The 89,788-nt window shown below is 71.6% G+C and carries 76 protein-coding genes, 1 tRNA gene and 2 pseudogenes (1 of these 79 only partly in view); 42 read left to right on the forward strand and 37 right to left on the reverse strand.

Going from position 1 to position 89,788, the window contains the following annotated elements; translation table 11 throughout:
• Nucleotides 1-83, reverse strand: partial view of a serine hydroxymethyltransferase gene (locus tag ABD332_RS44385; RefSeq protein ID WP_344510322.1) — the start only. It extends 1,168 nt beyond the left edge of the window; 83 of the gene's 1,251 nt are visible here — the first part of the coding sequence; its start codon is at nt 81-83; its stop codon lies off the left edge, out of view.
• A gap of 44 nt (nt 84-127) precedes the next feature.
• Between ABD332_RS44385 and ABD332_RS44390 the strand changes: the two genes are divergently transcribed.
• Nucleotides 128-1,621 carry an SDR family oxidoreductase gene (locus ABD332_RS44390; protein WP_344510324.1) on the forward strand — a complete coding sequence of 498 codons (1,494 nt, stop codon included), beginning with the start codon at nt 128-130 and terminating at the stop codon, nt 1,619-1,621.
• Between the two features lie 65 nt (nt 1,622-1,686).
• Here ABD332_RS44390 and ABD332_RS44395 read toward each other — a convergent pair whose 3' ends face one another.
• Genes ABD332_RS44395 through prmC form a run of 3 tightly spaced genes read right to left on the reverse strand, consistent with a single transcriptional unit; the run spans nt 1,687 to nt 3,778 of the window.
• Nucleotides 1,687-2,256, reverse strand: coding sequence for an arsenate reductase/protein-tyrosine-phosphatase family protein (locus ABD332_RS44395; RefSeq protein WP_344510326.1), 570 nt, complete (start codon nt 2,254-2,256; stop codon nt 1,687-1,689).
• A 6-nt stretch (nt 2,257-2,262) separates the two neighbouring features.
• On the reverse strand, nt 2,263-2,901 hold the full coding sequence (locus ABD332_RS44400) for an L-threonylcarbamoyladenylate synthase (RefSeq protein WP_344510456.1): 639 nt from the start codon (nt 2,899-2,901) through the stop codon (nt 2,263-2,265).
• A gap of 7 nt (nt 2,902-2,908) precedes the next feature.
• Nucleotides 2,909-3,778: a peptide chain release factor N(5)-glutamine methyltransferase gene (gene prmC / locus ABD332_RS44405; protein WP_344510458.1), complete on the reverse strand. Its 870-nt coding sequence runs from the start codon at nt 3,776-3,778 to the stop codon at nt 2,909-2,911.
• Nucleotides 3,779-3,833: 55 nt separating this feature from the next.
• Here prmC and ABD332_RS44410 point away from each other — a divergent pair, with 55 nt between their 5' ends.
• On the forward strand, nt 3,834-5,372 hold the full coding sequence (locus ABD332_RS44410) for a GGDEF domain-containing protein (protein WP_344510328.1): 1,539 nt from the start codon (nt 3,834-3,836) through the stop codon (nt 5,370-5,372).
• A 398-nt stretch (nt 5,373-5,770) separates the two neighbouring features.
• Here ABD332_RS44410 and ABD332_RS44415 read toward each other — a convergent pair whose 3' ends face one another.
• The 3 genes from ABD332_RS44415 to rpmE all read right to left on the reverse strand — a co-directional run bounded on the left by ABD332_RS44415 (nt 5,771) and on the right by rpmE (nt 7,545).
• The gene (locus ABD332_RS44415) at nt 5,771-5,977 is read right to left on the reverse strand and encodes a hypothetical protein (protein ID WP_344510330.1); all 207 of its coding nucleotides are present in this window, start codon (nt 5,975-5,977) and stop codon (nt 5,771-5,773) included.
• Nucleotides 5,978-6,105: 128 nt separating this feature from the next.
• Nucleotides 6,106-7,212, reverse strand: coding sequence for a peptide chain release factor 1 (prfA, locus tag ABD332_RS44420; RefSeq protein WP_344510460.1), 1,107 nt, complete (start codon nt 7,210-7,212; stop codon nt 6,106-6,108).
• A gap of 111 nt (nt 7,213-7,323) precedes the next feature.
• On the reverse strand, nt 7,324-7,545 hold the full coding sequence (rpmE, locus tag ABD332_RS44425) for a 50S ribosomal protein L31 (protein ID WP_344510332.1): 222 nt from the start codon (nt 7,543-7,545) through the stop codon (nt 7,324-7,326).
• A gap of 231 nt (nt 7,546-7,776) precedes the next feature.
• On the opposite strand from rpmE, the gene ABD332_RS44430 reads away from it, so the two are divergent.
• On the forward strand, nt 7,777-8,835 hold the full coding sequence (locus ABD332_RS44430) for an RNA ligase (protein WP_344510334.1): 1,059 nt from the start codon (nt 7,777-7,779) through the stop codon (nt 8,833-8,835).
• A complete protein-coding gene (locus tag ABD332_RS44435) occupies nt 8,835-9,737 on the forward strand; it encodes a phosphatase domain-containing protein (protein WP_344510336.1) in 903 nt (300 codons plus the stop codon). The genes ABD332_RS44430 and ABD332_RS44435 overlap by 1 nt, the downstream gene beginning before the upstream one ends.
• Here ABD332_RS44435 and ABD332_RS44440 read toward each other — a convergent pair.
• The 3 genes from ABD332_RS44440 to thrB form a co-directional block, all read right to left on the reverse strand.
• Entirely contained in the window at nt 9,734-9,925 is a 192-nt protein-coding gene (locus ABD332_RS44440) for a hypervirulence associated TUDOR domain-containing protein (RefSeq protein ID WP_344510338.1), read from the reverse strand. The genes ABD332_RS44435 and ABD332_RS44440 overlap by 4 nt on opposite strands.
• 61 nt (nt 9,926-9,986) lie before the next feature.
• Nucleotides 9,987-12,158: a transcription termination factor Rho gene (gene rho / locus ABD332_RS44445; RefSeq protein WP_344510340.1), complete on the reverse strand. Its 2,172-nt coding sequence runs from the start codon at nt 12,156-12,158 to the stop codon at nt 9,987-9,989.
• A 291-nt stretch (nt 12,159-12,449) separates the two neighbouring features.
• On the reverse strand, nt 12,450-13,397 hold the full coding sequence (gene thrB, locus ABD332_RS44450) for a homoserine kinase (RefSeq protein ID WP_425552390.1): 948 nt from the start codon (nt 13,395-13,397) through the stop codon (nt 12,450-12,452).
• A gap of 41 nt (nt 13,398-13,438) precedes the next feature.
• On the opposite strand from thrB, the gene ABD332_RS44455 reads away from it, so the two are divergent.
• Genes ABD332_RS44455 through ABD332_RS44465 form a run of 3 tightly spaced genes read left to right on the forward strand, consistent with a single transcriptional unit; the run spans nt 13,439 to nt 15,723 of the window.
• Complete coding sequence (locus ABD332_RS44455) at nt 13,439-14,635, forward strand: MFS transporter (RefSeq protein ID WP_344510344.1); 1,197 nt, start codon at nt 13,439-13,441, stop codon at nt 14,633-14,635.
• Between the two features lie 30 nt (nt 14,636-14,665).
• Nucleotides 14,666-15,499, forward strand: coding sequence for an SPFH domain-containing protein (locus ABD332_RS44460; protein WP_344510346.1), 834 nt, complete (start codon nt 14,666-14,668; stop codon nt 15,497-15,499).
• 11 nt (nt 15,500-15,510) lie between these two features.
• The gene (locus ABD332_RS44465) at nt 15,511-15,723 is read left to right on the forward strand and encodes a type II toxin-antitoxin system antitoxin (RefSeq protein ID WP_344510348.1); all 213 of its coding nucleotides are present in this window, start codon (nt 15,511-15,513) and stop codon (nt 15,721-15,723) included.
• A gap of 142 nt (nt 15,724-15,865) precedes the next feature.
• Here the strand turns inward: ABD332_RS44465 and thrC are convergent, their stop codons facing one another.
• Genes thrC through argS form a run of 4 tightly spaced genes read right to left on the reverse strand, consistent with a single transcriptional unit; the run spans nt 15,866 to nt 21,248 of the window.
• Nucleotides 15,866-16,915: a threonine synthase gene (gene thrC / locus ABD332_RS44470; RefSeq protein WP_344510350.1), complete on the reverse strand. Its 1,050-nt coding sequence runs from the start codon at nt 16,913-16,915 to the stop codon at nt 15,866-15,868.
• Between the two features lie 4 nt (nt 16,916-16,919).
• Nucleotides 16,920-18,191 (reverse strand): homoserine dehydrogenase, encoded by a 1,272-nt coding sequence (locus tag ABD332_RS44475; RefSeq protein WP_344510461.1) that lies wholly within the window; start codon nt 18,189-18,191, stop codon nt 16,920-16,922.
• An 8-nt stretch (nt 18,192-18,199) separates the two neighbouring features.
• Nucleotides 18,200-19,585 carry a diaminopimelate decarboxylase gene (gene lysA / locus ABD332_RS44480; RefSeq protein WP_344510352.1) on the reverse strand — a complete coding sequence of 462 codons (1,386 nt, stop codon included), beginning with the start codon at nt 19,583-19,585 and terminating at the stop codon, nt 18,200-18,202.
• A gap of 4 nt (nt 19,586-19,589) precedes the next feature.
• On the reverse strand, nt 19,590-21,248 hold the full coding sequence (gene argS, locus ABD332_RS44485; RefSeq protein WP_344510354.1) for an arginine--tRNA ligase: 1,659 nt from the start codon (nt 21,246-21,248) through the stop codon (nt 19,590-19,592).
• Between the two features lie 176 nt (nt 21,249-21,424).
• Here argS and ABD332_RS44490 point away from each other — a divergent pair, with 176 nt between their 5' ends.
• From ABD332_RS44490 to ABD332_RS44505, 4 genes are all read left to right on the forward strand, one after another.
• Nucleotides 21,425-22,366, forward strand: a complete 942-nt coding sequence (locus ABD332_RS44490; RefSeq protein WP_344510356.1) for a thioredoxin-like domain-containing protein — start codon at nt 21,425-21,427, stop codon at nt 22,364-22,366.
• A 43-nt stretch (nt 22,367-22,409) separates the two neighbouring features.
• Nucleotides 22,410-22,997, forward strand: a complete 588-nt coding sequence (locus tag ABD332_RS44495; RefSeq protein ID WP_344510358.1) for a DUF305 domain-containing protein — start codon at nt 22,410-22,412, stop codon at nt 22,995-22,997.
• A gap of 44 nt (nt 22,998-23,041) precedes the next feature.
• Nucleotides 23,042-23,113 (forward strand) — tRNA-Arg (locus ABD332_RS44500).
• A 358-nt stretch (nt 23,114-23,471) separates the two neighbouring features.
• On the forward strand, nt 23,472-24,479 hold the full coding sequence (locus ABD332_RS44505) for an RNA polymerase subunit sigma-70 (protein ID WP_344510360.1): 1,008 nt from the start codon (nt 23,472-23,474) through the stop codon (nt 24,477-24,479).
• Nucleotides 24,480-24,564: 85 nt separating this feature from the next.
• Here ABD332_RS44505 and ABD332_RS44510 read toward each other — a convergent pair whose 3' ends face one another.
• Nucleotides 24,565-25,152, reverse strand: a complete 588-nt coding sequence (locus tag ABD332_RS44510) for a dihydrofolate reductase family protein (protein WP_344510362.1) — start codon at nt 25,150-25,152, stop codon at nt 24,565-24,567.
• A 289-nt stretch (nt 25,153-25,441) separates the two neighbouring features.
• Here ABD332_RS44510 and ABD332_RS44515 point away from each other — a divergent pair, with 289 nt between their 5' ends.
• A complete protein-coding gene (locus tag ABD332_RS44515) occupies nt 25,442-26,215 on the forward strand; it encodes a hypothetical protein (RefSeq protein ID WP_344510364.1) in 774 nt (257 codons plus the stop codon).
• A gap of 67 nt (nt 26,216-26,282) precedes the next feature.
• Here the strand turns inward: ABD332_RS44515 and ABD332_RS44520 are convergent, their stop codons facing one another.
• Entirely contained in the window at nt 26,283-28,550 is a 2,268-nt protein-coding gene (locus ABD332_RS44520) for a DUF8189 domain-containing protein (RefSeq protein WP_344510366.1), read from the reverse strand.
• A gap of 563 nt (nt 28,551-29,113) precedes the next feature.
• Here ABD332_RS44520 and ABD332_RS44525 point away from each other — a divergent pair.
• Nucleotides 29,114-29,698, forward strand: coding sequence for a hypothetical protein (locus ABD332_RS44525; RefSeq protein ID WP_344510368.1), 585 nt, complete (start codon nt 29,114-29,116; stop codon nt 29,696-29,698).
• Here ABD332_RS44525 and ABD332_RS44530 read toward each other — a convergent pair.
• The 4 genes from ABD332_RS44530 to ABD332_RS44545 all read right to left on the reverse strand — a co-directional run bounded on the left by ABD332_RS44530 (nt 29,695) and on the right by ABD332_RS44545 (nt 34,567).
• Nucleotides 29,695-30,129, reverse strand: coding sequence for a hypothetical protein (locus ABD332_RS44530; protein ID WP_344510370.1), 435 nt, complete (start codon nt 30,127-30,129; stop codon nt 29,695-29,697). The two genes, ABD332_RS44525 and ABD332_RS44530, sit on opposite strands and share 4 nt — an antisense overlap.
• A gap of 10 nt (nt 30,130-30,139) precedes the next feature.
• Complete coding sequence (locus ABD332_RS44535; protein WP_344510372.1) at nt 30,140-31,273, reverse strand: hypothetical protein; 1,134 nt, start codon at nt 31,271-31,273, stop codon at nt 30,140-30,142.
• A gap of 128 nt (nt 31,274-31,401) precedes the next feature.
• On the reverse strand, nt 31,402-33,666 hold the full coding sequence (locus ABD332_RS44540) for a TerD family protein (RefSeq protein WP_344510374.1): 2,265 nt from the start codon (nt 33,664-33,666) through the stop codon (nt 31,402-31,404).
• 82 nt (nt 33,667-33,748) lie between these two features.
• On the reverse strand, nt 33,749-34,567 hold the full coding sequence (locus ABD332_RS44545) for a MerR family transcriptional regulator (RefSeq protein ID WP_344510376.1): 819 nt from the start codon (nt 34,565-34,567) through the stop codon (nt 33,749-33,751).
• A gap of 225 nt (nt 34,568-34,792) precedes the next feature.
• Between ABD332_RS44545 and ABD332_RS44550 the strand changes: the two genes are divergently transcribed.
• Nucleotides 34,793-36,856, forward strand: a complete 2,064-nt coding sequence (locus tag ABD332_RS44550) for a GTP-binding protein (protein ID WP_344510378.1) — start codon at nt 34,793-34,795, stop codon at nt 36,854-36,856.
• On the opposite strand, the gene ABD332_RS44555 is transcribed toward ABD332_RS44550, so the two are convergent.
• Together ABD332_RS44555 and ABD332_RS44560 are read right to left on the reverse strand one after the other, a co-directional pair.
• Nucleotides 36,824-37,306, reverse strand: a complete 483-nt coding sequence (locus tag ABD332_RS44555) for an SRPBCC family protein (protein WP_344510380.1) — start codon at nt 37,304-37,306, stop codon at nt 36,824-36,826. The two genes, ABD332_RS44550 and ABD332_RS44555, sit on opposite strands and share 33 nt — an antisense overlap.
• A 417-nt stretch (nt 37,307-37,723) precedes the next feature.
• The gene (locus ABD332_RS44560; protein ID WP_344510382.1) at nt 37,724-40,963 is read right to left on the reverse strand and encodes a DUF4132 domain-containing protein; all 3,240 of its coding nucleotides are present in this window, start codon (nt 40,961-40,963) and stop codon (nt 37,724-37,726) included.
• A 113-nt stretch (nt 40,964-41,076) separates the two neighbouring features.
• Here ABD332_RS44560 and ABD332_RS44565 point away from each other — a divergent pair, with 113 nt between their 5' ends.
• The 3 genes from ABD332_RS44565 to ABD332_RS44575 all read left to right on the forward strand — a co-directional run bounded on the left by ABD332_RS44565 (nt 41,077) and on the right by ABD332_RS44575 (nt 44,367).
• The gene (locus ABD332_RS44565) at nt 41,077-41,439 is read left to right on the forward strand and encodes a VOC family protein (protein ID WP_344510384.1); all 363 of its coding nucleotides are present in this window, start codon (nt 41,077-41,079) and stop codon (nt 41,437-41,439) included.
• Nucleotides 41,440-41,443: 4 nt separating this feature from the next.
• The gene (gene sigJ / locus ABD332_RS44570) at nt 41,444-42,316 is read left to right on the forward strand and encodes an RNA polymerase sigma factor SigJ (protein ID WP_344510385.1); all 873 of its coding nucleotides are present in this window, start codon (nt 41,444-41,446) and stop codon (nt 42,314-42,316) included.
• Between the two features lie 911 nt (nt 42,317-43,227).
• Nucleotides 43,228-44,367, forward strand: coding sequence for an NAD(P)/FAD-dependent oxidoreductase (locus ABD332_RS44575; protein ID WP_344510386.1), 1,140 nt, complete (start codon nt 43,228-43,230; stop codon nt 44,365-44,367).
• A 76-nt stretch (nt 44,368-44,443) separates the two neighbouring features.
• Here the strand turns inward: ABD332_RS44575 and ABD332_RS44580 are convergent, their stop codons facing one another.
• The gene (locus ABD332_RS44580) at nt 44,444-46,768 is read right to left on the reverse strand and encodes an ABC transporter permease (protein ID WP_344510388.1); all 2,325 of its coding nucleotides are present in this window, start codon (nt 46,766-46,768) and stop codon (nt 44,444-44,446) included.
• Nucleotides 46,769-46,943: 175 nt separating this feature from the next.
• Nucleotides 46,944-47,666 carry an ABC transporter ATP-binding protein gene (locus ABD332_RS44585; RefSeq protein WP_344510390.1) on the reverse strand — a complete coding sequence of 241 codons (723 nt, stop codon included), beginning with the start codon at nt 47,664-47,666 and terminating at the stop codon, nt 46,944-46,946.
• Between the two features lie 162 nt (nt 47,667-47,828).
• On the opposite strand from ABD332_RS44585, the pseudogene ABD332_RS44590 reads away from it, so the two are divergent.
• From ABD332_RS44590 to ABD332_RS44600, 3 genes and pseudogenes are all read left to right on the forward strand, one after another.
• Nucleotides 47,829-48,227 (forward strand): annotated as a pseudogene (locus ABD332_RS44590) (histidine kinase); the annotation flags it as partial.
• Nucleotides 48,228-48,464: 237 nt separating this feature from the next.
• A pseudogene (locus tag ABD332_RS44595) lies at nt 48,465-48,872 on the forward strand (sensor histidine kinase); the annotation flags it as partial.
• 62 nt (nt 48,873-48,934) lie between these two features.
• Entirely contained in the window at nt 48,935-49,579 is a 645-nt protein-coding gene (locus ABD332_RS44600) for a response regulator transcription factor (protein WP_344510392.1), read from the forward strand.
• Between the two features lie 53 nt (nt 49,580-49,632).
• On the opposite strand, the gene ABD332_RS44605 is transcribed toward ABD332_RS44600, so the two are convergent.
• From ABD332_RS44605 to ABD332_RS44615, 3 genes are all read right to left on the reverse strand, one after another.
• Nucleotides 49,633-51,564 carry an RICIN domain-containing protein gene (locus tag ABD332_RS44605; protein ID WP_344510394.1) on the reverse strand — a complete coding sequence of 644 codons (1,932 nt, stop codon included), beginning with the start codon at nt 51,562-51,564 and terminating at the stop codon, nt 49,633-49,635.
• A gap of 69 nt (nt 51,565-51,633) precedes the next feature.
• Entirely contained in the window at nt 51,634-53,562 is a 1,929-nt protein-coding gene (locus ABD332_RS44610) for a discoidin domain-containing protein (protein WP_344510396.1), read from the reverse strand.
• Between the two features lie 191 nt (nt 53,563-53,753).
• Nucleotides 53,754-54,047, reverse strand: coding sequence for a metal-sensitive transcriptional regulator (locus ABD332_RS44615; RefSeq protein WP_344510398.1), 294 nt, complete (start codon nt 54,045-54,047; stop codon nt 53,754-53,756).
• A 91-nt stretch (nt 54,048-54,138) separates the two neighbouring features.
• Between ABD332_RS44615 and ABD332_RS44620 the strand changes: the two genes are divergently transcribed.
• From ABD332_RS44620 to ABD332_RS44635, 4 genes are read left to right on the forward strand one after another with little or no spacing between them, the layout of a single operon-like run.
• Entirely contained in the window at nt 54,139-54,354 is a 216-nt protein-coding gene (locus ABD332_RS44620; protein ID WP_344510400.1) for a heavy-metal-associated domain-containing protein, read from the forward strand.
• Nucleotides 54,351-55,223: a hypothetical protein gene (locus ABD332_RS44625; protein ID WP_344510402.1), complete on the forward strand. Its 873-nt coding sequence runs from the start codon at nt 54,351-54,353 to the stop codon at nt 55,221-55,223. Before ABD332_RS44620 ends, ABD332_RS44625 begins: the two co-directional genes overlap by 4 nt.
• Nucleotides 55,210-57,597 (forward strand): heavy metal translocating P-type ATPase, encoded by a 2,388-nt coding sequence (locus ABD332_RS44630; protein WP_344510404.1) that lies wholly within the window; start codon nt 55,210-55,212, stop codon nt 57,595-57,597. The genes ABD332_RS44625 and ABD332_RS44630 overlap by 14 nt, the downstream gene beginning before the upstream one ends.
• 37 nt (nt 57,598-57,634) lie before the next feature.
• Nucleotides 57,635-58,009: a nuclear transport factor 2 family protein gene (locus ABD332_RS44635; protein WP_344510406.1), complete on the forward strand. Its 375-nt coding sequence runs from the start codon at nt 57,635-57,637 to the stop codon at nt 58,007-58,009.
• 58 nt (nt 58,010-58,067) lie between these two features.
• Here the strand turns inward: ABD332_RS44635 and ABD332_RS44640 are convergent, their stop codons facing one another.
• Entirely contained in the window at nt 58,068-58,640 is a 573-nt protein-coding gene (locus ABD332_RS44640; protein ID WP_344510408.1) for an LPXTG cell wall anchor domain-containing protein, read from the reverse strand.
• Between the two features lie 276 nt (nt 58,641-58,916).
• Between ABD332_RS44640 and ABD332_RS44645 the strand changes: the two genes are divergently transcribed.
• Genes ABD332_RS44645 through ABD332_RS44655 form a run of 3 tightly spaced genes read left to right on the forward strand, consistent with a single transcriptional unit; the run spans nt 58,917 to nt 62,895 of the window.
• Entirely contained in the window at nt 58,917-59,774 is an 858-nt protein-coding gene (locus ABD332_RS44645; RefSeq protein ID WP_344510410.1) for a CE1 family esterase, read from the forward strand.
• An 11-nt stretch (nt 59,775-59,785) separates the two neighbouring features.
• The gene (locus tag ABD332_RS44650; protein WP_344510412.1) at nt 59,786-61,798 is read left to right on the forward strand and encodes a helicase-associated domain-containing protein; all 2,013 of its coding nucleotides are present in this window, start codon (nt 59,786-59,788) and stop codon (nt 61,796-61,798) included.
• An 11-nt stretch (nt 61,799-61,809) separates the two neighbouring features.
• Nucleotides 61,810-62,895: a winged helix DNA-binding domain-containing protein gene (locus ABD332_RS44655; RefSeq protein WP_344510414.1), complete on the forward strand. Its 1,086-nt coding sequence runs from the start codon at nt 61,810-61,812 to the stop codon at nt 62,893-62,895.
• On the opposite strand, the gene ABD332_RS44660 is transcribed toward ABD332_RS44655, so the two are convergent.
• Nucleotides 62,859-63,755 carry an N-acetylglucosamine kinase gene (locus ABD332_RS44660; RefSeq protein WP_344510416.1) on the reverse strand — a complete coding sequence of 299 codons (897 nt, stop codon included), beginning with the start codon at nt 63,753-63,755 and terminating at the stop codon, nt 62,859-62,861. The genes ABD332_RS44655 and ABD332_RS44660 overlap by 37 nt on opposite strands.
• An 86-nt stretch (nt 63,756-63,841) precedes the next feature.
• On the opposite strand from ABD332_RS44660, the gene ABD332_RS44665 reads away from it, so the two are divergent.
• Genes ABD332_RS44665 through ABD332_RS44690 form a run of 6 tightly spaced genes read left to right on the forward strand, consistent with a single transcriptional unit; the run spans nt 63,842 to nt 69,942 of the window.
• Complete coding sequence (locus ABD332_RS44665) at nt 63,842-64,768, forward strand: MurR/RpiR family transcriptional regulator (protein ID WP_425552388.1); 927 nt, start codon at nt 63,842-63,844, stop codon at nt 64,766-64,768.
• 29 nt (nt 64,769-64,797) lie between these two features.
• Nucleotides 64,798-65,520: a sugar isomerase domain-containing protein gene (locus ABD332_RS44670; protein WP_425552391.1), complete on the forward strand. Its 723-nt coding sequence runs from the start codon at nt 64,798-64,800 to the stop codon at nt 65,518-65,520.
• 16 nt (nt 65,521-65,536) lie between these two features.
• Complete coding sequence (ngcE, locus tag ABD332_RS44675) at nt 65,537-66,955, forward strand: N-acetylglucosamine/diacetylchitobiose ABC transporter substrate-binding protein (RefSeq protein WP_344510420.1); 1,419 nt, start codon at nt 65,537-65,539, stop codon at nt 66,953-66,955.
• Nucleotides 66,955-67,863: a carbohydrate ABC transporter permease gene (locus tag ABD332_RS44680; protein WP_344510422.1), complete on the forward strand. Its 909-nt coding sequence runs from the start codon at nt 66,955-66,957 to the stop codon at nt 67,861-67,863. Before ngcE ends, ABD332_RS44680 begins: the two co-directional genes overlap by 1 nt.
• 23 nt (nt 67,864-67,886) lie before the next feature.
• Complete coding sequence (locus ABD332_RS44685; RefSeq protein ID WP_344510465.1) at nt 67,887-68,675, forward strand: carbohydrate ABC transporter permease; 789 nt, start codon at nt 67,887-67,889, stop codon at nt 68,673-68,675.
• A 40-nt stretch (nt 68,676-68,715) separates the two neighbouring features.
• A complete protein-coding gene (locus ABD332_RS44690) occupies nt 68,716-69,942 on the forward strand; it encodes a glycosyl hydrolase (RefSeq protein ID WP_344510424.1) in 1,227 nt (408 codons plus the stop codon).
• Between the two features lie 86 nt (nt 69,943-70,028).
• Here ABD332_RS44690 and ABD332_RS44695 read toward each other — a convergent pair whose 3' ends face one another.
• The 5 genes from ABD332_RS44695 to ABD332_RS44715 are packed head-to-tail and all read right to left on the reverse strand — an operon-like array spanning nt 70,029 to nt 78,521.
• Complete coding sequence (locus tag ABD332_RS44695; RefSeq protein WP_344510426.1) at nt 70,029-71,255, reverse strand: RNA polymerase sigma factor; 1,227 nt, start codon at nt 71,253-71,255, stop codon at nt 70,029-70,031.
• Nucleotides 71,256-71,270: 15 nt separating this feature from the next.
• The gene (locus ABD332_RS44700) at nt 71,271-71,627 is read right to left on the reverse strand and encodes a YciI family protein (RefSeq protein WP_344510467.1); all 357 of its coding nucleotides are present in this window, start codon (nt 71,625-71,627) and stop codon (nt 71,271-71,273) included.
• 32 nt (nt 71,628-71,659) lie between these two features.
• On the reverse strand, nt 71,660-74,176 hold the full coding sequence (gene pepN / locus ABD332_RS44705) for an aminopeptidase N (protein ID WP_425552389.1): 2,517 nt from the start codon (nt 74,174-74,176) through the stop codon (nt 71,660-71,662).
• A 37-nt stretch (nt 74,177-74,213) separates the two neighbouring features.
• Entirely contained in the window at nt 74,214-75,623 is a 1,410-nt protein-coding gene (locus ABD332_RS44710) for an MFS transporter (protein ID WP_344510427.1), read from the reverse strand.
• A 33-nt stretch (nt 75,624-75,656) separates the two neighbouring features.
• Nucleotides 75,657-78,521, reverse strand: a complete 2,865-nt coding sequence (locus tag ABD332_RS44715; protein WP_344510428.1) for an AbfB domain-containing protein — start codon at nt 78,519-78,521, stop codon at nt 75,657-75,659.
• A gap of 183 nt (nt 78,522-78,704) precedes the next feature.
• On the opposite strand from ABD332_RS44715, the gene ABD332_RS44720 reads away from it, so the two are divergent.
• The gene (locus ABD332_RS44720; RefSeq protein ID WP_344510430.1) at nt 78,705-80,057 is read left to right on the forward strand and encodes an FAD-dependent monooxygenase; all 1,353 of its coding nucleotides are present in this window, start codon (nt 78,705-78,707) and stop codon (nt 80,055-80,057) included.
• 231 nt (nt 80,058-80,288) lie between these two features.
• Here the strand turns inward: ABD332_RS44720 and ABD332_RS44725 are convergent, their stop codons facing one another.
• Nucleotides 80,289-81,752: a multicopper oxidase family protein gene (locus ABD332_RS44725; protein WP_344510432.1), complete on the reverse strand. Its 1,464-nt coding sequence runs from the start codon at nt 81,750-81,752 to the stop codon at nt 80,289-80,291.
• 137 nt (nt 81,753-81,889) lie between these two features.
• On the opposite strand from ABD332_RS44725, the gene ABD332_RS44730 reads away from it, so the two are divergent.
• The gene (locus ABD332_RS44730) at nt 81,890-82,588 is read left to right on the forward strand and encodes a permease prefix domain 1-containing protein (RefSeq protein ID WP_344510434.1); all 699 of its coding nucleotides are present in this window, start codon (nt 81,890-81,892) and stop codon (nt 82,586-82,588) included.
• Here ABD332_RS44730 and ABD332_RS44735 read toward each other — a convergent pair.
• Nucleotides 82,553-82,936, reverse strand: a complete 384-nt coding sequence (locus ABD332_RS44735; protein ID WP_344510436.1) for a nuclear transport factor 2 family protein — start codon at nt 82,934-82,936, stop codon at nt 82,553-82,555. The genes ABD332_RS44730 and ABD332_RS44735 overlap by 36 nt on opposite strands.
• Before the next feature lie 86 nt (nt 82,937-83,022).
• On the opposite strand from ABD332_RS44735, the gene ABD332_RS44740 reads away from it, so the two are divergent.
• The 7 genes from ABD332_RS44740 (at nt 83,023) to ABD332_RS44770 (ending at nt 88,986) form a co-directional block, all read left to right on the forward strand.
• Entirely contained in the window at nt 83,023-83,799 is a 777-nt protein-coding gene (locus tag ABD332_RS44740) for a helix-turn-helix domain-containing protein (protein WP_344510438.1), read from the forward strand.
• Between the two features lie 101 nt (nt 83,800-83,900).
• The gene (locus ABD332_RS44745; RefSeq protein ID WP_344510440.1) at nt 83,901-84,314 is read left to right on the forward strand and encodes a hypothetical protein; all 414 of its coding nucleotides are present in this window, start codon (nt 83,901-83,903) and stop codon (nt 84,312-84,314) included.
• 258 nt (nt 84,315-84,572) lie between these two features.
• Nucleotides 84,573-85,028 (forward strand): membrane protein insertion efficiency factor YidD, encoded by a 456-nt coding sequence (gene yidD, locus ABD332_RS44750; RefSeq protein ID WP_344510442.1) that lies wholly within the window; start codon nt 84,573-84,575, stop codon nt 85,026-85,028.
• Nucleotides 85,029-85,071: 43 nt separating this feature from the next.
• Nucleotides 85,072-85,944 (forward strand): HEAT repeat domain-containing protein, encoded by an 873-nt coding sequence (locus ABD332_RS44755; protein ID WP_344510443.1) that lies wholly within the window; start codon nt 85,072-85,074, stop codon nt 85,942-85,944.
• Nucleotides 85,945-86,055: 111 nt separating this feature from the next.
• The gene (locus ABD332_RS44760) at nt 86,056-86,991 is read left to right on the forward strand and encodes an AAA family ATPase (RefSeq protein ID WP_344510445.1); all 936 of its coding nucleotides are present in this window, start codon (nt 86,056-86,058) and stop codon (nt 86,989-86,991) included.
• 44 nt (nt 86,992-87,035) lie between these two features.
• Nucleotides 87,036-87,317 carry a YiaA/YiaB family inner membrane protein gene (locus tag ABD332_RS44765; RefSeq protein ID WP_344510446.1) on the forward strand — a complete coding sequence of 94 codons (282 nt, stop codon included), beginning with the start codon at nt 87,036-87,038 and terminating at the stop codon, nt 87,315-87,317.
• Nucleotides 87,318-87,894: 577 nt separating this feature from the next.
• Entirely contained in the window at nt 87,895-88,986 is a 1,092-nt protein-coding gene (locus tag ABD332_RS44770; protein WP_344510448.1) for a right-handed parallel beta-helix repeat-containing protein, read from the forward strand.
• A gap of 554 nt (nt 88,987-89,540) precedes the next feature.
• Here ABD332_RS44770 and ABD332_RS44775 read toward each other — a convergent pair.
• The coding region (locus ABD332_RS44775) for an IS66 family transposase (RefSeq protein ID WP_344504042.1) at nt 89,541-89,788 on the reverse strand (248 nt) is incomplete at its 5' end.

Below are 89,788 nucleotides of genomic sequence, written 5' to 3' on the forward strand. Positions count from 1 at the left end.
AGCTCGTCGAGGACGACGTCGGCGATCTGCGGGTCCGTCTCGCGGAGCGCGTCGAAGTCCGGCCCCCAGTAGGTGTCGCCCATGAAAACGAGTCTAGGGGGCATGAGCGCAGGGTAAGCATGAAGTCATGCGATGCCTCGTGACCGGCGCGACCGGGTATGTCGGCGGCCGGCTGGTCCCCCGTCTCCTCGCCGCGGGCCACGAGGTCCGCTGCCTGACCCGCGACCCACGGCGGCTGCGGGACGTGCCGTGGGCCGGCCGCGTCGAGATCGTGCAGGGCGACCTCGTGGAGGAGCAGGACGAGCGCCTCACCGACGCCATGCGCGACGTCGACGTCGTCTACTACCTGGTCCACGCGCTCGGGCAGGCGGCGTTCGAGGACGTCGACCGGCTCAGCGCGCTCAACCTCGCCGTCGCCGCGGTCGACGCCGGCGTGCAGCGGATCGTCTACCTGGGCGGGCCGGCGCCGAGCGAGAAGACCGCCTCGCCGCACCTGCGCTCGCGCGGCGAGGTCGCCGACATCTTCCTGCGCAGCGGCGTGCCGACCGTCGTGCTGCGCGCGGCCGTCATCATCGGCTCCGGCTCGGCGTCGTTCGAGATGCTGCGGTACCTCACCGAGCGGCTGCCCGTCATGATCACTCCTCGCTGGGTGCACAACCGGATCCAGCCGATCGCGATCCGCGACGTCCTGCGCTACCTCGTCGCCGCCGCCACCGTCTTCCCCGTGCCGCTCAACCGGGCGTTCGACATCGGCGGTCCCGACGTGCTCACCTACGCCGAGATGATGCGGCGGTACGCCGTCGTCGCGGGCCTCCCGCCGCGGACCGTGCTGCCGGTCCGGGCGCTCACTCCCTGGCTGTCGTCGCACTGGGTCGGCCTGGTCACGCCGGTGCCCAACCGGATCGCCCGCCCGCTCGTCGGCAGCCTCATCCACGAGGCGGTCTGCCGCGAGCACGACATCGCCGCGTTCGTGCCCGACCCGCACGACGGGCTCACCGGCTTCGACCTCGCCGTCCGGCTCGCGCTGCGCAGGATCCGCGACGCGGACGTGGAGACCCGCTGGGCCAACGCGGCGCTCCCGGGCGCGCCGAGCGACCCGCTGCCGTCGGATCCCGCGTGGTCCGGCGGCACGGTGTACCGCGACGAACGCAGCCGGACCGTCGAGGCCGCGCCGGACCAGCTGTGGCGCGTCATCGAGGCGATCGGCGGGCAGAACGGCTGGCACTCCTTCCCGCTCGCCTGGTCGGTCCGCGGCTGGCTGGACCGGCTCGTGGGCGGGGTCGGGCTGCGCCGCGGCCGCCGCGACCCGCACCGCCTCTACGTCGGCGAGGCGCTGGACTTCTGGCGCGTCGAGGAGATCGTGCCGGGCGAGCTGCTGCGGCTGCGCGCGGAGATGAAGCTTCCGGGTCAGGCCTGGCTCGAGATGCGCGTGGCGCTCGATCAGCGGGGGCGGCTGGTGTACGAGCAGCGCGCCGTCTTCCTGCCGCGCGGACTTGCCGGCCACCTGTACTGGCTCGCCGTCGCGCCCTTCCACGCGGTCGTCTTCGGCGGCATGGCGCGCAACATCGCCCGCTCGGCCGAGCGCCTGCCCTTGACCGAGACCGCGGACGTCAGCGGTTGACCAGCTTCCCCGTTCGTCGGCACGCGGTCAGCGGTTGAGCAGCGCCGCCGTTCGCCGGCACGCGGTCAGCGGCTGAGCAGCGCCGCCGCGAGGGGGCGGGTCAGCGCCTGGACCTGGTCGGCGACGATGCCGAAGAAGTCGTCGGGGCGGCCCCACGGATCGGCCAGGTCGTCCTCGTCACGCACCTCGTCGCGGGCCTTGTCCACCAGGTCGACGAGCGCCACGCCACGGTCGTACACGTCGGCGGTCGCGGGCAGGTCCGCCACCACCGCCGGCAGCAGGCGCGCGAACTGCCCCCACACGAACGTCCGGCTCGCCGCGTCCGGCCGCAGGGACACCACGAAGTCGACCTGTTCGGCCGTCGCGGTCAGTACCAGATCCGAGGCGTCGACGTGCTCGGCCAGCAGCTTGCGGGCGCGGAAGCCCGCGGTGTCGCCGCCCCGGGCGAGCACCTGCCGGGCCGCCTGCGGGTCCATCGGCTCCCCCGCGTGCCATCCGCCGGTGCCCGCGCCGTGGACATAGACCAGGTCAGGCGGCGCGCCGAGGGCGGCGAGGTCGGCGACCAGCAGCCGCTCGGCCATCGGCGACCGGCAGATGTTGCCCATGCACACGCACAGGACGCTGAACGGCGCCATGCGGCCTCAGTCCTCCAGGCCGATCAGGGTCGGCACGACCTCGCGCAGCTTCTCGATCGGGATCGCGCCGGCCCGCAGCACCCGGTGCTCGCTGTTGGTCACCGAGATGATCGTGCTGGCGACCGGCTCGGGGCACGGGCCGCCCTCCAGGTAGACGCTCACCGAATAGCCCAGCTGGTCGCGGGCCTCCGCCGCGGTCTCCGCCGCCGGCTGGCCCTGCTTGTTGGCCGACGAGACCGCCATCGGTCCGGTCTCGCGCAGCACCTCCAGCGCGATCGGGTGCAGCGGCATGCGCACCGCGACCGTGCCGTCGCCGCCGCCGAGGTCCCACTGCAGGCTCGGCGCGTGCTCCACGACGATCGTGAGCGCGCCCGGCCAGAACGCGTCGACGAGGTCGCGCGCCGCCTGCGGCAGCCCGAAGACGAGCCCGTCGAGGGTGTGCCGGGAGCCGACGAGCACCGGCACCGGCGCGGAGCTGCCCTTGGCGTTGTTGAGCGCGGTGACCGACCAGGACTTGAACGCGTCGGCGCCGATGCCGTAAACCGTGTCGGTCGGCATGACGACCAGGTCGCCGCGGCCCACCGCCTCGATCGCGGCGGCGATCCCACGGTCGCGCTCGGCAAGCTGGCTGCAGTCGTAGAGCATCACGCGGCTAGTCTGCCACCCGCCGGGCGGTGACGAAGCGCGGGCGTCCGGCGAGATCGCGGTGGTCCGTCACCTCGTCGAAGCGCCCGGTCGCGCGGATCAGCGCCGGCAGCGTCTCGCCGTGGCTGTCGTCGTGCTCGATCCCCAGCCGTCCGCCGGGCCGCAGCAGCCCGGCCGCCCGGTCGACGAGCCCCGGCATGAGCGCCAGGCCGTCGCCGCCCGCGAACACGGCGTCGTGCGGGTCGTACACCGAGACCTCCACGTCGACCGGCACGCCTTCCGGGACGTAGGGCGGGTTGCTCAACACCAGGTCGACCGTGCCGTCGAGCTCGCGCAGGGTGGCCGGGTCGGTCACGTCGCCCTCGACCACGTGGACGTCCGGTGCCAGGCTCGCCACGTTGCGCCGCAGCCACCGCAGCGCGGCGGGGCTCCGCTCCACGCACCACACGTCGGTGCCCGCGTCCCGCATCGCGATGGCGATGGCTCCCGACCCGCCACAGAGGTCCACGATTGTCGTTTTCGGCGTCTGTACGAGCTGCCGCCGCGCCTTCTGCGCCCACTCCACCAGCAGCTCCGTCTCGAACCGTGGGATGAAGACGCCCTCGCCGACCGCGAGCTCGTGCCCGTAGAACGGCGCCGTGCCGGTCAGGTGCTGCAACGGAACCCGCGCGCTCCTCCGGCCGACGAGGTCGCTGATCCGCGCCCGTTGTCCCGCGTCCGGCAAGGGTGCGGTCAGCAGCCGCGACCTGGAGATTCCCAGCACGTGGGCGGCGATCAGCTCCGCGTCGACCCGCGGCGACGCCACCCCCGCGAGGTCCAGCGCGCGGGTGGCGGCCGCGATCACCACGGAAAGCGTGGCGGTTTCGCCGTCCGGCATGTCATCTTCGGTGCTGTGCACCCCATAATCATGGGGCGCGCGAAAGGAGGGTCCGATGGCGGTGGCAGACCGCACGTCGGAGCTGACCCGCGCCCGGCGCCTGATCTTCGACGACCACCTCGGCGAGGCGATGACGGTCATCGACCGCATCCTGGCCGGCGACCAGCCCCCGCACGACCGCGTCGAGGCGCTCACCCTGCGGCTCATCGCCCTGATCAACATGGGCAGCGCCGAGGACTACCCGGCCGCCCTCGACGCCGGCCTCGCCGCCGCCCGCCAGGTGCAGGACCCGGCGCAGTACGGTGAGCTGCAGGCCCTCGCCGCGATCGTCGCCCTGCGGGCGGGCTCGCTGGACCGCTGCGTCCGCGCGCTCGTGCACGGCTCGCGGGCCCTCGGCGCCGTCGAGCTCACCGACGAGACCACCGCGTGGGGCTGGCACAACCTGGCGATGGCCTACTCGTACACCGGCTTCCACGAGCACGCGAACGCCGCCATGGAGAAGGCCCGCGAGGTCGCCGCCGAGGTCGGGGTCGCCACCGCCAACACCGACTTCGCCACCCCGCAGATCCGCCTCCTGCACGCCGTCGAGCTGGACCACCTCGGCGACAGCGAGGGCTGCCAGCGCATACTGCGCGACGTCGTGAGCGACCTCGAGCGCAAGCACAAGGACAACGACCTCGACAAGCTGCGCCCCATCGCCCGCGGTGCGCTCGGCTACGCGGTCCTGCGCCTGGGCACCCTCGGCATCCAGGGCCTCGTCACCGACGTCGACCCGTGGCCGCTGCTGGAGTCCGCCGGGATGTCCACCCGCGCCCGCGACCTGCGCACCCTCGGCGCCGTCTGCAAGGCCATCGCCGAGCGCCGCCCGATCGAGGCCGTCGCCCGCCTGGAGACCGCCCACGTCAGCGACGAGTCCCTGGGCGCCGCCGAGCAGCACCGCCTCCGCGCCCTGGCTCATCTGGGCACCGGCGACTACCGCTCGGCGTACCACGCCGACCGCCACGCCTTCCACGTCGCCAACGTGCAGCCCGACCGGCTCCGCGACCTCTTCGTGGAAGGCATCGCCGCGCTCCTGGACCACGAGGACCTGGTCCGCCGCGTCGACTTCCACCGCGGCGAGGCCCAGACCGACCCCCTCACCGGCCTGCCCAACCGCCGCTACCTCGAGGAGCACGTCACCAAGCTCGTCGCCACCGGCGGCCACGCCGTCCTGGGCGTCTGCGACCTGGACGGCTTCAAGCAGGTGAACACCCGCCACGGCCACCTCTCCGGCGACCTCGTCCTGCAACGCGTCGCCGGCGTGCTCAACCGCGTCATGCGCAAGGGCGACTTCGTGGCCCGCTACGGCGGCGACGAGTTCGTCGTCGTCCTGCCCACCACCTCGGCCGCCGAGGCCCGCGAGATCCAGCGCCGCATCGTCGCCGCCGTCGCCGCCGAGGACTGGCACGCCCTCGTCCCGGGCACCCCCGTCGGCGTCACCATCGGCTGGGCGGGCCTGTCGGGCGAGGACTTCGAGTCGGTCGCCGAAGCCTTCGAAGCCGCCGACCACGCCATGCTGCGCGCCAAAACCCCCCGCCCCCGCGCCGCCAGCTGAGCCGTGCTTCCGCCCCACCGCTGCGCGGCGGGTCCCGGCGGGGATTCTCACCCGCACCCCAATGCGCCGCTCCGCGCCGCACTGCCCTCCCCCATGATCCGGAAGACCTTGTGCACCCCTGACTACACAATCTCTACCGGATCACGGAAACTCCGGGCAGTCCCGAATCAGTTCGGCAGTCCTGACCACCAGAACCGCACGGGATCATGAGGTAGTGATGAACATCGCCTGCTTGACCGGGCGGTACCGGAGCGGTTCCATATGATCCGGAAGATGCGCTGCGCGAGAGGCCAGGTGGGATGCTGGCGAGGTGTCGGGGGTGCCGACAGTTCCCCTGAGTGCCGGATATTTCGGAATTGGGAGGGGGCGGCAGCGTGAGGAAAGGAGTTAGGAGCGGGTCAGCGGACGGCGTGCAGGATGCGGGCGTTTTCCTCGCGGATGCGGGCGCGCTCCTGGTCGGCGCAGACGGCGGCCCAGGCGTTGGCCTTGGCGGTGGGCATGCGGTCGGCGCCGAGCATCGACAGACCCACCTTGTAGATCAGGTCGGCAGCGGTGCCGACCACTACGCGTGGGGCTGTGGACAGGTCGACGGGCGACGATGGCATGGCGTCCCTCCGGAGGCTCGGCTCGGCAGCGTGATCACGATCGGTAAGGTCGTCCGGCTCGAAACGCTACCTGACTCCAGGCTGCCCCTGCACCGTTTCCGCAATGTGACGTCTGCGTTAGACCCGCATCACCCTCGGCTGAGCTGGTCGTCACCTGCGAGGCGGGCCTTGCGGTCGGCGTCGGCCAGGGCGTCCAGGACGCCGTCGAGGTCACCGGCCATGGCCAGGTCCAGGTTGTACGCCGTGTAACCGATGCGGTGGTCGGAGATGCGGTTCTGCGGGTAGTTGTAGGTGCGGATGCGCTCGGAGCGGTCGACGGTGCGCACCTGGGAGCGGCGGGCGTCGCCTGCCGCTGCGGCGGCCTGCTCCTCGGCGAGGGCGGCCAGCTTGACCTTGAGCATGCGCATCGCGCGGTCCTTGTTCTGCAGCTGGGAGCGCTCGTTCTGGCAGGAGACGACGATGCCGGTCGGCAGGTGCGTGATGCGGACGGCGGAGTCGGTGGTGTTGACGCTCTGGCCGCCGGGGCCCGAGGAGCGGAAGACGTCGATGCGCAGGTCGTTGGCGTCGACCTCGATCTCGCCCGCCTCCTCGATCTCGGGGGTGACGAGGACACCGGCGGCGCTGGTGTGGATGCGGCCCTGCGACTCGGTGGCCGGCACGCGCTGGACGCGGTGGACGCCGCCCTCCCACTTGAGCCTGGACCAGACGCCGTTGCCGGCCTCGGGGATGCCGCGGGTCTTGATGGACACGGCGACGTCCTTGAAGCCGCCCAGGTCGGACTCCTGCGAGTCGAGGACCTCGGTCTGCCAGCCGTGGCGCTCGGCGTAGCGCATGTACATCCGCAGCAGGTCGCCGGCGAACAGGGCGGACTCCTCGCCGCCCTCGCCCGCCTTGACCTCCAGGATGATGTCCTTGGCGTCGTTGGGGTCGCGCGGGGCGAGCAGCTCGGCCAGGCGCTCCTCGATGTGCGGGATGCGCGCCTCCAGCTCGTCGGCCTCACCGCCGAACGCCGGGTCCTCGGCGGCCAGCTCGCGGGCCGCCGCGAGGTCCTCGCGGGCCGCGTCGAGCTCGCCGGAGGTCTTCGCGATCGGCGACAGCTCGGCGAAGCGCCGGCCGGTCTTGCGGGCCAAGCCCTGGTCGGCGTGGATGCTCGGGTCGGCGAGCTTCTGCTCGAGCTCCTGGTATTCGGCGAGAAGCGCCTGCAGTCGCTGCCCTGAAGAGGTGTCGGTGCTCATTGTCTCGCGCCCCACAAGAGAATCCCACGAGGGGAAAACGGCCAAAGACGAAGTCGGCGCCCGCACCGACCCCCGTGCCAGACAGAGGTGGTGCGGGCGCCGGAGGCGCAGCTAGGCCTTCTTGGCCTGGACCTTCGCGTACTTCTGCTGGAACTTCGCGACCCGGCCGGCCGTGTCGAGCACACGCTGCTTGCCCGTGTAGAACGGGTGGCAGACGGAGCACGTCTCCACGTGGATCGTGCCGCCCTTGGCGGTGCTGCGGGTGGTGAAAGCGTTGCCGCAGGAACAGGTGACCTCAGTGGTCGCATACTGCGGGTGGATGTCCGGCTTCATGGCCGCCGTCCTTTCGTCGTGGTCGCCGGGTCGCCGTATGGCGTGAACCGGAACCTGGTCTGGCCGTCGGTCAAGTCTGCCATGACCGGGTCACGGCACCTCAACCGGTGTCTGTAACGCCACTCCCCCCGCCGGCATTCCCGCCGCCGAAGCGAGCGAAGCATGGTAACCGCGCTGCACCCAAGTACACGCGAATAAGGCGAGCACGGCTCACCTACCCTGGCCCGTGCTATGAGCCTTCACATCGACGCACTGTGTGACCCGGCGCTGCTGGCCGAGATGGCCGGCGGCGGCTTCGTGCGCACCCAGCGCCACCCCTCGCTGCCCCTGCTGATCCACAACTACACCGAGAAGGCGCAGTACGAGAACGTCTGGAACGCGGCCACGCTCGCGTGCCGGGGCCTCGTCGCGCACGCCGAGACCGGCATGATCCTGGCGCGGCCGTTCACGAAGTTCTTCAACCACGGCCAGCCGGGCGTGCCCGAGATGGACTTCGACGGTCCGGTGCGCGTCACCGACAAGGCCGACGGCTCGCTGGGCATCATGTACCCGACGCCGGACGGCTGGGCGTTCGCGACCCGCGGCTCGTTCGACTCGGAGCAGGCGCGGCACGCGACGGCGCTGTTCCGCCGGCGGTACGCCGGCCGCTTCACGCCGCCGGAGGGCCTCACAGTGCTGGTGGAGATCATCTACCCGTCGAACCGGATCGTGCTCGACTACGACGGCCTCGACGACCTCGTGCTCCTCGGCGCGGTCGAGATCGCCACGGGCCGCAGCCACGGCCCGGAGATGGTGCCCGGCTGGCCGGGCCCGGTCGTCGACACGTTCGACCACGCGACGCTCGCCGACGCGCTCGCCGCGCCGCCGCGCGACAACCGCGAGGGCCTCGTCGTGCATTTCACCGGCACCGACACCAGACTGAAGATCAAGTATTCGGAGTACGTGCGGCTGCACCGCATCGTGACCGGGCTCAACGCGCGGGTCGTGTGGGAGGCCGCCGGCGCCGGCACGCTCGACGCGCTGCTGGAGCCGCTGCCCGACGAGTTCCACGTGTGGGCCACGAGGATCGCCGACGGGCTGCGCGAGGAGGCGGCGGCGCTCGCGGCCGAGGTCGAGTCGGCGTACGAGGCGACCGTCGCTACGCTGCCCGACGGCTGGGGGCGCAAGGAGTTCGCGCTCGCGGTCGCGAAGCACCCGGCGCGCAGCTGCCTGTTCCTGCGCCTCGACGACAAGGACTACCGGGGCCTGCTCTGGCAGCGGGTCCGGCCCATGGTGACGGAGGAGAGCTGATGGCGTCGCTGACCATCACCCGGGGGCTGCCCGCCTCGGGCAAGACCACCTGGGCGCGTGAGCAGGCGGGGCTGGTCCGCGTGAACCGCGACGACCTCCGCGCGATGATGCACGGCGGCCGGGTCGCCGACGACACGCTGCGCGGCCGGGCCGAGAAGGAGGTCACGCAGGCGCACCACGCCGCGATCGACGCGCTGCTGCTCGGCGGCGCCGACGTCGTGTGCGACGACACCAACCTGCGGTCCCGGGTCGTGCGCGAGCTGGCGGAGCTGGCGGCGAAGCACGGCGCGGCCTTCACCGTGCGCGACTTCACCGACGTGCCCGTCGACGAGTGCGTCCGGCGCGACGCCCTGCGCGAGGGCCCCGGTCACGTCGGTGAGGAGGCGATCCGGTCCATGCATCAGCGGTACCTGGCGGGCCGCGCCCTGCCCTTGTCGCTGCCGGTGCTCGACACCGACCCCGGTGTGACGTACGAGCCGCCGCCGGACGCGCCGCGGGTGGTGCTGGTCGACATCGACGGCACGGTCGCGCTGATCGCCGACCGCAGCCCGTACGACGTCAGCCGGGTCCGCACCGACCTGCCCAACGCGCCCGTGATCGCGGCGGTCCGGGCGATGCACGCGGCGGGGCACGAGATCGTGTACTGCAGCGGCCGCACCGACGACTGCCGCGACGACACGGCGGCGTGGCTGGACGAGCACGTCGGCGTCCCGTACGCGGGCCTGTTCATGCGTGTCACCGGCGACCAGCGGCGCGACAGCATCGTGAAGCAGGAGATCTTCGACAAGGAGATCCGCAGCCGGTATCACGTGGTCGGCGTCTTCGACGACCGTCAGCAGGTGGTCCGGATGTGGCGGGCCCTGGGCCTGACCGTCTTCCAGGTCGCGGAGGGCAACTTCTAGTTCAGGGCTTCCGGCTTGTGTACGGCCTCGCGCCCGGTCTCGTCGCTCCGCACCACGAACTGCGGCTCGCGCTCGGAAGCGGCGACGGTCCGGCCGGCGGCCTGCGTGCGGCCGGTGATCCTGCGGATGACGGTGCCGTTGACGGTCTTGCCGTGCGACCGCCAGCGCACCTTGTCGCCTCGTTTCATGGTGTACAGGTACCCGAAAGCCCCCGTGGATCACGTCCACGGGGGCTTTCGAATGGTCGCCTTACTCGCCCGGTGTGGTCTGGGCGATCTGCATGAGGAACTCGACGTTGGTCCGGGTCTTCTTCAGCCGGTCCAGCAGCAGGTTGAGCGCCTCCTGCGAGTCGAGCGCGTGCAGCACCTTGCGCAGCTTGATGACGATCGCGAGCTCGTCGGGCGCCAGCAGGATCTCTTCCTTGCGGGTGCCGGACGGGTCGATGTCGATCGCCGGGAAGATGCGCCGGTCGGCGATCTTCCGGTCGAGCTTGAGCTCGGCGTTGCCCGTGCCCTTGAACTCCTCGAAGATGACCGTGTCACCGGTCGAGCCGGTCTCCACCAGCGCGGTGGCGATGATCGTCAGCGAGCCGCCGTTCTCGATGTTGCGGGCCGCGCCGAGGAACCGCTTCGGCGGGTAGAGCGCCGTCGAGTCGATACCACCGGACAGGATGCGGCCGCTCGCCGGCGACGCGTTGTTGTATGCGCGGCCGAGCCGGGTGATCGAGTCGAGCAGCACGACGACGTCGTGGCCCAGCTCGACGAGGCGCTTCGCCCGCTCGATCGACAGCTCGGCGACCGTGGCGTGGTCCGTCGGCGGCCGGTCGAACGTCGAGGCGATGACCTCGCCCTTCACCGACCGCTGCATGTCGGTGACCTCTTCGGGCCGCTCGTCGACCAGGACCACCATCAGGTGGCACTCCGGGTTGTTGCGGGTGATCGCGTTGGCGATCGACTGCAGCACCATCGTCTTGCCGGCCTTCGGCGGCGACACGATGAGCGCCCGCTGACCCTTGCCGATCGGCATGACGAGGTCGATGACGCGGGTGGTGAGGATGTGCGGCTCGGTCTCCAGCCGCAGGCGGTCCTGCGGGTAGAGCGGGGTCAGCTTGTAGAACTCGGGGCGGCGCTTGGCCTCCTCCGGGTCCATCCCGTTGACCGTGTCGAGGCGCACGAGCGGGTTGTACTTGTCGCGCCGCTGCTCGCCGTCGCGGGGCTGGCGCACGGCACCGGTCACGGCGTCGCCGCGGCGCAGCCCGTAGCGCTTGACCTGCGACATCGCGACATACACGTCGTTGGAGCCGGACAGGTAGCCGGTGGTCCGCACGAACGCGTAGTTGTCGAGCACGTCGAGGATGCCGGCGACCGGCACCAGCACGTCGTCGTCGCTGACCTGCGGCTCGTTGCCACCGCGGGCGCCCGCGGCGCCGGTCGGCTGCACCTCGCCGTCGCGGTCACGGCCGCGGCGGCGGTCCCGGAAGCGGCTGCGGCGGCCGCGGCGGCCGGTGCCGTCGTCGTCGCCGTCCTCGTCGTTGAAGCTGCCGCGCTGGTTGCGGTCGCCGCCGGCGCGGTCGGTGCGCTCGCCACCGCTGCGGTCGGCGCCGCTGTTGCGGTCAGCGCGCTCGGTGCGGTCGCCGCGGTCGTTGCGCTCGGCCCGCTCGGTGCGCTCGCCGCGCTCGGTCCGCTCACCCCGCTCCGTCCGGTCGCCGCGCTCGGCGCGGTCGGTGCGCTCGCTCCGCTCGGCCCGCTCGGCGCGGTCCGTGCGCTCGGCGCGCTCGGTCCGGTCACCGCGCTCGGCCCGCTCGGTGCGGTCGGCCCGCTCCGTGCGCTCCGTGCGCTCCGTGCGCTCGGCGGCCGTGGCAGAGGCGGCGGCGCGCGAACGGGTGCGAGCCGGGCGCTCGGTGGTCTCGGCAGCCGGCTCGGCGGCCTTCTCCACCGCGGCCGGAGCCTGCTCGGCGGCGGTCGCGGGGGCCTCGGTGGCGGCGGTCGCGCGCGGCTCCGGCGGGCCGGCGGCCCGGGTGGCCCGGCGAGGGGAACGCGTGACGGGTGCCTCGGCCGCGCCCTGGGTGGCGGACGGCCAGTCCTGCTCCGACGGCTCGGCGGCGCGCGCCGCGGCACGCGCCCCGGCACGGACCCGACCGGTGACGGCGGGAGCGGCCTGCTCGGCAGCCGCGGCGGCGGGCGCCGGGCGGGACTCGCCGGACTGACGCTCCTGGATGGCCGTCACCAGCTCACCCTTGCGCATCCGCGCGGTGCCGGAGATGCCCAACGAGGCGGCCAGGCTCTGCAGCTCAGGCAGCAGCATGCCGGACAACCCGGTGCCAGAGCGGCGCCGACGCGTCGCCCCGGTCTCGGCGCCGTCGGTCTCGACCGCGGCGCGGTCACTCGAGACATCCGACGTGACGTCGGTGGTGTCGCTCAATGGATTCCTTCCCTCGTTAGGCCGGGATGCCCGGAGACGAGACACGGTGGCCGGGCGGCCCGGGGGCTCCCACCTCGCTGCCTGGCAGCGGTGCGGGAGGTGTTGCAGCGCTGTGCGGTGAGCCGGGCGCCACCATCTGCGGCCTGACCCAGCCGTGCGCGCGCGATCACTGGAAACGCGGGTTGGCGGCCGGGCGTGCGCAAAGGGGTGCCACGGAAATCGGAGCACGCCGCCCCGCATGAGATCGCCGCACGGAGCGGCTGCTGTAGGACTAGAGAGTAAACAACTCGGCTAGCCAGCGGCAACAGGGTCCCGATCGGCGTGTTCCAGCGTACCCCATACCAGGTCAACACCGACGAGGGCACCCACCAGATCGACATCGAGCGGCAGCACCCGCCAGCCGGGCACCGCGGAGGGCGTCCAGTTGTCGCCGGTCAGCGCCAGGACGCTCGGCCCCGCGCCCGAGATGACGGCCGCGACGCCCTCGGCCCGCAGCGACGCGACCAGGTCCGCACTGCCGGGCATGGACGGCGCCCGATATCCCTGGTGCAGCCGGTCCTCCGTGGCCGCGAACAGGTGCGACGGATCGACGGTGATCGCATGAACGAGCAGCGCGGCCCGTCCGGCGTTGAGCGCGGCGTCGGCGTGCGGCACGGTCGCCGGCAGCGCGGCCCGGGCCACCTCGGTCAGCCCGCGCGACTCCGGCACGAAGACGAACGGCCGGACCGGCGCGGCGGGATCCACCCGTACGGCGGCGGCACCGGCATCCTCGGTCCAGGCGATCGTCACCCCGCCGAGCAGGCACGGCGCCACGTTGTCCGGGTGCCCTTCGAGCTCGGCGGCGATGCGCAGCAGGCCCTGCTCGTCGAGCCGCTCCGCGCCGTCGCTGACCAGCGCCCGGGCGAGGACCACCCCGGCCACGATCGCGGCCGACGACGAGCCCATGCCGCGGGCCTGCGGGATGCGGTTGTTGCAGCGCAGCGCCAGCCCGGCCGGCCGCTCCCCCAGCTCGTCGAACACCCGCCGCATGGCCCGCACGACCAGGTGCGTCTCGTCGCCGGGCAGCTCACCGGCGCCCTCGCCGATCACCTCGACGGTCACCCCGTGGCCGGTCACCCGCGCCTCGACCTCGTCGTGCAGCGACAGGGCCAACCCGAGCGCGTCGAAGCCGGGTCCCAGGTTCGCGCTCGTCGCGGGCACGCGGACGGTGACCGGAGTGGACAGCAGGGCCATACCAATAATGAGATCACGCCCGTCGCGGCACCCCCTAGGGTGGGCCGGTGCCGCCCACATTGTCGATCCTGGTCCGCAACCGCGACTTCCGCCGCCTGTTCACGGCGGACCTGATCGGCCTCGGCGCCGACTGGTTCGTGCAGATCCCGCTGCTCACCCTGCTGCTGCAGCTGACCGGCTCCGGGTTGTGGGGCGCGCTCGTGCTGGCCGCCGACGTCGGCGTGATCGCGCTGCTGCAGCCGTACGCGGGGGTCATCGCCGACCGGTTCGACCGCCGCAGGATCCTCATCGCCGCGGAGATCGCGATGGCCGTCGCCACGCTCGCGCTGCTGCTGGTGCGCACCGCGGCGGCGGCGTGGCTGGCGGTGCTGTTCATCGGCGTCATCGCGGTGGCGAAGGCGTTCTTCGTCCCGGCCGCCTCGGCCGCCCTGCCCAACGTCGTCGACGCCGACGACCTGCCCACCGCCAACGCGCTGTCCGGCGCCGCCTGGGGCACCACGCTCGTCGTCGGCGCGTCGCTGGGCGGCATCGCGTCGGCCGTCGTCGGCCCGTACTGGTGCTTCGCCCTTTCCAGCGCCCTGTGCTTCCTGTCGGCCGTCCAGATCGTCCGCGTCCACCGGCCGCTGCAGGTCACCGTCGCGACGGCGAAGCCGGAGATCGGGGAGGCGCTGCGGTACATCCGCAAACGCCCGCGGGTGGCCTCGCTGGTGACGGTCAAGGCGGCGGCCGGCCTCGGCAACGGCGTGCTGACCACCTTCCCGCTGCTCGCCGCGGCGCACGGGTTCGGCTCGACGGGCGTGGGGCTGCTCTTCGCGGCGCGCGGCCTCGGCGCGCTCGTCGGCCCGTTCGTGCTGCGGCGGGTGCTCAGCCACCCCTCGTGGCTGCTGCCGGGCATGGCGGTGTCGATGTCGCTCTTCGGGCTGATGTACCTCGCCGTCGGCGCCGCACCCTGGTTCGCGCTGGTCCTCGCCTGCGTCACCCTCGCGCACCTGGCCGGCGGCGGCAACTGGACGATGTCCAACTTCGCACTGCAGGCCGAGATCCCCGACGCGCTGCGGGGCCGCATCTTCGCCACCGACGTCATGCTCGCGCTGCTGTCGGTCGCTGCGTCGCAGCTGATCGTCGGCGCGTTCATCGACCGGGTCGATCCTCGCCTGCTCGCCGCCATCTGCGGCGCTGTGACGCTCATCTACGCGGCCGGCTGGACGGTGGTCACCAGGCGGCTCCGCTTTGCGGTATCGTAGTGATATCACTTCGATAGCTGGGAGGCTGTCATGGAGCGACGTGCGTTCCGCGTGTCCGGGTTCCTGATCCTGCTCGTGCTGGTCGCCGCGGTCGGCGCCGCGGCCGCGGTCGACCACACCGGCGTGCTGGTCGCCGTCGCGGCCACGGCCGCCGTGCTGCTCATGACGGGCTTCACCGTCGTCAACCCGAACCAGTCGCGGGTCGTGCAGTTCTTCGGCCGCTACGTCGGCACGATCCGCACCGCCGGCTTCCACTGGACCGTCCCGCTGAGCTCGAAGCGCAGCGTCTCGCTCCGGGTGCGCAACTTCGAGACCGCCCGCCTGAAGGTCTCCGACGCCGACGGCAACCCCGTCGAGATCGCCGCCGTCGTCGTCTGGCGCGTCGTCGACACGTTCAAGGCGTCCTTCGGCGTCGACGACCACATCTCGTACGTCGCCGTCCAGGCCGAGGCAGCCGTCCGGCATCTGGCGACGAGCTACCCGTACGAGACGCACGACGACGGCCGCACCAGCCTCCGCGAGGGCACCGCGGTCAGCGAGGAGCTCACGGTCGAGCTGAGCGAGCGGGCCGCCCTCGCCGGCGTCGAGGTGCTCGAGTCGCGCATCACCCACCTGGCGTACGCCCCGGAGATCGCCCAGGCCATGCTCGCCCGCCAGCAGGCCAGCGCCATCGTCGGCGCCCGCTTCAAAATCGTCGAGGGCGCGGTCGGCATGGTGCAGAGCGCCCTGGACCGCCTGCGCGAGCTGGAGGTCGTCGAGCTGGACGAGGAGCGCAAGGCCCAGATGGTGGCCAACCTGCTCGTCGTCCTCTGCGGCGACCGCAACGTCCAGCCGGTCGTGAACACCGGCTCGCTGTACAGCTGAGGTCCCCGCTCGTGGCCGAACGCAAGAAGCTGCTCCTGCGCCTCGACCCGCAGGTCTACGACGCCGTGGCCCGCTGGGCGTCGGACGATCTGCGCAGCGTCAACGCGCAGATCGAGTTCGCCCTGCGCCTGGCCCTGCGCCAGGCCGGCCGGCCGCCCCGCTCCTCCCCCGCTCCCGGCGACGACACCGACGCCGTTTCCCATGATCCGGAAGAGTCCGTGTAGCCAGGGGTGCACAAGGTCTTCCGGATCATGAGGGAAGTGGACGCGGACGGAGAGGGCCAGGGCCCGGCGCAAGCTGGGCCCCGGCCCGGAGACCGCGGGAGCCACGGTCCGCACCACCGCGGACCTTGGCCATGAAGAAGGATCAGGCGAGGTCGAGGGCCTTCGCGGCGGCGAGGGCGTCGGCGGGGATCGTCGTGGGGGCCGGGGCGGTCGAGATGGCCCACTCGGGGTCCTTCAGGCCGTGGCCGGTGACGGTGCAGACGATCGTCTGGCCCTGCTCGATCAGGCCCTGGGCGCTGGCCTGGAGCAGGCCCGCCACGGAGGCGGCGCTGCCGAGCTCGACGAAGACGCCGACCGAGCGGGCCAGCAGGCGGTAGGCCTGCAGGATGTCGCGGTCGGTGACGGCCTGGATGACGCCGTTGGACTCGTCGCGGGCGTCGACGGCCTTGGTCCAGGAGGCGGGGTTGCCGATGCGGATCGCCGTGGCGATCGTCGACGGCTCGCGGACGACGGCGCCGTTGACGATCGGGGCGGCGCCCGAGGCCTGGAAGCCGAACATGCGCGGGCGGCGGCTGGCGTTGCCCGCCGCGTGGTCCTCCTGGTAGCCCATCCAGTAGGCGCTGATGTTGCCGGCGTTGCCGACGGGCAGGCAGTGGATGTGCGGGGCGTCGCCGAGGCCGGCGACGATCTCGAACGCCGCGGTCTTCTGGCCCTGGAGGCGGTCGGGGTTGACCGAGTTGACCAGGGAGACCGGGAAGTCGAGGGAGAGCTTCGAGGCGAGCGCCAGGCAGTCGTCGAAGTTGCCGGAGACCTGCAGGAGGCGGGCGCCGTGCACGAGGGCCTGGGCGAGCTTGCCGAGGGCGATCTTGCCGGTGGGGACGAGGACGGCGCAGGTGATGCCGGCGCGGGCGGCGTACGCGGCCGCGGACGCCGACGTGTTGCCGGTGGAGGCGCAGATGATCGCCTTCGCACCTTCCTCGACGGCCTTGGAGACCGCCACCGTCATGCCCCGGTCCTTGAAGGAGCCGGTCGGGTTGGCGCCCTCGACCTTGAGGAACACGTCGCAGCCGGTCCGCGACGACAGCTCCGGCGCGGGCAGCAGGGGCGTGTTGCCCTCGTGCAGGGTCACCACCGGAGTCTGTGGTCCGACCGGTAACCGGTCGCGGAACTCTTCGATCAATCCACGCCACATGGCGCTACTCCCCTTCGACACGCAGGACGCTCGCCACGGCGCGAACGATGTCCAGGGCCCGCAGCTCGGCGACGGTGGCCGCGAGGGCGCGGTCCGCGGCGGCGTGCGTGACGATGACCAGCACGGCCTGGTTGCCGCGGCCCGACTGGTTGACGGTCGCGATGCTGACCCCGTGTTTGGCGAAGACGCCCGCGACGGCGGCGAGGACGCCTGCCTTGTCCGCGACGTCCAGCGAGATGTGATACCTGGTGAGCGCGTCGCCGATCGGACGGACCGGAAGGTCGGCATACGCGCTTTCGGAGGCGGCGTGGGTGCCGGCGAGCCGGTTGCGCGACACGGCCACCAGATCGCCGAGGACGGCGCTCGCGGTGGGCGCGCCGCCGGCGCCGCGGCCGTAGAACATGAGCTGGCCGGCGGCCTCGGCCTCGACGAAGACGGCGTTGAACGCGTCGCCGACGCCGGCGAGGGGGTGGGTCCGCGGGATCATCGCCGGGTGGACGCGCACGGAGACGGCGTCGTCGAGCTTGGTGGCGATGCACAGCAGCTTGATCGTGCAGCCCATCGCCTTCGCGCTGGCCATGTCGGCGGCGGTGACCTCGGTGATGCCCTCGCGGTGCACGTCGGCGGCGGTGACCCGGGTGTGGAACGCCATCGACGCGAGGATCGCGGCCTTCGCGGCGGCGTCGAAGCCTTCGACGTCGGCGGTCGGGTCGGCCTCGGCGTACCCGAGCGCGGTCGCCTCCTCGAGGGCCTCGGCGAAGCCGGCACCGGTGCTGTCCATGGAGGACAGGATGAAGTTGGTGGTGCCGTTGACGATGCCGGTGACGCGGGTGATGCGGTCGCCGTGCAGCGAGTCGCGCAGCGGGCGCAGCAGCGGGATCGCGCCGGCGACGGACGCCTCGTAGTACAGGTCGGTGCCGGCCTCGGCGGCCGCCTTGTGCAGGGTCGCACCGTCCTCGCCGAGCAGCGCCTTGTTGGCCGTCACGACGCTCTTGCCGCCGTGCAGCGCCTCCAGCAGCCACGTGCGGGCCGGCTCGATGCCGCCGACGACCTCGACGACCACGTCGACGTCGTCGCGCTTCACCAGGCCGAGCGCGTCGGTGGTGAACAGCGACGGGTCGATCGGCAGGTCGCGGGCCCGGCCGGCGCGCCGCACGGCGACCCCGACGAGCTCCAGCGGCGCGCCGATGCGGGCCGTCAGGTCCCGCTCGTGCTCGTGGAGGAGCCGGACGACCTCCGCGCCGACCGTCCCGCAGCCAAGCAGCGCCACCTTCACACTCATGGTCACCCCACGTCCAAGTTGAGCAGGTCGTCCTCGGTCTCCCGGCGGACGATCACCCGCGATTCCCCGTCAACCACCGCCACGACCGGTGGACGGGGGACGTGGTTGTAGTTGCTCGCCATGCTGCGGCAATAGGCCCCTGTGCCCGGCACCGCAAGAAGATCTCCGGCCTGAACGTCTGCCGGCAGGAACTCATCCTTCACGATGATGTCCCCGGCCTCGCAATGTTTTCCCACCACGCGGGCGAGAATCGGCGGTTCGGCGGAGGACCGGCCCGCCACGGTCGCGGAGTATGCCGCGTCGTAGAGCGCCGTGCGGATGTTGTCGCTCATGCCGCCGTCGACGCTCACGTACGCGCGGATCCCGTCGACGTCCTTGACCGTGCCGACCTCGTAGAGGGTGAACATCGCCGGTCCGACGATCGCCCGGCCCGGCTCGATCGACAGGTGGGGCACGCTGAGGTGCAGCGCCGCGCACTCCTGCTTGACGATGCGCATCAGGTTCGCCGCGAGGTCGGCGGGCTCCGCCGGCGTGTCCTGGGTGGTGTACGCGATGCCGAACCCACCGCCGAGGTCCAGCTCGGGCAGCTCGACGCCGTGCTGCTCGTTGATCTGCGCCTGCAGCGACAGCAGCCGCCGGGCGGCGACCTCGAACCCCGACGTGTCGAAGATCTGCGAGCCGATGTGCGAGTGCAGGCCGCGCAGGTCGAGGCTGTCCTCGGCAAGGATCTTGTCGACGGCGCCGGCGGCGGCGCCGCCGGACAGCGAGAAGCCGAACTTCTGGTCCTCGTGCGCCGTGGCGATGTACTCGTGGGTGTGGGCCTCGACGCCGACGGTGACCCGGACCATGACCTTCGGCCGGGTGCCCGTGCGCTTGGCGATGGCGCTCAGACGCTCGATCTCGTCGAACGAGTCGACGATGATCCGGCCCACCCCGGCCTCGACGGCCCTGGTCAGCTCGGCGACGGACTTGTTGTTGCCGTGCAGGCCGATGCGCTCCGGCGGCATGCCGCCCCTGAGCGCCACCGCGAGCTCGCCGCCGGTGCAGACGTCGAGCGAGAGGCCCTCCTCGACAAGGATCCGGACGATGTGGGTGGCGATGAACGCCTTGCCGGCATAGAAGACCTCGGCGCCGCCGAAGGCCTCCTTGAACTTCCGGCAGCGTTCGCGGAAGTCGGCCTCGTCGAAGATGTACGCGGGGGTGCCGTGCTCGTCGGCGATCTTTCGGATATCTACCGATCCGACCTCGATCGCGCCGTCCTGCGTGCGCTTGACCGTTTTCGGCCACAACTGCGGGACGAGGGCGTTGACGTCGTCGGGGGTGCGCAGCCAGGACGGGCCGCTGAAGCCCAGTTCCCCGTGCAGCGCTCCGGCTTCATGTGCGCGCATTGGCTTACATCCGTTCCGGTGCAGAGACGCCGAGCAGGTCGAGCCCGTTGACGATGACCTGACGCGTCGCGTCGTTGAGCCACAACCGGGCCCGGTTGGTCTCGGAGATCGGCTCGTCGCCCTGCGGCAGCACCCGGCAGTTGTCGTAGAAGCGGTGGTAGGCGCCCGCGAGCTCCTCCAAATAGCGTGCCACGCGGTGCGGCTCCCGCAGCTCGGCCGCGGTCGCGACCACGGCCGGGAAGTCGCCGAGCGCCTTGAGCAGGTCGAGCTCCTTCTCGTGCACGAGCAGCGCCGGGTCGTACGTGTCGGTCCGGTGCAGCCCGAGGTCGGCGGCGTTCCGGGCGACGGAGGCGGTGCGGGCGCCGACGTACTGGACGTAGAAGACCGGGTTGTCGTTCTTCTGCCGCGTGATGACCTCGATGTCCAAGGTCAGCGGCGAGTCGGTCGAGGAGCGCGCGAGGGAGTACCGCGCGGCGTCGACGCCCACGACCTCGATCAGCTCGTCGAGCGTGATCAGCGTCCCGGCGCGCTTGCTCAGGCGCACCGGCTCACCGCCGCGCAGCAGGCTGACCAGCTGGCCGATCAGCACCTCGATGTTGCGCTCCGGGTCGTCGCCGGCGCACGCCGCGATCGCCTTGAGCCGCCCGATGTACCCGTGGTGGTCCGCGCCCAGCATGTAGATGCAGCGGTCGAAGCCCCGCTCGCGCTTGTTGATGTAGTACGCGGCGTCGGCGGCGAAGTAGGTCTTCTCGCCGTTGGACCGGATGAGCACCCGGTCCTTGTCGTCGCCGAAGTCCGTGGTGCGCAGCCAGATCGCGCCGTCGGCCTCGAAGATGTGCCCCTGCTTGCGCAGCTCGTCGAGGGCGTGCTCGACCGCGCCGCCGTCGTGCAGGGTCTTCTCGGAGAACCAGACGTCGAAGTGCACGCCGAAGCGCTCCAGGCTGTCCTGCATCTCCTTGAGCATCGCCGTGTAGCCCTCCTGCTGGAAGGCTGCGGCCTGCTCCGCCTGGTCCTTGTCGAGGATGTCCGGATTTTCCCGGACGATTTGCCGTGCGATGTCCTGAATGTACTCGCCGGGGTAGCCGTCGGGCGGCGTCGGCTGGCCGTTGGCCGCGGCCTGCACCGACTCGCCGAACCTGGCCATCTGCACGCCCGCGTCGTTGATGTAGTGCTCGCGGGTCACGTCCGCGCCGGCCGCGGACAGGATCCTGCCGAGCGCGTCGCCGACCGCGGCCCAGCGGGTGTGGCCCAGGTGGACCGGCCCGGTGGGGTTCGCCGACACGAACTCGAGATTGATCTTCTCCTTCGTGAGGGTCTCGCTTCGCCCGTACGAGCGGCCCGCCTCCACCACGATCCGCGCCAGCTCACCGGCGGCGGCCGCCGACAACCGGATATTGAGAAAACCCGGTCCGGCGATCTCCACGGCATCGATCCCGGGAGTTTCCTGCAAGTTTTTCGCGACGGCGGCGGCCAGGTCGCGCGGGCTCAGCCCGACCTTCTTGCCCAACTGCAGGGCGATATTCGACGCATAGTCACCATGCTCCGGGTTTCGCGGTCGCTCCACGCTGGTCGTCGCAGGAAGAACGGACGCGTCGAGGTCACGCTCGGTAAGCGCCGCCCGGGCGGCTTCGAGGACTGCTACGGCGAGTTCAGCGGGAGTCACCGACAAATGCTATCGGGGGTAGACTCCGGTACTTGGCGGAGGCCCGTTCTGCTGGTCACAATGCGGGACGGCCGCTCCGGCGGTATTGACCGACCGCGCGTCCCGCCCGACCCCCGACCGTTGACCAGACGAGGCCCGATGAGCGAGCACCACGCTGAGCGTTGCGAGGCGACGACATGAGCATGAGCACCCAGCACGGCGGCGGCAACCGCAAGCCGTCGACCAGGCCCGTTGCCGGCGCCAAGCCGAAGCAGGGCGGCGACGAGGCCATCGAGGACGACCTCGACGAGGCGGCCGCCGCCGCTTCGGAGGAGGACGCGCCGGTCTCGCTCGGCAAGGAGTCGACCACGACGTCGGCTTCCGGCAAGCAGAAGGCGAGCCCACGCAAGTCCGCCCCGCCGCGCAAGACGGCCCCCACCGGCAAGCGCCCGGTGGCCAAGAAGGTCGCCCCGGTGAAGGTGAAGCAGGGTGCCGCCTGGGGCCCGATCATCCTCTTCTCCGTGGTCGGCCTGCTGGCCCTCGGCATCGTGGGCTTCGCCGTCTACCAGGTCAATGAGAACGGGCTGACCGTCCGCGAGCGCGCCGACCGGATCGACGGCATCAAGGACTACTTCAAGATCAACAAAGAGTACACCGAGCAGCGGAACCACGTGTGGGGCCCGCAGAAGTACGACCTGTCGATCGCGAACCCCCCGGTCTCCGGCAACCACAACCAGAACTGGCAGCGCTGCCTCGGCGACGTCTACGCGGCGCCGATCGCCACTGAGCACGCCCTGCACGCCCTGGAGCACGGCGCCGTCTGGATCACGTACCAGCCGAACCTGCCGGCCGACCAGGTCGAGGCCCTGGCCAAGAAGGTCAAGGGCAAGGACTACCTGCTCATGAGCCCCTACGAGGGCCAGGCCAAGCCGATCTCCCTGCAGGCGTGGGGCTTCCAGCTCCAGGTCGACAAGGCCAGCGACGGCCGCATCGACGAGTTCATCAAGGCCCTGCGGCAGAACGCCAGCCTCGAGCCCGGCACCCCGTGCTCCCAGGGCGACATCATCACCGAAACCGGCACGACCCCGCGCGACCTGGGCAAGGACGGCGGCGGCACCGGAATGACCTCGGGCGGCTGACCTGTTCGCACAACTCACGGCCCGAGCACGCCTGACCCTGGGCGTGCTCGGCGCCGTCCTCCTCCTCGTCGTGGGCGTCAGCGTCGGGTTCCTCATCCCGACGCTGCGCGCCCCCGGCGACGACTCCGTGGACGCCGGCTTCGCCCGCGACATGAGCCTCCACCACACCCAGGCCGTCGAGATGGCGATGTTCGCCTACCGCCTCGGCTCCACCGACGACATCCGCACCCTCGGCTACGACATGGCCCTCAGCCAGCAGTGGCAGATCGGCCAGATGCAGACCTGGCTCAACGAGTGGCACCTGTCCACCAACAGCGACAAGGCCCCCATGGCCTGGATGCCCGACGGCAAGAACGCCCTCCAGCCGGACGGCCGCATGCCCGGCATGGCCTCCGACGACGAGCTCAAGAAGCTCAAGTCCTCCACCGGCAAGGACTTCGACACCCTCTGGTGCCAGCTCATGCTCCGCCACCACCTGGGCGGCATCCACATGTCGGAAACCGCCGCCAAGAAGGCCTCCACCACCGAGGTCCGCGACGCCGCCGAGAAGATCCGCGTCTCTCAGCAGTACGACATCACCGCCCTCACCGAAAAACTCCAAGACCTGGGAGCGCAACCCCTCCCCTCCTGACTCAGGAGCCACAGGCGGTCTGTTATCCTTTGCGAGGCCGCAAGGCCCCCGTAGCTCAGGGGATAGAGCACCGCCCTCCGGAGGCGGGGGCGCAGGTTCGAATCCTGCCGGGGGCACACAGCGCAAAAGCGCGAGTGACCAGCCAAGAAACGAAGCCCTTGACCAGCAGTTCTGCGGTCAAGGGCTTCGCTCATATGTCCGGCTGTCACCGGCTAATTCCGCCATGATCGACGGTCCGCCCCAATACGCCCCCAAGGGCCAGGGGCAGGGACCTACGCCGGAGGCAGGCGAATCCACTGGTCATCGGGTACTACGGCGGCCTGTGTCTGACCTGGAGCACCTACCCTGGTTCGACCCGACCCATCCGCCCTGACGAACGCCCCGGTGTCAGCGGCTTCACCGATCAGAATTCCTCCGCCACGTCGTCGGTTCTGGTAGCCCTCTCGCACCGCACCGGTGGAAGGATTGGTGACCATGACCGACGCTAGACCGCTGGGCGCTGACGAGGCCTCGTTCATCGCAGTGGCTCGCTCAGGCGATACGGCGCGGTTCGCGCTCATCACGGAGCGCCACCGGCGTGAGCTGCAGGTGCACTGCTACCGGATGCTTGCGAACTACGAGGACGCCCAGGACATGACGCAGGAGACGTTCCTGCGAGCGTGGAACAAGCGGGAGTCGTTCAAGGGCCACGCTGCGCTGCGGACCTGGCTGTACCGGATCGCGACGAACGTCTGCCTTGACTTCCTGGAGAAGCGTAACGATCGCACGCCCGTGCCGTCCGGGCTGGCGGACGTCGGCTCCGAGGTGCTGTACCTGCAGCCGTACCCCGACCGGATGCTCCCCGAGGACCCGCAGGAATCGGTGGTGGCGCGGGAGACGATCGAGCTGGCGTTCATCGTCGCCGTCCAGCACCTGCCGCCGCGGCAGCGGGCGGTGTTCATTCTGCGCGACGTCGTCGGCTGGCCGGCGTCGAAGGCCGCCGACGCCCTCGATCTGACCATCGCATCGGTGACCAGCGCGCTGCAGCGGGCGCGCGTGACGATGCGCGAGCAGCTGCCCGACCGCCGCCTCGACTGGCGGAGCCCCGCCGCCCACGAGCTGTCGAATGACGAGCGCGGCGTGGTGAAGTCGTACATCGACGCCCATGAGCGCAACGATCTCGACGGGCTGATGTCCCTGCTGCGCGACGACCTGCGCTTCGTGATGCTGCCCGAGGCGGGCACCTCGGTCGTCACGGCCAAGGACGCGGTGGACGGCTGGGTCTCCGGTGGGCTCTTCCAGCCCGGCCACGACGACTGGCGCTGCATCGCCACGACGGTCAACCGCATGCCCGCCGCCGCGCTGTACCTCCGCACCCCTGACGACCCGGAGTACCGGCTGTTCGCCATCGCGGTCCTGCACGTCGTCAACGGGAAGATCGCCGAGCTTACCGGATTCGACGCCACCGACAAACCATGGCTGGACCTGCCCCCGACACTGTGATCAGACAAGTCCCCGCCGGCGTTGCCGGCGGGGCATCTCGATGCCCGACGAACCCGGCCTCACGAGCCGAGCAACTGGCCCGTGCTCATCGCCTCGTCTCGTATCGGGTCAGCAGGACGCCGCCGGGAAATGTCCGCGTCTCCACGAGATTCAGGTTCACCCAGCTGTCCAGCGCGGTGAAGAACGGCGTGCCGCCGCCCACCAGGACCGGCACGGTGACCAGCATGTACTCGTCGATCAGCCCGGCCCGCATGGCCGCCCCGGCAAGCGTCGCGCCGCCGATGTCCATCGGGCCGGCGTCCTCTGTCTTGAGCCGGGTGATCTCGGTGACCGCGTCGCCAGTGACCAGGCGGGTGTTCCAGTCGACCGTGCTGGTCGTCGAGGAGAACACCACCTTCGGCATGTCCCGCCAGCGGCGGGCGTACTCGATTTCCGCCTGTGTGGCGCCGGGCCGCTGGTCGGCGGTCGGCCAGTGGGAACTCATCGCCTCCCACAGCTTGCGCCCATACAGCGCCAGGCCCGTCGCCCCCACCCGGTCGGACCACCACTGGAACAGCTCGTCGCTCGGCGACGAGTCCGGTCCCTCACCGCCACTCCAGCCGAGGTCGTCGCCGGGCGCGGCGATGTAGCCGTCCAGGGTCACATTCATGCCGAAGGTCAGTTTCCGCATCATGCCAGCCTCTCGAAAGTCGATCTTCTACATACAGACGGGCGCTGCGCGAAAACCTCATCGGTGCGCGCTGCTGCCAGACACAAGGTCACCGCGCAGACATGGCCAGCCAACCGCATCGGAGTTCGGGTCGGCTCGGGGATGACCGGTTTTTGTATCGGCGAGTGACCTGTCACGCCGAGGGGAGTGCGTGGTCCGCTTGAGGTTCGATGGACTTCGAGGAGGATCGATGACGGTCAGGGTTCGGTGGCTGGGGCGGGTGGTGCTTGCTGGGTTGTGTTCCTTGCTTGTCGTGGGGGCTGTGCCCTCGGCCGCGCAGGCCGCGCTGGCGCTGACTCCAGATGTTCCCAACAACACCTTCAGCCCGTGGACGTGGAGCTTCAACGTGACGGTGCCGCGGTGGAATGTGGTCTTTGTGCATCCGTACCAAGGGGGTGACGAGGACCTGAGCATCACGCGGGCCGGGGTGCGGCTGGCGCAGACGGGGTCGACGCAGGTCAGTGAACAGGCCGGCGCCCGGATGGACTTCATCGCGCTCAACAACCATTACCTGCCGCTGGGTGCGTACACCGCCAACACGACGACCTACAGCGGCAGTCCGGCGTACCAGATCATTTTCCGGCAGTCGGCGGGGACCATCACGCCGCATCCGTTCAATTCGCCGGCGCGGTTCGTCGCGGCGAGCACGAATGCCAAGGGGTACGCGATGCTCGGCACGATCTACGACCTGCAGACGCAGATCGGGCAGGACCTCATCATCTCGGCCGACACGCCGGGTGGGGTGTTCCTGGTCGCGGACTACGCCACCATGCCGATTCCGACTCCCGTGCCGCCGGTCTGCTGCGTGAGGATCTCGGCGATCTCGCGGTGGCTGTCGCTGGAGTTCCTGAAGGACACCGAGCGCTGCATCCGGGTCAGCGGTGACGGTTCGCTGCGGGGGCTGGTGGTGCTGTTCCGCGACGGGCCCGGTGACGCGGCGCCGCCGACCCGGCGCTTCAACGTCGAGTACGCCACGACGGCGCAGGCGGAGTCGCGCGGCTGCCGGTGGGCGACGATGCAGGAGTGACCGGTGAAAAGGAACCGCCCGGCCCCCCTTCCACCGGGGGTGCCGGGCGGTTTTGGTGCTGTGTGGGCTAGGCCGAGATGTCGATGAACGAGGCCCAGCTGTTGTTGTACTCCGCGAAGTTCGCGTGGTTGTCCGCGGAGCGGGTGTAGACCTGCGTCGAACGGTTCGACACGTTGAACAGCACCGAAGGCGCGGAGACAGCTGCGCCGCCGATGTTGTTCCAGCCGGACCAGCCCTTGTAGTAGTACACGTACTGGGTCTGGCCACCAGCGGTCGCGGCGTACGCCTCGGTCGTGCCGTAGCGCGGGTTGTAGATCACGCCCGGGTCGCTGGCGAGGCTGCCCTTGAGGTCGATCCAGTCCGCCCAACCGTTGTAGTAGTACCGGTAGGCGAGCGTGTTGGTCGACGTGCGGGTGTAGACCTCGGTGGTGCCGTAGGTCGGGTTGTAGATGACGCCCGGGTTCCCGGAGACGTTCCCTTCGAGGCTGACCCAGCCGGACCAGCCGTTGTTGTAGTACTTGTACTTCAGCTTGTTGTCCGTGGTACGGACGTACACCTCAGTCGTGCCGTACTTCGGGTTGTACAGCAACGCCGGGTCACTGGCGATCTGACCACCGAGGTCGGACCACCCGGACCAGCCGTTGGCGTAGTACTTGTACTTCAGCGTCCCGTCAGCGAACCGGGCATAGATCTCCGTCGTGCCGTACTTCGGGTTGTACAAGATGGACGGGTTACCCGCCAGCTCGCCCCCGAGGTCGTTCCACCCGGACCAACCGTTGGAGTAGTAACGGTAGGCAAGGTGGTTGTTCGCCAGACGCGCGTACACCTCAGTGGTGCCGTACGTCGGGTTGTACAGCACAGCCGGGTCACCCTGCGTGTCGCCACCCAGGTCAGACCAGTCCGACCATTCACTGCCGGCCCGGTACGCGTACACGATCTTGTTGTCGGTCGTGCGCCCGTACACCTCGGTCGTGCCGAAACGCTGGTTGTTGATGCCAACGGGCTTCGACGCGATCCTCGGCGGGTCGTTCTGACGGATGTACAGCAACCGGTTCGCCGTGCTGCTCGCAGCGTAGGGCGGGTAGTTGCCGTACATGTCCAGGGCACCGTTCGTGGCGCTCTGGATGAGCGCCTGACGCACCTGCGACGGGGTGTAGTCCGGATGTGCCTGCAGGATCAGGGCAGCCGCGCCGGCGACGTGCGGAGACGCCATCGACGTGCCGCCGATCGTGTTCGTGGAGCTCGGCGCGTAGATCCAGGCCGACGTGATGTCGTAGCCCGGCGCGAAGATGTCCACGCACGGTCCGTAGTTCGACCAGACGATCGGGTACTCGCGCCCGTTACCGGAATACACGAACGAACCGCCGACCGTCAGCGCCGCCGGAACCCGCGACGGCGAGTAGTTGCAGGCGTTGAGCGGGTTGCCTTCGTCGTCGCCGTTACCGGCGGCGACCGCGTAGGTCAGCCCGGACGCGATCGACCGGGCGACGGCCTCGTCCTGCGTCGCAACGATGCCCGAGGCACCGATGCTCATGTTGACCACGGCGGGCTTGACCGCGTTCGCGGTGACCCACTCGACGCCGTTGAGGACCTCGGAGTTGAAGCCGTAGCCGTAGCAGTCCAGCACGCGAACCGCGACGATCTTCACCTGCTTGGCCACACCGTACGTGGTGCCGCCGAGCGTGCCGGCCACGTGCGTGCCGTGCCCGTCACAGTCTGAGGCGTTGTCCGGCGCGTCGTGCTCGGGCGTGTTCGCCGGCGTGTTCGCGATCTTCCTTACCGCCCGGTCGACGAAGTTCCTGCCCCACGAAGCCCGGCCGCCGAACTCGTCGTGCTCCTTGTACAGGCCCGTGTCGATCACGTACGCCGTCACCGACGACGCCGTGTTCGGGTAGGTGTACTGGTAGTTCCTCGCCAGGCCGCGGCTGTCGATCCGGTCGAGGTTCCAGACCGGGTTGTTCTGGGTGTCCGCCTTGTGCAGCAGCACGTCGCGCGAGACGGACGCCACCGACGGGTCTGCCGCCAGACGCGCGGCCTGGTCCTCGGAGAGACCGCTGACCGCGTAGCCCTTCAGCGTGACGCTGTACTCGCTGGTGACCTTGCCGCCGTGGCGCGACGACAGCGCCTTGGCCAAGCTGGAGACGTTGGCCTTCGCCTGGGACGTGTTCAGACCACTGAAGGCGTTGCCCTTCAGCTGAACGATGTAGCCACCGGCCAGGCTCTGGTTCGCGTCGCCGAGAACCTCGCCCCGCGGAGGATTGACCACCTCCGCCGATGCCGGCGTGCCCGAGACGAGCACCACGCCCGCGGCGGCGAGCGTCGAGACGCCCACCATCGCCCAGCGCCGCGGCCGGCTTACGAGCCGTCCATACGCAGCCCTTTCCTTGCCCTTTGTGTTGATGGTTATTCCCTCCCCATGAGGATCACCCGGCGGACATCGACGGTTCACGCCAGAAGGGTGATCGGAATATGGAGAGACTAAGTGGACGACCCCGTTCTCGGCCACCCCGTTCGGGTGTTCATGTCGTGAAGATCGGACGAAGGGACTAGCCGTGTGTTAGCCAGGCGGCGAGGATCCCCGGCGGTTTGATCCTGACCGTATGCTTCGCCCGACGTCCGGCCTAGGAGCGCAGCATGTCCGATCCATCCCACTCCCTGCCCCAGCAGCCTCCCTACCCGCCGGCCGCGCCTTCACCGTTGCCGCCGCAGCAGGTGTACGAGCAGCCGCAATCCGGGCAGCCACAGCCGCCGCAATCCGGGCAGACGCCTTACGGGCAACCGCAATACGGTCAACCGCAGCAGGCCCAGTACGGTCAGCCACAACCGCAATACGGACCGGCGCAATTCCACCAGCCACAGTGGACACCGCCGCCCGCCAAGAACCGTACGGCGCTGATTGTGAGCATCGTCGCAGTCGCCGTCGTCCTGCTGTTCGCGGCGGCGGTGACGGTCGCGTACAAGCTCACGCGCGACGACGAGCCGGCTGCGACCGCCTCCGCGGCGAGCACGGCCGGTGGTGGCGGCGGCGAGAAGCGGCTGCGCCTGACGGCGCCGGCGACCGTCGGGTCGTGGAAGAAGGCGAGCAGTCAGGAGCTCGCCGACAAGCTGAGCGCCGCCGGCACCGTCAGCCTCATCGACGAGCCGTTCGCGGCCCAGTACGACAACGGCGGCATCACCGCGGCGATCTGGGGCGGGACCGGCAAGGACATCCGGTTCGACTCGGCGCAGGAGCTGTTCACGGCGTTCGTCAAGGGCGCCCTGACGATCACCCCGGGCACGCCCGGGACGACGTCGCCGGTCGACCCGGGGCTGATCGGCGGTCAGGCGTACTGCGTGGCCATCACGGGCAGCGGCGCCGGTTCGTCGGCCTGCCTCTGGTTCGCGGATCAGCTGACGGTCGGGTTCGTCTTCACCGGCGGCGAGCCGGACGCCGCGGGCGGGTACGTGAAGGAGATGCTGTCGGGCTTGGTGACCTTCGGCTAACGGTCCGGGACGCCGAGGTTCAGCTCGGCGGTGGCGAGCATGCGGGCGATCTCGATCCGCGGCTGCCGGAACTCCATCGCCACGACCTGGAACGGGTCGACGACGTGGACGGCGCCCTGCGCGTCGGTGGCGCTCAGCACGTACCGGTAGCCGCGCGGCGCGTTCGGTGCGGGCCGGACCTCCCAGGCCGCGCCGAGGCGGGCCGCCATGACGCGCGCGACGAACGACACGAGGTCGGCGTGCAGGGTGACCCAGTCGTCGGCCTGGAACTCCGTCAGGGGCAGCCGGTTCACGTACACCTGCAGCAACGGCACGACGGAGACCGGGTCGCGCTCGGCTTCGTCGGCGGGGGCACCGACGAGCTCGGCGACCGCGGCGAAGTTCTTCCGCGAGCCGACGGCCCAGTCCTCCAGATCGGCGTCGGTCACCATGGACGGCCTTTCACCGGTTGCGCAGACGGGCGAGGAACGAGCGGGGCGCCGGCCGCTGACCCACGACGGCCGCGGGCCGTTTGACGGCGGCCGGCCGTTTGACGGTGGACGAGGGCGCGGTGATCAGGCCGCGGGTGCGCAGCTCGGCCCAGATCCACGGCGGGCACAGCCCCCGGTAGCTGCGGAACTCCTCCAGCGGCACCCGGGTCGGCCGCAGCTCCAGCCAGCTCTCCTTGCTCAGCACGCCGCGGCACCGCTCCAGTGGCAGGGGTAAGTAGTCGTCGAAGCGCGACTTGTCCTGGCTGGTGATCTTGAGCACGTCGGCGCCGCCGGTGTCGGCGCTCAGCACCAGCACCGGGCGGTCCTTGCCTTCGTCGTCCTCCTCGAAGGTCACGAACGCGTTCCACACCTCGTGCGTCTTGGGCACGCGGACGGCCGGGTCGCGGGCCGGCCGCGGAGCCACGTCGGGACGGAAGCGGCGCAGCACCGCGATGGTCAGGACGGCGGCGGCGAGGGCGAGCAGCGGCAGGGTCAGCAGCATGATCGCCACCGTGGTGGTGGAGGCGGTGCGGGGGTTGCCGGCGACGGGCACGTGGTTGACGGCGGCCCACGCCCCGACCAGGCCGACGGCCGCGAGCACCACCCCGGCCCGCACGAACAGGTGCACGACGCCGTCGATGTCCGCGAACTGCCAGGCGGCGATGCACACCACCAGCGCGCCCAGGGTCACGGCGCCGCCGGTCCAGAAGTCGAAGACCCGGAAGCCGAGCGCGTAGGCGACGCACTTGGCGGCGACGCAGCCCGCGAGCAGGATGCCGGCGCGGACGAAGATCTGGCCCGCGCTGTTTCCGCCGGGCGTGCGGAAGCGGCGGCCGAGCACGAGGGCCACGACCGGCGACGCGACCAGCCCAGGCCAGATCGCGCCGGCGTCGCTGTGGCCGAGCAGCACGTCGGCGGGCAGGCCGATGACGGCGGCGCCGCCGAACCAGGCGGCCACCACGATCGGCAGCAGCACCCAGCCCAGCGGCGTGAGGAACAGCGCCCGCGACTCCCACGCGATGACGCACACCAGGCCGAACCCGATCGCGGCGGCGATGAAGAGCAGCGCCCCGGTGCCGTTGAGCAGCCCGTCAGCGACGGCCATGCGCGCTCCTCCCCCACACGGTCGGCATCAGCCTGCCATAGACCATTGTGTCGCCGGTACGGTCCGCGCGGGCCCGACAATTCGCACTGTCGCGACCGCGTCACACTCAGCCACGCGGTCGCGGCGCCTCACGTGAGGTCGTCGAGTGCCGCCGCCTCCGACACGGTCTCCTCCGGCAGCTGCGGCGCCGGCGACGGCCACGGCTTGAGGCCCTGCACGACGGTGCCGTAGAAGGCGTCGAGCGCCGTGATGACGCTGTGCACGAAGGCCCCTCTGACGCCGGACCGCCTGGCGCCCATCGGGGTGCTCCGGCTGAGCTTGAAGGTGGTGATGTCCAGCGCCCGGTCGACGATCAGGACTGCCGGTCTGGCCCGGGCGTCGCCGAGCCGCTCGCAGGTGGTCTCGGTGCGGCCGGTGAAGCCGACCTCGACCACGACGTCGTTGGGGGCCTTGTCGAGCTGCCTGAGCAGCCAGGACACCCGCCGCTGCGAGCTGCCTTCCTTCGGGGCGGCGACCTGGACCGACACCTTGACCTGCCCGCGCCCCACATCGGCGGCGAGGGTGACCAGCCCGGCCGCGCCCGGGATCTTCAAGGTCGCGTCGAGGACGCCGTCGACGGCGAGCTTCGAGACGACCGCGGCCTGCCGGGCGGCCGGGTCCACGGCGAGCCGGCGGGGCAGCGGGCTGGTGACGGTGACCCCGAGCTCGGCGGTGAGGTGCAGGCAGAGGAACCGCACCAGCCGCAGCCACGCGTCGGCGACCGCGGGCACCTTACGGTCGGCGGCCCGCAGCGTGCCGGCGACCGCCGCGTCCCGGACGGTCGCCCACGCGGCGCCCATGTCGTCGAACCCGGACGCGCCCGAGCGGGGGTGCTCCAGGTACTTGATGAACTCGGCCAGGATCCACGCCTGGACCGGCGTCTCGACGCCGCGGTGCGTGAGCACCATCCTGGCCTCCTGCAGGACCTCGGCCCACGACAGGTGCAGCATCCCGACCTTGCGGATCTTGCGCTTGTCCACGTCGACGGGGTGCTCGCCGGCGCCGGGCGCGATCTCGTTGGACAGCGTGACGACCACGTCGTAGCCACGGATCCGGGCGACGTCGAGGTACTTCTCGACCTGGTCGCGGCGCAGCTGGGAGGTGCCGGTCTTGACCTCGAGCAGGCACGTCCACAGGCGGCTGCCGCGGGCGACCCTGATCACGCCGTCCGGGATGACCTTGCGGTCGGCGAGCTCGAACTGCACCTCGGCGAACGTCTCCACAGTGCCCGCGGGGGCGCCGAGCCGGGCGACGATGCCGCGGGCGAACGGGCGGACGGCGTACATGGTCGCCAGCAGCGCCGACGTGGCCCGCTTCTCCTGCTCCTCGGCCGCGCCGACGCCGGCGACCGAGAAGAGCCGGGCCGCCGGCCAGTTCGTGCCGCCGGCCAGGGCGGGCACCGGCGGCATGATCCTGGTGGTCCGGGGTTGTCTGGTGCGCACCGTCTTCGCCCGGCTGGCCGCCGGAGCGGCGCCGGCGGGCGCCACGGGCACCGGTTCTTCGAGCGGCGGCTCGGGCTCGCCAGGCATGGCCGCGTCCGCGCCCGCGTCGTCCACGAAGTCCCCGACGTCCACGGCTTCTTCCAGCACGGACGTCGTCTCGTCCAGCAGCTCCGCGTCCATGTCGTCCGCGCCGGGCGCGTCCAGCAGCTCCGTCCCGGTCTCCTCGAGCACGGACGTCGTCTCGTCCAGGATCGGGGCCGGCAGGTCCGCGGCGTCCGGCGCCGACTCGTCGTCGACGCTGACGCCGAAGTCGGTCGCGAGGCCGGCGAGGCCGGTGTCCCAGCCCTGGCCGACCGCACGCAACTTCCAGGCACCGTTACGCCGGTACACCTCACCGAACACGAATGCCGTCTCGACCGTGGCGTCGGTGATGTCGTACCGGACGATCGGCGCTCCCCCGTCGTCCAGCGCCACGAGATGCATTCCGCTCAATTCACCGAACGAGCCCCGGTCGAGACTCGCGGCAATCGCAATGGTGTCGACATCCCCGGGCACCGACTCGAGGTCGACCGCGATCCGCTCCTCCACACCGCCCTCGGTGACGCTCGCACCGAGATGCCGCACCGACCCGTCCGCCGAGGTCGGCTGGTTGTAGAAGACGAAATCAGCGTCCGAGCGGACCTTCCTACCGGCCAGCAACAATGCGGATGCGTCGATTGCTCGCTCGTTCTCGGAATCCTGCCATCCGACGACGATCTGCAATCCAGTCGTGTCGGTGGGAAGTTCGAGATTCGCGCCTTTGGTGATGCTCCGGGCGTCCATCCCGGCAGTATCGAGCAGCGAATTGCCACGACGGAACCACGCATGCGCAAACATCGCTGAAGAGCGGATCACGTGCAACCGATGGGCCATCGATCACTGGCCGACAGGTGCCCACCACCGCCCGTAGTGGACACCTCATCCGTACAGGCGGATCAACCTCCGTACAGGCGGATCAAACGAGGGGGAAGGCGACGTCGCAGACCTCGTCCGACGGGGCAGCGGCGCCGAAGTCGGCGAAGTAGACCTCGCGGGGTGAGGAGCTGACCGGCAGGCCCTGGGCGGCGACCCACTGCGCGACCGCGTCGAAGGCGGACAGGATCTGCGGGTACGCGACCTGGGCCTTGATGATGCGGGTGAACGCCTCGCGGTGGGCGGGCTCGACGCGGACGGCGCTGTCCAGGGGGCCGGACGGGTCGACCGGCAGGCAGATCTCGACGGGGCCGTCGCTGTCCTCGTTGACCTCGCCGTGGTACACGATGAAGCAGGGGCCGGTCATGCCGTCGCCGTGACCGGTGGCGGCCTTGAGCAGGCGGCCGATGGCCTCGTCGATCCAGGCCTGCAGCTCCTGGGCGTTCACGTGCCGCTGTTCGGTCAGCACCGTCTGTCGGGGCACGTCGCGGACCTGGACTTCGTACATGGTGAGACTCTCCCGGTCGTCGAGCAGCCGGCTGCGCAGGTGGGTGACGAGCTCACGGCGGACGGCCGTCGCGTGCTCCTGGGCGGCCCAGTAGTCACCGAGGAGGCCGGCCCGCGTCCGCGGGTCGGGGGCGGCGACGATCGCGGCGACGGTCGCGAGCGGCATGTCGAGGCGGCGGAGCCGGGCGATCAGCCTGGCCGTCTCCAGCTGCTCCTCGCGATACCCGCGGTAGCCGTTGTGCTCGTCGACGGCGGCGGGCAGGAGCAGGCCCTGCCGTTCGTACAGCCGCAACGCCTTCGGGGAGAGCCACGACCGCCGTGCGAACACCCCGATGGTGAGCAGCTCCTCGTCCACCTGCGCTCCTTCCGGGCCGGGCGGACCGCCCGGCGCGATTCAGGGTCGGCCCTGCCCAAGGGGCAAGGTCAAGCCGCGCCGCCGGCGGCGGAAATGCCGGTGCGTGCGCCGGCCGGTTGAGCCAGTATGGGGCGAGGACCACGTCGAGGACTCGAGGAGCGGACATGCGCGCAGGGATCACGTCCATCCGGAAGGGAGTCATCGACGCTGGAGGCCTGACCCTGCATGACCATCCTCAACCTCGGCATCGTCGCGCATGTCGACGCCGGTAAGACCAGCCTGACCGAGCGGCTGCTGTTCCGCGCCGGTGTCATCGACCGGATCGGCAGCGTCGACGACGGCAGCACGCAGACCGACTCGCTCGCCCTCGAACGGCAGCGGGGCATCACCATCAAGTCCGCGGTGGCGTCGTTCCCCGTCGGCGGCGTCACGGTCAACCTGATCGACACGCCCGGGCACCCCGACTTCATCGCCGAGGTGGAGCGCGCGCTCCGCGTCCTGGACGGCGCCGTCCTCGTCGTCTCCGCGGTCGAGGGCGTCCAGGCGCAGACCCGGATCCTGATGCGGACACTGCGGCGGCTGCGCGTACCGACGCTGATCTTCGTCAACAAGATCGATCGGCGCGGCGCCCGGCACGAGGACCTCCTCGCCGACCTCGCGGCCATGCTGACGCCCGCGCTCGCCCCGATGGGCCGCCCCACCGGCCTGGGCACGCCCGGCGCCGCCTTCGAGCCCGGCACCGCCCGCCTGGCGGAGGCCCTGGCCGAGCACGACGAGCAGGCCATGGCCGCTTTTGTGCACGATGCGGCCGATGTACGGCTGGAGCCCGAGCTCGCCCGGCAGACCGCGGCGGGGCTGGTCCACCCGGTGTACTTCGGCTCGGCGACGACCGGCGCGGGGGTCGACGCGCTGGTCTCCGGTCTCGCCACGATCCTGCCCGCGGCGACCGGCGACCCCGGCGCCCCGCTGTCCGCGACGGTGTTCAAGGTCGAGCGCGGCCCGGCCGGCGAGAAGATCGCGTACGTCCGCCTCTTCGCCGGCACGATCCACGTCCGCGACCAGCTCCCGGCAGGCAAGGTCACCGCGATCGGCATCCCCTCGGGCGGCACCGCGGTGCCCGTGGGGTCGGTCGCCGCGGGCCAGATCGGCAAGTTGTGGGGCCTCAGAACCGTCCGGATCGGCGACACCATCGGCGCGGACCCGCCGCGCGCGGGCGCGGCCCAGCTCTTCGCGCCTCCCACGCTGGAGACCGTCGTCGTGCCCCGGAACCCACGCGACCGCGCCCGCCTGCACGCGGCGCTCGCCCAGCTCGCGGAGCAGGACCCCCTGATCGACCTGCGCCTGTCCGACACACCGCCCGACACACCGCCCGACGCACCGTCCGACGCACCGTCCGACGCACCGTCCGGCTCTGCGTCGGGCTCGGCGTCGGGTTCGGGGGCCGGTTCGCCGTCGGGTTCGGCGGCGGGTTCGCCGGGCGTCTCGCTGGCCGTCTCGTTGTACGGCGAGGTCCAGAAGGAGGTCATCGAGGCGACGCTCGCCGCGGAGTACGGCGTGCTGGTCGACTTCCGCGAGTCGACGATCGTCTACGTCGAGCAGGTCGCCGGCACCGGCTCCGCCGTGGAGCTGCTCGGCGCGCCGGACAACCCGTTCCTCGCCACGGTCGGCCTGCGCGTCGAACCCTCCGACCGCGGTGTCGAGTTCCACCTGGACGTGCCCGTCGAGTCCATGCCGATGTACGTCTACAACAGGGCCGCCGACTTCGAGGCCGCGATGTCCTCGTACGTGCGCGACACCCTCCGCCAGGGCCTGCACGGCTGGAACGTCACCGGCGCCAGGGTCACGATGACCACGTCCGGCTACCAGGCGCCCGGCAGCTCCGCCGCCGACTACCGCAAGCTGACCCCCTTGGTGCTCATGCGCGCGCTGCGCCAGGCCGGCACGCGGATCTGCGAGCCGGTCCACCGCTTCCATCTCGAGATCCCGGCCTCCACCACGGGCGTGGTGCTCGGCCTGCTGTCGAAGCTCGGCGCCGTGCCGTCGTCGCAGGACCAGCGCCGCGACTGGTGCGAGGTGACCGGCACCATCCCGGCGGCGCGCATCCGCGATCTGGAACGCCGCCTGCCCGGCATCAGCCACGGCCTCGGAGTCCTGGAGTACGCCTTCGACCACCACCGTCCCGTCCACGGAACGCCGCCCGTCAGGCCCCGCTCCGACCACAACCCCCTGAACCGCAAGGAGTACCTGCTGTGGGTCTCACGCCGCGTCGCCACCGGCCCCGTCGGTTAACTCCTGCCGCAACCGGGCCAGGGTGATCCGCATGCCCTCCCGGTTGTCCTCAGGCCTCGTCTTCGCGGCCTTCCCGGTGAAGATCCTGCCGAGGACCATCGCCCCGCGAACCCGCTGGTCGATCCAGTACTGGGTGACCTCGGTCCCGCCCTCGACCCCCGCGAGCCGGAACCCCCACCGGGCGACCGGCATCCCGAACGTCGTCACGTCGAACGCGAACTCCACCCCCGGCTCCGCCGCCACCACCTTGCATGTGGTGAACCAGACATACGCCCCGCGCCGGTTGAACCCGACGAACCGCCGCGGCACCCGCCCCGGCGACCGCGTCAGCACCCAGGTGCCGAAGCACTCGGGACTGTGCCTCGCCATCCGCCGCACATCCGCCACCGCCCGGAACACCACCTCCGGCGCCACGCCGACGGTGATCCTCTCGACGACCTCGTCAGCCATCTCTCAGCTCCCCATCCGTTCTTCGAACCGGGCCCGGTCAGGGTAGTCCGCCCCGCGCGGCCGATCACTCAAGTCGCCACCGCCGGCCACTCACCGCAGGTCGTGTCGCTCAAGTCGCCACCCGGCGGCCACCGACCGGTCAGGTCGCCACCGCAGGGTCCTATCGCTCAACCCGTCGCCACCGACCACCAACCGGCCAGATCACCCGCAGGCCATGTTGCTCAAGTCGCCACCGGCCGCTCACCAGACAGGTCACCACCCGGACTTCGTGCCGCTCAACCCATCGCCACCGGCCACCAACGACCAGGTCGCCACCCGCAGGCCGTCTTGCTCGAGTCGCCACCGCCGACCACCGACCGGCCAGGTCACCACCCGCAGGGTCGTGCCGTCAACCCGTCGCCGCCAGCCACCGACCGGTCAGGTCACCACCCGCAGGTCGTGGATCAGCTCCGAGAAGACGACCGGCGGCAGGTCCCCGAACGTCCTGCCGTCGGCGCGAACTAAGACCAGGTCGGCGACCGTCTGCGGCGGTGCGGAGTCGACCGTGTCGGAGGCGTGCCAGCCGGGCTCGGTGTCGAGCACCGCGTAGACGCCCCCGCCGATCGGCTTGGCCATCTGCACGACGGCGTCATACCAGCGGGTCCAGCCGTGCCGCTCAAGACCACGCAGCACCGCGACCGTCACCTTCCGCCCCTCGAAGCGATCGATCGCCCGCGCGCCCCGCTCCTCGTCCGTCACGCGGTACGCCGGCCGCCCCAACTGCTCGAACGGCTGCAGCAGCTCGTAATCGGCGAACACCTCACCCCACGCCGCCAGCCCGCCCTCGGGGAACTGCAGCGGATGCAGCACACCGAGCGCCGCACCGGCCGGCAGGAGCACGGGCTCGTCGTCGACGCCGGCAAGGGTGCCGTCCTCGGCGACCCGGACGGTCGTGACCAGCCCACCGCGCTCCTCCCCCGCCGTCGCGGTCGGCATCGGGTCCTCGAACACTCCCCAAACGAGCCGCCGGGCGAGGTGGCTCATCCACGGGTGGGTGGCGAAGCGGTCGAGGAAGATGGCGGCCGGGATGCGCCGGCCGGTGCACATGGCGCGCTCCAGCCGCGACACGTGCAGCGACGCCGACGCGCGGGCCTCCTTGCGCAGCGCGGTGATGCGGTCCTTGGCCTTCTTGTGTCGCTGCTTGTCCTCGCCGCGGGCCGGCTTGGGCAGCTCGGCGTGGACCCGGCCGGTCGCGTCGCGGACGACGGGCAGCAGCTGGTGGTCGAAGACGATCCGGAACGTGCCGGCGTCGGTCTCGACCGTGTCGCCGTCGTCGTCGAGGCCGAGGGTGGGCACGAGCCGGTCGGCGAGCTCGTCGGAGGTGAGGCCGCGCAGGTCGGCGATCGCCTCGATGTGCTGGCGGGCGACGCTCTTGAACACGGGGAACCTGGACTTCTCGGCGAGCAGGTTGAGCTCGATGAGCGCCGCGTCGGTGCCGCGGTGCCGCAGCGCGTCGAGGGCGGCCTGCGCGCGGGCGCTCGCGCCCTGCCCCGGCCAGTGCTTGGCGAGCGCGGCGATGCGGCGCGCGCCCGCGTCGTCGCCGATGAGCCCGACGGCCTGCATGCACCAGCCGTCGGGAGCGGGCGCACCCGCGGTGAGCCACCGCTCGAACAGCTCCTGCGCGAACGCCGCCCGCGACCCCGCCGTCCACGCGTCACGGGCGGCGAGGACCGCGGGATGCACCTCGTCGGCGTTGCAGACGGAGAGCCTGGCCAGCAGATGCTCGACCGTGTCAGGGTCGGCGACGGCGCCATCGAGAGTGGCGATGAGGGACGGCAGCGGCGTGGCTGTCACGTACTGCGGCAGCTTCACCGACGTGACCGGGTCCTTGTCGAGCAGCGCGACGAGGTCGTCGGCCCGCTCCCCCGCCTGCGCGAGCAGCAGCGGACGGTGGCCCTGCGCGTCGAGATACCGCAGGACCCGCCCGACCGCGGTGTCCGCCGGCGTCGCCGACCACAGCGCGACTGCGCCCGCCGAGGCGTGCCGGGGATGGCGCAGCAGCCAGGACCGGGCGGGGCGGCGCAGCTTCTTGCCGGCGAACGCCTGCACGACCGGCGCGATCAACGCGACGTGCCCGACTGGCTGCGCGGCCTCCAATGCGTGCTCCACACTGGCCCGGTCGGAGAACGCGGCGAGCAGCGGGGCGACGTGGCTGACGCCGTGCCGGGCCAGCAGCAGCGGCAGCGTGAACCGCACGTGGTAGTAGTGCTGCGCGAAGCCGAGCGCCATCAGCCGCTCATGTGTCCACAGTGGAGCGAGCGTGAGCATGGGCAGCGTCGTCGGCAGCGCCCAGTGCTCCCGATGCTCCAGCCACGCCGTCACCTGGGCCGTGTCACACCGGCTGATCGACACGCCGTCCCACCGCACCGAGCCGTCGTCGCCGCCCAGCCCCTCGGCCGCCTCCCGCTCCTCGTCACGCCAGCGCAGCTCGGGCTCGACCGGCACCGCGGGCTCCAACCAGACCGGATGCGCCGCGGCGGGCGGCCGGTAGTCGCAGGGGACGCCGTCGGGCATCACCATCTCGGTCGCCGGATCGCGGCCGGGCTCGAACGCGCCGGGGTCGGTGAGCGGGTCGAGCGTCGCCCACGGGTGCCCGGCCTCCCGCTCCCGCCGCAGCGCCTCGCGCGCCGCGTCGTCGTCGATGTGGGCCAGCAGGCTGCACCACATACCGTTGTGATGGGCGTGGTCCTCGAACGGATACGCCGGCTTCATCGCGGCCATGACGGGACCCGCGGCGGCGCCGGCGATGTCGAGGACGCTCGCGAGATAGGCCCGGCCGCCGCCCGTGCTGAAGAACTCCCACCGAGCCTTGTCGTTGGCGGCGAGGAGCTTCTTCAGCGTGCCGAGGTCGCCGGCGGCGAGCCCGGACGCATGGACGTCCACGTTGCCGAATCTGCCGCTATACCGCAAAGCGTCGCGATGCGCACCGCGCTCCTCCTCGCCGGCTTGGGGGCCCAGCGGCAGCAGGAACGAGGTGGCCCAGAACAGGTCGGCGCGGATGCTGCCGGTGTGCTCGGCGGCCTTCTTGTCGCGGACCTCCAGCAGCGCGTCACGGGCCTGCGCATAGGTCGGCTCGTCGGCGAGGACCAGCAGCTCACGCAGCCGCCCGAAGACCCCGACACCGACATAGGGCAGCTCGACGTGCAGCCCACCGAGGATCCGACGGCAGCCCTCGACCAGGCCGTGCGCCGCGACGAGGAAGTCGGCGAGCCAGTCGTGAACCGGGCCGGACAGATACTCGAACCTGGCCCGGCACGCCTCCACGAGCGCGCGGTCCTCGGCGGCGGTGCCGACCCGGTGCTCGTGGTCCAGCAGCCGGTGCCCTGTCGCGCGCTCCTGCGCCTCCGAGGAGGTGACGAGCTCCCAGACCCTGGACGGATTGCCGCGCTCGCGGATCGCGGCGTCCTCCGACCACACGCCACGGCGCAGCCCCGCCCATGCCTCCTTCACGGTGGCGAGCGGTCTGATGTCCGTCGCGATGCCGCCGCGGCGCGGATGCAGGACCGACCGCAGCCAGGGACTGACCGCGATCCCGTCGCGCCACACGAGCGGCGGCGGCTGCGGCGGGGTCCACTCCAGCGGGGCTGAGGACGCCTGGGGCGTGGTCCATCTGGTCACGGCGTCACACTAACCACGACCACCGACAAAACTGCCCGCCCGCTGATCAACGTTGGACGGAAACCGTCGTACCCGCATGGTAGGAACAAGGCATCGAGACGGAAGGGGCAACGATGCTCACGGATTCGAAGGCGTTCAGCGGGTTCTCGACGGGCGACGTCCCGGCCGCCAAGCGGTTCTACAGCGAGACCCTCGGCCTCACGGTCGACGAGGAGCACGGCATGCTGCACCTGCGCCTCGCCGGGGACAAGGACGTGCTGATCTATCCGAAGCCCGATCATCAGCCGGCGACGTTCACCGTGCTCAACTTCCCTGTCGAGGACATCGAGGCCGCAGTCGACGAGCTGATCCGGCGGGGCGTGACGTTCGAGCAGTATGAGACCACCGACGCCAAGGGCATCCATCGTGCCGGCGGCCCGCTGATCGCGTGGTTCCGCGACCCGGCCGGCAACATCCTGTCCGTGCTGCAGCAGTGACGCCATGATCCCGGCAGACGTCTTCGACGAGCACCGCGGCCGGCTCAAGGCCGTCGCCTACCGGGTGCTCGGCCGGGTCGGCGACGTCGAGGACGTCGTGCAGGACGCGTGGCTGCGGTGGAGCACCGTCGACCCGGCGACGGTCGACGACCCCGAGGCGTATCTGGTCCGGGTGACGACCCGGCTGGCGATCGACCGGTTGCGCAGCGCCCAGGCGCGCCGGGAGCAGTATGTCGGGCCGTGGCTGCCCGAGCCGATGCTGACCAGCCCCGACGTCGCGGAGCGGGTCGCCCTGGCCGACTCGGTGTCCACGGCGATGCTGCTGGTGCTGGAGTCGCTGTCGCCGTTGGAGCGGGCGGTGTTCGTGCTGCGCGAGGCGTTCGGCTATTCGCACGCGGAGATCGCCTCGTTCGTCGGGCGGAGCGAGGTCTCCGTCCGCCAGACCGCGGCGCGGGCCCGCGCCCACGTCGAGGAGCATCGCGTCAGGTATGACACCGATCTGGCGACGAGGACCGAGGTCACGCAGCGGTTCCTGGCCGCCTGCGCCGGCGGCGACCTGCGCAGGCTGGTCGAGGTGCTCGCCCCCGGCGTCGAGCTGGTCAGCGACGGCGGCGGCCTGGCACCTGCGCCGCGCAAGGTGATCGCGGGGCTGGAGCTGGTGGCGGGGGCGCTGTTGACGTTCGCCGGCCGCCTGCCCGAGGCGCCGAGCATCGCCGTCGAGGAGCTCAACGGCGGCCCCGCCATCGTCGTGTATTCCGCCGGGACGCCGGCCGTGGCCGTGTTCCTGCACCTGGTCGACGGCCTGGTCCACTCGATCCACCTGGTCAGCAACCCCGAGAAGCTCTCCGGCATCCCACCACTGCCGTCAGCGACATGAGGAGGCAGTCCGCGCCGTTGCGGGAAGGCCCCGGCACGTTCGGAGGCGATCCTGCGCGCCCGACGAACGACGGACGTTGCGAGGTGACACCGGTGCCGTGTGACGCATCGCAACGAGAACCGGGTCATGCAGTGCTTCGGCAGTGGCGCAGGCGAGACGGAGAGCGGTGAGTGGGTGTCGTCGCGCTGGATGGCGCGGCGGAGGCGACCGCGCCTGATGACGGCGCGATCGGGTTGGTGCGGTGGAGGTGACGCGCGTGGTGGCGGTGCGGCAGGGGCGGTGCCGCAGCGGCGACCGCGCCCGATGACGGCGCGGCGTGACGACCGCACCTGGTGGCGGCGTGGCAGGGGCAGTGCCGCAGGTCAGTGCCGCAGCGGCGACCGCGCCCGATGACGGCTTGGCAGGGTCGGTGCGGCAGCGGCGACCGCGCCTAGTGACGGCGCGGCGGTGACGACCGCACCTGGTGACGGCGCGGCGGTGACGACCGCACCTGGTGGCAGCGTGGCAGGGGCAGTGCCGCAGCGGCGACCGCGCCCGATGACGGCGCGGCGTGACGACCGCACCTGGCGGTGGCCCGGCAGCGGTGGCCCGGCAGCGGTGGTGAGGTGGTTGCGACCGCGCCTGATGGCGGCGCGGCGGGGGTGGTGCGGCGTGCGTTGGGTGGGCTGCCGGTGCCGGTGAGTGCCGGCCCGGTGTCGGTTCGCGAGTGGCATGGGGACGCTCCGCTGTGTTGAGCCGGGTGCCGGGCGCGGATGCCGGTGAGGCGGGCCTTGGACAGTCCGGTCCGGCGGAGGGTGGGGTGGGTGAGCGGCGTCACTGTCGGGGCGGCTCACGGATCGGTGGAGTGGCTCGTCCTGGGGGTGATGCGCGGCCGGCACGGCGGGCGCGCGAAAGCCAGAAGGGAGCCGGGCATGCACCGGATCGTTGTCCTCGGCGGCGGGTACACCGGGATGATCGCCGCTATTCGTGTGGCGCGCAGGGCGCGGCGGCTCGGGGTCGTCGTCACGGTGGTGAATCCGTCGGAGCGGTTCGCCGAGCGGTTGCGGATGCATCAGGTCGCCAGTGGGCAGGTCGTTCGGGAGGTGGGGATTCCGGAGCTGTTGCGGGGCACTGGCATCGAGTTCGTGCAGGGGTGGGCGGAGCGGGTCGATCCCGGGCGGCGGGAGGTGAGCGTCGGTGGGCGGGTCGTGGGCTACGACACGCTCGTCTACGCGATCGGCAGTGTGGCGCAGACCGGGACGGTGCCTGGGGCGGAGGCTCACGCGTACACGCTGAACTCCGTCGAATCGGCGGCGCGGCTGGCGGACCTGCTCGCCGCGCGGACGGGCGCGACGGTCGCGGTGGTGGGCGGTGGGCTCACCGGCGTCGAGGCTGCCGCGGAGATCGCCGAGCGGCACCCGGCGGCCCGCGTGCTGCTGCTCAGCCGTGACGTGCCCGGTTCGATGATGTCGGCGCGGGCGCGGGCGCATCTCGACCGGGCGCTGCGGCGGCTCGGTGTCGGTGTGCGGACCGGGGTCGAGGTCACGAAGGTCCTGCCGGACGGGGTCGAGCTCGCCGGCGGTGAGGTCGTCGGTGCCGACGCGACGCTCTGGACGACCGGGTTCACTGCGTCGCCGCTCGCCGCGGAGGCGGGGATCGCCGTGGACGGGCGCGGGCGGATCGTGGTGGACGCGACGTTGCGGTCCGTGTCGCACCCGGACATCGTCGCGATCGGTGACGCCGCGGCGATCACGCAGCGGTGGGGCACGATCCACGGCACCTGCCAGAGCGGCATCCCCAGCGGAGCGCACGCGGCGGACAGCATCGCGCGGGTGCTCGCCGGGAAGCCGGCCAAGCCGTTCCGGTTCGGGTACATCCACCAGCCGGTGTCCCTCGGCCGCAGGGACGCCGTCATCCAGTTCACCCGGCCCGACGACACCCCGCGGCGCTGGTTCCTCAAGGGTCGCGCCGCGGTCGTCTACAAGGAGTTGGTGACGAGGAGCCCGTTGCCGTCGTACCGGCTGTCGAAGCACCTCACCGTCCCCGCCGCCGCCCTCTCCTCCCGCGGCTGAGACAGACTCCGACAGCCGCGGAGGCGGGCAACGTGGCGGGGAGAACGAGCGGAGGTGGAAGCGGGGTGGGCGGGTGTTATTCAGTGTGGAGGACCTCGGAGATGGTGAGGCGGGCGGCGGCGCGGGCCGGGACGAGGGCGCCGAGGACGGCGATCGCGGCGCCGGCGAGGGCCAGGAGCAGCAGGGTGGCCGGCTGCCAGACGTTGAGCAGGGCCAGTGGGATGTCCACCTTCGCGGCGCGGGTTGCCATGGGGACGACGAGACGATGGGCGAGGACGCCGGTGGGGACGCCGACGAGCCCGCCGAGGAGGCCGAGGCCGGCCATGGACGTCACCGTCATCACGACCACCTGGCGGGGGGTCATGCCGATGGACTTGAGCATGCCGAGGTCGCGGCGGCGTTCGCGGACGTTGAGCAGGACGGTGTTGAGAACACTCAAGGCGGCCACGACGCCGAGCATCAGCGACAGCGCGGTCGACAGGCTGATCATCGAGACCGTGAACGAATTGACGCCCACGTTGCTCCACGCGGCGAGGCCGGGGTCGGCGGCGCGGACGGAGGCGAGGTACGCGGGGATGTCGGTGCCCGGCAGGAGCGAGATCTCGTACATGACCTCGTGGTTGGGGATCGGCTGCTGCGGGCCGAGCCGCTGCAGGGTCTCCCAGGTCGTGATCAGGGCGGGGCCGCCGACGGCGGCGCTCATGGTCTCGCCGACGACGGTCACCTCGGTGCGGTGGCCGTCGAGCTCGAGCGTGAGCCGGTCGCCGAGGTGGATGCCGCGCTCGTGCAGCAGCGCCGAGGGCACGACGATCTCGCCGGGGGCGCGCAGCCACCGTCCGGCGACGATGGCCTCCTTCAACCCCACCTCGTCGTGGTCGCCGCGCAGGAAGTCCACCGGGACCGCCTGGGTCTGCCCGGCGACGGTGACGTCGATCCCGAGCATGGCGGTCACGTGCCGGGTGCCAGGCAGCGACCGCAGCAGCCGCTCGATGTCCTCGTCGGAGCGGGTGGTCGTCGCCTGCTGAAACCGCGGGTTGCCTGGCCGGACCGCGATCGGGGCCGTCTCGTTGCGGTCGGCGATGCTCGAATACCTCGAGACGGTGGTGGCGAGACCGCTCGCGAACGTCACGGTCGTCACGCCGAGCACGACCGCGGCGACGGTCAGGGCGGTGCGGGCCGGCCGGGCGAAAGGCAGGCCCAGCCCGAGGCTCACCGAGCGCGGCAGCCGGACCCCGCTCAGCCACCGCTGCACCCGCAGCCCCCGGCCGGTGCGGGGAGCGCTGCCGGCGCTGATCGCCTCGGCGGCCGGGAGCCGTCGGGCCCGCAACGCCGGCAGCAGCGCGGCGAGCAGCACCACGAGGAGGATCCCGGCGAGCGCGGCGATCTGCACGCGCAGCCCGTTGCCCACGTCGCCGTGGAAGCCGAGGCCCTGGAAGGCGTTCGTCAGCAGTGGCCGTGCGGCGAACTCGCCCCCGATGATGCCGAGCCCGCCGCCGACCACCGCCGGCACGGACACCATCGTCAGATACACGCCGACGACCTGCGCCGGGGTGAAGCCGATGGCCTTGAGGACTCCGATGTGCCGGTATCCGGAAACGACCGCCCCGCTGACGACGTTGGCGACGACCAGGACGGCGACGAACAGCCCGAGGAGCCCGAAGACGATCAGGAACGGCACGTAGGCACCCGGACCTGCCTTCACCGCTTCCTTGATCACCAGGTAGGAGCTGGTGGCGAGCAGGCCGTCGGACGGCAGCGCGGCGGTGAACGCGTCGACGGCCGGCTCGGTCGGCTCGCCGGGCAGCCGGTACAGCATCTGGACGGCGGTCGGGTGCAGCTGCGCCATCTGCGCGGGGGCGACCCACGCGTCGGCGGTGCGGCTGACGCTGTAACCGAAACCGACGACCGTGAGCGGCGGTGCGCCCCGCAGCTGGATCACGGACCCGACCAGCGACGGCGGGTGGTAACCGGCCGCCGGCGGGAGGTCCGCCACCACGATCTCGCCGGGTGCGGTCGCCCAGCGGCCGTCCCACAGCTCGACCCGGTCGACCGGCCCGGCGGGGTCGGCCCGGCCGACGACGGTGATCGAGTCGGGCAGGTGTAACGGGGCGCCGTCGGTCGGCGCGGCCAGCACCGCCTGCTCGAACGGCCCGGCGGCAGCCGTGGTGCCGGCCGGCGGTGCGGTGGGCGTGGCGCCGGCGGAGCCGGGCTCGTAGACGGCGACGACGTGGGCACCGGCCTGGTCGGCGAAGACCCGCTCGAACGGTGCCGTCGACGCGTCCAGCAGTCGCAGCGCGACCACGAGGGTAGCGGCGGAGAACAGCACGACGACGCCGATGACGAACGTCTGCAGCCGGCGCCGGCGCACCGCGGCCCGCGCGGCCCGCCAGACGGCGCTCATGCCGTCACCTCCGCCACGATCCGTCGCCGACGCGAGCCCGCAACCACGATCCGGTGCCGGCCCGAGCCGGCAAACACGGTCCGGCGCCGAGGCGAGCCGGCAAACACGATCCGGCGCCGGGCCGAGTCGGCGGCTGCGATTCCGGCTCGTGCCTCTCCGTTGCGCTTCGGGGCGGTCACGGGGTGCGCTCCAGTCCGCGGCCGTCGAGGGACAGGCTGCGCTCGCCGACGACGCGGCCGTCGGCGAGGGAGACGACCCGGCTGGCGCAGCGTTCAGCCATGCGCTCGTCGTGGGTGACGAGCAGGAGGGTCTGGCCGATCTGGTTGAGGTCGAGCAGCAGGTCCATCACCTGCTCGCCGGCGTGGCTGTCGAGTGCGCCCGTGGGCTCGTCGGCGAGCAGGAGGGCCGGCCGGTTCATCAAGGCGCGGGCCACCGCCACCCGCTGCCGCTCGCCGCCACTGAGCACGGCAGGGTAGGCATTGCGGCGGTCGGCGATGCCGAGCTCGTCGAACAGCTCCAGCGCGCGCCGCCGGGCCTGCCTCGCGGAGACCCCGGTGAGCTGGGCGGCGAGGGCCACATTCTCCAGCGCGGGCAGGTCGTCGAGCAGGTTGAAGAACTGGAAGACCATGCCGATGCGCTTGCGGCGGAAGAGCGCGAGCCCGGTCTCGGTGAGCCGGCCCAGGTCCTCGTCGTGGACGGTGACGCCGCCGGCCGTCGGGCGGTCCAGCCCGGCGATCATGTTGAGCAGCGTGGACTTGCCGCAGCCGGACGGGCCCATGACTGCGACGGCCTCGCCCGCCCGGATCTCCAGCGTCACCCCGTCGAGCGCGGTCGTGTCGCCATACTCCTTGCGCACGCCGTCGAGCCGCACCACGACCCGGTCCCCATCACCACTCATGCCAAGCAACGTAGAGCGGGCACGGCCGTGGCGCGTCCTTCCACGGGTCCACCCACCGCGCGGGCGGTCATACCGTGGGCGTAGGTCACCTGGCCGATGCGGCACGAGCGCCGCGTCTGCCAAGGTGGGCGGGTGTGGACCTCAGCGGCGACCTGGCTCGGCATCGCGCTGGTGTGCGCGTGCGCCATAGCCGCGGTCCTGCTGACGGCGCTGCTGAGGACCAGGAAGCGGCTCGCGGCGGCGCTCGGCGAGCGGGGCTGGCTGCTGGAGCGGGAGCGGGAGGCGGCCGCGCGGGCCGCGGTCGGCGCCGAGCGGGCCAGGATCGCCAGGGAGCTGCACGACATCGTCAGCCACACGGTCAGCGTCATGGTCGTGCAGGCGTCCGCGGCCAGGGAGGTGCTCGACACGATGCCCGATGAGGCGGCGACCGCGCTGCGGGCCGTGCAGGACGCCGGCCGCGGCGCCCTGACCGAGCTGCGCCACCTGTTGGGCCTGCTCGCACCCGACGCCGACGGCCAGGACGGCGCCATGAGCCAGGCGAGCACCCACGACCAGCACAGCGCCGCGAGCCAGGCGAGCACCCACGACCAGCACGGCGCCACGAGCCAGGCGAGCACCCACGACCAGCACGGCGCCACTAGCCAGAACAGCACCACGAGCCAGAGCAGCACCACGAGCCAGAAGGGCGCCGCGGGCCAGAACAACGCAAAAAGCCAGAACAGCGCCGCGAGCCAGGGCAGTGCCAAGAGCCAGAACGGCGTCATGGACCAGTACGGCACCAGAGGCCACGACCTGGAGCCGCAGCCGAGCCTGAGTCGGCTGTCGGCGCTGGTGGACCGGGTCGCGTTCGCCGGGCTGCCGGTCGAGGTCCGCATCTCGGGCGAGCCGCGGCCACTGCCGGCAGGAGTGGACCTGACCGCGTACCGGATCGTGCAGGAGGGCCTGACGAACGCGCTGAAGTACGGTGACGGCGGCAAGGCGGAGGTGACGGTGCGGTATGCGGACCGTTCGCTGCGGGTGGAGGTGCTCAACACCGGCCCGAGCGTGCTGAAGGCGGGTCCTGCCGAGAAACCCGCCAAGACCACCGGGCGTGGCCTGACCGGGCTGCGGGCCAGGGTGGCGGTGTACGGCGGCGACCTCGACGCCCGCAGGCGGCTCGGCGGCGGCTACCGCGTCCGGGCCCGCATCCCGTTGGACCCCCCGTGAACGCAGAACCCCCCGTGAACGCAGGGCCTTCCAAGAGCGCAGGACACCCGCGGGTGCTCGTGGTGGATGACCAGGAGCTGATCCGCACCGGGTTCCGCCTCATCCTGACCGCCCGGGGCATCGACGTCGTCGGGGAGGCCGCCGACGGGGCGGAGGCGGTGCAGGTCGCCGCGGCGCTGGAGCCGGATGTCGTGCTGATGGACATCCGCATGCCCGGTATGGACGGGCTGGAGGCGACCCGGCGGATCCTGGAGCGCCGGCCGGAGTGCCGCGTGCTGATGCTGACGACGTTCGACCTCGACCGGTACGTGTACGCCGCCCTGCGGATCGGTGCCAGCGGGTTCCTGCTGAAGGACGTGACCGCCGACCATCTCGCCAACGCGGTCCGGCTCGTCGGCACCGGTGACGCGCTGCTCGCCCCGTCCATCACGCGGCGGCTGGTGGAGCGCTTCGCCAACCAGGAAGACGTCGCGCCGAAGACCGACGCCACGATCACCGGGCTGACGCCGCGCGAGCGCGAGGTCCTGACGCTGATCGGGCGCGGCATGTCCAACGCCGAGCTGGCCGCGGCCCTGTTCCTCGCCGAGGCGACCGTAAAGACCCACGTGGCGAGGATCTTCACCAAGCTGGCGCTGCGCGACCGGGCGCAGGCGGTGGTCGTGGCGTACGAGAGCGGCCTGATCACACCCGGCGACCCGGACACCTAGCCGGGGTGGTCGCCGCCCGGAGAAGCGGCGACGACCACCCGGATCGGACGGGGTCAGGCCTGGGCGACCAGGCGGAACGACTGCGCCGCGCCGCCGGTGCACGACCACTGCTGCAGCAGCGCGCCGTCGGCGGTGGAGACGTCACGGACGTCGAGGCACTTGCCGCTGTTGCGGGCGGTGAAGCGGAAGTTCCCACCGCCGAGCGACGCCGGCAGCCACTGCTGGTTGGTGGCGCCGCCGTAGGACCACAGGTGCACCTGGGTGCCGTCGCCCGTGGAGCCGGTGCCGCCGCTGACGTCCCAGACCAGGCTCGGCGCGTAACGGTTGACGACCTGGTAGTAGCCGTTGCTGGTGGGCCGGAACTGCCGCTGCTGGTTGGTCGCGCCGGCCGCGCCGCACGCCCACTGCTGCAGGGCGGTGCCGTTGGCGGTGCCCCAGCCGGCGTCGTCGAGGCACTTGCCGCTGTTGGTGTTGATCACCTGGTACCACTTGGTGGGGTCGATCGAGGTGGCCGGCGGCTGCGAGGTCGGCGGCTGGGAGGTCGGCGGCTGCGAGGTCGGGGTGACCGGGCCGCCGGGCCAGGTGAACGTCGCCATGGAGCCGGCGGGCAGGTTGTAGCCGAAGGACGCGCCGCCGTAGGAGACCTGGAAGTTCTGGGCGCCGCCGGAGTTCACCGCGACGAGCACGATGGAGCCGTCGGGGTTGCGGAAGGCGACGTTCTCGATGCCACCCTGGCCGTAGTTGGTCGAGTCGACGCGGACCGCGCCGGGCTTGACGAACTTCGCCAGGTGCCCCAGCACGTAGTACTCGGCGTTGTACGTGACGCTCCCGCCGTTGACGGTGACGACGCCCATGCAGTTGGTGCAGCTGCCGATGACGGGACCGTGCGACGGGTTGAGCGCCATGTTCCACATGGTCACGGTCTTCGCCCAGTTGCGGGTGGCGCCGATGGCGAGGTTGCGCCCCTGCCACAGCAGCGAGTCGGCGAACGTGTTGGCCGTGTTGCCCGACTCGGTGCCGGAGCACTCGGTGAAGAAGATGTCCTTGTTCGGGTAGGCGTTGCGCACGGTGCTCTGCCCGCTGGGGTTGCCGCCGTAGCAGTGCCAGGCGGTGCCGGCGGTGTTGTTGCCGGTCGCGGCGAGGACCTGCTGCGGGAAGGACGTGTTGTCCCAGTTGTGGTCCCAGGCGAGGATCTTCGTGCCGAGGCCGGCCGAGGACAGCTTCGGCGCGAGGTTGTTGATGATCGCGGCCTGCTGCGACGCCGACATCAGCATGCCGGGGTAGCCGGGCGGGGAGAACTGCGGCTCGTTCTGCACGCTGAGGTACTGCACCGGCACGCCCGCCGCCTGGTACGCCTGGACGGACTTCACCAGGTAGTCGGCGAAGGTGCCCTCGTAGTTGGTGCTCAGCGACCCGCCGACCAGGTTGTTGTTGGTCTTCATCCAGGCCGGCGCGCTCCACGGCACGACCATCGTGGACAGCTGCGGGTTCAGCGAACGGGCCTGGGTGAGCAGCGGGAGGATGTACGCCTGGTCGTGCGCGATCGAGAACCGCGACAGGCTCGGGTCGGCGCTGCCGTCGTCGTACGTGTAGAAGTTCAGCGAGAAGTCCGACGCGCCGAGCGGCTGGCGCAGGAAGCTCAGGCCGATCCCGCTCGACGGGTTGAACAGCGCGTTCATGATGCTGTTGCGGGCCGACGAGTTGTAGATGAGGTTGGCGGACGAGTCGGTGAACGACGCGCCGAAGCCGACCATCGACTGGTACGTCGTGCCGGCGTTGACGGTGATCGTCGAGCCGCTGCCCGCGGTACCGAACGCGACGTCGGCCTTCTTCGTGAGCTGGTTGGCGCGGTCCGGCGTGGTGAGCCAGACGCTCGCGTTGGTGGCGGCGAGGGCGGGCGACGCCTGGGTGACCACGAGCGCGGCGCCGGTGGCGAGCAGCGCGCCGGCGGCGCACGTCGCCAGGAGCCGTTTCCGAGAGGACATGGCGGGTCCCTTCTGGGGGTTGGGAAAAGACCGGGGTGGGGCGGGCGGGGCCCCACCCCGGTCCGGCTTCTACGCGTACAGGCGGATGTCGGCGAGGCTCCACCAGCTGCCGCTGCTGCCCGTGTTCGTCACCCGCACGTAGCGGGCGCGGGCCTGCACGTCCACGTTGGTGAGCTGGCCGGTGCCCGTTCCGGAGGCGACGACGCGCCAGGAGGTGCCGTCGTCGCTGACGGAGAGCTCCCACGAGCGGGCGTAGTCGCCGACGCTGCCGCCGCTGTCGATGGCGACCCGGCGGAAGCTGGTCTTGCCGCCCAGGTCGACCTGCAGGTACTGGCCCGGCTCCTGCGCCTGGCCGGCGGACCAACGGGTCGAGGCGTCCTCGTCCACGGCCAGCTTCGCGTCAGCCGAGGCCGAGGCGGGCAGCGACGTGGCGGTGGCGCCCTTCAGCGACAGCAGCTTGAGGCCGTCGTCGAACACCCGGTTGCGGGGCCAGGTGAACGTGGCGAGCGAGCCGCCGGGCAGCGTGTAGTCGAACGTGCGGTCGCCCGCCGCGACGGTGAACGTGCGCGGGTCGTCGTTCTCGTTGTGCACGACCAGCGCCGTGGAGCCGTCGGGGTTGCGGAACGCGACGTCCATGATCTGGCCGTTCCAGCCGGTGGTGCCGAACGAGGTGCTGGCGATCCGCACGGCGCCGGGCTTCACGAAGCGGGACAGGTGCCCGATCGTGTAGTACTCGGCGTTGGTGGTGAACGTGCCGTCCGGCTGGACGGTGATCAGGCCGGTGCACGTGTCGCAGCCGCCGAGGTGCGGGCCGTTCGTCGAGTCGAGCGCGATGTTCCAGTTGACCGCGGACTTCGCCCAGTTGCGGGTGGTGCCGATGGCGATCGTCCGGGCGTGCCACTTGAGCGTGTCGCGGAAGAACTGCGCCGGCGTGTCGTTCGCGCCGTGCGAGCCGGAGCACTCGGTGAACCAGATGCCCTTGGTCGGGAACGCGTCGTGCAGCGCGGTCTGCGCGGCCGGTTCGCCGTAGTAGCAGTGGTACGCGGTGCCGGCGAGCCACTTCGCGGCGGGGCTGCGCAGCAGCTGGTACGGGTAGTCCGTCTCGGGGTCCTGCCCCGGCGGGACGTTGACGACGTCGTTGGGGTGGGTGGCCCAGTTGTGGTCGTACCCGATGATCTTCGTCCGCGGGCTGAAGAGCCGCAGCAGCGGGCCGAGGATCTCGATGACCTTGGCCTCCTGGGCGACCCGCATGGCGGTCGTCGGGTAGCCGTTGACGCCGCCGTTCTGCGGCTCGTTCTGCACCGTGATGTAGTCGATCGGCACCCCGGCGGCGGTGTACGCGAGGACGAAGCGGGTCAGATACGCGGCGTACACGGCGTAGATCTTCGGGTCGTCGATGAGCGAACCGCCGACGAGCGAGTCGTTGGCCTTCATCCAGGCCGGCGGGCTCCACGGCGTCGCCATGATCTTCAGCTGGGGGTTGAGCTGCTTCGCCCGGCGCAGCAGCGGCAGGATCTGCGCCTGGTCGCGGGCGATGCTGAACTTCGACAGCGTCCAGTCCTTCTGCCCGGCCGGCACGTCGTCGAGCGAATAGTGGCTGCTCGCGGCGGTGAAGTCCGACGAGCCGATCGGCTGGCGCAGGAAGCTCACGCCGTCGCCCTTGGCCGGGTCGAACAGTGCGCGCATGGCCTTGTCGCGTTCGGTGGCGCTCAGCCGGTACAGCACGGCGGCCGAGGAGTCGGTGATCGACGCCCCGAAGCCGTCCATGGTCTGGTACTCGCGGCTGGGGTCCACGGTGATCGTGACGTTCGGGTTGCCGGCTGCCGCCTTCGTGAAGGCGATCGGGGCCCGCTCGTGCATGAGCTCCGTCTGGTCGACGGTCGTCACCCACACCCGCGCCGACGGAGCGGCCTCACCGGCCTGCGCCTGCGTGAATCCTGTCAGTCCGACGGCGACGGCGGCACCGGCCGCCACCAGCCGTAACACCTGTCGTGGCATCGCGTCTCTCCCGGAGCTACCGATGTAACAAATGAAACATCAATGTAACTAAGCGGAGGACAGCACAGCATCGGCCCGCACCGATTGTCAAGAGCAGTTCAAGCGCTTGACGCGTTCGGCGCGGGCCGTGAGATCGGCAGGTTGGCTACCCGATGTAACGCATGGATGAAACAGAAGCGGCGCGGGAGCGCTCAGCCACGGCGGAGGAGGCGGCCGACGGCCGCCATCATCTCGGTGGCCATCTCCTCGCCCTTGCCCTCCTCGGCGCCGTGCTGCATGCAGTGGCGGGCGTGGTCGTCGAGCAGGCCGAGGGCGACCTTGTCGAGGGCCGCCTGGATGGCGCTGATCTGCGTCAGCACATCGATGCAGTAGCGGTCCTCGTCGACCATCTTCCCCACGCCGCGGACCTGGCCCTCGATGCGGCGCAGCCGGCCCTGGAGCTGGTCCTTCGTGGCGGTGTACCCGCGAGGCGTGGCGGTGGTCATGTCACCCATCCTAGCGCACACCCCCTGGGGGTATGCTACGTTTGCCAGGTACCCGTGGGGGGTATCCCGATCCGTACCAGGAGGAGCCGACATGAGCACCACGACCTACGCCGTCAAGGGGATGACCTGCGGGCACTGCGTGCAGGCGGTCAGCACCGAGGTCGGGAAGGTGCCCGGGGTCACGGACGTCCGGGTCGACCTGGAGGCCGGTGCCGTGACGGTGACCAGCGACGGACCCACCGACGAGCAGGCCGTCCGCGCCGCCGTCGACGAGGCCGGCTACGAAGTGGTCGGGCTCAGGGCATGAACACGCCGGCCCGGCTCGCCGCGTTCGGCGCGGTCCTGGCGGTGGTGTTCGGGGCGGCGTTCGGGGTGGGCCGGCTGGTCGGGCCCGACGCCGTCGCCGAGCCGGCCGGTGACATGGCGCATCCGGAGGCCGGTGGCGATCCGGGCGCCGGGCACGGTGGCCATGGCGGACCGGCCGCGACGCCGACCGCCACCGGTCAGTCCGGTCCCGCCGCTCATGGCTATTCGGTGGCGGTCGACCCGTACAGCGGCGACATCGGCTTCAAGATCGCTGGAGCCGGGGGCCGGACGGTCACCGGGTTCGAGACGGTGCACGAGAAGCCGCTGCACCTGATCGTGGTGCGCCGGGACCTCTCCGGGTTCCAGCACGTGCACCCGGTCATGGACGCGGACGGGACCTGGCGGGCGGCGCTGGCGCTGCCTGACGGCGGGCCGTGGCGGGCGTACTTCGACTTCACCGAGACCGGCGCGGCGGCGACCGTCCTGACGGCGGATCTCGCCGTGCCCGGCGCGCCGCACTCGGAGCCGCTGCCGCCGCCTTCCGCGAGCGCGGCCGTCGACGGGTACACGGTCCGCATCGACACCCACGACGGCGTCGCCCTGCGGGTCGAGCGGGACGGGCGGCCGGTCACCGACCTGCAGCCGTATCTCGGGGCGGCCGGGCACCTCGTGGCGATCGCCGAACGGGACCTCGCCTACCTGCACGTCCACCCCACCGGCCCCGCGGGCGGCGGACCGGAGGTCAGGTTCGCGGTCGAGGGCGCCGCTTCGGGGACCCACCGGCTGTACTTCCAGTTCCAGCACGGCGGCGCGGTGCACACCGCGGAGTTCACCGTGACCGCGATCGGGGGCGGGCATGCCCACAACTGAGCTCACCATCGGCGGCATGACGTGCGCGGCGTGCGCGGCGCGGATCGAGAAGAAGCTGAACCGGCTCGACGGCGTGTCGGCGAGCGTCAACTACGCAACCGAGAAGGCCCGGGTCGTCTTCCCGCCGACGCTGGTGGTGGCGGACCTGATCGCCACGGTCGAGCAGACCGGCTACACGGCCGCTGTTCCTGCGGCGCCGGCGCCCTCACAAGAAACCGACCCGCTCGCCGAGGCGCGGCAGCGGCTGCTGGTCAGCGCGGCGCTCGCGGTGCCGGTGATCCTGCTCGCGATGGCGCCGGCGTGGCAGTTCGAGTCGTGGCAGTGGGCGTCGCTGACGCTCGCGGCGCCGGTCGTCGTGTGGGGCGCCTGGCCGTTTCACCGGGCGGCGCTGCGCAACCTGCGGCACGGCGCGGCGACGATGGACACGCTCGTGTCGGTCGGCACCGCGGCGGCGTTCCTCTGGTCGCTCTACGCGCTGTTCCTCGGCGACGCGGGCCGGCCCGGCATGCGGCACCCGTTCGAGCTCACGGTCTCCCACTCGGCCGGTGCCGACGCGATCTACCTGGAGGTCGCCGCCGGGGTGACGGTGTTCATCCTGGCAGGCCGCTACTTCGAGGCGCGCGCCAAGCGCCGGGCCGGGGCCGCACTGCGCGCGCTGCTCTCCCTCGGTGCCAAGGATGCCGCGGTATTGGCGGCCGACGGCACCGAGCACCGCGCGCCCGTCGACCGGCTGGCCGTCGGCGACACGATCCTCGTCCGGCCCGGCGAGAAGGTCGCCGCCGACGGGGTCGTGCTCGACGGCACGTCCGCGGTCGACGTCAGCATGCTCACCGGCGAGCCGATGCCCGTCGACCTCGGCCCGGGCGACCCGGTCGTCGGCGGCTGCGTCAACACGTCCGGGCGCCTGGTCGTGCGGGTGAGCCGGACCGGCGCCGACACGCAGCTGGCCCAGATGGCGCGGCTCGTCGAGGAGGCGCAGAGCGGCAAGGCCGACGTGCAGCGCCTCGCCGACCGGGTCGCCGGCGTGTTCGTGCCGATCGTGATCGCCCTCGCCGTGGGCACGCTCGGCTTCTGGCTCGGCACCGGCGGCTCGGCGGCCTCGGCGTTCACCGCGGCGGTCGCGGTGCTGATCATCGCCTGCCCCTGCGCGCTCGGCCTGGCGACGCCGACGGCCCTGCTCGTCGGCACCGGGCGCGGCGCCCAGCTGGGCATCCTGATCCGCGGCCCGGAGGTCCTCGAGTCGACCCGTCGCGTCGACACCGTCCTGCTCGACAAGACCGGCACCGTCACCACCGGCCGCATGTCCGTCCTGTCGGTCCACGGCGACCCGTCCTCGCTGCGGCTCGCCGCCGCGGTCGAGCACGCCTCCGAGCACCCGATCGCGCGCGCCGTCGCGGCCGCGGTGCCGGCCTCGGCCCGGCCGGCCGTCGCGTCGTTCTCCAGCCACGCCGGCCACGGGGTCAGCGGCATCGTCGAGGACCGGACCGTCTGGGTCGGCCGCCCGTCGTTCCTGGCCGCACAAGGCCTGACGCCGTTCTCCGATGCCACGCCTCCCACCGCGCCTCCCACCGCGCCTCCCACCACGCCTCCCACCACGCCTCCCACCAGGACGGCCGCCACCCCTTCCACTGCAACGGCCGCCGTACCCGCCACCGCGACGGCCGTCATGGCCTCCCCCGCGACGGACACCGCGACGGACGCTGCGACGGACACTGCGCCATCCAGAGTGGCGGACCGGGCGCCTTCGGCCGGGACGGTCGTCGGTGTCGGCTGGGACGGGGCCGTGCGGGGGTTGATCGAGGTCGGTGACACCGTCAAGCCGTCGTCGGCCGCCGCCGTACGCCGGATCCGCGACCTCGGGCTCCGCCCTGTCCTCCTCACCGGCGACGCCGCCCCGGTGGCGCACGCGGTGGCCGCGGAGGTCGGCATCGACGAGGTCATCGCGGAGGTCCTACCCGCCGGCAAGCTCGACGTCGTCCGCCGCCTCCAGGCCGAGGGCCGCGTCGTGGCGATGGTCGGCGACGGGGTCAACGACGCGGCCGCCCTCGCCCAGGCCGACCTGGGCCTGTCGATGGGCACCGGCACCGACGCCGCGATCGAGGCCGGCGACCTCACCCTGGTCCGCGGCGACCTGACCGCCGTCCCCGACGCGATCCGCCTCGCCCGGCGCACCCTGGCCACGATCAAGGGCAACCTGTTCTGGGCGTTCGCCTACAACATCGCCGCGGTCCCCCTCGCCGCCGCGGGCCTGCTCAACCCGATGATCGCCGGCGGCGCCATGGCGCTGAGCTCGGCCTTCGTCGTCGCGAACAGCCTGCGCCTGCGCCGCTTCACCCCGACCCGTCCCGCCGGGACACTCTCCCCGGCAGGCTGACCGGGCGCCCGCCCCGGGTGCCCGGTTACGATTGAGGATGGAGCAACTCTTCCAGCGCTACATCCACGCCGGCGCCTTCTCCCGCGACCCGGACGCCCTGGCCGCCCTCTTCACCCCCGACGGCATCCTCGAGGCGCCGCTCGTCCCGCCCGCCGGCCCGTACCCACACCGTCTCGAGGGCCGCGACGCGATCCGCGCCGGCATGGCCGCCTGGTATGCAAGACCGGCCGCCCCAACCCCCGCCGTCGACGTCGCACGGTCGCGCTACGTCCTGCACGCCACCGCCGACCCTGACGTCTTCATCGCCGAGATCGACACCGCGTTCACCGACGCGGGCGGCATGTCCCTGGTCCAGATCTTCCGCGTCCGCGACGGCCGGATCGCCCACCTGCGCGACTACTTCACGCTCTGAAAGTCGCCGCGACGAACTGGAAGGGAGAGCCCGGAGGCCCCCCTTCCCACGTCATGGGCTACTCGGCGGTGAAGGTGACCCGCCGGCGACGGCGCAGGGTGGCGACCAGGGCGGCGCCACCAACCACGAGGGCGGCGCCCGTGCCGACCAGGGGCAGCGTGCTGCTGGATCCGGTCACCGGCAGGCTCGGGCTGGGGGACGCGGACGGCGTCGCCGGCTTCGAGGCGGACGGGGTCGGCGACGGGGTGGCGGACTTCGACGGCGACGGGGAGGGCGACGGGCACGGGCCGGTCAGCGACACCCAGCCGCTCGCGACGTCGGCGCCGAAGCCGTCGGCCCACTTGGCCTTGTACGTGATCTTGACCTTGGTGGCGGGGCGATCGACGACCGAGGTGAACGAGACCTGGGTGAGCGGGTTGCCGGTGCTGGCGGCGATCGTCGTGGGGACCTGGGTGGTCGACAGGACGGTCGTGGCGTTCTGGTCGAGCACCAGCTTGAGATCACTGAGCGTGACGATCGCGTTGTAGTCGTTGGTCAGCTTCCAGGTGACCTCGTACTTGCCGCCGACGGAAACGCACTCGGCGGAGCCGGACGCCCCCGATGCGTGCGCACTGGCGGGCGAAGCGAACATGGTCGATAGCCCAACGGCCACGGTCGCGGCGGCGGTGCCGATCGCGACCCTCCTGAACAGCGTGTTTTCCACGACGACTCCAACCTTACGAAACTTGACGTCCGACAACATAAGACCGAGGCGGGCGGGAGCGACAGCCGTTGTGGGGCAGGAAATTTGGAACTGGTCCGGGTTTGGGCGATTCATCCGGGAAAATACTTTTGATCGATGAAATTCGTCGTGACAGAGGGCGATCGGGCAGGTGGAGATGCGCTACCACCCTTACGCTGACGAGGCATGAGACGGGGTTACGCACTGCTCGCGCTGATCATGCTCACCGCCTGCTCCACAAAGGACGCACCGCCGGCGTCGCCGGCCGCGACGGCGGCACAAGGCAAGGGCGATCACACCCTGACCGTCACCGTCGGTGACAAGGAGCGCACGTTCCAGCTCCACGTGCCGCCGGGGTACGACCCGGCGCGCACCATGCCCGCGGTCGTCGCGCTGCACCACAAACCCGGCAGCGGCGCCACGATGCGGGAGCTGACCGGGTTCGACGCGAAGGCCGACGCGGAGGGCTTCCTCGTCGCGTACCCGGAGGGCGTCGGCGGGCAGTTCAACGCGTTCGGCTGCTGCGGGGTGCAGGACGACGTCGGCTTCGTCAAGGCCGTCGCCGCGCTGCTCGTCGAGCGGTGGCACGCCGACCCCGGCCGGGTGTTCCTCGCCGGCGTCTCCAACGGCGCCGACCTGAGCTACCGTGCCGCGGTCGAGGCGCCGGGCGTGTTCGCCGCGATCGGCGCGGTCAGCGGCGGCTTCGCCGGCGGCCGGACCGAGGCGGCGGACTACCGGCCGGCGGCCCCGGTGTCGGTGGTGACCCTCATCGGCGCCGCAGACCCGCAGGCCGCCACCTTCACGACCGGCGTCGACACCTGGCGCCAGCGCCTCGGCTGCGAGGCACCGAAGGAGACGAGCCCGGCACCGGGCGTACACGGGACGACGACGCGATGCGGGGACGGCAGCGACGTGCAGGCCTACGTCATCGACAGCGGTGCACACGCGTGGTTCGGCGCGACCGTGGGCGAGCTCAAGGCGCCGGGGCAGATCGGGGCGACCGACACGCTGTGGAGATTTTTCGTGGCGCACCCGCGACGCTGATGATGGTCGCCATGAGGACGATGCTCGACTTCCTGTCCGGCCTGCCCGAGCCGCGGCTGGCCGAGCTCGCCGCCGTCCACCTGCCCGACGGGCCGGCGCCGCGCGGGGCGAAGGCCCTCAAGGAGTTCGCGGCGCTGCTGCTGGAGCCCGCCACGGTGACGGCGACGGTCGCCGCGCTCAGCCTGCCGGAGCTGCAGGTCGCCGAGGCGCTGTCGCTGCGCGCCGCCGGCACCCGCCGCGCCGACCTCGCCGGGCTGCTGGGCGTGGCCGGGCACGACGCCGACCTCGGCATGGTGCTGGGACGGCTGGAGTGGCACGCGCTCGCCTGGCCCGACGGCGACTGGATCCGCACCGCGCCGATCCACGAGGTGATCGTCGGCGGCTACGGCTTCGGCCCGTCGGCCCGCCTGGAGCTCGTGCAGCTGCCGCTGGACCGGCTGCAGCGCATGGCGTACAACCTCGACGCGCCCGTCGGCCGGGACCGCACGTCGCTGCTCGGCGCGGTCTGCGCCGCCCTCGCCGACGCGTCGACCGTCCGCGCGAAGTTCGCCCAGGCGCCGGAGGCCACCAAGGACCTGCTGCTGTCGCTGGCCGAGGACGACCCGTACTTCTTCGACCCGCGGCAGATGGGCGCGCTGCGCACCAACCGGTCCACGCCGCTGCGGTGGGCCGTCGACCACGGGCTGCTGATGTGGAACCCCGTCGGCATGGCCGCGGTGCTGCCGAGCGAGGTCGGCGTCGTGCTGCGGGAGGGCTTCCGCGCCGACTTCGACCCGGCGCCGCCGCTGCAGGTGCCGGTCGAGGTCAGCGTCGAGATGGTCGAGCGCGACGGCGCCGCCGCGGTCCGGGGCGCGCTCGCGCACGTCACCGCCCTGCTGGAGGCGTGCGGCCGGGCGCCGGTGCCGATGCTGAAGGACGGCGGGATCGGCCTGCGGGAGCTGCGCCGGCTCGGCAAGGCGCTCGGCGGCGACGAGACCGGCATGCGGCTGTGGCTCACGCTCGCCGCCGTCACCGGACTGATCGGCGTGACGGACAACCGGATCGCGCCGTCGGCGTACTACGACGACTGGTTGAAGCTCGACCCGCCCGCGCAGTACGGCGAGCTGCTCACCGCCTGGCTGGTCATGGACGCGATCCCGCTGGACCCGCAGGTGCCGGTGCTGCTGCGGACCGAGCGCGACGAGGCCGTGAGCATCCTGCGGCGCAGCCTCGTCTCGTTGCTCAACGGCCTGCCGGGCGGCTACGCGCTGCCGTCGCTGGACGGGGTCAACGCGCTGCAGATGTACATGCGGCCGCTGCTCACCGGGGCGGACGCCGAGGAGGCGTACCCGACGACGGCCATGCTGTGGCGGGAGCTGGAGCTGATGGGGCTGGGCGCCCTGCACGCGCCGACCGCCCTGTGCCGGGCCCTCGCCGCCGAGGCCGGCCTGGACGGCACCCCGCAGCGGCCCGTGCTGCGGGCCGAGCTGGAGCGGCTCATCCCGGCCGCGCAGCGCACGGTGCTGCTGCAGAGCGACCTGACCGCCGTCGCGACCGGGGCGCCGGCGCCGCAGCTCGCCGCGTTCCTCGACCTCGCCGCCGACCGGGAGTCCCGCGGCGGCGGGCACACCTGGCGCTTCTCGGAGGCGTCGGTGCGCCGCGCGTTCGACACCGGCGCGACGGCCGACGAGCTTCTCGCGTCGCTGCGCGAGACGGCGACCGGCGGGCGGGTCCCACAGCCGCTGCAGTACCTGGTCACCGACCTCGCCCGCCGGCACGGGGCGCTGCGGGTCCGCCCGGTCGCGTGCGTGCTGCGCAGCGACGACCCGACGCTGCTCGCGGAGCTGCCGCGGGTGAAGAGCCTCGCCAGGCTGGGGCTGACCGAGCTCGCCCCGACCGTCTACGCCAGCGTCCTGCCGGTGGCGGAGACCCTGGCGGCGCTGCGGGCGGCCGGCTACGCCCCGGCGGGCGAGCACGCCGACGGCACGATCGCCTTCGACAAGATCACCAGATTCAGGACAGGTCCTGACCGCAACGCCGACTAGCGTGACCCGGTGTGATCCTCACGAAGCGGCAGCTCAACCGCACCTACCTGCAGCGCCAGCTGCTGACGACGCCCGACGGCGAACCCGATCCACGCCCGGTCGACGAGATCGTGGCGCACCTCGTCGCGGTGCAGGCGCAGGAGGTCGACGCGCCCTACGTCGGCCTGTGGACCCGGACCCGCCGGGCACGGCACGAGGATCTCGTCGAGGCGCTCACCGACCGCCGGGTCGTGCGCGCCGGGCTGCTGCGGCGCACCCAGCACCTGACCACCGGCACCGACTACCGCTGGCTGCGGCCCATGCTCAAGCAGCGGCTGGGGGCGGGCGGGCTGTCGCCGTTCGCCAAGGAGTTCGCCGGGCTGGACATCGCCGACATCGGCGCGGCCGGGCGCGACATCCTGCGCGGCCAGGCCATGACCCGGCCCAAGCTGGCGAAGGCGCTCGGCGAGCGGTTCCCCGGCCGCAAGGGGATCGCCCTGGCCTGGGTCGTGCAGTTCCAGGAGAACCTGGTGCACCCGCCGCCGTCCGGGGTCTGGCGCCGCCGCGGGCACGTGACCTGCGCGCTCGCCGAGGACTGGCTGGGCGGGCCGATGGAGCAGCGGCCGGACGTGTGGACGCTGCTGCGGCGGTACCTCGCCTCGTGCGGCCCGGCGAGCGTCGCGGACCTGCAGAACTGGTCGGGGATGAAGCGGCTCCGCGACGACGTCGAGGCGCACCGGCACCGGCTGCGGGTCCACCGCGACGAGCGCGGGCAGGAGCTGTTCGACCTGCCGGACCTGCCGGTGTGCGGCGGCGACGAGGAGCCGCCGGTGCGCTTCCTGCCGGAGTTCGACAACCTGGTGCTCAGTCACGAGGACCGCACCCGGATCATCGCCGACGAGGACCGCGCGAAGGTCTGCCCGGGCTATTCGATGGTCCACCCCACCTTCCTGGTCGACGGGTTCGTCGCGGGCATCTGGTCGGTGACGGCCGAGGCCCTGACCGTCTCGCCGTTCCGCCGGCTGACCGATGACGATGCGGCGTCGGTACTGGCCGAGGCCGGCCGACTGAAGGCGTTCCTTCAGGTCGACGTCACGGTGCGCCTCGACCAGAGCTGACCGGCCAGCCTGGCGGCGCCCAGGGCGGGGTCATGGGCGGTGCCGACCTCCACGCCACGGTCGTGCAGGGCGTCCAGCACCCCCGCCCGGACGGGCGTCGGCCCGGTGAGCAGCCCTCCCGCCAGTACCACCGCCGCATCAGGGGCATCGAGGGCGTCGAGCGTGCGGAGCAGCCGGTCCACGCCCTCGGCCACGATCGCGGCGGCGGCCGGGTCACCGTCGGCGGCGAACTCGCACACGACCGGGGCGAGCGCGGCGAACGACCCGAGCGGCAGCCGCTGCGCCCAGTGCACGAGGTCGTCGGCGGACGTGACGCCGGCGTGCAGCGCCACCCGGACGGCGAGCCCCGACGACGACCAGTGCCGCGCCGCGTGCCGGACCGCCTGCAGGCCCAGCCAGAGGCCGGAGCCCTCGTCGCCGAGCAGCCAGCCGAGGCCGTCGGCGGCGCGCACGACCTCCGTGCCGTCGATCAGCGCCGCGACCGCCCCGGTGCCGGCGATCAGCACGGCGCCCCGGTCCGCGGTGGACCCCGCGGCGTAGGCGGTCACCGCGTCGGCGACCACGGGGACCGGGCAGGTCAGGCCGATGGCCGCCCACTGGTCGGCGAAGCCGGCGGCGACGCCGGGATCAGCGAGGATGCTGACCCCGGCGACTCCCACCACGCCCGCGACGACCCCACCCGGATCGTGCGGGCCGAGTGCCTCGCGGACCGCCGCGCCGATCGCAACCGCGGCCGCCGACCCGACAGCGGACGGGTTGCCGGCACCTGCCGCCCCGCGCCCCAGGACCGTCCCGTCGGCCGAGGTGACGACCGCTTTGGAGGCCGTACCGCCGGCATCGACCCCGAGGATGAGCACCATGGCGATGATGGAAACATAGAAAATGCTTATTGACTAGAAGTTGAAGTGGTCGTAATTTTCATCGCCAAGACGGGACGATGAAAAGGATGACCGTAGTGACCGGTGAGAGCGGCGGGCTGCTGGGGCGGCTGCGCATCGAGGGGCCGACCATGCCGGATGCCCTCGGGAAGATCGCGGAGACCATCCTCAACGACCCCGAGACCGCGGCGCACGCCAGCATCGTCGACCTCGCCGAGCGGTCGGGCACCTCCACGGCGACCGTGACCCGGTTCAGCCGCACGCTCGGCTTCAAAGGCTACGCCAACCTGCGGGTCGCCATCGCGACCGAGACCGGCCGCGCCGAGCAGGCCCGCTGGGAGACCGACATCAGCGGCGACATCGCGCCCGACGACCCCCTCGACGGGGTGCTCGACGTGATCACCGCCGCGGACACCAGGGCGATCCAGGCGACCGCCGCCGGTCTCGACGTCGCGCAGGTCGAGCGGGTCGCCGCGGCGATCGCCGGCGCCGGGCGGGTCGAGATCTTCGGGCTGGGCAGCAGCGGCACCGCCGGCCGGGAGATGGCCTTCCGGCTGGAGCGCATCCGCGTCCCGGTCTGGTACCGGTCGGACAGTCACACCGCGCTGACCAACGCCGCGCTGCTCGGCCCCGGCGACGTCGCGATCGGCCTGTCGCACTCCGGCCGCACCCGCGAGGCGATCGAGACCCTCGCCGAGGCCGCCGACCACGGCGCGCTGACGGTGGCGGTGACGTCGTTCGGCCGCTCGCCGCTCGCCGAGGTCGCCGACGTGGTGCTCACGACGTCGGTCCACGAGACCACCTTCCGCGTCGCGGCCCTCTCCGCACTGCACTCGCAACTGCTGGTCCTGGACCTCATCTACGTGGCGGTCGCGCAGCGCACCTATGAACGGACCGCCGAGGCCCTGGAGCTCACGGTGCGCGCTGTGGACGCGCACCGGGTGCCCGACACGAACAGCAACCGCAAGCGACCACGGAGGGAAAAGCCGCTGTGACCAGCATCAGAAGTGGGGACTACGTCGAGGTGATCCGCGCCGCCATCGACCGGGTCACCAGCACGCAGGGCGAGAAGGTGGCGCACGCCGCCGACCTGATGACCGCCACGCTGCAGGCCGGCGGGGTGATCCAGGCGTTCGGCTGCGGGCACTCCGAGGCCCTGGCGATGGAGATCGCCGGCCGCGCCGGAGGGCTCGTGCCGACCAACAGGATCGCCCTACGCGACATCGTCCTCTACGGCGGCGACCCGTCGACCGTCCTCGCCGACCCGCAGCTGGAGCGCACGCCGAGCGTCGCGCACCGGCTCTACGACCTCGCCCCCGTCAAGCCCGACGACACCTTCGTCATCGCCTCCAACTCCGGCGTCAACGGCGCCGTGGTGGAGATGGCGCAGCTCGTCAAGCAGCGCGGGCACGCCCTCATCGCGATCACGTCGCTCGAGCACTCCTCGCGCGTCGACTCGCGGCACGAGAGCGGCATGAAGCTCAGCGACTTCGCCGACGTGGTCCTCGACAACGGGGCACCCTACGGCGACGCGTCGCTGCCCCTGCCGGGCGGCGGCGCGGTCGGCGCCGTCTCCTCGATCACCGCGGCCCTGCTGGCCCAGCAGATCGTCACCGAAGTGGTGGCGCGGCTGCTGGCACTCGGCGTCACGCCGCCGGTCTACCTGTCCGACAACGTTCCAGGCGGGCGGGAGCACAACGCAGCACTCGAAGCGCGGTACGCCGGGCGCATCCGGCGTACCGCTTAGGAGAGAAGGCCCAGTCATGAACCCATCACCCTTCGCCCAACCGTACCCGACAAGACGGACCGTCCTGCGTGCGGCGGTCACCGCGGGAGCCACGCTCCCGCTGCTCAGCGCGTGTGTGACCAGCGGCAAGGACAGCGACGCCAAGGCCGAGACCGGCGCCAAGAGCTCCACCAACCCGCTCGGTGTGAAGGAGGACGCGCCGCTGGAGGTCGTCATCTTCAAGGGCGGCTACGGCGACGACTACGCGAAGAAGGCCGAGGGCCTGTACACGTCCAAGTACCCGAAGGCCACGATCGACCACAAGGGCATCCAGAAGGTCGGCGAGGCGCTGCAGCCGCGCTTCGTCGCCAACACCCCGCCGGACGTCGTGGACAACACCGGCGCCGGCCGCCTCGACCTCGCCACGCTCGTCGGCGCGAAGCAGCTGTCGGACCTCAAGGACCTGCTGGAGGCGCCGTCGTTCGACGACCCGGCGGTCAAGGTCAAGGACACGCTGCTGCCGGGCGTCATCGAGGACGGCACCTTCGACGGCTCGACGCTCGTGCTCAACTTCACCTACACCGCGTGGGGTCTCTGGTACAGCAAGCCGCTCTTCGCCAGCAAGGGCTGGACGTACCCGAAGACCTGGGACGAGATGATGGCGCTCTGCGCCACGATCAAGGCCGCGGGCATCGCCCCCTGGACCTACCAGGGCAAGTACCCCGAGTACATGAACGACCCGCTGCTGACCATGGCGGCGAAGACCGGCGGCACCGACCTGCTCAAGGCCGTGGACAACCTGCAGCCGAACGCCTGGAAGTCCGACGCGTTCAAGGCCGCCGCCGAGGCGTTCGCCGAGCTCGCCGCGAAGGGCTACATCATGGCGGGCTCGGAGGCGCTGTCGCACACCGAGTCGCAGGCCGCGTGGTGCCAGGGCAAGGCCGCGTTCATCCCCTGCGGCTCCTGGCTCGAGGCCGAGCAGAAGGACGTCGCGCCCAAGGGCTTCGACATGGTGATGGGCGCCGTGCCGGCCCGCACCGCCTCGGACAAGATGGGCGGCGCGGCGATCCAGGCCGCCAGCAGCGAGGCCTTCATCGTGCCGGCCAAGGCCAAGAACGTCGCCGGCGGCATGGAATACCTGCGGATCCTGTTCTCGAAGCAGTCGGCGAAGAGCTTCGCCGAGAGCGCCGGCACGCTGCCCGCGGTCGTCGGCGCCACCGACGGGCTCACCCTGTCCAGCGGTCTGGACTCCACCAGCGCCGCGGTCAAGGCCGCCGGCAAGGAGGCCTTCACGTTCCGCTTCCGCACCTGGTACGCGCCGCTGGCCAAGGCCGTCGACGACGCCACCGGCGAGCTGATCAACAAGCGGGCCACGCCGGCCGAGTGGGCCGACCGCATCCAGAAGGCCGCCGACGCCATCGCCAAGGACAGCTCCGTCAAGAAGTACACCCGCTGATGAAACACGGTCGGCTCCGGTTCCTCATCGGTGCGCTGGCGCCGGCGCTGGTGCTGCACGTCATCTTCGTGCTGTCACCGTATGGGCAGGCGTTCTACCTCTCGCTCACCGACTGGACCGGCGTGGCCGGCGAGGCGCACTTCGTCGGGGCGGGCAACTACGCCCGCCTCGGCGGCGACTCTCTCTTCCTGGACGCCGTGCGCAACAACGCGGTGATGCTGATCTGCGTGCCCCTGGTGACCATCGCGCTGGGTCTGTTCCTGGCCAGCATGCTGCACCTCGGCGGGAGCAGCGGCCGGTCGTCCATCCGCGGGGCGGGCGTCTATCAGATCGTCTACTTCTTCCCGCAGCTGCTGTCCCTCGTGGTCGTCGCGGTGCTGTGGGGGTTCGTCTACAACCCGACCAACGGCCTGCTCAACGGGGGGCTGCGGGCGGTCGGCCTGGACGGGCTGGCCCGCAGCTGGCTGGGCGATCCGCAGCTGGCACTGCCGGCGGTGATGGCGGTGCTGATCTGGTCGTCGGTGGGCTTCTACATGGTGCTGTTCAGCGCGGCGATCGACAGCATCCCGAAGGAGCTCTTCGAGGCGGCGCTGCTCGACGGTGCCGGCCGATGGGCGACCTTCCGCAAGGTGACGCTGCCGCTGGTCCGCGACACCGTGCAGGTCGCGTTCGTCTACCTGAGCATCGGGGCGCTGGACGGGTTCGCGGTCGTGCAGGTCATGACCGCGGGGCCGGGCGGCCCCGACGGCGCGACCGAGGTCATCGGGCTCTCGCTCTACCGCAACGCCTTCACCTACGGCAAGTTCGGCTACGCCTCCGCGATGGGGGTCACCCTGTTCTTCGCCACCCTGACCCTCGCCGTGCTCGCGCTGCGCTCGGGACGTAAAGAACGGTTGGAACTGTCGTGAAGCGCTTTCCGGTACACCTGGCGATGCTGGCGTGGGGCGTCGTCACCGCGCTGCCGCTGCTGTGGGCGATCGTCAGCTCCTTCAAGAAGGACAACGACATCCTCAACAGCCCCTGGTCGCTGCCCACGGATCCGCAGTGGGGCAACTGGGCCAGGGCGTGGAGCCAGGCGAACATCGGCAGGTACTTCTTCAACAGCCTGATCGTGGTGGGCGGGGGCGTGCTGCTCACGATGCTGCTCGGCTCGCTGGTCGCCTACGCCCTGGCGCGCTACGACTTCCGCGGCAACCGGTTCATCTACTACGTGTTCGTCGCGGCCATGTTCTTCCCCGTGTTCCTGGCCCTGGTGCCGCTGTTCTTCGTCGTGCAGCAGCTCGGTCTGCTCGGCACCTACCAGGGGCTGATCCTGGTCTACGCCGCGTACGCGGTGCCCTTCACGGTCTTCTTCCTGCACGCGTTCTTCAAGACGCTCCCCACGGAGGTGGCGGAGGCGGCGTTCCTGGACGGCTGCTCGCACGGCGCGGTGTTCTTCCGCGTCATGCTGCCCATGGCCCGTCCCGGTCTCGTCGCCGTCGGCATCTTCAACTTCCTCGGGCTCTGGAACCAGTACCTGCTCCCCCTGGTCCTCAACCCCGACCCAGATCGGTATGTCCTGGCGCAGGGTTTGGCCGCCCTGTCGGTCAGTCAGGGGTATCGCAGCGACTGGAGCGGTCTGTTCGCCGGTCTCACCATCGCAATGCTGCCGGTGCTCATCGCCTACGTCGCGTTCCAACGGCACATCCGAGCCGGTATGACCGCCGGCGCGGTCAAGTAAGGTCCGTCAAACTCCTTTCCCTTCAAGGAGGACTGTGCCCATGTCCATTGGCAAGCGTCGATCTCTGGCAACCGTCGCGGCCGGCGTCGCGCTGCTCGGTGCGGGAGGTGCCGTGGCCGTCACCGCGGCCACCGTCGGCACCGCCGCGGCCGCGGCGAACAACTGTGGCTACCTGTTCGACGACTTCAACTACAGCTCGTCGTCGGACCCCACGCTGACCAGTCACGGGTGGGTGCCGCGCACCTACGCCGGCGGTCCCGGCGTGCCCGGCGCGACCTGGTCGGCCAACAGCATCACCTTCCCGACCAACGGCGGTCAGAAGGTGCTCCAGCTGCAGGCCTCCACCGACGGCACCGGCGGCGGCACCAACCAGGCCGAGCTGTACTCCTCGCAGAAGCGCTACCTCGAAGGCACCTACGCGAGCCGGGTCCGCTTCACCGACACGCCCGTCAGCGGCAACGACGGCGACCACATCAACGAGACGTTCTTCACCATCAGCCCGCTCAACGGTGACCTCGACCCCACCTACAGCGAGCTGGACATCTCGGAGTACCTGCCGAACGGCGGCTGGGGCGAGCAGGGTCCGATCAACTACCAGACGACCTGGTACACCTACCGCAACGAACCCTGGTTCGCCGACAACGTCCACTCGGAGCAGCGGCGCAGCTTCGACGGGTGGCACGACCTGGTGGTCACCGTCGCGAACGGGCACGTCATCTACTACATCGACGGCGTCCAGATGGGCGACCACTCCGGCAAGTTCTACCCCCGCCAGACGATGACCATCAACTGGAACCTCTGGTTCATCGACACGGCGGCACACACCGGTGGGATGTCGACCTACATCCAGCAGGTCGACTGGGTCCTGTTCGCCAAGAACCAGGTGCTCACGCCGGCGCAGGTGACCAGCCAGGCGGGCGCGTACCGCTCGGCCGGCAACGCCTTCACCGACACGGTCGACTCGGCCGGTCCGTGCGTGACGCCGACCGGCTCGGCCACGCCCACCACCTCCGCGTCACCGTCCAAGTCCCCGTCGGCGTCGCCGTCGGTCTCCACCCCTCCGGCCACCAGCTGCAACGCCGCCCCGGAGTGGTCGATCGGCGCCGTCTACAACACGGGCCAGACCGTGAAGCACGAGAAGAGCAAGTACGGCGACCCGAACGGCCCCGCCTCGGGCCAGGGCAAGCACCTGTGGCGCGCCAAGTGGTGGACGCAGGGCTCCGAACCCGGCTGGACCGCCAACTGGGAAGACCTCGGCCACTGCTGAGTTAGGTACGCGGCAGGGCGGGCACCGAACGCCGGTGTCCGCCCTGCCGTGTCGGTCGGCACGGCGCTCACCCCGGCCGGCGCCCGCTAGACGCCGCTCGCCCGGTCCAGCAGGAGGGCGCGTTCGCGCTCGTTGCGGGTCATCGACGCGGCTCGCTCCAGCTCGGCCCTCGCCTCGTCCCGGCGGCCGAGCTTGAGCAGGAAGTCGGCGCGGACGGTGGGCAGGAGGTGATAGCCACGCAGCGACGGCTCCTCCAGCAGCGGGTCGAGGACGGCCAGGCCGGCCGCGGGGCCGTCGGCCATGGAGACGGCGACGGCACGGTTCAGCTCGACGACCGGGGACGGGGGCAGCTCGGCGTACAGGGCGGCGATGCGGTGCCAGTCGGTGTCGGCGGCCGTGGCGGCGCGGGCGTGGCAGGCGGCGATCGCGGCCTGGAGAGTGTACGTGCCGCCGCCGAGGCTCTCCGCGGTCGACAGGGCGGCCAGGCCGCGGCTGATGAGGAGCCGGTCCCAGCGCGAGCGGTCCTGCTCCAGCAGCACGATCGGCTCGCCGGACGGGCCGGTGCGGGCCGCGGAGCGGGAGGCCTGGATCTCCATGAGCGCGAGCAGGCCGTGGACCTCGGGCTCGGCCGGCATCAGGCCGGCCAGGACGCGGCCGAGACGCATCGCCTCCTCGCACAGCGCCGGGCGCATCCAGTCGTCGCCGGCCGTGGCGGAGTAGCCCTCGTTGAAGATGAGGTAGATGACCTCCAGGACGGAGCCGAGCCGCGCCGCGCGGTCGGCGCCGGTGGGCAGCTCGAAGGGCACCCGCGCGTCGGCGAGGGTCTTCTTGGCCCGGCTGATGCGCTGGCCGGCGGTCGCGCCCGGGACGAGGAAGGCGCGGGCGATCTCGTCGGTGGACAGGCCGCCGAGCACGCGCAGGGTCAGCGCCACCCGGGACTCGGCGGTGAGCGCCGGGTGGCAGGCGGTGAAGATCAACCGGAGGAGGTCGTCCTCGATGGTGTCCTCGCCGATGGCCTCGAACTCGTCCTCGGCGGTGTCGGGGTGCAGCAGGTCGGGCATCCGGGCCTCGAACCGCTCCCGGCGCCTGATCTGGTCGATCGCCCGCCGTTTCGCGGTCGTCATCAGCCAGGCGCCGGGGTTGCGCGGCACGCCCTCGGCCGGCCACTGCTCCAGCGCCGCCAGGAGGGCGTCCTGGGCCAGCTCCTCGGCGAGGCCGACGTCACCGACCATGCGTGCGACCCCGGCGATGACCCTGGCCGCCTCGATCCGCCAGACCGCCTCGATCGCCTGGTGGGTGTCCGCTCGCGTCACGGCACCAACGTAGCGTCAGCCGAAGTCGGCCACCTTGCGGACCTCGACCTCGATCTCGATCTCGTCGAACAGCGCGGTGAAGCGCTGCGCCCACTCCACGGCCTCGGCGTGGTCGCGGACCTGCAGGATCGCGAACCCGGCGATGACCTCCTTCGCCTCGGCGAACGGCCCGTCGACCACGGTCTGCGTGCCGTTTTTGGCGCGGATCACCGCGGCGCCCTCCGAGCTCGGCCGCAGTCCCTCGGCCGCGAGCAGCACGCCCGCCTTGTTCACCTCGGTCATGAACCCGCCCATCCGGGCCAGGAACTCGGGCGTCGGCGACCAGGCGGCCGGGTCGGCGTCGTTGACCTTGTGCATCAGCATGTAGCGCATCGTGGATCTCCCTTGTCGTGGTCCAGCAACTGTCAACGCGTCGAACGGCGGCCGCGGTTTTCGACACCGGCGCCGAACGAGAGTTCCGCCGCCGCGTCGCCGACCTCGCGGCGCAGGATCGGGTCGAGGGAGCGCTCGGCGAGCATGACCGAGGCGAGCCGTCGCGACCGGCCGGCGTACCGGGGAAACGCCTGCCGCACGATGAGCTTCGCGAACAGCTGGTAGCGGCCGGACACCATCGCGGGCGCGTCGGCGAAGAAGCGCTCCACATAGGGGTCGGTGAGCTCCTCCTGGCCGTGCTGCCAGAAGCCGGCCGCGGCGGCCATCGCGATCCCGGCCCGCTCGTCGCGCACGATCAGCTCCCACGCCTCCGCCTTCGCGTCCGCGTCGGGCAGGGCGGCGTGGCACCTGGCGGCCTTCTCGGCGCCGCGGGTGCCGGGGTCGCGCCGGGACTCCGCGGTGACGTCGGCCGCGGACGCGGCGCCGAGCGCGGCGAGCCGGGCGAGCGCGTCCCAGCGCAGGTCCTGGCTGACGACGAGGCCCGTGGCGCCGGTGGGCGCGGGCAGCAGCGGCGACGACGCGGGCGCCGCCACGCCGGTGAGCACCGAGACCGGTGTGGGGGCGAGCCAGTCGGCGAGCGTCGGGACGTGCGGCGGCCCGGCGACCGTCGTCAGCGCGGTCGCGAGCGCGACCTGCCGCCCGCTGCCCGGCGCCGCCGCCGACAGGGCCGCGGCGCAGATCGCGGCGAGCGGGCCGAAGTCGACGAGCCCGCGCCGGGCGAGGTCGTCCCGGGCATACGCGAGGACCTCGACCAGCACACTCGTCTCCGGCTCGCCGGCCAGCGCGGCCTCCAGCAGGGTGAGGAACGCCTCGGGGGACAGCTCGCCCTCGCCGGCGGCGTCCATCGCCGCGGTCCACAGCAGCGCACGCGCGTGGGAGTCGGCGATCGCGGGCAGGACGGACGGCAGCGCCGCGAGGCTGGCGGGGTCGAGGAGCACCTTCGCGTAGGTGTCGTCGACGAGCAGCACACCGCCCGGCGGCAGGCCGGACCGCCCGTCCACCGCGACGGACCCGCCGTCGAGGGTGACCGGGGCGTCCCGGACGCGTGCGCCGTGACTGTCGTACACCGTGATCCGGAACCGGTGCGGGCGCAGCGGCGCGCCGGTCTGCTCGACGGTCAGGCCCGACGGCCCGGGCAGCGGGCGCAACGTGTTGAACCCGGTGCTGCGCAGCCACAGGTCGGCCCAGCCGTCGAGGTCGGTGCCCGCCACCGAGCCCAGCACGGCGAGGAAGTCGGCGAGGCCGGCGTTGCCGAAGCGGAACCGCTCGAAGTAGGCGCGGAGCCCGGCGAGGAACACGTCGTCGCCGAGGAGCGCCGACAGCTGCCGCAGCGCCGCGGCGCCCTTGGCGTAGGAGATGCCGTCGAAGTTGAGGAACGCGGCGGCGGTGTCGGCGACGTCGTCGGGCGCGACCGGGTGCGTGGAGGGCCGCCGGTCGGCGAGCATGCCCCAGCGCTCGCGCCACGCCGCGAAGTCCGCGGCGGCACCGGGGTGGCGGCCGGTCTCGGCGGCGACCCGCCACCCCATCAGCTCGGCGAACGCCTCGTTGAGCCAGATGTCGTCCCACCACCTCAGGGTGACGAGGTCGCCGAACCACATGTGCGCCAGCTCGTGCGCCATGACCACGAAGCGGCGCAGCCGGTCGTAGTCGGTGGCCACGGTCCGGAAGAGGAACTCCTCCTTGAACGTGACCAGGCCCGGGTTCTCGACCGCGCCGCCCGGGAAGTCGGGGATGAACGCCTGGTCGTACTTGCCGAACGCGTACCGCACGCCGAAGAGCTCGTGGTAGCGGTCGAGGTTCGCGGCCGTGGCGGCGAACAGCTCGCCGGCGTCGGCGTCCAGGTGCGGCGCGAGGGACCGGCGGCAGAGCAGGCCGAGCGGGATGCCGTCGTGTTCGGCGGTACGGACGTGCCACGGCCCGGCGAGCACGGTGAAGAGGTACGGCGCGATCGGCGGGGTCGGCTCGAAGGCCCACACGCCGTCGCGGGCCTGGTGCAGCGGCGCGTTGCCGTGCACCGTCCACTGTGGAGGTGCGGTGACGGTCAGCGTGACGGGCGCCTTCAGGTCGGGCTGGTCGAAGCAGGCGAAGATGCGCTGCGCCTCGTCGAGCGGCGCCTGCCCGTACAGGTAGACCTCGCCGTCCTCGGGGTCGACGCTGCGGTGCAGCCCTTCGCCGGTCCGCGAGTAGGCCGCGGAGAACGTCACCTCGAGCCGGTTGGCGGCGCGCAGCCCGGGCAGCGGCAGCCGGTTGCCGTCCAGCGTGGCCGGGTCCAGGGTCCGCCCGTTGAGGACGATCCGCTCCGGCCGGACGCCTTTCATCTCCACGAAGGTGGCGGCGCCGGGTGAGGTGCAGGCGAAGTCGACGACGGTGCGGGAGACGTACGTGGCGGGGTCGGTGACGTCGAGGGAGACCGCGTATCCCCCGACGCGGACGAGTGCGGCTCGGGTCTGCGCCTCGACCCGGGTCAGGGCGCGGCTCGGGCTGATCATTCCCCGACGCTACCCGGACCGCGGCGGCGCAATGCGCCTACTCGGCCCGCGACAACGACAGTTCGCGCGGGTCCGGGCCGGCGGCGGTGGCGGTCGCCCCGGGGGCCACCCGGCCGGCGAGCAGCGCGCCGGCGACCGCCGGCAGCAGCGCGATCAGGAACGCGGCGACGTAGGCGACCGGCCCGGCGGTGACGAGCGCGGCGAACACCGCCCCGCCGACCGCGAGCACCACCGTCGTCAGCAGCGAGTCGGCAACCGACAGCGCGGAGCTGTTGACGCCCTGCTCGTCGGCCCGGGACAGCTGCAGGACCAGCGTGGACGCCGTCGGCGACGCCAGCCCCATGCCGAACCCGGCGACGCACCAGCCGGCCACGACCGCCACGACGGGGACGGCCGGCGCGACCAGCGCGACCGCCGACAGCACGCCGAGCGCGATCGCCGACAGGCCGGTCCGCAGCCGCGCGGCGGGGCTGAAGCGCTGGCCCTGGCGGGCCTGGATCCACGAGCCGGCGGACCACAGCAGCGCCCCGGCGGTGAGGGTGAGCCCGGCCAGCGACGGGGTGAGGCCGCGCTCGCGGGTGAGCAGCAGCGGGATGAACACGTCGGCCTGCATGAACGCGGCGCCGGCGAGCCCACGGACGAGGATGACGCTCGGCAGGCCGCGGCGGGCGCCGAACGTGCCGGACGGCACCAGCCGCGGCCCGCAGACGGCGACCAGCAGCAGCCCGCCGGCCACGAGGGCGAGCCCGCCGTGCTGGCCACCCCAGTGCAGCAGCAGCACGCCCGCCGCGACGCCGGCCGCCCACGGTATGCGGGCGCCGGCCCGGGCACCGGGAGTGCCCGGGGTGCCTGGGGTGCCTGGGGTGCCGGCGGTGCCCGGCGTGCCGGCGGTGCCGCCGATCGGGCGCACGTGCGGGCCGATCACCGCGGCGACGGGCAGGGTCGCGATCGCGATCAGCAGGAAGACCCAGCGCCAGCCGAGGTGCTCGACGATGAGCCCGGCGATGGCCGGGCCGACCACGGCGGGCAGGACCCACGCGGCGGACAGCGCGGAGAAGACGCGCGGGTGCGCCGACGCGGGGTACGCCCGCCCGACGACCACGTAGAGCGCCACGGTGATGAGCCCGCCGCCGAACCCCTGGACGAGGCGGCCGGCGATGAGCGTCCAGATGCCGGTGGCGAGGCCGGCGCCGAGCAGCCCGAGGCAGAACAGCACGACGCCGGCGAGGATCGGGCGGGCCGGGCCGCGCCGGTCGCACCAGGTGCCGGCGGCGACGGTGGCGACGATCCCGGTCGCGAACGGCCCACCGAACGCGAATCCGTAGAGGGCGAGGCCGTCGAGGGCCTGGGCGACGGTCGGCATGGCCGCCGTCACGGCCACCGCCTCGAAGGCGACGAACGTGACCAGCGTGACCATGCCGACCGTGAGCGCGTTGCGTTTCTGCACCTCGTCACGGTGCAACTTCAACAACGGTTGAGGTCAACCCAGCGGCGCCGTCACCACCCATGTGGTGTCGGCCACGTAGTTGGCCGGGTTGTCCGACGGCCGGGCGCCGCCGTTGGACGCGATCCACAGCTCGCTGTTGTAGTGCCGCAGGTACATGTCCGGGAAGTTGTACGACTGGAACCGCACCCCGGCCTTGGCGCAGAAGGTCGCGTCGGCGTTGAAGACCGCGGAGCCGTCGCTCGCCGCGAGCTTGACCCGGTAGTCGTTGTGGCGCAGGTACCGGCCGGGGAAGTTGCGCGACTCGAAGGAGTAGCAGGTGTTGTCGGCCAGGCCCGGCACCACGTCGAACGTGGCGTCCTCCCGGTCCAGCACCGGCGAGGAGGCGCTGATCTGGCTCAGCACCCCGAGGCTGGACTGGTGCCGCACGTACCGGTCGGTGAAGCCGGGCGTGGTGGCCCGCAGCGAGTGGAAGCCGCCGGCGACGCTCACGTCGCTGCGGAACCAGGGGGTGCCGATCCGCCAGGTCGTGTCGGCGGCCCAGTTCGTCGCGCTGTCGTAGGCCGACGTACCGCCGTTGGCCGCGATCCAGACCTCCGAGTTGTAGTGCCGCAGGAACCGGGTCGGGAAGTTGTACGACCGCAGTGAGACGCCCGGTCCCCCGTTGCCGTCGGCGGCGCAGAACGTGGCGTCGGCGGCGAAGAGCGCGGAGCCGTCGTCGGCCGCGAGCTTCACCCGGAACGCCTGGTGCCGCAGGTACTGGCCGGGGAAGTCGCGCGCCTCCAGGGAGTAGCAGGCGGCGCCGGCCAGCCCGGGCCGCAGCACGAACGACGCGTCGAGCTTGTCGGTGGCGGAGTTGCCCGCGGCGATGACGCTGGTGACCGCGAGGTTGCTCTGGTGGCGCAGGGTGCGGTCGGTGTATCCGGGCGTGGTGACCCGCAGCGAGACGCCCTGCCCCACCGGCAGGACCGGGGTGGCGCCACCGGTGGTCGACAGCTGGATGACGGTGACGGAGTTGGCCGGGAAGGTGTGCGTGAAGCTGGGCCCGGCGCCGCGCGTCGTGGTGACCGGCACGATGGCCGTCGGGCTGGTGATGGAGTTGCGGCCGTTCGGGTCGCCGGTGAGCGTGGTGACGGTCGCGGTGCCGCCGACGCTCGCCGCACCGGTCACGTTCACCTGGGTGTCCACTGTGGATCCGGACCGGTTGACGACGGTGACGGCGACGGCGCCGCCGGTGGTCCGGGTGGCGACGTGGGTGAGGCCGCTGCCGCCGCTCAAGGTGGTGGGCACGACGTGGTCGCCGACGGTGGTGCCGAACATCTTCTGCACGTAGTAGGACGGCGAGCCGTAGGAGCTGACGGCGTTGAAGCCGATCAGGTTCGACGACCACTGCCAGTCGTCCACCGAGGTGAGCGCCGGGGCGTAGGCGGCGCCCATGACCAGGTCCGCGTTGCGGACGAGACCGGTCATGAAGGCGGCCTCGGCGAGCGCGCCGGACAGCGTGCCCGTGGGGTTGGTCGAGCTGCCGTTGGTGACGCCGTACTCGCCGACGAGGACCTTCGGGCCGTTGCGGTCGGCGCCGTCGTAGCGGGTGGCGAGCGCGGCGAACGCGTCCGGGTCGTTGTTGTAGTAGTGGTCGTCGATGACGTCCATCGGCCGGCTGGTGACCGCCCTGGTGGCGATGATCTGCAGCTGCGGGTAGCGGGCCTTGATCGCGTCGTACAGCATCGGGTAGCGGTAGGCGTTGTAGCTGTCGGTCCGGTCGAACCAGTCCTCGTTGCCGATCTCGACGTAGCGCAGCGGGAACGGCGCCGGGTGCCCGTCCGCGGCGCGCCGGGCGCCCCACGTGGTGTTCGTGCCGCCGGTGACGTACTCGATCTCGTCGAGCGCCTCCTGCACGTACTGCTGCATCTCGCCCTGCGGGGTGACGCTGCCGTTGAGCGTGTAGCCGGCGAAGACCCCGAGCATCGGCTCCGCGCCGGCCTGCTCGGCCATCTGCAGGTAGTTGATCAGGCCGAACTGGTCGGTGGACCAGTACCCCCAGGCGTCGTTCTGATGGCCGGGCCGCTGCTCGACCGGGCCGATGGTGTTCTTCCAGGCGAAGCGGTTGGCGATGACGGCGCCTTCGAGGTAGTTGCCGCCGGGCACGCGGAAGAAGCCGGGCCTGGTGTCGGCCATCAGTTGCTCCAGGTCGCGGCGCAGGCTGCCGGTCGCCTGGAACGTCGGGCCGATCGCCTGCACGACGTCGAGCCAGACCGACTGGCCGGCGCCGGCGCCGTTCGCGGCGATGACGAACCGGTTGGCGGTCGACACCGGCGCGCCCGGGCCGGTGGTGAGCGTGGTGGTGAACTTCTGCCAGCCGGTGCCGAGGCCGGAGACGCTCGACGTAGCGTGGACAGCACCGCCGGTGCTCTCGATGGTGACCGTGAGCGGACCGGTGAAGCCGGTGGTGGCCCGCGCCCAGAAGGCGACCTGGTAGGTGGTCGAGGGCCGGACACCGATGCCGTAGAAGCCGCCGTTGGCGGTGCCGACGCGCTGCCCGGGGCCGTTGCCGGTGACGGTGAGGCGCAGGGACCGCTGGTTGGCCGCGTTGAGCGGCCCGGCGGTGTCGGCCGCGATGCTGCCGGTGCCGCCACCGGCGGTGACCAGCGACCACGACGAGGGCGGGTTGGCGGTGCCTTCCTTCATGGTGCCGTTGCGGACCACGTTGGCGAGCAGTCCGCCCTCCATCGAGTGGTTGATGTCCTCGATGATGTGGCCGAACTGGTAGGGCCCGACGGCCGCGGTGGTGTGGCCGGCGTCGACGGTGAGCGTGGCGGTGGCGGCGAAGGCGGGCGTGACGACCGACACCACGGCCGTCAATGTTACCGCTAACAGCAGCGGCAGACGGATCTTGACCATGTGAGAAGCTCCTGGATTGCTGGCGGGCAATGCGGTCAGCCTGGAGGCGGTCCCACATTCAGTCAAGACCCTGGATGTTAACGCTCACGTCCCGGGACGCATTTCATCGCCCGTTGACATGCGCCGGGAATCGGGGTCAACATGTGTTGGCCAACAGTTGTTGACATCGACGAGGAGGATGCCATGAAGACCGTCGTCGTCGGCGCCGGGCCGACCGGGCTGCTGCTCGCGGGGGACCTCGCCGCCGCGGGCACCGACGTGACCGTCCTGGAGCGGCGCACCAACGAGTCCAACCTGACCAGGGCGTTCGGCGTGCACGCGCGGACCCTGGAGCACCTCGACGCCCGCGGGCTCGCCGACGAGCTCATCGCGACCGGGACGCCGGTGTCGAGGCTGCGGCTGTTCAACCGCGTGCGGGTCGACCTCGGTGTGCTGCCGACCCGCTTCCCGTTCCTGCTGATCACCCCGCAGTACCACGTGGAGCGGCTGCTGGAGCGGCGGGCGCTGGACCTGGGCGCCCGCATCGTGCGCGGCGCGACGGTCACCGGGCTGCGCGGGGACGCGGTCCTGACCGAGGACGGGGCCCACCCCGCCGACTACGTCGTGGGCGCCGACGGCGTGCACAGCGCCGTGCGCGAGGCGATCGGCATGCCGTTCCCCGGCAAGGCGGTGCTGCGCTCGATCATGCTCGCCGACGTGCGGCTCACCGACGCGCCGCGGGACGTGCTCGCGGTCAACGCCGTCGGCGACGCGTTCGCGTTCGTCGCGCCGTTCGGCGACGGGTGGTTCCGCGTCTTCTGCTGGGACCGGCTCGCGCAGCGGCCCGACAGCGCGCCGCTGGAGCTCGACGAGGTCCGCGACGTGACCCGCCGGGCGCTCGGCACCGACTTCGGCATGCGGGAGGCGCGCTGGCTGTCGCGCTTCCACAGCGACGAGCGGCAGGTGCCGCAGTACCGGCAGGGCAACGTCTTCCTCGCCGGCGACGCCGCCCACGTGCACTCCCCGGCGGGCGGGCTGGGCATGAACACCGGCCTGCAGGACGCGGCGAACCTGAGCTGGAAGCTGGCCGCGGTCGCGCAGGGTTGGGCCCCCGACGGACTCCTCGACACGTACCAGAGCGAGCGGCACCCGGTCGGCGAGCTGGTGCTGCGCAGCAGCGGCGGGCTGATCCGCCTCGCGATGCTGCACTCCCGCGCCGCGCGGGCCGGCCGCAACCTGCTCGGCGGGGCGCTGCTGCACGTGCCGACGATCATGCGCAAGGCCGCCGGCACGGTGTCCGGCATCGGGATCGACTACCCCGACGCGCCCCGGCAGCCCGACGTGCTTCTTCCTCCGGATTCGCGCCTGTACGAGCTGCTGCGGGCCGGACGGCACGTCCTGCTCGCGCCCTCGGCGCCGGTGGGTTACGACGACCGCCTGACGCACGCGTTGAACGACCGTTTTGTCCTCGTCCGGCCCGATGGCCACACCGCCTGGACCGGCACAGAGCGGGAGCTTCCGGTCGCGCTGCGGCGCCACCTCGGCCCGCCACGGTGATCCGCGACACCCCCCGTCCACGTTGCTCTTGACATGGGAGCGGTGATCCATGTGTCATGCCCGTCACAGAGCGGCTCTCGTTGGGTTGCCGCCGACGCCGGACCGCCGCCGCGGGCCCGGCGGCGGCGCACACGGGGACGACGGACGCGCCTGCGAGACGTGCCGGGCCCCGCGCCGCCACGGGGGGCCCGGCACCTCGCTTGTCCTAGTTGTGGCCCAGCCTCGCTTGTTCTAGTTGTGGCCCAGCCTCGGCTTGTCGCCCTCGCGCTCGACCACCACGAACTGCCCCATCATCCCCTCGTCCTCGTGCCGCAGGACGTGGCAGTGGAACATGTACGCCGTCGTCGGGTCGGCGTAGTCGGCGAACGCGGCGATCACCGAGTAGCGCCGGCCGGGCTCCAGGAACAGGGTGTCCTTCCAGCCACCGAGCTCCGGCGGCGGCGCGGCGCCGTCGACCGACAGCACCTGGAACTGCACGTCGTGGATGTGGAAGCTGTGCGGGGTGCCGTGCCCGTTGGCGACGTTCCAGACCTCGGTGGTGTCCTTGACGACGACGGCGTCCACCCGGTCCATGTCCATCCCGTCGTCGTTGATGTCGCGGCCCTGGAACGTGAAGGTCCGCCGCTGCGCCGCCTGCTTCGGGTCCAGCCGCTGGATGTCGGCGAGCTTCTCCGGCAGCGTCCCGGCCTTCAGGTCGCCGGCCGCCCGCAGCTGCAGCACGTCGAACGAGTCGCGGCCGCCGTGGAACCTGCCGAGGCCGGTCGCCCGGCTGCGCAGCTCGACCCGCTCCCCCGGCCGCATCGCGACGACGACCTCGGCCCGCTCCCCCACCGACAGCCGCACGTGATCGGTGCTGTACGGCGCGGCGAGCAGCCCGCCGTCCGTGCCGATCATCGTGAGCGGGCGGCCGTCGGACATCGTGAAGTCGTACACCCGCGCCGTCGACGCGTTGAGCAGCCGCAGCCGCACCAGTGTGGTCCGCACGTCCAGGAACGGGCCCGGGGTGCCGTTGACGAGGAGCTCGTCGCCGAGGATGCCCACGTCGCTGCCGAACCGGTCGCTCATGCTCAGCTGGTCACCGTCGAAACCCTTGTCCTGCACGACGACCGGGACGTCGTCGACGCCGTACTCGTGCGGCAGCCCGGCCGGCTGCTGGTCGTCGTCCAGGATGAACAGGCCGGCGAGGCCGCGGTAGACCTGCCGCTCGGTGCGGTCACTGGGGTGCGGGTGGTACCAGAGCGTCGCCGCCGGCTGGTCGACCGTCCACGCGGCCTGGTAGTCACTGCCGGGCGGGATCGGGTGGTGCGGCCCGCCGTCGACCTTCGCCGGCAGGTGCATCCCGTGCCAGTGCACGGTCGTCGGCTCGTTGAGCCGGTTGTGCACGTTGACCGCGACCCGCTCGCCGCGCGCGGCCCGCAGGGTCGGGCCGAGGTAGCTGCCGTTGTACCCCCAGGTGCGGGTGTTCGCGCCGTGGCCGAGGTCGCTGGCGCCGGGCTGCGCGGTCAGGTCGAAGACCCGGGTGCCGTCCGCGCCGACGGTCGACGGCGCGAGCGGCGGGATCTTGAGCGGCCGGTCGAACGCGACCTTGCCCACGGTGTCCACGGCCGTGCCGGACACCAGCCAGACGACGGCCGCGACGCCGCCCCCGCAGAGCAGGAGCAGCAGGCCCAGCCCACCGAGAAGCCACTTGCGCACCGTCGTCCCCTTCACCGTTCACCGTCATAGGTAGCTCTGCTACATGTAGCTTCGCTGCTCACGGCGATCCCCACATCGGGGAAAACCTCAGGGACAACCCCCAATCGCACCGTCCCGGGCTCCGCGATACTTGGCGGGTGGTTATCGACGCGTACGTGACCTCGCTCGGCGCCGCGCTGCGTGGCCCGCGCGCGGCGAAGCGGGAGCTGCTGACCGAGGTGCGCGACAGCCTGCACGACGCCGCCGCGCACCACGAGTCGGCCGGCCTGCCGGCCCCGGCCGCGGCGCGGCTGGCCGTCGACGAGTTCGGCACGGTCCGCGAGCTCGCCGCGGATTACCAGCGCGAGCTGGCGCTGCTGCAGGCCCGCCGGACCGCCCTCCTCGTCGCCGGCGCCGTCGCCGCCCAGCAGGTGATCTCCGAGGTGGCGTGGCGGTCCGCGGCCACCGGCTGGTCGTGGCAGCCGAGCTGGGGATACATGGTCCTCGCCCGCACCGTCGACTACGCCGGCTACTCCGTCGTGCTCCTCGGCCTGCTCGCCGCCGTCGCCTGCGGGGCCGGCAGCCGCTTCGTCAGCGTCGGCGGCGGCTTCGCCCGCGCGACGGGGATGGCGGCGATCGGCGTCTGCGCGTTCTTCGTCCTCGGCGGGGCGGCCCTGTCGGCGCTGAGCCCCACCTGGCACGCCACGACGTCCGCCAGCCTGTCCCCGCCGGCGCTCGCCGCGGCGGTCATCACCACCGCGACGCCGGTGTGGATGGTGTATTCGGGGCTGCGCTGCCTGCGGGCCGCCGCCCCGACGCGGTCAGCCCTGGGCCGGCACCCGGTCCAGGAAGCCTAGGACCTGGTTGATCCGGCCGTCCGCGGCGACGGTGACCACGTCGAAGCCCGCGACCGGCGCCTCCTGCCCCGGCAGCCCCATCTCCCAGCCGAACCGCGCCTGGTCGTGGTGGCCGTCGACGGCGCCGAGCGGGGTGATGACGAAGCCCGGGAACTGGGCCTGCACGCCGCCGATCATCCAGTCGATCTCCGACTGGCCGCGGGCCGCCGCCATCGGGTCGGCGAACGTCACGTCCTCGGTGAACAGCGCGTCGATCGCCACCCGGCGGGCCTGCGGGTCCGTCTCGTTCCACACCTCGATGTACCGCTTGACGATGCTCTCGTAGTCGCTCATGCCGTTTTCGCTCATGGGTTCAGCCTGCCGGCGCCCGCGCGCCCGGTCGATTCCCCGCGAGGTAATGGCGACGCTTCCGTCCGGGTTCGTACCATCGCGGCATGACGCAACCTGTGGGGGTGTTGCTCCGGGAGTGGCGGGAGCGGCGCAGGCTGAGCCAGCTCGAGCTGTCGATCCAGGCGGAGATCTCGACCCGGCACCTGAGCTTCGTCGAGACGGGCCGCTCCAAGCCGACCAGCGCGATGATCCTGCGCCTCACCGAGCACCTGGAGGTCCCGCTGCGGGACCGCAACGCGCTGCTGCTCGCCGGCGGCTTTGCGCCCGCGTACCCGGAGGGCGGGCTCGACGCGCCGCAGCTGCGGGCGGTGCGGGCGTCGCTGCGGCAGGTGCTGACCGGGCACGAGCCGTTCCCGGCCGTGGTGGTGGACCGGCTGTGGACGATGCTCGACGCCAACGCGCCCGTCCACCGGCTGGTCGCGGGGGTGGCGCCGGCGCTGCTGGAGCCGCCGGTCAACGTGCTGCGCCTGTCGCTGCACCCGGACGGGCTCGCGCCGCGGATCGTCAACCTCGGCGAGTGGCGGGCGCACCTGCTGGGCCGGCTGGACCGCCAGGCCCGCACCACCGGCGACCCGGCGCTGTCCGACCTGCTCGCGGAGCTGTCGGCGTACCCGGGCGGCGACGGCCCGGCGCCCGGCCCGCACGACGTCGTGGTGCCGCTGCGGATCCGCCAGGACGGCGTCGAGCTGCGGTTCTTCAGCATCACCGCGGTGTTCGGCTCGCCGCTGGACGTCACCGTCGCGGAGCTCGCCATCGAGTCGTTCTTCCCCGCCGACGCGGCCACCGCGGCGGCGCTCGGCACGGCGCTCGGCGCCGCCTGACGGTGGCACGTTTCTGGGATTCGAGGAAGTGCGGCCGGCCGTAACGTCATATGCATCGCAAGGCCACACCGAAGAACTTCCCACACCAGAAGGAGCACCAAATGAGCGAGTACGACGGCGGCTACGACGGCGGCACCGACTACGGTCACGTCGAGACCGGCGAGAACCACGAGGCGCTGGACCAGCTGCACCAGGTCGACGCCAGCCAGAACAACTACGACTCGCAGTTCAACGTCTACGAGCAGGACCACGCGTCGGCCGAGAACACCAGCTTCGACCAGGGCCACCACGTGTCCGTCACGGACCCGAGCGGCGCGCGGTACGAGGAGTCGGACTTCACGTCCTACGACCACTCCGCCGCCGAGACGGACCACGTGTTCGCCGCGGAGGGCTCCGAGTCGGCGTCCTCGAGCGAGTTCCACGAGCTCGAGGCCCTGCAGGCCCGCCTGGACAGCGCGTTCGGCTCGGCGACCGAGCTGCACACCAACGGTGGCCCGGCCATCGCGGGCAGCTGAGCTCCGCACGACCGAAGCTCCTGACGGTGTGGTTGACCGCGCCGGCCCCTGGATTCAGCCCCTGGGGCCGGCGACCCACCAGAGCTGTTCAGATCACCTACGCACTCGGTTGTTCGACTTCGTTCGGGTGTCCGGGACTGTCCGGACATTCCCGGCCGCCCGAACGAAGTCGGCCATCCGGGTGCGTTTTGGTGTTCATTCAGTAAGAAACGCGACCGGTCCTTGATCACACGGACGATCGGCCACACAATGCCGCCCATGGCGCGAATCGGAATCGGTGACGCCGTGGCGATCTGGCGGCACCGCCGCGACCGCCGCCGCCGGCAACAGCAGCAACACAACAACCAGCAGCACAACCAGCAGCAGCGCCGCCGCAACCGCGACAGCGGCGACGGGTGCGACTGCGACGCCTGTGACTGCAACCCGTTCATGCTCGGCTCGCTGCTCGGCCTGATGGCGATCGCCGCGCCCCGGCGGGCACCGCGCCGCACCACGACCGGCCCCGGCCGCGCGGGCGTCGCCGCGATCCGCGGCTACCAGCGCTGGCTGTCGCCGCACCTGCCGACGCACTGCCGGCACTTCCCGACCTGCAGCGACTACGGGTTGCAGGCCGTCCGGCGGTACGGGCTCGTCGAGGGCTCCCGGCTGACCGCGGCCCGCATCCGGCGCTGCAACCCGTCGACCCCGCACGGCACCAAGGACCCCGTGCCGTAAACCGCGTTGCCCGCCCGCGACCCCGGCGGCCACGATGGTGGTCATGCAACCGGACGTGGCGTGGGCCTTCGAGGAGGCGCTGCGGGCCGGCGAGGACCGCCGGTGGGAGCTCGTCACGCACCTGCACGTCCACGGCGGCCGGGAAGCGCTCGGGATCGCCGCCCGGCTCGGGCGGGCCGCCGAGCCGTCCCGCCGCGAGCTCGCCGCCGAGGTCCTCGGCCAGCTCGGCACCGTGCTCGGCCCGCCCGGTCCCAACCCCGGGGCCGCTCCTGTTCATCGGGCCACGCCTGGCCGCAGTGCCGCCGACGGGCCGTTCCGGGACGAGGCCACGGCGCTGCTGCTGGCGATGATCGCGCGTGAGGACGACCCGGCGGTCCTGTACAGCCTCGCCGTGGCGCTCGGGCACATGGCCGGCGAGGGCAGCGTCGCGCCGCTGGTGCGGCTGCGCGCCCACCCGGACGCGGACGTGCGCGGCGGCGTCGTGTTCGGGCTGCTGGGCCGCGAGACCCGGGCCGCCCTCGACGCGCTGATCGAGCTGTCCGCCGACGACGAGCCCCGCGTGCGCGACTGGGCCACGTTCGGCCTCGCCCGGCAGAGCGACGCCGACTTCCCCGCGCTGCGCGAGGCGCTGGCCGCCCGGCTCGACGACGACGACACCGACACCCGCGCCGAGGCGGTGCACGGCCTGGCGGTCCGCGGGGACGAGCGGGCCATGCCGCGGCTGCTGTCGTTCCTGGCGGACCCGGATCCCGTCGCCGACCTGCTCGTCATCTTCGAGGCGATGTGCGAGCTCGCCGCCGCGACGGGCGATCCGCGGCTGCTGCCATATCTGGAGGCGGAGCTTTCGTCGTACACCGGCGAACCCCCGGAACCGGAGCTGCTCCGGGCGCTCGAACGATACGGCCGATTCCATTGACTATCAGAATGCAATTCGGAATTCGGCTCTTGACGCCTTGAAAAGCGCGCAACGTGGGCGTGTTAGGCTCCTGACCTGGACTGCCCCGCGGGTCTACCTAGAGAGTTGCGCATGAGCAATCACCGGTCCGTCGTCATCAACGGCGACCTCGGCAGTGGCAAGAGCACCGTTTCGGTGGAGCTCGCCGGCCGGCTCGGACTGCGGCGCATCAGCGTCGGCGACATGTACCGGCAGATGGCCGAGGAACGCGGCATGACCGCGCTCCAGCTCAACCTCCACGCCGAGCTCGACGACGCGATCGACAGCGCGGTGGACGAGCTGCAGAGCAACATCGCCAAGTCCGGCGAGCAGCTCATCGTCGACAGCCGGCTCGCGTGGTTCTTCTTCCACGACGCGTTCAAGGTGCACCTCATCACCGAGCCCAACGAGGCGGCCCGTCGCGTCCTCGCCCGCCCGCACAGCGAGGTGGAGCGTTACGCGACGCTGGAGGAGGCCAAGGAGCGCCTGCACGGCCGCAGCGAGAGCGAGCGGGTGCGGTTCCTGACCCGGTATGGCGCCGACAAGCTGCGCCTGCGCAACTACGACCTGGTCTGCGACAGCACGCGGGCGCGGCCGGACGACATCGTCGCGATGATCGTGGACGCCTTCGAGGGCCGCCTCGGCGGCGACATCCTCCGCGAGCGGCCGCCGCTGCTGCTGCTGGACCCGATGCGGATCTACCCGACCCGTTCGCTGGACTCCCTGGACTCGGTGGACGGCGCCTTCGTCGCCTCGATCGGCGACGCCGGGCCGGAGGCGCTGGAGCCGCTGACGATCGGGCACTCCGGGCCGGACTACTACGTCATCGACGGCCACCGCAGGCTCAGCGCCGCCGTGCAGAACGAGTTCCGTCTCGTGCCCGCCAGCCTGCTGGCCGAGGGTGAGGAGCCGGTGACCGCGCGGCTGAGCGCCAACGACTACTTCCGGGTGCACGTCACCGACGAGGTGGTCTCGGCGTGGCAGCGGGCTCACAAGATCGAGCTTCCGGTACCTGCCCTGGTTGAGTAGTCCTACTCAGGCCTTTCGCCACATGGCGGACGAGACTCGTCCGCATGACAACACCAGTGCCCACGAAGACCACCACGGCATTCTTCCTGCAGTCCGCGGTCTCGTTCGGGGTCGCGGTGGTCGGCCTCGGTATCGGCATCGCCTACCTGCCGGTCAACCAGTGGATGCGTGCGTTTCTCGCCATCGGGTTGCTCTACACCGTCACGTCGGCGTTCACCCTTGCCAAGTGCGTCCGTGACCACCAGGAGTCCGCGGGCGTCGTCCAGCGGGTCGATCAGGCGCGCCTGGACAAGCTGCTGACCGACCACGACCCGTTCCGCTCTTAGCTTCTCCGTTTCTCGTCCTAGTTTCTCCGTTTTTTCGGACATTTCGGTTCTGTCAGCGCTCGGGTGGCCGCCCGGGCGCTGCCGCATGAGGTGATCGGCTAGATCACACCCGTCATGACTAGGCCAGACGGCGTACTAGCTGTATGGTTCAGCGCAACGTGGCGACCTTGAAGGGCGCCATACTGATCGCGCACGATTGAGTGATCTGGACCACTCTCGGCGCGCGCCGATATGCCCGATCCGGGGCTATCGTGCGGCTTTCCAGTCGTGCTATTTCTTAGGCGTGACTTAAGAATCCTAAAGGTTGCCACAACGGCACTCCGTAGGGTTTCACTCCCCTGGCGAAGCGTGGGATGCTTCGACCCGGAAAACGGTTACGCAAGGTTGCGAGCGACGTACCGAACGCCGATCTTGACGGCATTGCCGAGAATGAATCGCGCCCGGTTTCTCGCCAGACATATGCAGTCGAAAGTAAGGAGCGGAATCACCAACCGAGCATTCACGCCGAAAAGCTCCGACAGGCCAACGTGCCGCGTCGACTGACGGATGTCGACTGATCCGGGAGGATTCCCAGCACATGAGCACGCACGACAACGCTTCCACCAACCGCCGCCCGTTACGACGCACGAGCGTGGGCTTCGTCGCCGCGGCACTCTTCGCCACCGGCGCGCTGAGCGCCTGCAAGGACCTGCCGGCGACCGGCTCGGCGCCCCGCCCCTCGGCGAGCGGCGCACAGCCCTCCGGCTCGGCCGGCACGGGCACCGCGCCGTCGACGTCCGCGTCTCCCGTGGCGTCGCCGTCGAAGAGCGCCGGCAGCTCGACCAGCGCCAAGCCGCCCGCGCCCGGTGGCGGCGGTGGCGTGCCGGCGACCTACACGGTCGCCGGGTACCCGGCCGCGCACAACACCGGCTACCCGCAGGGCCTGCCGGGCGACACGCGCAAGAAGGTGACGCTGACGCCGTACACCGGCCCGATGACGATCACGGTCGCCGGCACGGTCATCGACGGCAAGGACATCAACGGCCACATCGAGATCAAGGCCAAGAACGTGACGATCCGCAACAGCCGGATCCGCGTGGCCAACGTGCAGGCCGTGACCTCCACCGACGACAACGCCAACCTGCGCATCGAGGACACCGAGATCGACGGTCAGCTCAAGGACGCGTCGACCGGTGGTATCGCCCTCATCGGCCGCACCGGCTACACCCTCCTGCGGGTCAACGCCCACGGCTCCGGTGACATCCTGCGCATCGACGGCCGCGGCACGGTCCAGGACTCCTGGCTGCACGACCCGGGCGGCACCGGCTCCGCCCAGCACAACGACGTCATCCAGTCGACGAACGCCATCTACATCCGCATCCTGCACAACCGCCTGGAGAACCAGCACACCCAGACGTCGTGCATCCTGCTCAAGGCCGACATCGGCTCCATCAACGACGTCGTGGTCGACAGCAACCTCATGAACGGCGGCGGCTACTCCTTCTACTGGTACGACGCCAACTACAAGATCACCAACGGCAAGATCACGAACAACAAGTTCATGCGCCAGTCCGGCGGCGGCTTCTGGCCCAAGGGCGGCTACTACGGCACCCAGGCCTTCCAGGCGTCCCAGCTCCCCCAGTGGAGCAACAACACCTGGAACGACAGCGGCCAGCAGATCGGCATGTAATTCAGGCAGGACCATCAGGCAGGGGCGCGGCGCCATCCACTGGCACCGCGCCCCTGCCTTTTCCCCGCAAGCACACCATCGGCTTTGCGGACTGGTCGTGAAACCACCGAACGATTGCCCCGACGGCGCCGGACCATGCGAGAACGCGACCAGGGAACATCACCGCAACCACAGCACACAGACGGCACCCACAAGCACCGACCCACCACCATGATCGAAGGACAACCCCGGCCGCCCGCACAGCCACCACGCGACTTCGATCACGCCAACCGCGGCCACGACCGACCCACAGGGAACCACGACGGCGGTGGCCAAACCCGCGGCCACGTGCGTTGCGCCGGTTGTGAACCACGGCACGGACCGCAACCACGCGACCTGGCGCTCGCCCCCCAGCCGGACGGAAGAACCCGCCTCCGCGCTGGCCTGTCCTGTTACCCACATGGATCGGCGAACCCGCACGCGGAAAGCAACCACCGGGATGGCGAACCCGAACTCCTCAAGCCACCACCATGATCGAAGGACGACCCTGGCCGCCCGGACGGCCACCACGGTAACTATTCAGGTAGGGGTGGGAGCCAGGGGTTGCCGGTGAGGGCGTGGCGGAGTGCGGTCAGGGTGTTCTGGCCGTGTTTGGTGGCGGTGGAGATGTAGCTGCGGACTTGGAGCCAGTGGTGGGCTCCGGTGGTGGTGCGCCAGGCGCCGCTGATCTTCATCTGGATTTTGGTCATGCGGATGTCGCGTTCGGCTTGGTTGTTGTCGAACGGGACGCGGAGGTCTCGGGTGAAGCACCAGATTTCGGGGG

Source organism: Dactylosporangium maewongense (genome assembly GCF_039531485.1).
Taxonomy (GTDB): domain Bacteria; phylum Actinomycetota; class Actinomycetes; order Mycobacteriales; family Micromonosporaceae; genus Dactylosporangium; species Dactylosporangium maewongense.

What these genes read in the sequence shown, in the direction of transcription:
- ABD332_RS44390 (WP_344510324.1), top strand. Translation starts at nt 128, where the DNA reads ATGCGATGCCTCGTGACCGGCGCGACCGGGTATGTCGGCGGCCGGCTG.
- ABD332_RS44395 (WP_344510326.1), bottom strand. Translation starts at nt 2,256, where the DNA reads ATGGCGCCGTTCAGCGTCCTGTGCGTGTGCATGGGCAACATCTGCCGG.
- ABD332_RS44400 (WP_344510456.1), bottom strand. Translation starts at nt 2,901, where the DNA reads ATGCTCTACGACTGCAGCCAGCTTGCCGAGCGCGACCGTGGGATCGCC.
- prmC (WP_344510458.1), bottom strand. Translation starts at nt 3,778, where the DNA reads ATGCCGGACGGCGAAACCGCCACGCTTTCCGTGGTGATCGCGGCCGCC.
- ABD332_RS44410 (WP_344510328.1), top strand. Translation starts at nt 3,834, where the DNA reads ATGGCGGTGGCAGACCGCACGTCGGAGCTGACCCGCGCCCGGCGCCTG.
- ABD332_RS44415 (WP_344510330.1), bottom strand. Translation starts at nt 5,977, where the DNA reads ATGCCATCGTCGCCCGTCGACCTGTCCACAGCCCCACGCGTAGTGGTC.
- prfA (WP_344510460.1), bottom strand. Translation starts at nt 7,212, where the DNA reads ATGAGCACCGACACCTCTTCAGGGCAGCGACTGCAGGCGCTTCTCGCC.
- rpmE (WP_344510332.1), bottom strand. Translation starts at nt 7,545, where the DNA reads ATGAAGCCGGACATCCACCCGCAGTATGCGACCACTGAGGTCACCTGT.
- ABD332_RS44430 (WP_344510334.1), top strand. Translation starts at nt 7,777, where the DNA reads ATGAGCCTTCACATCGACGCACTGTGTGACCCGGCGCTGCTGGCCGAG.
- ABD332_RS44435 (WP_344510336.1), top strand. Translation starts at nt 8,835, where the DNA reads ATGGCGTCGCTGACCATCACCCGGGGGCTGCCCGCCTCGGGCAAGACC.
- ABD332_RS44440 (WP_344510338.1), bottom strand. Translation starts at nt 9,925, where the DNA reads ATGAAACGAGGCGACAAGGTGCGCTGGCGGTCGCACGGCAAGACCGTC.
- ABD332_RS44460 (WP_344510346.1), top strand. Translation starts at nt 14,666, where the DNA reads ATGGAGCGACGTGCGTTCCGCGTGTCCGGGTTCCTGATCCTGCTCGTG.
- thrC (WP_344510350.1), bottom strand. Translation starts at nt 16,915, where the DNA reads ATGTGGCGTGGATTGATCGAAGAGTTCCGCGACCGGTTACCGGTCGGA.
- lysA (WP_344510352.1), bottom strand. Translation starts at nt 19,585, where the DNA reads ATGCGCGCACATGAAGCCGGAGCGCTGCACGGGGAACTGGGCTTCAGC.
- ABD332_RS44490 (WP_344510356.1), top strand. Translation starts at nt 21,425, where the DNA reads ATGAGCATGAGCACCCAGCACGGCGGCGGCAACCGCAAGCCGTCGACC.
- ABD332_RS44505 (WP_344510360.1), top strand. Translation starts at nt 23,472, where the DNA reads ATGACCGACGCTAGACCGCTGGGCGCTGACGAGGCCTCGTTCATCGCA.
- ABD332_RS44510 (WP_344510362.1), bottom strand. Translation starts at nt 25,152, where the DNA reads ATGATGCGGAAACTGACCTTCGGCATGAATGTGACCCTGGACGGCTAC.
- ABD332_RS44520 (WP_344510366.1), bottom strand. Translation starts at nt 28,550, where the DNA reads ATGGTGGGCGTCTCGACGCTCGCCGCCGCGGGCGTGGTGCTCGTCTCG.
- ABD332_RS44530 (WP_344510370.1), bottom strand. Translation starts at nt 30,129, where the DNA reads ATGGTGACCGACGCCGATCTGGAGGACTGGGCCGTCGGCTCGCGGAAG.
- ABD332_RS44535 (WP_344510372.1), bottom strand. Translation starts at nt 31,273, where the DNA reads ATGGCCGTCGCTGACGGGCTGCTCAACGGCACCGGGGCGCTGCTCTTC.
- ABD332_RS44540 (WP_344510374.1), bottom strand. Translation starts at nt 33,666, where the DNA reads ATGGCCCATCGGTTGCACGTGATCCGCTCTTCAGCGATGTTTGCGCAT.
- ABD332_RS44550 (WP_344510378.1), top strand. Translation starts at nt 34,793, where the DNA reads ATGACCATCCTCAACCTCGGCATCGTCGCGCATGTCGACGCCGGTAAG.
- ABD332_RS44555 (WP_344510380.1), bottom strand. Translation starts at nt 37,306, where the DNA reads ATGGCTGACGAGGTCGTCGAGAGGATCACCGTCGGCGTGGCGCCGGAG.
- ABD332_RS44565 (WP_344510384.1), top strand. Translation starts at nt 41,077, where the DNA reads ATGCTCACGGATTCGAAGGCGTTCAGCGGGTTCTCGACGGGCGACGTC.
- sigJ (WP_344510385.1), top strand. Translation starts at nt 41,444, where the DNA reads ATGATCCCGGCAGACGTCTTCGACGAGCACCGCGGCCGGCTCAAGGCC.
- ABD332_RS44575 (WP_344510386.1), top strand. Translation starts at nt 43,228, where the DNA reads ATGCACCGGATCGTTGTCCTCGGCGGCGGGTACACCGGGATGATCGCC.
- ABD332_RS44580 (WP_344510388.1), bottom strand. Translation starts at nt 46,768, where the DNA reads ATGAGCGCCGTCTGGCGGGCCGCGCGGGCCGCGGTGCGCCGGCGCCGG.
- ABD332_RS44585 (WP_344510390.1), bottom strand. Translation starts at nt 47,666, where the DNA reads ATGAGTGGTGATGGGGACCGGGTCGTGGTGCGGCTCGACGGCGTGCGC.
- ABD332_RS44605 (WP_344510394.1), bottom strand. Translation starts at nt 51,564, where the DNA reads ATGTCCTCTCGGAAACGGCTCCTGGCGACGTGCGCCGCCGGCGCGCTG.
- ABD332_RS44610 (WP_344510396.1), bottom strand. Translation starts at nt 53,562, where the DNA reads ATGCCACGACAGGTGTTACGGCTGGTGGCGGCCGGTGCCGCCGTCGCC.
- ABD332_RS44615 (WP_344510398.1), bottom strand. Translation starts at nt 54,047, where the DNA reads ATGACCACCGCCACGCCTCGCGGGTACACCGCCACGAAGGACCAGCTC.
- ABD332_RS44620 (WP_344510400.1), top strand. Translation starts at nt 54,139, where the DNA reads ATGAGCACCACGACCTACGCCGTCAAGGGGATGACCTGCGGGCACTGC.
- ABD332_RS44625 (WP_344510402.1), top strand. Translation starts at nt 54,351, where the DNA reads ATGAACACGCCGGCCCGGCTCGCCGCGTTCGGCGCGGTCCTGGCGGTG.
- ABD332_RS44630 (WP_344510404.1), top strand. Translation starts at nt 55,210, where the DNA reads ATGCCCACAACTGAGCTCACCATCGGCGGCATGACGTGCGCGGCGTGC.
- ABD332_RS44635 (WP_344510406.1), top strand. Translation starts at nt 57,635, where the DNA reads ATGGAGCAACTCTTCCAGCGCTACATCCACGCCGGCGCCTTCTCCCGC.
- ABD332_RS44640 (WP_344510408.1), bottom strand. Translation starts at nt 58,640, where the DNA reads ATGTTCGCTTCGCCCGCCAGTGCGCACGCATCGGGGGCGTCCGGCTCC.
- ABD332_RS44645 (WP_344510410.1), top strand. Translation starts at nt 58,917, where the DNA reads ATGAGACGGGGTTACGCACTGCTCGCGCTGATCATGCTCACCGCCTGC.
- ABD332_RS44650 (WP_344510412.1), top strand. Translation starts at nt 59,786, where the DNA reads ATGAGGACGATGCTCGACTTCCTGTCCGGCCTGCCCGAGCCGCGGCTG.
- ABD332_RS44660 (WP_344510416.1), bottom strand. Translation starts at nt 63,755, where the DNA reads ATGGTGCTCATCCTCGGGGTCGATGCCGGCGGTACGGCCTCCAAAGCG.
- ABD332_RS44665 (WP_425552388.1), top strand. Translation starts at nt 63,842, where the DNA reads ATGACCGTAGTGACCGGTGAGAGCGGCGGGCTGCTGGGGCGGCTGCGC.
- ngcE (WP_344510420.1), top strand. Translation starts at nt 65,537, where the DNA reads ATGAACCCATCACCCTTCGCCCAACCGTACCCGACAAGACGGACCGTC.
- ABD332_RS44680 (WP_344510422.1), top strand. Translation starts at nt 66,955, where the DNA reads ATGAAACACGGTCGGCTCCGGTTCCTCATCGGTGCGCTGGCGCCGGCG.
- ABD332_RS44685 (WP_344510465.1), top strand. Translation starts at nt 67,887, where the DNA reads ATGCTGGCGTGGGGCGTCGTCACCGCGCTGCCGCTGCTGTGGGCGATC.
- ABD332_RS44690 (WP_344510424.1), top strand. Translation starts at nt 68,716, where the DNA reads ATGTCCATTGGCAAGCGTCGATCTCTGGCAACCGTCGCGGCCGGCGTC.
- ABD332_RS44700 (WP_344510467.1), bottom strand. Translation starts at nt 71,627, where the DNA reads ATGCGCTACATGCTGATGCACAAGGTCAACGACGCCGACCCGGCCGCC.
- pepN (WP_425552389.1), bottom strand. Translation starts at nt 74,176, where the DNA reads ATGATCAGCCCGAGCCGCGCCCTGACCCGGGTCGAGGCGCAGACCCGA.
- ABD332_RS44715 (WP_344510428.1), bottom strand. Translation starts at nt 78,521, where the DNA reads ATGGTCAAGATCCGTCTGCCGCTGCTGTTAGCGGTAACATTGACGGCC.
- ABD332_RS44720 (WP_344510430.1), top strand. Translation starts at nt 78,705, where the DNA reads ATGAAGACCGTCGTCGTCGGCGCCGGGCCGACCGGGCTGCTGCTCGCG.
- ABD332_RS44735 (WP_344510436.1), bottom strand. Translation starts at nt 82,936, where the DNA reads ATGAGCGAAAACGGCATGAGCGACTACGAGAGCATCGTCAAGCGGTAC.
- ABD332_RS44740 (WP_344510438.1), top strand. Translation starts at nt 83,023, where the DNA reads ATGACGCAACCTGTGGGGGTGTTGCTCCGGGAGTGGCGGGAGCGGCGC.
- ABD332_RS44745 (WP_344510440.1), top strand. Translation starts at nt 83,901, where the DNA reads ATGAGCGAGTACGACGGCGGCTACGACGGCGGCACCGACTACGGTCAC.
- yidD (WP_344510442.1), top strand. Translation starts at nt 84,573, where the DNA reads ATGGCGCGAATCGGAATCGGTGACGCCGTGGCGATCTGGCGGCACCGC.
- ABD332_RS44755 (WP_344510443.1), top strand. Translation starts at nt 85,072, where the DNA reads ATGCAACCGGACGTGGCGTGGGCCTTCGAGGAGGCGCTGCGGGCCGGC.
- ABD332_RS44760 (WP_344510445.1), top strand. Translation starts at nt 86,056, where the DNA reads ATGAGCAATCACCGGTCCGTCGTCATCAACGGCGACCTCGGCAGTGGC.
- ABD332_RS44765 (WP_344510446.1), top strand. Translation starts at nt 87,036, where the DNA reads ATGACAACACCAGTGCCCACGAAGACCACCACGGCATTCTTCCTGCAG.
- ABD332_RS44770 (WP_344510448.1), top strand. Translation starts at nt 87,895, where the DNA reads ATGAGCACGCACGACAACGCTTCCACCAACCGCCGCCCGTTACGACGC.